Source organism: Candidimonas nitroreducens, from assembly GCF_002209565.1.
Taxonomy (GTDB): domain Bacteria; phylum Pseudomonadota; class Gammaproteobacteria; order Burkholderiales; family Burkholderiaceae_B; genus Candidimonas; species Candidimonas nitroreducens.
On sequence record NZ_NJIH01000007.1, the window covers coordinates 287,076 to 402,418 of the forward strand.

The window sequence follows — 115,343 nt, forward strand, 5'->3', positions numbered from 1 at the left end:
GCGAAGCGACGGCACGGCGCCAGGCGTGCCGATCATGGCGAAGTCGATCTGGTTGGCAAGCAGCGCCGTGGTGATCTGGCTAGCGCCCTTGTATGGGATATGCAATGCCTTGATACCTAAGGTCTTGACCAGCAGCGCAGAGCCGAGATGGGTCACTGAGCCCACCCCAGTCGACCCGTAGTTCAGGCCGTCCGGCTTGGCCTTGGACAATTCGATGAGCTGCTCCAAGGTGCGAATGCGGCCGGAGCCCGGCACGACCAGCAGCAGGGGCGACTTGGTGATCATCGAGACGGCCACCAAGTCGCCCTCGATGCTGTAATTCAAGCCTTTGTACAGGGACGCGCTAATGGCAATGGAATTGGTCGTGAATAGCCACTTGGAATTGCTGTTGTCGTGGGCAACCAGCGCTGCCCCGATGTTCCCACCGGCGCCCGAGCGGTTGTCGACGATCACGGACGTGCCCAGCTTCAACCCCACCGTCTGCCCAAGGGCGCGCGCCAGCATGTCCGTGCCGCCGCCGGGCGTGTAGGGAACCACGAAAGTCTGGGGGCCCTGGGGCCAGTTGGCTGCGCGCGCGGGCATCACCCCGGCGAGCGTCAGCCCGGCCAGGGCCGTCATCATGTTGCGCCTGTTTCGATGCATGGGTTGTCTCCCCGTTGTTGCCATCACTGTTTGGGCGTGTGGCTAATGGATGTGATGAATCTGCCGAACTCGGCGTTACGGTCGCCCCGCGAAAACAGCGGCCCTTCCCGGCGCAGGCGTTGCGCCGAAACCGCCGCGTGCCACCACGGCCTCCGCGCCCCCGTGCTGGTCGACGAGCGCCTGCTGATCCTCCTTGGCGCGCCTGTCGGTGGCAACCGGATCGCAGATATCGAACAATGTGTCGGTGAGCGCCTTGCGAATGGCGGCGCATCCGGCATCGTCCGCCAAGTCCATCAGTTCCTCCGGGTCGGTCGCCAAGTCGAACAATTGGGACGGCGCATCGGCGTACCAGACCAGCTTCCACGTACCTTGCCGGATCATGAACGCAGCGCTGCGGGAACCGGCAGCGTGGTATTCGCTGAGGATTACGCGGGAGTCGTCTTTCGGCGCGTTCGCGATCCGCAGTAGCGACTTACCGCGCCACTGCGGATCCGGCGTCATTCCCAGCCAATCGGTCAAAGTTGGCGCAATGTCCAGGTGAGACACCGGTGTGGCGACAGTATCCCCGCCGGTTCGTTCGGGTGCGCGTATGATCAGCGGCACCGCCACCGATTCCTCGTACATCACCGACTTGCCCCACAGGCCCCGCGAACCGACGTTGTCACCGTGGTCGCTCGTGTATATCACCAGGGTTTCGCCACCGATTCCGGCTTCGTCCAGCGCGCCCAGGACTTGTCCGATCTGATGGTCGACGAAAGTACAGAGCCCCATGTAGGATGCGATCGCGATGCAGCGCTGGTCGTCGTCCTTGAAGTAATCGTCGAAGCGGAAGCAATCCCGCAGGGCGGCCACCCAAGGGTGCCGCGGCCACTCCTCGGGCTTGTGCAACTTCGGCAGAGCGACCTTGGCCGGGTCATAAAGCCGGTAGAACTCGGGGGGACAAATCAGTGGGAAATGCGGGGCGACAAACGAAACAAACAGTACCCAGGACTCGTCGGCATGCTTCCCTATCCAGTCGCAGGCTGCTGCCGCGATCGACCGGTCATAGGCGTTGTAATCACTTTCGCCCGGGCCGATGTCGGTCGCGAGCGCCCGGCTTTTGTGGCGGACGGGCAGCGGATCGCGGACGCAACCCAGTACATCGCCGACACCGTTCACCAAGTGCATTGGCAGTATCTGTTCGGTGAACCCGGTGTCGTCGCGCTCGTTCTTGTAGTGCAGCTTGCCGATGGAATAGGAGCTCAGGCCTCGGGCCGACAGCAGATGCCCCCAGCTCGGCATTCGGCCGTCATAGCCGAAAGCGTTGTCCCAGCAGGCCGTTTCGTGCACATAACGGCCCGTGGCAAACGCAGCGCGTGCCGGCACACAGATAGGCGAATTGCAATACGCGGCGGAGAACAGGGTACCCTGGCTGGCCAAGCGATCCAGGTTGGGCGTGTGTATGTTCGGGTTGCCCTGGCATCCGAGCATCTTAGTCGAGTGCTCGTCGGCCATTAGGATCAGTATGCGTCGATTTTCCATCGTGCAACTCGCTCTATGAAAAGTGAGGGACATTGGGAAGAACCCGATGCGGATTCATGATTAACCGGGGATCCAGGGCTTGCTTGATGGCCCGCATCATCCCAATCTCGGCCGCAGCTTTATAAGCTGACATCCAGCCCAGTTTCAGGCTGCCTATCCCGTGCTCGGCCGAGAACGTGCTGCCGGCTCGATGGGCCGACTCGTAGACACCATCCCGGATGTCGTCTTCGCGCTGCTGCAGATATGCGCGCGAGTCGAGCCCGGCCGGAGCATGCACGTTATAGTGCAAGTTACCGTCGCCGGGATGGCCGAATTTGGAAATGCGCACGCCGGGAGCGCATTGCGCCAGCCAAGCATCCGTGCGCTCGACGAATCCAGGAATGACCGAAATCGGCAAAGCGATATCGTGGGAGATCACCTACCCCTCCTGGGACGGTTTCAATTTGCCCATCTTATCAACAGGAACTGTCGCCAGTGATAACCAGACGGCTCGCGTCGATTCCGATTGGTTATAGGGCGAAAACCTAGGAGTGGAGCGAGTGTTCCAGCAGGATTTCGATCAGGCGATGTGCCAAGGGTGAGAGATAGGCGCCCTTACGATGAGCGATTCCGACCTGTCGTATCCAGACAGCCTGCTCCAGCGGCACGCTCGTCAATCCTCGGCCTGCCTCAGATCGCACTAGGCGCAGGCTCAGCACCGTCAGCAAATCCGTGTTCCGCACCAGGTTCAGCCGGTGCCCAATCGACGCGCTCCACTCGATGACGACATTGACCGGCGGCAAGCCCAGTTCGGCCACGCGCTCATCCAATCGCCTACGCGCTACCACACTGCGCCCGGGCAATATCCAACGCTCGGCGGCAATATCCCTGAAACTCAGGTTCGGCCTGCTCAGAATCGGGTGTCCCGCACGCAACCCCACGCACATTTCGTCAGGAAACAACGGTATTTGCTCCATCTCGGCATGCGCTCTATCCTCAAGGCCCGCGATGCAGAGATCGAGGTCGCCACGCCGCAACATATCGAACAAGGCATCGTTCAGGTGTGTGTGCACCTCCAAGCGTGCGCCGGGGCGCTGCGCGATAAGATCCGCACAGGCGGGGGAAAACAGCTCGTCCGCGAATTGCGGCGCCACGCCTACCCTGAGCTTGCCTGCCTGCCCTACCCGGATATCGTTCGCCTCGCGTACGACATCATCCATCGCGAGCGCTATGAGATGCACTCGTTCGAGAAACGACGCTCCCACGCGCGTCAGCGTCATGCCTTTTGCGGAACGTTCGAATAAAGGAAGACCCAGATCCTGTTCCAGCCGCTGGATGCCCTTCGTCAAAGCCGGCTGGGTAACACCCAGCCGATGCGCTGCACGTCCGACACTTGATTCGTCGGCGACGGCGAGAAAGTAGCGCAAGTTCTCGAGGCGCATGGTCGCTCTCGTTTAGTTGTGAAGTGTCAAGAGATTGTATCCACCTAGGTTGTGTGGTGCTCTAATTTCTATAGACACTCTGATAGGCCGACAATCTGCCTATCGAGGATACAGAGATGAAAATACGGCGGAAATTCGACGCGGCCTTCAAGCAGGAAGTCGTGGGCAGACAGCGATTCCGCCGGACTCGCCGAGCGCTCGACCGTTAAAAAGAGCAGCGGCGCCCGGTGGAATTCAGAGATAAGATGGCGTATGGTCGGTCGACAACTTCAAGCCATTCCGTGGCTGCTTAGGAGACAGCAATGAAAGTGCAAGGGCAATGTCACTGCGGCGCAATTCGCTACGAAGCAGAGGTTCAACCCGGCTCGATGCGGATTTGCCACTGCCTCGACTGCCAGATTATGTCGGGTTCGGCGTTCCGCACGAACATCACTGCGCCGGCCGAAACGTTCCGTTTGCTGCAAGGCAAGCCGCGCCACTATGCGAAGACTGCCGACAGCGGCGCGCAGCGAGTAACTGGCTTTTGCGAGGAGTGCGGCACACAGCTCTATGCGACCGACCCCGGCACGCCGAAGCGTTATTCGCTGCGGGTCGGCACTCTGGCGCAGCGCGACCAGGTGGGCCGTCCACAGGCGCAAATCTGGACGCGCCGCCGTGTTGGCTGGATGCCGCCGCTCGACGGCGTTGGAGAAACCGAAGGGCAACCGTAGCCTTCTTTCCTGGCTCGTCCTTCTTTCCAGGCTTTTATTGCCTGGAGTTGCACCGTTCCCGTGTGGCGCAAGGCCCGCACTCGCCGCACCGTTTTGACAAGCTCATCCCGTCTCAGGCCTCCGTCAGTCGTTCGCCTTCAGCCCGGCTGCTTTGACCACGGCCGACCATTTCTTGATCTCGCTGGGCACGAAGTCTTGCAGGCTTGCAGGAGTGGAGTCGTCGACAACCTCTACGCCCAAGCGATCGAGTTTCTTGCGAATGGCCGGATCCTTGGCAACGCGATTGATCTCGGTATTCAGTCGCTGCACAATCGCGGGAGGTGTACCGCGCGGGGCGAAAAACATATTCCATGTGTACGCCTCGAACCCGGGCAAGCCGCTCTCGGAGACGGTCGGAAGCTCCGGCAGCGCATGAGCGCGCTGCAAAGTGGCTGTCGCGATGCCTCGCACCGTACCGGCGCGTATATGTCCGGCAGCGCCTCCCACACCCTCGCAAAGAGCACTGATGTGTCCGCCGAGGAGATCCGTGAACGCTGGGCCAGTGCCCCGGTAAGGCACGTGCGTGAAGTCGGTAATTCCGGCGCGATATTTGAACAGTTCGAAACACATGTGGCTGATCCCACCGTAGCCGGACGACCCGAACCGATACTTCCCTGGGTGTTCCTTAAGTTCCTTGATCAGAGTCTTGACGTTCGTCGCTGGCAAGACTTTCGGATTCACGACGATGACCATTGGAACTTTGACCGCCAAAGCCACAGGAGCAAAATCGCGCACGGCATCATAGGAGAGCTTGCGACCCAATGCGGGATGCAGGGCGTGAGTGCTGATGACGCCAAGCAGCAACGTATAGCCGTCCGCTGGAGCCTTCGCGACGATCTCTGTGCCAATGATGCCGGAAGCGCCCGCGCGATTGTCCACGATGACCGGGGTTCCTAGGTATTCCGAAAGTTTGCTTGCGTAGATGCGGCCGACTTCATCCGTCGGCCCACCTGCCGCATAGGCGATCACCAGGCGTATCGGCCTGTCGGGATAAGTGTCTTTCCCGTACGCCTGCGAGAAGGTGAGCGCGAGCAGCGCCGCCGCGATGAATGTTCGCATGATTTAGTCTCCTCCGATGTTGTTTGCCTACCTGTAAGATCTCTTATCCGCTGGCCGTCTCCGCGCCCCCGTCGAAACAGCCAGCCTCGATGCATAAGTTGCTTGTCTGGGCGGCGGTCAGTTTGAGGGAGAAAAGCGGACGCCACCCGCCCTGCCGCATATCGTGCGAGAGGACAAACCGGTACCTATTGGGAAGAACGCCTTGCCCACTCGTTTTGAGGCAAGCGCCGGATCCCTCGAAATACCTTTTGAGAGCACGTCTGCCCCAGAAGTGGTTGCCCTCCCTGCATGCGACAAGGCTCTTGACATCGCCATTCCTCTTCCGGCCGTCAATGACATCGGCGGGCTGCTTCTCACCGCAGAATAGCGATGCGTTGTGCTTGCCCAGGCTGTTCAGCATCATGGCCGCCATTTCCGCCTGAAGGCCTACACGATACGTCACAAATTCATATGGGCATTTCTTCAAAATAGCCTCTTGAATATTGTTCGCATTGCGCACTATATGTACGTTGTGCGAACAGTATATCTGGGCTATACCAGGGCGTCAACGGACGCGATGATATAATGCGCGCCATGCGCACAACGGATGAACAAGCGGTCGGCGAGTCGTGGATACGGGATCACGTGCAGTCGCTTGAGCGGGGCCTGGCAGTGATCTGTTGCTTGGGAACCAGCAAAGAAATGACCCTGACCCAAGTCGCGGAAGCAACCGCGATCACTCGTGCGGCCGCTCGGAGATTTCTTCTCACTCTGGAGCGTCTGGGCTATGTGGGCCGGACTGATCGAGGTTATCGTCTGCTGCCGCGAACCTTAGAGCTTGGGTACGCCTATCTCTCGTCTCAGGAACTGCCTCAGATTGCTCAGCCCTATCTCCAGCAGCTTGCATCGGAACTGGACGAATCCTGCGGCGTGTCTGTGCTTGATCAGGACGCCATCCTGTACATTGCACGCGTCACGGTGAGCCGCCTGGTTGGCGCCAATCTGCGCGCAGGCTCGACACTCCCCGCATACTGCACGGCGGCGGGACGCATTCTATTGGCAGCGTTGGGCCCGTCGGAACTCGCAAACTACTTGAAGCGCGCAAAGCTGGAGCCACGCGCACCACACACCATCACGGATCCAAAGGTGCTCGCGGGTGAGATCGAGGTCGCGCGCACGCAAGGCTGGTACTTGATCGACCAGGAAATCGAGCACGGGATACGCTCCGTGGCCATGCCGATTCGTGACACATCGGGCAAGACCATCGCCGCGGTGAATGTCAGCTCATACTCGACGCGCGTCAGCCTCACACAGCTCCACCGCAAATTCCTACCTCGTATCCGGCAAACGGTGGAAAAGATCGAGGCAGAGCTACACAGCCACCGCTGAGCCGCCCAGCCCGCCGGCCTACTCGCCTGCGATAGCTGGATAACATACGGCCTCGAACCAAACCACTACCCCCTTTGGCTGTTTAACCGACTGCCGCCGGCCAGCATGGCGGAGAACTGCGCCGTGCCGCTCCCTTGAAATATGCCAGCGCCGCCCAAGCACACGCAGCCTTGAGTCGATAAGAATTATCCGCTGCCCGACATACCCACGCGCCCCAACGTTAATAAGAACCGGCAAGTGGCAAGGCGAGTATTACGGGTGAACTTGCACTATTCGGGCAACGGTCAACCCAGACCTCACCCCATGACGCAGATCATAGCCAAATCGCGTTCTAGTGATTGAACGCGGCCACGAATCTTACCCAACCTATTTCTTCCGCCGCTTCTCTCGTCACTAGCCGCACTTGCTCTCGAATAGAAAGTGAGCGCTGGGGTTTTACTTGACACCACGTCTTGGGGAATTGTACATTATGTACGCATTGCGAATATATTGTGCGCTATGCGATCATATAGAAAAATATTAAGGAGATTTCAAGTGGCCTCGGCAACGTGCACAACCACAGTGGGTCGTCGGCAGTGACTGACATAAACTCTACGATTCCTTTGGCTGATCCGATCCAGACATCGGATATGGACAGCGCCGCGAGGCACCCCAGCCTGCCGCTGGCGGGGGTACGGGTGATTGATTTCACCCATCACGCCGCAGGCCCGATGTGCACGATGCTGCTTGGCGATTACGGTGCCGAGGTGATTAAGATCGAGCCGCCGGGCGGCGAGGCATTTCGCAGTTCCGGCACAGTGCGAGTACAAGGAGAGCATGTCGGCTTCCTTGCCTTGAATCGCAACAAGAAAAGTGTAGAGCTGAACTTGAAGTCGGAGGCCGGCCAGCGAGCAGCGCGGGATTTGATCCGCGACGCACATGTCGTTGTTGAGAACTTCCGGCCAGGAAAAATGGCGCGAATCGGCTTGGACTACCACAGCCTGCTCGCAGTGAATCCTCGCTTGATCTATTGCTCGCTATCGGCATTTGGGGCCACCGGGCCATATAGCCATAAACAAGGGCTGGACGTCGTGCTGCAGGCGATGTCAGGCTTGATGAGCATTACCGGAGAGCCCGACGGTGGGCCTCTACCGGCGGGGGCACCGATCGCGGATATCACGTCCGGCATTTTTGGGGCATTGGGGGTAGTGCTCGCTGTGCTTGAACAACGTCGCAGCGGCGAGCCTCAGCACGTCGAGATTGCGATGTTCGAATGCATGATTTCAATGCTGAATCTACGCTATCAACAGATGTTCGCCGAAAAAAGGGCGTTGAGCCGGATCGGGGCAAGCCATCCGCAGGCATCACCCTGGGACGTTTATCAGGCAGCCGACGGGCAATTTGTCATCGCCGCGACACGCGACGAGTATTGGTATCGGATGTGCGAAGGGCTGGGCATAGGCGAATACGCGCGCGACCCTCGGTTCGTCAATATCAAAAGCAGGGTCGCCAATCGTGCTCAGGTTAATGCTTTGCTCAATGATCTATTCAAGACACGTCCAAGGCAGTATTGGCTGGAACTGCTGGATGAGGCGCAGGTGCCGAACGGGCCAGTGAACAATCTGCAAGAAGTACTTAACGACGAGCAGGCCAAGCACAATGGCACATTTATCAGTATGCAGCACCCAATTTCAGGAGAAATTGAAACGATCGCACCACCGATACGCATTAATGGCCGCGCGGCCCCTCACCTCGGGCCACCGGCCCTGGGAAATAGCACCGCGGCGATTTTGCGCGAATTGAATCTGGCGATTGCCGATTTTCCTTCCTCGGATAATCGGCAAGGAGAGTTGGAATGAGCTTAAACGCAGCATCGCAGCCATCATCCCAGAATATGCGGCATTCCGGCGCTCCCGTGGACAAACGCTTACCATTGGCCGGCACTACCATTATCGATCTCACACACGTCATTGCCGGCCCATTCGCCTCAATGACGCTGGCCGACCTGGGCGCTACGGTGCTGAAAATAGAGAATCCCGGCCGCGGAGATACAGCGCGAGGCACGCCGCCGCATGACGAAGGCATCAGTCATTTTTTCGCGGCGGTGAATCGAAATAAATACAGTGTTGCGCTAAATCTGAAAAACCCGCAGGGTAAGGCATTGCTGGAAACCCTAGTAAAGCAAGCCGATGTTGTACTACATAATTTCAGGCCAGGCGTTATGGAAGGCCTAGGCCTTGGATACGATGACCTGCTTAAACTAAATCCACAATTGATATATTGTGCAATCAGCGGGTTCGGCCAAGAAGGCCCATTGCGTGATAGGCCGGCGTTTGACAGTGTCATTCAAGCCATGTCGGGGCTTATGTCTCTGACCGGCACACAAGACGGGCCGCCCATGCGCGCCGGGCTTTCAGTGGGTGATTATATTCCCGGGCTTTACGCTGCGATGGCCGTCATCGTCGCCTTGCGAGATCGAGACCGCAACGGCAAGGGGCAATTCATCGATGTGAGCAATTTCGATTGCCTGTTCAACATCATGGGCTATTACATTCCGTACTACGAGCTGGTGGGCAAAGTGCCGGTACGTACTGGCGGCGCCCATCCTACGGTTGTACCGATGGGAGGATTCCCCACCTCGGACGGCTATCTCGTAGTGGCCGCGTTCAACCAGGGCTTTTGGCGTAATTTGTGCCGCGCACTGGGGCACGCGGAATGGATCGATGATCCACGCTATGCCACTCTTTCGACTCGAGCGGCGCACAGTGAAGTGCTGTCACGAGACCTCGCCGCAGTAATGGCTACCCGTACGACGGCCGAGTGGGAAGCGATTTTCGCGGAGCATGATGTGCCTTGTGGGCCGGTTCTCAACGTGGCGGATCTGGTCAACCACCCTCAGGTCGAGCACCGACAGCTGGTCGGTAAGCTGGGCGTGGGCAAATTGCGTGCGCCAATGCGGCCGATCAAGTATCAACACTTCGAGCAAAGTGTGCGGCTCGCACCGCCGCACTTGGGCGAGGATACCGTCGCAATTCTGAGCCGATTCAATTGCGTGGATCCAGATAAGCAGGCCGAACAGTTGGCGGCGTGGGCTGCGACTGGTGTGATTCAAGATCCCACGTTGCCCATGCCAGCCAAACCGGGGAAATAGAATTCCCGGCGTTTCATCCCAGGAGCGCTGTTCACTATAACAAAGACAAGAGGTTTCCATGACATACGCATCGGTCGGGTTGCCTCAACATGCCGCCTTGGGCATGGTCGGCAGCCGCCTCGCCACGGGGCATGGAGGCATCGGGATTCATGCAGCGTATTCGTATACTAAATATAGCTATAGGCAAATAAAACCATGTCTAGAAAAAAATACCCGTTTGATTACATCAAGTACGAAGTAGACCGCGAGGCGAAAATTGCTACCGTAACGTTGAGTAATCCCGGCAAGAAAAACGCCACCCCGTTCTGGGGAGAAGAACAGTTATTGGATACGATTGATGCTTGGGAGAAAGATGACGACGTAAAAGTCGTTTTGATTCGGGGTGAGGGCGATAATTTTTGCTCGGGCCACGATTTAAATGGCTATTTCGACGGCTTTGGCGTCCGGTCAAAAACCAAAGACCGGCTCGCCAATCGTCATCAGTTGATGCTGGAGCGTGATTTAAGACAAGTGTGGAGACGGCTCTTTTTTTCATTGAAGCCGACAATTGCCGAAGTCCGTGGCCACTGCATAGAGCTTGGCAATGCGCTGCAGGCTTGTTGCGATATTACCATTGCAGCCGACGACGCAAATATCGGAAATCTTGGCCAAGTGGCGGGGATTTCAGGAATAACGATAATCCGCCTTTACGCTCACTTGATTGGCTACAAGCGAACCAGAGAAATGATGACGACCGGCCGCACTTGGAGCGGCCGCGAAGCGTCATTGATCGGCTTGATTAACCGGGCAGTCCCGAGCGAAGAATTGGCCGAGGCTGCCATGGCGGAAGCGCGGAGAATTGCGATTCTGCCGATCGACGGGATTGTCATGGGTAAGGCCTATACCCATATGGTTTGGGAATCGATGGGCATGGGACAGGCATTCACTGAGAGTTATTTTGGCCACGCATTTGGTCTCAAGCTGAAATTTGAAGATGGCGAATTCGCCTTTTTCAAGGAGGTGCGTGAGCATGGCGCTGGAGAGGCAGTCAAAAAGCGCCGCGCTCATTATGAGCCGCTTGGCGGGTTTGGCCCAAGGGCTGAAGCCCGTATTGTTCCTAGCCGGGAAAAACCTGAGTGAGCGATTACCATATGCTTTCGGATGACGATTGCTCATCTATCGAGGCGCGCGTACGCCGCGCCGTCATCGCCGATCGTCAGCCAGGCTTACATCTGCTGGGCCATTTTCTGGATTTCCAGTACGAGCGGCGCCACAACCGTGCATGCATTGCTATCCAGCAAGGGCCGCACTGCACCGACGAGAACGGTGAAATCGATGCGATTAGTTTTGGGGTTTTTGTAGACATCGCACTTGCCACTTCTGTTCGCTCGCTGTTGAAGCATTATGGGCGGCTCGCGACGTCCAATATCTATCTTCAACTGAGCGGGATCCCTCTCACCGGCAAACTGACGGCCACATCGAACTTCGTTGGCTTATCTCAGAATCTCGCCGCTAAGCGTGGGAGCGTCCAAATTTCTATCGAAGGCGCCGACGGCTGCGTTGGCCTAGCCATAGCAAGCTTCGTGCTGCTTTCATCTGCGGCGACAACGAAATCCGTACGGCCGGCACTGGGCAAACCCGATGGTGCGATGCCGAAAGACCACAGCCGGCAAGAACTATTGGTGCTTGATCGCGCTGAGCATGCAATTTCCGAGGCGCGGGCAAAAGAGCGCCCGTTTTGCCGGGCGTTCTGGGGAGTGACACCACGGCCAACGCCGGAAGGTGCTGCCATGACCGTGGAAAATGACTATCTTGTCGCCAACAAAGTCGGCCATCTGCAAGGAGGCTTCCAGTTAGGGGCGGCTTCTGCATGTGCGGCGGCTGCGCTCGGTTCTGAATGGCTCCATACGGGATCGCATGCATCATACATGCGGCCGGGAGTAGAACCGGCCGTTAATGTGGCGTCCACTATAGTGTATAAGGGCAACACTAGCGCCGTCGTGCTGACGAAGATTACGGAATCCGAGTCTCGTTTGATTTTTCAAGCAACGTCAACACATGCGTTGCGCGCGAGCCTGGATAGCGCACAATAAATCGACACTGTGTTAACCAATTTTTAGCTCGAAAAGAACTCATCAGCGTCTCCCCAACTGGGAGCAATTGCTTACAAGAATTCGGGCCTCATAGGTGGACAGCATTTGCTCTGGCTTCTATGATATGTGTACGGTGTACACAAAATAGGCAATCCAGGCCATTCCCGACCCAAGGAGACATGAACATGCCCACCGGAACCGTCCAACTCCATCGCGTCCTGCGCACCACGCCCGAGAAGGTCTACCGCGCCTTCGTGCACGGCGCGGCCCTGGCCAAGTGGCTGCCGCCCTATGGCTTCATTTGCCACGTGCATCAGTTCGATGCCCGCGTCGGCGGCGGCTTCCGGATGTCGTTCGAGAATTTCTCGACCGGCCACAGCCATTCATTCCGAGGCGAATACCTGAAGCTGGTGCCCGACGAACGCATCGAGTACGTCGACACATTCGACGACCCCAAGCTGCCGGGCGAGATGAAGGTAGTGGTGAAGCTGCGTGCCGTTTCATGCGGGACGGAGGTCAGCATCCAGCAGGCCGGCATTCCCGAAATCATTCCTACCGAGGCATGCTACCTCGGCTGGCAGGAATCGCTGGCGCAGCTTGCCCATCTGGTCGAGCCCCAGATTGCGGAATAACCAGGTTCACGTGCGCTAGGCCGAAGCGCTGGAATTGGTCGAATTGGGCCGGGGCGGCGCACCCGGCGCTTGGCTAGCCGAACGCGCTTTCAGATTCCAGGAGACACACCCCATGAATCACCCCTATCGCTGGGTCATCGTCGCGGCCGGCGGTCTGCTGGGCTGCGTCGCCATGGGTGCGATGTTCTCGCTGCCCATCTTCCTGCGGCCGATGTCACACGACACGGGCTGGTCGGTCGCGGGCATCTCCGCCGCGATGACCTTCGGCTTTCTCTCCATGGGAGCCGCCAGCCTGGCGTGGGGCAGTCTGTCCGACCGCTACGGCTCGCGTCCGGTTGTGCTGGTCGGGTCGGTGGTACTGGCGGCGAGCCTGGCGCTGGCCAGCCGCGCGACGTCGCTGGCCGAGTTCCAGCTTGTCTTTGGCCTGCTGGTCGGTACCGCGACGGCCGCGGTCTTTGCGCCGATGATGGCCTGCGTCACCGGCTGGTTCGATACGCAGCGGGGGCTGGCCGTGTCGCTGGTGTCGGCGGGCATGGGCATGGCGCCGATGACCATGGCTCCGCTCGCCGCCTGGCTGGTCACCGCTTACGGCTGGCGCAGCGCGATGCTGGCCGTCGCCGGCATTGCGGCGGCTCTGATGATCCCCGCCGCGCTGCTGGTGCGCCGGCCTCCGACACCGGACGACGGCACGCAGGCCGGTATGGCGGCCGGCGAGCGGCCGGCGGACATGACCGTGGCCGAAGCGGTGCGCTCACGGCAGTTCATCCTTTTGATGCTGGCGAACTTCTTCTGCTGCGCCACGCACTCGGGCCCGATCTTCCACACGGTAAGCTACGCGGTGACCTGCGGCATTCCGATGATCGCGGCAGTAACGATCTACAGCGTCGAGGGGCTGGCCGGTATGTTCGGCCGCATCGGCTTCGGCCTGGCGGGCGACCGGTTCGGCGCGCAGCGCGTCCTCGTCATCGGCCTGCTGGCACAGGCTTTCGCGGTGCTGGCCTATGCATCCGTCAACCGACTCGCCGGCTTCTATGTCGTCGCGACGGCGGTCGGTTTCATCTATGCCGGCACGATGCCGCTGTATGCCGTGATCGTCCGCGAGAATTTCCCGTTGAAGATGATGGGCACGGTCATCGGCGCATTGGCAATGGCCGGCAGCCTGGGCATGTCCACGGGGCCGCTGCTCGGCGGCCTGATCTACGACCGCCTGGACAGCTATACGCTGATGTATGTGGGCTCGTGGGGCATGGGGCTGGCGGCGATGCTGATCCTGATGGCTTTTCGACCGTTTCCCAGAACAAGGGCAGAAGCAGTGCAAGTGGGCTAGGCTGGCACGCGGCGCATGGGGCCAGGGTATGATTGGCGTGACTACATTGCACTTTGCTCAATGGCTTGCATAAGGAATCGGCGGCTTCGCGGCGCCGGTTTTTTCGCCGAAGGCGCCGCACATGGCCGCAGAACCGCTGGTACCTGATCCTTTACCGCCCAAACTTCCCGACGTGCTCACGGGCGGCCTTTCGGTTGTGTTCTGCGGGCTGAATCCGGGATTGTCTGCCGTGGTGTCCGGGCACCACTTCACAAACAAAAGCAATCGCTTCTGGAAAGCGATACACCTCGCCGGCTTTACTGCCGAGCTCATCGAGCCCACCAATGATCGACGCATATTGCAGTACGGCTGCGGCTTGACCGTCGTGGTGGATCGGCCCACGATTCGGGCCGATGAGGTGTCCAGGCAGGAATTCCAGGCATCTCATGGAACGCTCCATCGGAAAATAGAGCTGTTCGCCCCCGCATATATCGCCTTCCTGGGCAAGGCGGCTTATTCGGCCATCTCGGGCCGGCGGGACATTGCGTGGGGGTTGCAGCCCGAGCGATTCGCGGGCGCCGTCGCCTGGGTTCTGCCGAACCCCAGCGGGCTCAATCGGGCGTTCCGCCTCGACGACCTCGTCCAGGCCTACCGTGAACTCCGGTTGGCAGCGTTCTGACCGCACGGGCCTTGCCGCTCGACGAAGCTAGACGAATATTGCTCGCGGATCGCGGCGCCCGCAAGCGGCGGGATCGGTTACGGGATCGGCCACGGGAACCAGCGGTCGGATCCGTACCGGACGCACGTTCCTGAAATAAGCGCGGCGCGGCGCAGGTTCCAGGCTAGAATATTTAACAATTAATAACAACGAGACATATTATGGCCATAGTCCAGATCAGTGCGGGCTCGCAGCGCTCTGTGGCACTCGACGACAAAGGCGCGGCTTGGGGGTGGGGAGCCTTCAAAACCGCCTATCCCAGCTTGCAAGACGCGCTTCCATCAGCCTTGTGTTCTACGGACAAGAGCGAAGTCGGGCACCGGCGCTATGCCCAGCCTTATGCGCAGATGCTCAACCCCGGCACACCCTTTCACCTGATCGCCGACGGCAGCACTCACATATTGGGGGCTTGCGATAGCGGAGCCTTGCTGGCCTGCCGGCCAGTAATTGCACCGGACCATGGCGCCGCCCACCAGGCGGTCGAGGCAATGCCCCACGGGATACGGCAATTGGCCACCATGCAGACCGTCAGCCTGGCCGTGCTGAAGAACGGCGCCGTATGGTCCTGGGGTTTCAATCATCTGGGCCAGCTTGGCCGACCGGCGCTGCCGGCTCAGAACTCTGCGGCGGTACTGGACGGCCTGCCCGCCATTGACCGCCTGGCCTGTGGCTCGGCGCACGCTTTGGCCCTGGATCAGTCGGGCGGCGTCTGGAGCTGGGGCGCCAATCAGGCCGGCCAGTTGGGACATGGCAATCTCAAATCTTCCAGCCAGCCGGCCAAGGTAGTGCTGCCTGAGCCCGTCACCGACATCGCTGCGGGCGATACGCACAGCATGGCCCTGGATGCGGCCGGCCAGCTATGGGCCTGGGGCGCGAACAATCATGGCCAGACGGGCAGCGACGAAGGCGCTTATTTCATTCGCCCCGTCAGGATCCACACCGATTTCCCCGTGCGCCAGATCGACGGCGGCCTGTTTTATACGGCGGCGCTATCCGAGCAAGGCGAAGTCTTTGCCTGGGGTTGGAATGGGCTGGGACAGATCGGCTTGCGGCAGCCGCATTCGTCGCCGCAGGCCTTGCGGATTGCCGGCCTGCCGCCGGTCACCCGCTTGGCCGCCGGGGCAGGCCATGTACTGGCCTGTGACGGCGCAACGGTTTTTGCCTGGGGCGACAACCGTAGCGCCGCCTGCGGGCGGGCCTCCCAGGATCCGGTGATCCTGAGTCCGAATCCCATCCATCTGGCCTGAGGGCATAAACATGAATACGAGCGATCGCCAGCGCGCCGGCCAGCCGTCGGCAGCTGCAACCGACCCGGCGGATCCCAAACGCCGCAATGTCCTGCGCTGGTCGCTGGGCCTGTCCGCCGGACTGATACTGCCGCCCCTGGCGGGCTGCGACAGCAGCGGCGGCGACGCGCAGGCCACGGCGGACACCTTGCCCGAAGCCTCCCGCATCTATGCCCGCAAAGGCCTCATCGATATAGACCTGGTGGCCGCGTATGCCAGCAAAAGCGTCCCGTTCGCGGCGGGCGCGCAAGATGCCTATCCGGGCCAATCCCGATCGATAAGCGCCGATCTGCGCAGCTATAACGGCGGCCTGTTGGCCCCTACGCTATGCCTGAACGCGGGCGATACCTTGCGCATCCTGCTGAAAAACAGGCTGCCTGGAAATGACGCCAAGTACTCCTCGCTAAGCTATCTCAATTACCAGAACAGCACCAATCTGCATTTTCATGGCCTGCACGTGGACCCCAAGGAAATCCGTCCCGGAGTCTACGGCGACTATATGGTGGATAGTGCCGATGCAGGGGTGAAGCCCGGGGCCGACCGCCAGCATGAAATCAATTTGCCGGCCGACCACACCAACGGCATTTACTGGTACCACCCGCATCTGCATGGGTCTACGACTACGCAGGTGCTCAATGGCATGTTCGGCGCCATTCTGGTTTCTACGCCACGCAACGATTTCGATTTATCTGGCGACATCCGCGAAAGAGTCATCTTCGTGCATCGCCTGAATCTTACCGACCAAGGACGCAGCGACAATCTGTACGAATACGCAGACAACAATAACAGCGGCTTTGTGCTGAATGGGGCTTACCAGCCCACCATAGTCATGCGCCCGGGCGAAATCCAGAATTGGCACTTCCTCAATTCGGACGTCTTCTACCCCTTCAGCCCCGTGCTGGACGAACACACCCTGTGGTATTACGCCCGCGACGGCAATGTCTTTGCCCGCAAGTACCAAGCCATCAACGCCGACACGGTCGCGCAAACAGACGGCCGCCTGTGGCCGGGCAGTGTCATGTACCCGGGCAATCGAGATTCAATGCTGGTGCAGGCCAGCAAAACCCCCGGCACTTATTACTTGCGCGCCGCCAAGGCACCGTCGGGCATGAGCCAGGAAATCGTGGCGCGCGTTGTCGTCGAGGGCGCACCGGTCGAGATGGACCTGCCCAGCCCGCACCGGCTGCCTCTGTATAACAGCCATCTGCCCATCACCGATGCCGAGCTGGCCCAAAATGGCGGCAAAACCCGGGCGGTCATTCTGGCCATACTGGACAAGGACAGCCCACTGCTTGTGCAGCCCATCCCTGCGGGCGAAGAATGGTTTGTGCCGGAAACCGACAACGCTTCTCTGGCCAATTCTGTATTTTCCACCGGCAACCAGGGAACCAGGCTTGCACCGTTCCAGTCTGCATTGGCCGCCACGCAAACCGTGGCGCTCAATGCCGTCGAAGAGTGGACTCTGTATAACCTGAACGGCTACCCACATCCGTTCCATATCCACGTCAACGACTGTTATGTCATCAAGGTCAACGGCGAAGACATCGAACCTTACTGGGCCGATACCATTCCATTGCCGCCCAACGGCAGCCCCGAAAAACCCACCTCCGTCACCTTCCGCACCCGCTATACCGACTTCACCGGCAAGTTCGTCTGGCACTGCCATGCCCTGGATCACGAAGACATGGGCATGATGGAACTGGTCGAGGTGGTTGCCTGAGGCCGGCTCTGCTCCGTCGCCGGTGCGGCCTCCAGCACAACCGGCCCAGTGCACCCACAGGGCGCTAGTTCGAAACGCGCTCGATTTTCCCGCAAGCGATGGGCAGCGTCACGGCGGCGGGAATGGGGCCCAGGGACTTGACGGTGGAAGGCAGTTTCGTGTCGGCAGGCACGCCGTGGATGAAAATTACCCGCTTGTCCAGGTTCAGGCCCTGGCCCTTGAAGGCCTTGGCGAATGCCGCAGACAGCTCTTTCACGGATACGGTCTGATGGTAGTGGTAGCTGCCGTCGGCGGCCGCCTTGGGATAATGGCCATGAGCCACGTCCATCGCCGCAGGCATGGTATCGAAGGGCACCATGGTGGTTCCGGCCGCCGGTTCGGTTTCGATCAGATCCACAATGTGGTCGCCGTTGGTGTCGGCCCCCAGCGTCGGGCAGGTGGCCGCGGCATCGGTGGTGAACCCGTGGAAGTGCTGCCAGTGCACAATATTGCCCGGCGCATTCTTGACGCGGATGTCGATGGTGAGCCGATCGCCGTGTATGTCGAAGCGCGCCTCGCCCGTGGTGTCCGATAGCGCCACCTGGCTATTCATGGGCACAAGATGCGCCACGTAATGCTCCGCCGGTGCCGCGGCCAGGCTGGCAGTCGAACATGCCAGAGCGCCCGCCACCAGGCTTGCCGCCGCCAGAAGACTTGAGCTTGCTTTCATTTTCAATCTCCTTAAAGGGCGCCGCGTCCCTTGCGTGGCGTCTGCGCAAGCATCTTAGCGTCATCATGCGCGCAACAGCGGATAAACCGCGTTGGGATGCGGGGGAATCAGTTACTGCCAGGCTTCGCAAAATCTTCTCGGCATATGAAAAATACGAAAGTTCATGCCCTGGTGTGCTGCTCCAGCCAAGCCGCCAACGCAATCAATTTACTGTCTTGCCCCTTGGCCGCCACAAGCTGAACCCCTATCGGTAGCTTCTCATTCCGGGGCTTTATCGGAAAAGACAGAGCCGGATTATGGGTCAGATTGAATGCGGGGGTGTAAGGGTTCCACGACATCCAGTCATCGTCAGGCCAACCAACTGGCGTGTTATGCCCCGCTTCGAAAGCAACAATGGGTAAGGTTGGAAGCATGAGCACGTCAATGTCGTCAAAGACTTTGTTCAACTCCCCCGCCAAGACATCTCGAGCTTGATTCATACCCATCAACGCGGTGACATCAATATCACGCGCCGGTTCGACGAAAGTGAGCAGATCAGGATCCAGCTTCCCCCTGGCGTGCTCGGGAACAGCCTGAACCGCCGCAAGGCATCCTAGCCGATAAAAACGAGCAGCTACCTGAGTAGCCTGCCGAATGTCGAAGTCGACCGTCCGAGTGTCAAAGCCACCGCTCGCTAATATATCCAGCGTTTCCCGCATGCCTTGCTTGACCGCCGCACAACTGTCCTCCCAACGATGATTCGCAAGCAGGCCGACACGCAAGCTTCCGGAACCAGGGATGGTGTCGAAGATCGATTCCCTAAGGCCAACTGATGACCAATCCGCTGATTCTGGGCCACTGACTACACGCATTACGTCCGTCAATTCGGCGACACTCGCAGCAATCGGGCCAGCATGGACAACATTGAAAAATGCACTGGGTTGTGGCACAAGCGGAATCAGCCCGTATGTCGGCTTCAGAGCGAGCGTACCCGTGAAAGCCGCAGGGATACGCACAGACCCGCCAGCGTCGCTCCCGATGGAAGCACGAACGACTCCCGCAGCAACAGCAGCCGAGCAACCGCCACTGCTGCCACCTGGAGTGAGGGCTGGATCCAGAGGGTTACGCGTAATGCCATAACCTGGGCTATCTGTCACGCCCTTCCAGTTAAACTCCGGCGCCCGTGTCTTTGCAAAAAGAACTGCACCCGCGGCAAGCAGCCGGCCAACAAAAACTGCGTCTTTGTCAGCAAGTTCCGTGGTTGTGACTAAGGAGCCGCGCCGAGTCGGCCACCCTTTGACCGCAGCGAATTCCTTAACCGTGAAAGGCATGCCATCTAGGGGGCTCAATGGGCTGCCATTCCGCCAACGATCTTCCGAAGCTCTAGCCAGGTTTAAAGCCTTATTTCGATCGATGAATGCAAAGGCGTTAAGGCTTGCACCTACTTGCTCCGCATGGAGCAATGCAGATTCAATCACAGCAACTGGTGAAACCCGGCCCCTTCGGTATGCTTCACGCAAGGCTTCGTAGGATTGTTGATGGAGCATCAATGCACCTCGTTAGTACTCGTTCCAAGATAGATTTCGGTCAGCCGCGGATCATTGGCAAGCTCGTCTCCTGCGCCGTCTTTGACGATTTTCCCGATCTCGATCAAATAGGCGTGATCAGCTGCCCGCAGCGCCAGACGAGCATTCTGCTCCACCAGCACGATCGTCAAACCTTCCTGCCTCTTATGTTGGACAATGACGTCCATGATCTGTTGGACAACTAGAGGTGCCAAGCCAATAGAAGGTTCGTCCAGAAGCAGAACCCTGGGGCGTGCGATCAGGGCGCGACCTATCGCAACCATTTGCTGCTGCCCACCAGAAAGTGTTCCGGCCAATTGGAGTTTTCTTTCCTCGAGAATAGGAAACAGGGAATAGATCCGCTTCACTTCTTCCGCAAAATTCAACTGCCGCCGGTTGGCATAGGTGCCCAGTTCCAGGTTGTCCTGCACCGTCATTGAGTTGAACAGCGATCGCTTCTCGGGAACCAAATACATTCCGCGACGGACGCGCTCTTCGACGGGTGATCGCCCCAGAGGTATTCCATGGAGCGATATCGATCCGGCATCAGCCAGCAGACCTCCCATGATGGCACGAAGCAATGTAGTTTTGCCTGCACCGTTTGCCCCAATCAAAGAGACCAAATCTCCTTCTTTCACGCTGAAAGAAACATCATTAATTGCACGGACGTGCCCATAGGAAACGGAGAGCCCCTCAACTTCGAGCATGGTCATATCTCAGATCCCAGGTAAGCATTGATCACGTCCGGGTTCTTCTGTACTTCTACAGGAGTTCCTTGTGCCAGCAGGTTCCCAAAGTTCAAAACGAACAGATGATCGGCACATCCCATAACAAGCTCCATGTCATGTTCGACGATGAGTACTGTCATGCCATCTTCATCTCGCAAGGATTTCAATAAATTCGATAATCGCTCTTTTTCCGCCACGCGCAGGCCCGCTGCCGGCTCATCCAGCAGCAGCATGGAGGGGCGCGCCATCAGCGCTCGGGCAACTTCTACCAAGCGCTGACTGCCCAGCGGCAATTCGGACACCTTTTTGCCGGCAACGTCCAGCAAGCCGACCCGGGCCAAGGCCAATTTCGCCTCCTTCGCGAGTTGGGCTTCTTCCGACTTGTCCAGACCCAATGCCGAACTGAATAGACCGGACCGGCCATTGATATAGCCACCTATCATGACGTTCTGCAGAACGTCCATATCCTGAACGAGTTGAACATGCTGAAAAGTGCGCGAGATTCCTTTGCGCACGACGTCGGGGAAATGCTTGGGCAAAGCTTGCCCATTGAGACTCACCTCGCCGCCACTGGCCTTGAGCACCTGGGTCAGAACATTGAACAGTGTTGATTTTCCCGCCCCGTTCGGACCGATCAGTCCCACAATGGAGCGGCTGGGAACAGACATGTTGACATCGGACAAGGCCGTCAGACCTCCGAACTTCATGGTCACGTTTCGAACCACTAAAGTAGCTGGCGGGCGGACAGCCCCAATAGGCCTTTGACTGTGATTGGAACCATCGTTTGGCCTCGTCAGCCCAGGCCGTGAAGACCCCTCCCGAAAAAGCAATCCATTGGGCCACTTGAGCAAAATTACTATGAGCCCGGCACCGAACACCATAGTTTCCACTTGCCCAGGAAGATGCAGCAGAGTGGCAATGACATATTGCGCGGCCAAATCAACACCCGTAAATATCATGCACCCGAGAACCGCACCCAGCGGGCCTGCCGTGCCTCCCAGAACAGCCATAATCAGCAAGTTGATCGATGCCTCTAGAGAAAAGGCAGAAGGACTCAGGAATTGCATATAGCAGCCATACAAGGCCCCTGCGAGACCACCCAGGGCGGCGGATAATACGAAGATTTGGGTACGAATGGTCGACACGTTCACACCGAATGCGCTAGCCATGATGTGATTGTTCTTGAACGCTCGGGCAACCCGCCCGATCCGCCCTTGATAGATGCGGCGATAGCCAATTACCAGCAGAGCAATCACGACCCAGATCGTTAAAGCCGTTTCGCGTGTATTGAAGCCGTGGCCGAATAGAGTTATGGGCTGTACCCCGCTCAATCCCGATGCGCCACCTGTCAAGTCCATTGCACCGACAAAGCAGACAGAAATCGCTATGCCGTACGCCAGTGTCGCCAGGGGCAAATAATGCCCTTTCAATTGCAGGGTCAATTTAGCCAAGATATAACCGACCAAAGCACAAGCCAGTGTTGCGCAAGCGATAGCAAGGAAAACCGGCACGCCGGCCCTCATCGTAAGCAAAGCGGAAACATAGGCGCCGAGGCCTAGAAAGGCGGCATGCCCCAGCGATACCTGGCCCGTCGCCATCAGGAACGCCAGACCAATAACCACAATGGCATTTACGCCCAACACAGCAACCAACCCAACGTAATAGGTCGATGCAAAGATGATTAACAGCAGAATAAGCGCCCCGATAGAGGCGTAAAGGGTTTTTTCCTGATTCATCGATTGAGCGCCTTCTTGGCAAAGATAAGAAATTCAATTTTCATCAAGATCAGCACCGTGGCTGGCATTGCGCCAGAGCAGAATCGGAATGACCAATGCAAAGACCCAGGCATCCCGGAAAGCGCTGCTAAAGAAGGCCGAAAACGATTCAAAGACACCAACCAGGAAAACACCTACAAGAGAAAGCGGATATGTGATCAACCCACCCATGACAGCGCCGACAAAGCCCTTGAGCCCGACAATAAATCCCATTTCGTAATTGGCCGTGACCAATGGGGCAAGCAGCATGCCGCTAAGAGCAGACATGCACGCGGCAATGAAATAGCTGAGACGGCCGACTGTACCGACGGGAATTCCACAGTACTGCGCACCATCTCTGTTCACTGATGCTGCCTTCAATGCCTTTCCATACAAGGAATATCGGAAGAACACGAACAATGCGACTGTCATGATCACCGCAGCGAGAAAAATAAAGACGGACTGCATGGCAATATCGATACCCAGCGCATTGATATGAGCCGGGCTGATGGGATTGACGGTCATTGGATCTGCTCCCCAGAGCAACAAACCCAGCGGATGCAGAATCAAGGTAACCCCGACACTACATGTCAACAGGACTACAGGCGGACTTCCCGGGTTCGGCTCGACGGTCAATTGGTAAATGATTGGCCCCATTGCAGAAACCAGCATCAGCGCAGCAAACATCTGCAATGCCATGGAAGAGGAATGAGCGGCAGATATAAGCAAGCCCCAGAGCATCGCGCCCGCCAAGACATATTTGATCAGCGGCCTAATCGGACTGCGCTTATAAGAAACTGCACGCGCCATGTCGATTGCCATGCATATCACGCCGGTACCGAAAACGACATGAACCAGCGGCGTCAATGTTCCTTGGGCAAAGCTGGCGAAGGCCAGCGCACCGAAAGTCAGGTAGTCGCCTTGGGCTATGTTGACCACTCGGGTAGTGGTATATACCAAGACCAGAGATAGGGCGACCAAGGCATAGATAGCCCCGTTTGTGAGGCCATCCACACCAAGGAAAATGGCAATCGACGAATCCATACCCGCTCCGCGCTTTATTTCTCGAGAGGCACGAACTGCCCGCCTTTGACCTGGGCCAGCAGCAAAGTGCGTTTGTCCAGCCCCACGTGATCCGTCGGCGAGTAGTTGAAGATCCCCACAGAGCCCGCATATTCATGCGTCTGTTCCAGCTCATCGCGCAAGTCTTTACGAACCTGGGCGAGGCTCCCCTCCTTCTTGCCGGAGGCGACGTAACGCTTCATTGCATTGACTGCCAGGCCGATGGCATCGTAGCCTTGGGACGCGAACATCTCGGCTTTACCTTGTCCATACTTGGCGTTATAAGCCGCGACAAAGTCCCCAATTGACTTTTTCAATGGATTGTTGGGGGCGAGGAACTTGTACAAGGTAATAGGCGTCACCCCGACGATTGCGCCTTCCACGGCCGATTTTCCTATCGTAATGAATGCATTCGTCGCCGACCCCGCCCCATGGTATATCGGGCCTTTATATCCAACTCGCTTGAGAGCTGCCTGCACCAGCGACGCCGACGGGGGTATAGCGTGGATATAGACTGCATCGGGCTTGGACTGCAGGACTTTCAGTGCCTGGGGTATGAAGTTGGTGTCGGCACGCCCGAACCGTTCGATATCGACGATCTTCACGCCCTTTTTTTGTGAAAACGCCTTCATTTCCATCAAGCCGCCTTCACCATAAGCATCGTCGAGCCCCATGAAAGCCAAGGTTTTGACGCCGTGTGCAGCCATGTAGTCAAGAGTATGGTTGATCATCAAACGATCGGTGATCGGTGTCTTGAAGGTATAAGTCTTTTCCGCAATGGGCTCCACGACGTCGGCCGAAGAAGCCATCGAGAGAGTCGGTGTTCTCTCCACTTCAGAAACCTTGCTGACGGCCATCGACGATGGCGTAGTCGTGCAGCAGATTACGAAGTCGGCTTTATCTTCTTGAATTGCCTTCCGGACAAGCGTGACCGACCTGGTCGGATCCGACGCATCATCGTATTGGACAAATCTAACTCTGAAGGGCAAGCCCTTCTGCGCGGCGAGTTGCTGCTCGTAAAGCGCAATCGCAGCATTGGCGGGCGTGCCTATGGTCGATGCAGCACCAGTAGCCGCTGTGACAATACCGATCGTGAATACCGGCTCGTCCTGCGCATAGACGCTTGTTGTCCCAAGCAGCAAAAGGGAGCCGACAAGAATTTTTGAAAACTGCATAGTGCCTCCATGTGCGAAACGGTTTGTTATGTAGCACAGGCCCCACTGGAGTCTGCCGGCGAATTATGTTCAACATGCAACAGAGCCTCTGTATCTCGTGATACGGGACGAGCTTATTTGCGGGTTTTCCCTGCCCAGATGCCTATAGAAATTTTTCTGACTGATGTATCTCTCGATACATGAACTTGGCCAAGGCTGCCTATAAAGTTCAATGCATTACATTCCGCACAGACAATACCGACATGAACACCCTCCCTATCAGCTCACAGAAATTCCGTTCTCTAATGGGGCGGTTCATCACCGGCGTGACCGTGATTGCGGCTCCCAACGCTGAATCACCTATAGAGGTGGTAGCCATGACGGCCAGCTCATTGACATCGGTAAGTTTGAATCCTTTGTTATTGCTCTTTTGCGTACGCAACGAGAGTTCTTTCTTGCCGCATTTGAAACGCTCCAGAAAATTCTCGGTGAACATCCTGGCGTCTCATCAAGACTCCATATCCCGGTACTACGGGGGCAGCGTTTCCAAAGGGTATCAAGGAGAGTGGGTTTTCAATAGCGGCTCCGTACCCATGCTGGCTGACGCCAATGCCAGCCTCATCTGCAAGATCTTCCATATGCAGGAATTTGGCGATCACCATGTGGTCATCGGCCAAGTTACCGAAATGGCTGCCGCCGAACCGCCAGCCCCCGCATTGATCTATGCCGCCGGGCAGTATATGGGCGTTGATCTTGCATGCCATGCGTGATCATGAAGGCCCGTTCCGCCTACAAAATACATGAGGAAATCCATGCAAGAGAATGCAATGCACATTCCAACGCCAGAAAGCCTGATCAAACAGGCCAGAGACTTGATCCCTCTTCTGAAGGAAGCGGGCCCGAAGCATGATCAAGAAAAGCGAGTTTCAGATGATGTTGCCGCCAGGCTTAGAAAGGCCGGATTCTTTCGCATCTGCCAGTCCGTGGAAAACGGTGGTTATGGCATGCGGCCTTCTGTTCTATGGCGCGTGTCGCGTGAGATCGGGCGCGGCGACAGCGCTACAGCGTGGCTTTTGAGCCTAACAGGGCTACATCCTTGGATGGCAGAGATGTTCCCTGTTCGAGCTCAGGATGAGGTCTTTGCCGGAGGCAAGGATGCGGTTGTGCTTGCGTTGACAGGGAACGTCGGCCGTGGTGTGCAAGCTCGGCTAGACGGCAACCACTACATTCTCGACGGGAAATGGGCTTACGCCTCGGGAGTGGATGTGGGAGACTGGGCTTCCATCCTGGCCGAAGTGCCAACTGCTGAAGGTGATAAAGAACTACGCCTTCTGCTTGTTCCGATCAGCAGTTTCCGCATCGATCACGACAGTTGGAACGTATTCGGCATGAAGGGAACTGGGAGTAAAGACGTCTATCTTACTAATGAGCGCGTTCCCGGTTATCGCACGGCGAAGTGGATCGACATACAAAACAACCAGGCTCCTGGCCTCGAAAGGCAAAAAGGGCCAATGTTTCGAATTCCACACACCAGTTTGTTCGTGATGTCGGTCACAGCAGCCATTACTGCAGTCGCCACTGGGTTGCTGGACGTCTATATCGAAACCGTCAAGCAACGCAGGCCGGCCGGAATCAATACCCCCCAGGTCGAGGATCGATTCTCATTAGCCGAATTAGGTAAGGCTGCCGCCAAGATAGAAGGAGCATTCAACCTACTGATCCACGACGTCGACGAAATGTGGGATCACGCTGCGGCAGGCCTATCGTTCACTCCGGGACTTCGAACCCGCTACCGTACTGATGGCGCGCTCATCTGCGACATTGCACTACATGCAGCAGATGATCTGGTCAGGAACCTGGGAGGCAGCATCATGCCGATTGGCCCTCTGGAGCGATATTTCCGGGAACTACACAGCATGGCTTCGCACTTCTTAATGCAAATCACGCCGTCGGCTGAACTATACGGCCGCACGCTATTGGATATTCCGCTTCCAGCCAACGCACGAATCTAACATCCCCCTTTTACCTCACTACCATAAGGAAGTTTCTCATGAGCAAAATCGAACGTCTTCGTCTTCCGGAAAACGATGCCATTTTCGGCAGCAACAAAATCTTTGACCTTTTCCAATACTCGCCCGCAGTGAGCGCGAACGGCTTGGTGTTCATCGCCGGGCAAATAGGCCTTCGCGCAGACGGCACCATTCCCGACGACCCCAAGGAACAGATCGATGTGGCTTTCAAGCGGATCGAAGCTGTTCTGAACCATCTCGGCCTGGACTTCACGGATGTCATAGAGCTCGTCTCGTATCACGTCAATGTAGGCTCGAGCCTGGCTGACTTTCGTGCAGTAAAAGAAAAATATATCCGCTCCGACTTTCCGGCATGGACCATTCTCGGTATCGCAGCCCTGGCTCGTCCGGAACTTATCGTAGAGATCAAAGTGGTTGCGGCTACTCGCAAGGCCTAAGGCTTTCGGCTTGCCGAAACAAGCACAGCAATCGTTTCATGTCGGAATAAATCATGAACAAGCAAGTGAAAATAGACGGATTCGCCTTTGTCGAATTCGTATCGCCGCAGCCCACTGAGCTGATTGAATTATTCGAGCATATCGGATTTCACCTTAAAGGCAAATCACCGCATGGCATGTTTCTGATGACGCAAGGAGAGGCCTCTTTTATTGTCAATGGCAATCCGAACGCATTTCTGGAGCAGCACGGAGCATCCGTGCGTGCCATTGGAATTCGAGTTGACAATGCCGAGCTGGCACTCGAGCAAGCCATGTCGGGCGGCGCCAAGAAAGCGCTCTCAGATGGTGAAGGAGCTTTCGCAGTCGATACGCCGGCGATCCTGGGCATAGGCAACAGCCTCGTGTACTTTATCGACACCAATTTCCTGGAGAATTTTTCACTTCCTGTTGAAGCGAGAAATGCGCCCGAAGGCGACGCAAGCATCATAGCTATAGATCATACGTCGAACATCGTCCATCCAGAGAACCTGGACAGATGGGCAGATTTTTACCGAGACACGTTTAGCTTCGAAGAAAAACAGTATCTTGAAGTCAAAGGGCATATGTCCGGAATGCGTGCTCGCTCGATGGTAAGCCCGTGCGGCCGTGTATCTATTCCAGTTGCGGCCGCAGCACACGATCAGCCCGGGGTGCTCAACCAAAATGATGAATTCATTCGTGACTATGGCGGCGAAGGTATTCAGCACATCGCATTGTCGACCTCTGACATTGAAGACACAATTCGAAAGCTCGGTGCCGCAGGCATCGAATTTATGCCAGCGCCGCCACAGAATTACTACGACGGAGTTGACGCTCGTCTTCCAGGGCATGATGTCGATATCAAGCGATTAGCCGAAAACGGCATATTGATCGACGGCAAAGGGCCTGGAAAGATCTTGCTGCAACGCTTCACAAAGCGCCAAATCGGCCCTGTTTTCTTCGAAATCATTGAACGCCGCGGTGAAGATGGGTTCGGCGAGGGGAATTTCAAAGCCTTATTTGAATCCCAGGAGAAAGACCAGCTACGGCGCGGCACACTCAGTTGATAGATGAGCGGGAATGTCTACAACAGGGGCAGATCCCGCCCAGATGCCGCCATCGAGCCAAGACTGTGGCCGGCCCCATACGGGGCTATACAGCTGTCTAGCGGCTAGAACCAAGCACAGCCACAACTTCGATCTCTACTTTCAAGCCGGGCCGAGCCAGATGCGCGACACCCACAGTAGAACGAGCCGGCGGTTTTTCTGGAAACACGCGGCGGAACACTACATTCATGGCCTGGAAGTCGGCTTCCATATCGGTCATGAACACCGTGGCCTTGGCGATATCAGCCATTACGCCTCCCGCGGCCTCGATAACGGATTCTATATTCCGAAAGGCCTGCTCGGTTTGTTCCGTGACGTCACCGGAAAATACACGCGTCACCGGATCAGACCCAGTGTGGCCCGAGACAAACAGCAATGAATCTATCTTGATGGCCGGGGAATATGGTCGATGCGACAGCAGGCCGGTAGGTGGAATAATGACTTCGCGTGTCATGTCGTTGGACTCATTCAACATAGGAGGGAATAGCGTGAATGGCAGGATCAGCAAGCGGCTGCATGCGCCCGCCTCGAATATCGTGGACAGTCATCGACTCTTCGAACCAACGCCGCGGTGGCGGCGCACCCCATAGACTTTGACGACGCAGGTCGTCGAGCTCCCAGCGCATGGGTGGCTGATCGCGGTCGATAGTAAGATAGTCACCGGTATAGAGTTCGAAGCGATTGCCATCTGGATCGCGCACGTAGACGAACAGCGCATTCGAGATGCCGTGCCGTGCGGGGCCGCGCTCGATATTATTCGCATAGCCCGCGCTACCCAAAGCATCGCAGGCTCTGATCACGCCCATGGGCTCCATTAACGAAAACCCAGCATGGTGTACAGACGGCCCCCTGCCCGTCATCACCGCGATGTCATGGACGGTGGACTTGCGGTACAACCAACTCGCCCAGACACGATCATCAGGCGCCCGCGCGGCGGTGTACTCCGCACAATAAAAGCCCAGTTCTCGCGTGTACCAGTCGAACCCCGCCTGTGCATCTGGCATCAGCACGTTGAGGTGATCCAGCCGTGTGGGACAGCCGTGGCGATGCAAGTGATATTGCTGCAGCAACCAGGGCGCAGGCTCCATCTGCGAGTAGTACTCGACTGGAAAGCCGAAGGGATCCTGCACGCGCAAAGCACGGCCCTGGCCACGCTCTTCGCCAGGCTGCATCCAGCGTATGGGCAGGCCGAGTGATTCAAACCTATGTGCCAAGCGATTCAGGTCTTCCTCACAAGACACCCGAAAGCTGAAGTGGCCTATGCCCGGCGCCTTGTCGCGCGTGAGCACCACGCTATGGTGCTCACGGTCTTCAATAGCACGCAGATAAACATGGTCAGCATCTCGCTCAGTCTCGAACAAACCAATGACGTCTACGTAAAAATCGCGTGAACGCTCTAGATCAGTGACCAGATATTCGATATGGCCAAGCCTCAGTATGCTGAAATCAGGCTGGCCCGGTTGGTAAGCAGGTAGAGAGCCCGGCATATATTTTCCCCTCGAAGGCCTTGTCCCGGCTCAGTTGCGATGGGAAGATTCTGAACAAGCCCCAGGCATATGTCTGTATCAGTAGATACATAGCCTTTCGTCCGGGCGCTCTCTGGCGAAAATCTTTTTTTCGCGCTTGCATTTACCGCCCGGATCATTGCAAGAATCAAGAATTTTTGCTCTTGACCCAGAAGTAGCGCCCTTTGGTCATTACCACCCCTTCAGACTTCAATTTCGTAATGGTTCTCGTAACGGTTACTCGGCTGGTACCAGTTAGAGCGGCAATGAGTTCATGAGTTAGCGGGATGTGGATGCGAGTGCCCTCAGCATCCTTCGCTCCATACAAATTGGCCAGTCGGTTCAATAGCTCGACAATGCGAAGATCTGACTTTGGCATCGCCAGGAACTGAATGCGCAGACCGAGCACACATTGCTTCATGGCCGCAACTTCCATGAGCGCTGTGGCAAATTCTATATGTTCAGGGAAAGATTTCTTGATGACTGAATAGTCGAACTTGATAAGAGTGCAAGGCTCAAGTGTGGAGGCCGTTGACATCCTTGGCATGTTTGCCAGCGCAGAGCCTTCTCCAAACAATGATCTAGGCCCCATCAACTCCAGGATAAACTCTGAGCCATCCTCTTGAAGTATCTCAACCTGCACTCGCCCTCTGACAACGAAAAAGAATGTGGATCCCTGTTCTGTCTGACGATAAATGGTTGTGTGTGCGGGAACCTGGATACAGTGGCCGAGATGTTCGGCCGCCAAAAAAACTTCAGCAGCGTGCTCATCCATGTGCCATGTTTCTGTTGAGGTTCCGGTGCGAATATCCATACGGGAACTCGAAGACTGGTAGATCAGAGAATCGAATCCACCTTTTAAAAATCAAAACTCGCAGCTTGTAGTTTAAAGTACATTTAAAAGAAGTGGCTAACAGGCCGGCCTGGGCTCGTACGTCGAACCAGCACTATCGGCAGGCAACCGGCACGCTGTCGTAGCCGACGGGAAAGGCCGGAGAAACACTAACGACTAACGAGAAATTCCAGCACCCGGGACACTCCGACGCACAACGGTGGCAGCCAGACCCATGCCCGTGAGAGGCGGATCCCAATCCAGGTGACGTCAACTACACCCGCCCCACCTCAATAAGTAGCCCGCCCGCCGGAAAGATCAAATACCGCGCCGGTGCTGAAGGCGCATTCCTCGGAAGCGAGCCAAGCGATCAGCGATGCCGCTTCATCGACTTGCAGGAAACGGCCCATGGGGATTTTGGAAAGCATGAAGTCGATATGCTTCTGGGTCATGGAGTCGAAGAGTTCCGTCTTGGCCGCCGCGGGGGTGACGGCGTTGACCAGCACGCCTTTGGTGGCGAGTTCCTTGCCCAGCGATTTTGTCAGCCCGATCAGCCCTGCTTTCGACGCGCTGTAGTGCGAGGCATTGGGATTGCCCTCCTTTCCGGCAATCGAGGCGATATTGATGATCCGCCCATAACCCTGTTCCAGCATGCTGGGCACGACCGCATGGCAAGTAAGAAAGGGTGCCACCAGGTTCACGTCTATTACGCGCCGCCAGGTTTGCGGATCAAGCTCCCAGGTAACGCCATTTCCGCCTGTGATTCCGGCGTTGTTGACGAGAATATCGATGTGGCCGCCATGAGCAGCCAATGTCTTATTTACCGCCGTTTCCACGGCGCGCTCGTCGGTCAGTTCCACCACATGCGTACTTATAGAGCCGAATTGCGACAGCTCGTCAGCGGCCTGCGACAGACGCGGCGCGTCCAGATCCCACAGAGCGACGGCAGCGCCCGAGCGCAGCATGCGCAGCGCCACCGCATACCCGATACCCCTTGCCCCACCGGTAATGACTGCAGTACGGCCTGCTAAATCAACTTGGTTCATCTTTGCTTCCTTATTGCTTTGCGCACAGTGTGATGTTAGCATGCGCACATTATGAATACCACCCTGTCGGCGCGCGAGCGCGCCTACCACGACATCAAGAACGCCATATTGCATGGGGATTTCTCGGCCGGGCAGATGCTGTCGCTGCGAGAGCTGTCAGAACGCTTCGACTGTCCTATCGCGGCGGTGCGGGACGCGGTAATCCGGCTCGAGTGCGACCGCCTGCTGCGAGTGCATCCGCAGCGCGGCATCCAGGTCATCGAGGTCGATCTGGATTTCGTGCGCGAGGCCTATCAGTTGCGCCTGATGATCGAAATGGAAGGTGTGCGACGCATCATCGACAAAGTCGACGTGGCTGCCCTCGAAGAACTGGAGCGCCGCACCAGCGAGGCCCTCGACGAACTGGCCGGCAACCCGGATGCCGCCGCCCTGGAACGCGCGGCGCAAATCGACTGGGCAATGCATCAGACCATAGTGGACGGCATGCGCAGCAAGCTGGTTAGCGACATCTACCGGCAGAACCGCGAGCGGCAGCGTCTTATCGGCCGCGCGTACGCGTTCCATCCCGCCAACCACGCGCATGCCGCGCTATCCGAACACCTGCCCATCCTCGCCGCGCTGAAGGCGCGCGACCGCGAACGGACGGTGCAGCTGCTTGAAGCGCACATCACCTCGGCCATGCGCCGGCAGATTGGCATTTGAACTAAATCGTCGCACAAGCGATTTTCTATAACAGGAGACACCATGAACCATATCGATACGTGGCGCCGCGGCGTCGTCATGGCGCGAGCCCTGGGGGTCGCAATTCTATGCTGGGGCGCTGCGGCGGGCGCCCAAACCTACCCTGCCAAGACGATCCACCTGATCGTCCCCTTCGCTGCCGGGGGAACCGCGGATCTCGCGGCACGGGTAGTTTCCAAACGCATGTCGCAGGATCTCGGACAGGCGATCGTGATCGAGAACAAGCCGGGCGCCGGCGGCACGCTGGGCACGGCAATCGCGGCCAGAGAGCCCGCAGACGGCTATACCATCACACTGGGAAGCGTCAGCACGCACGCCACGAGCGTCAGTCTCTACAAGAACCTGCCATACAACCCGCAGCGCGACTTCGCCCCGATCGGCATGGTCGCGGCGGTGCCGAATGTCTTGGTCGTCAATGCCAAGCTGGGCATAAAAAGCGTTGCCGACCTAGTGGCCCGGGCCAAGGCGCAGCCGGGCGCCCTGAACTTCGGCTCGATAGGCAACGGCACCAGCCAGCATCTGGGCGGCGAGCTGTTCAAGATGGTTACCGGCACCAAACTCTCTCATGTCCCATACAAGCAGAATTCGCAACTGACGGGAGACTTGATCGCCGGCCGGATCCAAATGGTCATCGACAACCTTCCCAACGTGCAAGCCCACATCAAGGCAGGAACGCTCACCGCGCTGGCAGTTACCACGGAAAAACGCGCGCCTTCGCTGCCGAACGTACCGACCATGGTGGAACTGGGCTACCCCGACTTCCTCATCTCGAGCTGGATCGCACTGTATGCGCCAGCGGGCACTCCTCCCGATCGCGTGGCGCGGCTCTACAAAGCGCTGCAAGTGGCGTTGGAAACGCCGGACGTGCGCAAGCGCCTCAACGATGCCGGCATGCAAGTGCAGACGCTCGACGGCAAGCAACTAAGCAAATTCATGGCCAGCGAAATCAAGCGCTGGGCTCGTGTGGTGCAAGCCTCTGGCGCCCATATCGATTGAGCCGCGCCCTAGTGTCGTGTCTCAGAAGTTCGCACCCATGAAATCGCGTCTTCACGCGCAGGGCGGCGTTGCAAATCCTCGCGATAGTTACGCTCCACGCAACGAGTCTGCAACGACGCATGGCGCCCATTTGCCCACCAGTGCGGCCCCCCTTTTAGTGTGAACAGGCCCTAATCCACAACTTTCCATTTCCAAATCAGGAGACCCTTGCTTTGCGCAACGATTTTCATGGCATTTACCCGATGCTCTATACATTCTATGACGACCATGGTGGGCTCGATCACGATGCCTTCGTCCGCCAGATCGAAGCCTGCATCGCCTCGGGGGTGCACGGCATAGCACTGCTCGGCATAGTCGGCGAATACAACAAGCTTGATATTCGCGAGAAGATGAAGATCGTGGAATGGGCGCTGGAGACGGTAGCCGGCCGGGTGCCGGTCGCTGTCACCGTGAGCGAACCAAGCGAATACGGCCAGAGGGAATTCGCCCGCGCCGCATCGCAGCTGCGGCCCGACTGGCTCATTCTGCAGCCGCCGGCGATCCGCAATGTGCCCGAACGGGAATTCGTGCGCTTGTTCGGAGCCGTCGCCGACCGTGTAGACCTTCCCATCGCGATCCAGAACAACCCGGTAAACCTGGACGTGGTATTGTCGGCCTCCGCATTGCTCGAACTGCATCGCAATCACCCGAACATCTGCCTGCTCAAGGGCGAAGGCCCGATCTTGTACGTACGCCGCCTGATCGAGGACACGCAGGGTGTCTTCAAGGTGTTCAATGGCCGCGGCGGCCTGGAATTGCCGGCAAGCACGCTGGCAGGCTGCGTGGGCCTGATCCCCGCGCCGGAGCTTGCCGACGTGCTCGCTCGCAGTTGGGACTTGATGATCAGCGGCGATGGGGGGCTGATCCGGGACGGCGAACGCCTGCATGCCGACATCCTGCCGCTACTTACCTACCTCATGGCCAATCCCGAACACATGCTGTGCTACGGCCGCGACTTGTTCGCCAGGCGCGCAGGCATAACCACAGTAAACCCCCGCCACCCCTGCGTAACGCCGCATGAATTCGGCATGCGCATCCTCGAGCGTTTGTCGGCAGGCCTGACACCGCTACCCGCGTAAAATGAGCCTCCTAGCCATCCTGTTGATCGCCGCCATCGGGTCTCTGATCGGCGCGGTCGGACTAGGCGGATTCATGATGGTTCCGGTATTGATGCTGCTTGAAAATACCACCGTGCGTCAAAGCGTAATCATCGCGACAGTCGCCTTCCTGGCCTCCGGGTTCGCGTCGCTGGCCGTACGGCCGCAGCACCCCGGCGGTGCCCAGGCACGCCGAAGTTTCCTGCTGGCCGCAGCCCCCGGCGCGATCGGCGGAGCACTCGCGGTACACGCGGCGAGAGAGGGGCTTCTTACCCTTTTTATCAGCTTGGGCTTCATCGTGGTTGGCTTAGGCGAATGGTACGGAAGGCCGCGGGCGGGGCTCGTGCGCGACATAGGGCGCGGAACGGCCGCTACTGGCGGCCTCATCACGGGTTTTGCCTCCGCTCTCACGGGAACCTCGGGCCCGATGGTGGCCATGCCCATGCTGGCCTGGGCCGGTTTGCAGTTGCCGGAACGTGTGGCGCTGGCGCAGGTCGCGCAGATACCGGTCGCGTTGGGCGCAACGCTGGCTTTCGTCAGTTTCGGTGAAGTGCCCTGGACGCTTACCGCCATCAGCAGCGCCGCATTGTGCTGCGGCCTGGTGGGAGGCATGTTATTGGCTCGCCGCATCAAGGCCGGCCGCCTACGGCGCCTGGCCGCCATTCTGATGTGGTGTGCGGCCGCCGTCATGATGTCGAAAATACAATGGTAAACGGCTTTCCTGCGCGCCATGACATGGCGTTTCGAATTCGGGACGTGCGCGGCGTACGCATGCGGGCACCGGGCCCAGACTACTGGCGAGGCTTCCTGAAACAGGCGGCTGACGCACAAGCCACCGGCCGGTTCCAATTCTCGCCCCCCTGGCGAACCGTCTATGCCAAAGAGGTCGAGTCGGCGCTGGTGCGAGTGCAGCTGGCCGACGGAACGGTCGGCTGGGGCGAAGCCACCTGCCCGATCGCCCCCGAAGTAATTTGTACCCTCGTCAATGGCTTCATTTCCGAAGTGGCACGACACCAGCCATTTGCCGCGCCCGACACTCTGGTCGACATGCTCTATGACGCGCAGCGGTGCCGCGGCTATCTTGCCGGGCACTACCAGGACGCCGTAGCGGCATTGGACATCGCACTGCACGATGCGCTGGCGCGGCGCGCCGGATGTCCGGTAAACGAACTGTTCGCAGCCAAGGCCAGAGCCTCGCAACCTTGCTATCTTTCGGGCGCCCGCGCGCCCACCCGTGAAGAGCGCATCGAACTGCTTCATAGATGGTCGGCCGAAGCGACCACAGCCGTAAAGATTTTCCTGCGCGGCTCGCTCGACGCCGATCTCGAGGAATTTACCGCCCTCCAGGACGCAGTTCCGTCGATCTCGTGGTGGGCGGGGGACGCTCTGTGGACATTCCACGAGCCCGCGGTTGCCGTACGCGCACGGCACAGCTTCGGCCAGCTCGCCGCGAAATGGCTCGAATGCCCGATGCTGCCTGAAGATCTGGCCGGGCATATGGCGCTGCGGGAAGCCCCGGGAGCCCCGATCGCGCTGGGAGAACACTTTCGAACCGCGCTGCAGGCGGCCCCTTGGCTGGACTCGGGCGCGGTTCAGATACTCCAGCCGGACATCGGACGCACCGGCTTCGTGATGGGGCGCCGCATGCTGGAGCATGCTTCGGGACGCCATATCGCCGTCACCCCGCACATGGGCGGAGCGCTCGATGTCATGCAGGCGGCCACCCTGCATTTTGCGGCATCCATCGCCGCATCCGACCTGCCCTGCGAGTACCAGGCCGGCCTTGCCGGCCGCATACCCACGGCTTTGCGTTCGGACTGGACGCTCGGACACGACGGCCTCCTCATTCCCGAAACACCCGGCCTGGGCGTGCACGTGGACGAGGACGCAATTCAAGAATTCATCGTTTCCTAGCGTCCCGAATCGTTCCATGGGCCCGTCACCCGGCCACGCCCTCGCAGGCCTGGCTCCTGGCGAATGGGCCCTGGCTTCCGTCAATACTTGAGCCCGGTGTCGCAAAGCACCGTGGCCACGGTTGCATCGGCCGGCAGGCGGCCGGACTGCAGCAATTTGACCGCGGCGCACACATTGGCCGCGGCCGAATAGCCCACGTACAGGCCCTCCTGCACCGCCAGCTTGCGCCGCCACTGCTGGACTTCTTCGTCGGTGACCGCCAGGCTGGCGTCCATGAGAGACGGATCCCAATGAGGGGGAATGGCGCCATAGCTGGTTCCCTGGATCAGGTGGCGCGCCTTGGTAACGGGGGCGCCCGCCAGCGCCTGGCAGCCCTCGGGCTCGACCGCCGCGCAGAGCGTGTCCGGCCTGGCGGCCTTCAGCGCCCGCGCCACGCCCATGAACGTGCAGCCCGTTCCTACCGCCGCAACCCAGCCTTGCGGCGCAGCGCCAAGCTGCTCCAGTATTTCCCGGCCCGTGCCCTGCTCGTGGGCCGTGATGCACTCGACGGCGTGAAACTGGTTGACATAGAAGCCACCGCGCTCGGCGGCAAGGTCTTGCGCCATTTGCGCGGCGGCTTCGACGTCGGCCCCGGTTACCTGGCCGGGCGCACCATCCACTTGATCCACCAGGATGACCTCCGCGCCCAGGCCTTCGAGCATGCGCGCGCGGGCCGGGCTGTTGCCCGCCGACATCGTGACCAGCAAGGGATGGCCAAGCGCCGCGCACGCAACCGCCAGGCCCGCGCCCATGTTTCCGCTGGTCATTTCAACCACCGGCATACCCGCCTGCAGCCTGCCATCCGCGCGGGCCGCCAGCAGAATGGCTTTCGCCGCACGGTCTTTCACGCTGCCCCCCGGCTGCAAGAATTCGGCCTTGGCCACGACCCGGCCAGAGCCGCTGTATACGCGGCCCAGCGTGATCAAGGGGGTATGGCCGATCAAATCGATGGAAGAAGAAGCAAGCATTTGAGTTCCGGGGAAGTTCTGCGAGGGTGACTGTTTCGAGGCCATTTTAGGAAACTGAAGCGATCTACGGCTCTTTGGCTCTTTGGCCCATCGCACGGGACGACGAGGCCTGCCGGGCCCGATGCAGGGGTCAAAGCCCCGGAACCATCATGCCTCAGGCCGTTTGACTCGGGGCCGTGGTTTGGCCCGGCGCTGCGACCGGGGCTTGGGCTCGACGCCTATGCGCGGGTCACGGGCCAGCACAAGCTCTGTCACCCGGCGGGCGACGGCCTCGAATTCTTCATCGCCCTGCGGGATATAAAGCCACTTTCCCAGTACGGAATGCGGCCGCAGGCCCGGCATCTCATCCATGAACGCGGCATGGTGTTCTTGCGAGGTGCAAACCAGCAGGCCATCCCACGGTTCGTCGCGATCGGCGGCGACCACGCAAAGCAAACCGTCGACGTAGGCGGCATCGCAGCCGAACATCTTGCGGCTTGCATAAGCTGCATCGCGCTCCAGGGGCTCGAAGATCCACAGAAGCGAGTTGAGGCGGGACGAGGCCTGCTTCTTGGCGCGAGCGTACGGGTTGAGTGGGTCAGGCATGGGCAATGAATTCAGGGTCGATCGTGATTCGGCGAGGAACGGCGGACTTGGCTTGTGTCAGCAGCTTGTCGGCGGCGGCATCCCTCGAGCTATTCTGGCCCGATGGCACGGCAAGGTCAAAGCCGCAGGGCACTGGCTCGATGTGGCACGGCGCTGGCTTGACGGCACCTCGGATCGGGCCAGGCCTAAACCTAGGGCCAATATCTAGGGTCAACACTAAATATGAAATATAATGCTTGATTATTTATATGAATAATAATATCGTTTCGTAAAAAGCATAATATTGCATTAATCATGAATCGTCGGCGCAGCCATACCTCCGCGCCCAATCAATACTTGCAAGGCAAAGGCCATATGACTGAACTACTTGCCAATTACGTCAACGGAAGCTGGCACACGGGTAAGGGCCAGGGCAGTACGCTGCGGGATCCGGTACTGGGTACGGAACTGGTGCGCGTGGACGCTACCGGCGTCGATCTGCCCGCCGCATTCACCTATGCCCGCGACGTGGGCGGCGCGGCTCTGCGCGCCCTGACTTACGCGCAGCGCGCCAAGCTGCTTGCCGATGTCGTCAATGTGCTGCAAGCCAATCGCGCCGCGTACTACGAAATCTCCACGGCCAACTCGGGCACGGTGAAAAACGACACGGCCGTGGACGTCGACGGCGCCATCTATACCGTAGGCCAATACGCGAAATGGGGCGCGGCACTCGGCGATGTGCGCCATCTGGCCGACGGCGCCGCGGTGTCGCTGGCCAAGGATGGCGTATTCCAGTCGCAACACGTGCAAGTATCCACGCGCGGCGTGGCGCTGTTCATCAATGCGTTCAACTTTCCATCGTGGGGCCTATGGGAAAAGGCGGCGCCGGCACTGCTGTCGGGGGTTCCCGTCATCGCCAAACCCGCCACGGCCACGGCCTGGCTGACCCAGCGCATGGTCAAGGACGTGATCGATGCCGGCGTGCTGCCGGCGGGCGCGCTGTCCGTCATCTGCGGCAACTCGGCCGGCTTGATGGATCAATTGCAGCCCATGGACGCGGTGTCGTTCACGGGTTCGGCGGCAACCGCGGCGGTGATTCGCGCCAGCGCCGCCGTCACGCGCCATTCGGTGCGCGCCAATATCGAGGCCGACAGCATCAACAGCGCGTTGCTGATGCCCGGCTATGCGGCAGACAGCGAAGCCGCGAGCCTGCTGGTGCGCGAAGCGGTGCGCGAAATGACCGTCAAGTCGGGCCAGAAATGCACGGCCATCCGCCGCATCCTGGTGCCGCAGGAGCTTTACGACGACGTGGCCCAGGCCATAGGCGCGTCGCTGGCCAAGGTCACCGTAGGCAACCCGCGCAACGAAGGCGTGCGCATGGGCTCGCTGGTCAGCCGCGAACAATACGAAAATGTACGGCAAGGCGTCGCCCGGCTGCAGCAGGCGGCGCAAATCCTGTACGACGGCCGGGCACAGGCGCTGGTCGATGCCGATGGCGCGGTCGCCGCCTGCGCCCGGCCAGTGCTGTTCGGAGCCAAAGACGCCGACGCCGCGGCGCTGGTGCATGACGTAGAGGTCTTCGGCCCCGTGGCCACGCTGCTGCCCTATCGCGACCTGGCCCACGGCCTGGCGCTCGCGCATCGCGGCCAGGGCTCGCTGGTCACCTCGCTTTATGGCGACGACGCCCAGGCTTTGGCCGGCGCGGCGCTGGATCTGGCCGCCAGCCATGGGCGGGTGCACGTCATCAGCCCGGCCGTGGCCAAGGCCCATACCGGCCACGGCAACGTCATGCCGCAATCGCAGCACGGCGGGCCCGGGCGCGCCGGCGGCGGCAGCGAGCTGGGCGGGTTGCGGGCACTGGACTTCTACCACCGCCGCGCGGCCATCCAGGCAGCGCCCGAAGTGATTCAAGGCCTCTAGCCGGCAGGCGCTCAACCCAGCTCGAACGAGGTAATGCCGAACGTGCGCCCCATATCGGGCAGAGCCGGCGTGCCCTTGTACATGCGCGCAGTCTCGAACATGGGCGCCATGCCAAGGCTGCACGCCAACTGCACGGCAGCGGCGTTGGTTTCCGGCACATCGAGAAACACCGGGCTGCCGGCCGGAACGCGGGCCACCAGGGCCTGCAGCACGGTCTGCGCCTGTTCGGCCCGGTCGGCAAACAGGGGGCCGATCTTGTAGCCCGACAGGCATGGGCGGATGACGCCATAGGCGGCGAGCCGATCGCCGCCCATCATTCCCAGCGCGTGATGCCCGGGCGCATGCAGCCAGGCCTGCAGAAACGTATCGCGCCCCGCGGGGAAGAACGGCCGATCATAGTCCCGCACCTGGGCTGCTGCGAGACCGCGCAAATCCACCAACCCGGAATGCTCCGCGGCATCGGGAGAGCCGTGAGGCGCCGAGCCGGCCGTCGCGTAGCGGATGTTGCGATGTTCCAGCACAAAGCCCGAACGGCGGTAATTGCCCTGCTGGGCCAGCACGCCATCCAGGCCGACAGCCCGCTGGCCCAGGCGTTCCAGCCCGGCCTGCCACAGCGCCCAGCCGTAGCCCTTGCCGCGATGCTCGGGAGCCACGATATACAGCCCCAGGAATCCGTAGTCCGACCCATAGCGCACGACCGAAATGGAAGCGATGGGCACGCCGTCGAGCAGGCCTACCAGAAAACCCTGCGGGTCGGCCGCGTAAAAACAATGGGCATCGTGCAGCCCGGGATTCCAGCCTTCGCGCGCGGCCCATTGCAGCGCGGTATCGAGCTCGCCGCGAAGCATGGTGCGGACTTGGTAATTATTTTCAGCGTCCATGGACGAACCTTGTTCTTTGCCGACACGGGCAGAATACTATGCACCGCCATGGCGTGGCGCACAACAGGCCGCGAGCACGGCTGGTTTCGGTTCACGGGAAAACCAACAGGCTCAGACAACTTTGAGGCGGGGCTCAGCCGCCCTGATTTCCGCTCCATCCCCCCGATTCCGCCCCGTATCGGCGCGCCGAATCGCGGGCCGCGCGGCGTCGGCGCCCGACGACGATACCTCTGGTAACGGTGAATCCGTACCAGATGAACTGGTATTTTCTTCGCTTCCGCGCGCACGCCACGCCTCCTATAGTGCATTCAACACATACGGAGGCCTGATGCGATCCATTCTCTTGTGGCTGCTGGGCGTACCCATACCCATCATCATCCTGCTCGCCTTGTTCTGGCACTGATCTGCCGGCCATATGTGCTTCCGTTTCCAGATCAATTTAGAAACGGAATGAGACGCGAGCGCGCACGATCCACTCGCCGCCATGCGTCGCGACAAGCCGTGCAGTCACGCGACGCGAGTCCAGACTCAAGGAGCTGTCATGCAGACCCAGAATACCCAGACTTCGACACGCTATCCCGATGCCCCCACGACCGCCGCGGCCTCGACGCGTTCGGCCGTATCCTGGGGCGCGGTCATCGCCGGCGCAGTTATCGCGGCCGCGGTGTCGGCCATGCTGCTCGCCGGCGGCACCGGGCTCGGCTTTCTTTCCATGTCCCCCTGGCGCCACGAAGGCATCTCGGAATCGGCCCTCGCCGCCGGCTCCATCATTTGGCTGCTGGTCACTCAGATCATTGCATATGGAATCGCCGGCTATGTAGCGGGCAGGCTGCGTACGCGGTGGATCGACGCGGCAACCGACGAAATCTATTTTCGCGACACCGCGCATGGCTTTCTCGTCTGGGCACTGAGCGCCGTGGTCGGCCTGGCCTTGCTGGGATCCACGGTGGCATCGGTCGTTTCGGGCACGGCCAAGGCCGGCGCCACGGCCGGGGCGGACGCCGCCACGGCGCTTGCCAGCCAGCTCCCGCAAGCAGGAGTGCGCACGTCCGCGCTGGACTACTACACCGATGTGCTGCTGCGGCCCAATGATCCATCCCGGATGGCCAATGACGGCGACGCGCGCCAACAGGTTTCCATGATTCTGGCGCATGGTGGAACACAGGGCCAAGTGTCGCAACAGGATCGCCCCTATCTGGTCAAGCTGATCGCGCAGCGTACCGGCATGGATCAGGCCGCCGCCGAGCAGCGGCTCGCGCAAGTCAGCGACCAGGCCCGGCAGACCGCCCAACAAGCCGAACAAAAGACGCGCGCGGCGGCAGACGCCGCCCGCAAGGCCGCGGCATCCTTCTCATTGTGGGCGTTCGCCTCGCTGTTGCTCGGCGCCTTTGTCGCCAGCCTGGCCGCGACCGTGGGCGGACGGGCGCGGGACAGATGAAAACGTCGCCTAGTGCGATGCCGAAGCGGCATTGCCACCCGTGCGCGGGAGTCCGGCACGCCGGCGGTGTGGCACCACGCGGCGCAAGAGCCGGCCTATAGTTTCCCGCCGCCGAGACGAGCTTGGAAGCAATGCGCTTAGGCGATTTCCGCGCTGGGGTGAATGCGCTTGACGCGGTGCATCGTGTTTTTGTCGGTGTGATGCATGACTTCGCCCGTAGCGGCGAGCTTCAGGATCAGATCCGACTCGTGGGTGAACGTGCCGTCTTCGTTGAAAGTGAACGTGCTGGTAAAACCCTGCAGTTCGGCGCGGCGCAGCAGATACTTGTTCTGCAAGATGCCATAACAGGGGTCGCCCGGGTCGGCCTTGAAATGGATTACCTTGTCGCGCGGCTGACAGGTGGAGCCGGCCTGGATCGCAATGCCGCGGCCGAACACCACGGTACGTATCACCTGATTCTCGGCCTTGTCCCATAGCAGGAAGCCCACTTCGTCATGGAAGGGGATCATCGCCTCTTCGCCGTGGCGCCATGCCACCATCGAGTATTTGAGACCTTCCAGCTTCTGCTGGCCATTCTCTTGTTTGGGGATGGGCGTGAACGAGGCCTTTTCGAAGTATGTGGTCTGGCCGGTAATGTCGTCGTCGTTGTGGTAGGACAGGTCGATACCGGCGTTGCCTTCCCAATCGCCGACCAGCGGGGTCAGAGGGCCGAGCCGCTGAGGCCCGAGAATTTCAGACATGGCTTTTCTCCTTGCTATAGGTAACAGGAGCTGTCACGGTAACGCTCTGTAATTGAAACAGCCAATTTATTCTGTTTATCGCCGCGATTGCCTTAAGGCTATCGCGCGGGCCGCAGGCTTGCCGCCATTCGGCGGGCCAGGCCGCGGGAATCAGCGGCGTGCGGGGCGAGACGCCGGCATGGGGCCGCGTTCCTTGAGATGGCGGAACGTAATACGACCCTTCGTCAGATCGTAGGGGGAAAGCTCCAGCGACACGTCGTCACCGGCCAGGATGCGGATATGGTGCTTGCGCATTTTGCCGCCCGTATAGGCGATCAGTTCATGGCCATTTTGCAGCGTCACGCGAAAACGCGAATCGGGCAGGACTTCGTCGACGACGCCACGCATTTCAATAAGCTCTTCTTTAGCCAAATGAATTACTCCTGAATGATGAAAGCCAAACATGGAACTGCCGCGGCGCTTGAAGCATGCCCGCATATGGCCGGGATCCCGGCCCAGGCAAAGCGCCCGGCCTCGCGGAAAGGAGGGCGTACTCGGCTGAATGGCCTGGACGGTGCGCCAGGCGCCTGCGACAGGTGAACTCTGTCCAGCGGCTGGTTCGCAGAGACATGCGCTGCGAACGAGGGGCAGCCAGAAAATGCGGCCTGCCAAGGCCGTCGAAAGATCTGGCGTAGGAGGGAGAACAACACTAGAACCAGGAAGGCAGCCTATAAAAACCCGCCTTGCTGGCAACGTATTACTATAACACTATTAATGCATACCTGGCTATGCATTAAATGCATGACACCCGATGTGCGTCCGATATACGCAACGGGCAGGCATCTAGCGCGGCTGCCGCAAGCCCGCAAGCGCCGCCGCGGCGATGGATTGCGCGTCGATGCCGAAATGGCGGCGCAGCTCGGCCCGCGTGTCGCTGCGCCCGAAGCCGTCCGTGCCCAGCGTGATGTAGCGCCGCCCTTGCGGCACATAGGCGCGGATGGATTCGGGCACGGCATGAACATAGTCGGTAGCGGCGACGATGGGGCCGGCGCATTGTTCCAGCAAGCGCGTGATGTGGGGCGCATCGGCGGCCTCGGCGCCGTGCAGCAAGGCCTGCGCGCCGCGCCGCCCTTCGCGCGCCAGCTCGCTCCAGCTCGTAATGCTCAGGACATCGCTGGCAATACCCTGCCGCGCCAGCGCCTGCGCGGCCTTGAGCACCTCGGGAAGAATGGCGCCGGAGCCCAGCAGCGTCACGCGCGGGGCCGGCGCCCCGGGCGCGGCGGCTTTGCCGTCGCCGGGCACCGCGGCCTCTACCGCCTCGGCGTCGAAGCTCGCGTGGCGATAGCCGCCACGCAGGATCTGGTCGGCGGCGCCCTCGGCCAGAGCCGGCTGCGCGTAGTTTTCGTTCATGACCGTGATGTAGTAGAAAACATCCTGCTGTTCGTCCATCATTTCGCGCATGCCGCGATCGACGATCACCGCCAGCTCGCAGGCGTAGGCGGGGTCGTAGGCGCGGCAATTGGGTATGGTCGCCGCATACAGATGGCTGCTGCCGTCCTGGTGCTGCAGGCCCTCGCCCGCCAGGGTGCTGCGCCCCGAGGTGGCGCCGACCAGAAAGCCGCGCGGCCGCTGATCCGCCGCCGCCCAGATCAGGTCGCCGACGCGCTGGAAGCCGAACATGGAGTAGTAGATATAGAACGGCAGCATGGCCAGCCCGTGCACGCTGTAGCTGGTGGCGGCGGCCACCCAGCTGGAAATCGCGCCCGCCTCGCTGATGCCCTCTTCCAGAATCTGCCCGTCGCGCGCCTCGCGGTAGCTGAGTATCGAGCCGATGTCTTCGGGTTCGTAGCGCTGACCGACACTGGAATAGATGCCCACCTGCTTGAACAGGTTGGCCATGCCGAAGGTACGCGCCTCGTCGGCGACAATGGGCACGATGCGCGGCCCCAGCGCCGCGTCCTTCAGCAGGCCGCCCAGCATGCGCACGAAGGCCATGGTCGTGGACATGGGTCGGCCGTCGGACTCGAGCGCGAAGCGCGCATAGCCGTAGATATCGGGGATGCCCACGCGGCCGGCGTCGGTGCGGCGCGCCGGCAGGTAGCCGCCGAGTTCCTGGCGGCGCGCCTGCAGGTAGCGCATTTCCGGGCTGTCTTCGGCAGGCTTGTAGAAGTCCAGGCGCCGCACCTGTTCGTCGTCCAGCGGCAGGCCGAAGCGGTCGCGAAAGGCCAGCAGGTCGTGCTCGTCGAATTTCTTGTGCGAATGGGTCGTCATGCGCCCCTGGCCGGCGCTGCCCATGCCATAGCCTTTCTTGGTATGCGCCAGGATGACCGTGGGCTGGCCGCGGTGGCGCTGCGCGGCCGCATAAGCGGCATGGATCTTCACCAGATCGTGGCCGCCGCGCCGCAACTGGTCGATTTGCGCATCGGTCAGGCCCTGCACCAGGCGCGCCAGTGCCTCGTCGCGGCCGAAGAAATTCTCGCGGTTGTAGCGCCCGTCGTTGGCCGCGAAGGTCTGCATCTGGCCGTCGACGGTTTCCGACAGCGCCCGCACCAGCGCGCCGCCCAGATCCCGGGCGAACAGCCCGTCCCAGTCGCTGCCCCACAATACCTTGATGACATTCCAGCCGGCGCCGCGGAACAGCTTCTCGAGCTCGCCGATGACCTGGCCATTGCCGCGCACCGGCCCGTCCAGGCGCTGCAGGTTGCAGTTCACCACCCAGACGAGGTTGTCCAGGCCCTCGCGCGCCGCCAGCGTCAATGCGCTCATGGATTCCGGCTCGTCCATCTCGCCGTCGCCGAACACGCCCCAGACCTTGCGGCCGGAGCAGTCCAGCAAATTGCGATGCGTCAGGTAGCGCATGAAGCGCGCCTGGTAGATGGAACTGATGGGCCCGATGCCCATGGAGCCGGTCGGGAACTGCCAGAAGTCCGGCATGAGATAGGGATGGGGATAGCTGGACAGGCCTCGCGCGCCCTCTCTGGGCCCGCGCAACTCCTGCCGGTAGTGGGCCAGATCCGCCTGTTCCAGGCGCCCCTCGAGAAAAGCACGAGCGTAGACGCCGGGCGCGCTGTGGGGCTGGAATAAAACGAGATCGCCGCGCCCCGCGCCGGCGGCATCCGACGCCCGGAAGAAATGATTGAAACCCACCTCGAACAGATCCGCCGCGCTGGCATAGCTGGCGATGTGGCCGCCCAGTTCGCCGTAGGCTGCGTTGGCGCGCATGACCATGGCCACCGCGTTCCAACGCATGATGGCGGCCAGCCGCTGCTCCAGATCCAGGTCGCCCGGAAAATCGGGCTCGTCTTCGGCGGCGATCGTATTGACGCACGCAGTCTCGCCGCCGGGAGTCCAGGCCAGGCGCGCATCGTGGGCCATGCGATGCAGCTCTTGCAGGATGAAGACCCCGCGCGCCGGGCCCCAGGAGGCGAGCAGCGCCTCGAAGGCCTCGCGCCATTCAACGGTTTCTTCGGGATCGATATCCAGGGCGGCCTGGTCGCGGCCGGACAGGTTCATGAGCATGGCAGGGTCACCGGGAAGAGAGACACAATGGGCTTGCCGCGCACTGCCGGAGGCACCCGGGGAGCTGGTACCCCCGGCCCTGCCGAGGCAGCCGCCCCGGTCGGGCGGCCGCACGGCCTCCGGCGCGGAGCGGGGCCGGACTCACGACAAGCCCCAGCGACGCTCCCTGATGCGCGTAGCGTTTATTTTGCGCGCGCCGCAGGCATATTTGGCTCTGAAATGATTGGCAAACTACGGCTTATGCAGCATAAAATACTGCAAACAATCCAATTCAAAGAATATGAAGCTGGACACTATCGATTTGAGGATACTGGACGAACTGCAGCGCGATGCCTCGCTGAGCAATGTCGAGCTTGCCCGCCGCATCCACCTGTCTGCATCGCCGTGCCTGGCGCGGGTCAAGGCCCTGGAGGCCGCGGGCATCATCACGCGCTACGTGGCGTTGGCCGACGCGGCCGCACTGGGGCTGGGGCTGAACGTCTTCATCTCCATCAGCCTGAAGTCGCAGGACAGGCAGGCGCTGGCCGATTTCGAGCGGCGCATCGCCGAACACGACGAGGTCATGGAGTGCTATCTGATGACCGGCAACGAAGACTATCTGATACGCGTTGCCGTAGTGGACATCGCCGCGCTCGAGCACTTCATTCTGGAACACCTGACGTCCATTCCGGGCATCGACAAGATCCGCTCCAGCTTCGCGCTGAAGCAGGTGTCGTACAAGACAGCGCTGCCATTGAGGAAATGAGCGCAGCTTACCGGACGTCCGCCTGGCCGATATGTGTGCTGGAGTCGGGCGCAGCAAGCGCCAGTTCCCGTAATTCCGGCTGCGGCATCGTGGCCAGGAATTCACAGGCCTTGGCCCAGAAGGCGGCAGTCGCGGTCTCGGGCACGCGCCGCATCCATTGCACCGCCAAGTCCACGTGGCCGCGCGCCGCCAGCAGGCGGGCGTAGTTGAACTGGCCGCGGAAATCGCCGCCCTCGGCCGCACGGCGATAGTAATCGAATGCCGCGTTCGGGTCGGCCTCGACTTCCCAGCCGTCCTCGTAAAAACCGCCAAGCATGTTCAGGGACTTTATGTGCCCGGCGTCGGCCGCCTGGCGGAACCACTGCAAGGCCTGGGCGCGGTCGGTTTTCACGCCGCGCCCCAGCGCCAGCGAGGTGGCGTAGTTGTACATGCCCCAGTCCAGGCCGCGCTCGGCGGCGCGGCGAAACCAATACGTCGCCAGCATCATGTCGTGCGCGATGCCCCAGGCGTTCTCGTAGCAGCGCCCCAGCAGATTCATGGCCGGTACATGGTCGGCATCGGCGGCCTTGCGCAGCCACTGCACCGCCTCGGCGGGGTCGCGCGGCGTACCCTTGCCCTGCAGCAGCCATAGCCCGTAATGAAACTGCGCCTCGGCCACGCCATGCTCGGCCGCGGTCGACAGCCAGGGCAACGCCTCGTGCGCGGGGCCAGCCAGGATGCGGGCGAAATCCTCGGCGCTGGCCTGGTTGAATTGGCGTGTACTGATGCTTTCCATGGATGTGAATAAATGTTCTGCTTGCGTAAGCGTTTGCCCGCAGGCGCAAGAGGTTCCGGCCGGATACCCGGCCGGCCGCCGCGAAACCCGGCGCGGGCTGGCACCAACCGCCGCGGCCCGAAGCGGGCCAGGGCGGTATCGCGTATACGGCAAACGGCCCGCCATCGCACGATGGCGAGCCCCTGCCCGGCGCCCGCCTTTTACGGCAGGCCGGGCAGTGCCAGGAGCCTGATCAATACGACAGGCTGACGTTCAGGATCGCCGAACGCCCCGGGGCGATGCTGGCGTAGTGCGCCGCATAGGCCTTGTCGTAGTAGGTCTTGTTGAAGATGTTGAACACGTTGAGCTGCACGGCGACGCGCTTGTTGAAGCGGTATCCGGCCATGGCGTCGAAGCGCCAGTACGACGGAATGTAGTTGGTATTGGCCGCGTTGCCGTATTGCTTGTCGACGTAGTAGGCCCCGGCGCCCAGCGTCAGCTTGGGCATGACCTTGTAGGTGCTCCAGAGGCTGAAACTGTTTTCGGGCGTGTTGGGGAAACGGTTGCCCTCGTCGGTGGCCACGCCGTCGTCCTTGATCTTGCTGCGCAAGTAGGTATAGCCGCCGTAGACATTCCACTTCGGCGTAATGGCCCCGGACACGCCCAGCTCCAGGCCGTCCACGTGCTTCTTGCCCGCCATCGCATAATCGCCGTCCGGCAGGGTGATGCGCGCATTCTCGGTCTCGGTGCGGAACACCGCGGCGGTCAGGCTCACGCTTTTGTTCAGCACATCCCATTTGGTGCCGATCTCATACGTACGGTTCTTTTCCGGCGCCATGTCGGCGGCGTTCACGCCCACGCCGCCGCGGCCCGGAACCAGGCCCTGGCTTTCACTGCCTTCGCCCAAGGTGGCGTTGGCGGGCGTGGAAGAGGTTGCGTACGAGACGTAGAACGCGCCGTTGTCCACCGGCTTGTAGACCAGCCCCAACTGGTAGTTCCAGAGCGTGTCGTGGCGGCGCACGACCGTCGAGCCATTGGCCGGGGTGTTGGTGTACTCGGTGGAATAGTCGTCCAGCCTCAGGCCCAGGCCAGCCTGCCAGTGCTTGTTGAACTCGAGCGTATCGAAGGCGTAGATCGACTTGGTGGTGGCCTCGGCCTTGCTTTCAGCCCCCGCCGGGCCGCCGTTTAGCGTGTTGCGCCACGGGTCGTTGGGATTGGGGTTGTACAGGCTGGTGCAGTTGTACGCGGAGGCCGCGCCAATGCCGGCGTTGCATATGGATCCGGAGCCGCGATTGACGTTCAGGGAGTCCTTGTTGCTCTTCTCTTGCGAGATTTCGACCCCGAGGTTGAAGCTGTGCTTGAGCGTGCCGGTATTGAACTTGCCATACAGCTCGGTCTGGTTGGCCAGGGACGTGACGTCGCTGTCGCGGGTATTGGCGCGGCGCCAGACCTTGCCATTGAGCACATTGCCCTGGCTGTCGTCGGGCTGCGTCCAGACGTAGCGCTGCGAGGAATAGGTGTAGCGGCTGGTGTTGCGCAGCGTCAGGTTGTCGGCAAAGTCGTGCTCGACGCGCACGGTGGCCATGTCGCTGTCGGTGCGGCGATAGTCGCTGCTCAGGCCGTAGAAGTTGTTGCGGTCGACGTCGGCCGGGCCGGTTTTGGTAATGCCCATGTAGCTGCCGTCGGCCTTGACCTTGCTGCTGGGATAGGCATACGGGATGCCGCTGTCGGGAAGATCGTCGGCCTGCAAGTGATAGTAGCTGAGCGTGACACGCGTAGGCGTGTGCATGCCGAAGGTGATGGTGGGCGCCACGCCCCAGCGGTTGTTGTGCACGGCATCGCGGCCGGCCACGTCGGCGTCATGGTACATGGCGTTCAAGCGGAAGGCTGTAGTGTCGGACAGCTTCCAGTTGCTGTCGATCGTGCCGCGATAGTAGTTGTCGGTACCCAGGCCCAGATTGACGTCGGTAAAGTCGCGGCTCTTGGCGGTCTTGCTGACGAGGTTGATGCTGCCGCCCGCGCCGCCGCGCCCGCCGTAGGCGCCGTCCGAACCCTTGACGACCTCGACCTGCTCGAGGTTGAAGACTTCGCGCGAAGTCGAACCTATGTCGCGCATGCCGTCGATATAAGTGCTGGACTGCGCATCGTAGCCGCGGATGAAGGGCCGGTCGCCCAGCGGGTTACCGCCTTCGCCCGCGCCAAAGGTAATACCCGGCGAATTGCGCAGCACGTCGGTCAGGGACGAGGCCGCCTGATCCTGGATGACTTCCTGCGGAATGACTTGCACCGACTTGGGGGTGTCGAGCAGGGGCGCGGTGAACTTCTCCGACGCGGACTGCTTGACGTCATAGCCTTGCGGCATGTTCCCCTGCACCTGCACCGGCGCCAGCTGCGAGACGCTGTCGGTGCCGGTGGATTGCGCCATGGCCGCGAACGAGGTCATGAACAGGGCCGGCGTGGCCAGCGCCGTGGCTAGGCTGCCGGCCCCATAGGCGCGCAGTGAGGAAGATGGGTGTATCTGATCGGACATTCGGCTTGCTCCCGTTGTTTGCGTAATAAAGTTTCCCCGCGGCCCCGCGTCGATGCGCAAGGCCGTCCGCACGTCTCCAAAGCAAAGAGACGCGCCGTATGCTGTTCACTGCGGCGGGTCGATTCCGGCCATGGTGCGCGGCGCGCCGGCCGTATCCGGGCGCCCGGCGGCCCGGGGGCCGCCCTCGCACACCTTTGCCGAAGAGCCTGTCCGGGCCCGGGCCCGGACAGGCGTCACAACTGCGCCCATTTGCGCAGCAGGTTGTGGTAGACGCCGGTCAGCTCTTCCAGCGATCCGTGTTCGGGCACATCGCGCAGCAGGCGCTGGATGGCAACGTCGAGCTGCAGCAGCAAGGCGCGTTCGCTGTCTTCGCGCACCAGGCTCTGGATCCAGAAGAACGAGCTGACGCGCGCGCCGCGGGTGACCGGATTGACCTTGTGCAGGCTGGTGCCCGGATACAGTACGGCGCTGCCGGCGCGCAACTTGATTTCCCGGGTGCCGTAGGTGTCGAGCACCACCAGCTCGCCACCGTCGTAGTCGCCGGGCTCGGACAGGAACAGCGTCATGGAAAGATCGGTGCGCACGCGACCGGGCGCCCCCTTGATGGGACGGACGGCATTGTCGATGTGGTAGCCGAAGGATTCTCCACCCTCGTAGCAATTGAACAGCGGCGGGAAGATTTTCTCGGGCAGCGCCGCGGACATGAAGATATTGTTCGAGCTCAGGCGCTCTATGATGCGCGCCCCCAGCTCGCGCGCCAGCGGGTGGTCTTCCGGCAGCTGCCGATTGTGCTTGACCAGGGCCGAGCGATGGCCCGCCGTGACCCGGCCGTCGACCCAGCCGGCCTGTTCGAGCTGGCCGCGCATGGCCTGTGCTTCTTGCGCACTGAAGACTTCGGGTATTTCCACGAGCACGGCTACGATCCCAGGGCCGGTTGACGCAGAATGGAGAACTGCACTGGCGGGCAACCGGCCCTAGTGCGAAGGATTGGCCAGGATCGCGGCAAACCGGCAGGCATACGGCGCACCATGCCGCCGCAAATACCACGCACGCCCACGACCGAACGCGCAGCGCGTTCGCGGGCTGGATCGAACACCATCATTTCCCTTTTTTTGGCTTCTTAAATATATATGACAATGATAACCATTATCATCAATATTTTCAACACTATGTAAGGAAAATTTCAAGAAGGCCTGGGCACGCCCTCTGGGCGCCGCGCCTATCAGGTATGCTTGAGCCTGATATTGCCTGTTCACGCATACAAATCCGCCAACCAGTGAAAAGAGACATCCCGGCCTGGATCGCTCCCGTCGCGGCGATTCTGGTACTGCAGACCGCGGCCTCGTTCCTGTCGCGCCTCATCCCCATCGTCTCGCCTTCGTTGATACAGGATTTCGGCTGGAACAACGGCTGGGTCGGCTATCTCGCCGCCATCAATACCGCGGGTTCGCTGTTCTTCCTGATGGTGGGCACCGGCTTCATACACCGCATCGGCAACATCCGCAGCGTGCAATGGGGCGTACTCATGGGCACCATCAGCATGGCGCTGTTTTTTTCGCCGATAGTGGCGCTGGCGGCGGTGGCCAGCTTCATCATCGGCGCGGGCTACGGGGTGTCCAGCCCCGCCGGCAGCGAGATCCTGCAACGCTACAGCCCCCCATCCATCCGCAACCTGGTGTTCTCGATCAAGCAGGCCGGCGTGCCGCTGGGCGGCGTGATCGCCGGGCTGACAATACCGCTGCTGGCGGAATCGGCCGGATGGCGCGTCGCGCTGCTGGCTGCCGCCCTGCTGGCGTTCGGCATGGTGGCCCTGACCTGGCGGCTCGGCCGCGACGTAGATACCCCTGCGAGGTCGGCTCAGTCCTGGCTCGGCGCGCTGTCGCTACACAATATCCTGACCCCGATCCGCGCGCTGCGCGAAGGGCACGATACGCGCAGGCTGGCGGCGGTAGGCGGGCTGCTTTCGGCCACGCAAAGCTGCTGGTTTACTTTCACCGTGGCCTATCTGGTCGACCGGCTCGACTTTACGCTTAGCATGGCCGGCTTGGTGTTTGCCATCATGCAGGCCGCCGGCGTGGCCGGCCGCATTGTATTCGGCTGGCTGGCCGACCGCATCGGCTCCGCGCGCGTGGCCTTGTCGCTGACCTCCGTCGGGTCGGCCGCCACCACGGCGCTGCTGGCTCTGAGCACCCAGGCCTGGCCGCTATGGGTGCTGAGCCTGCTGGCGGCGGGCGCGGGCGCCACGGCGGCGGGCTGGAACGGGGTACAGATCGCCGAGATGGCGCGCCGCGCGCCGCCGGACAAAGTCAGCGAAGCCGCGGCCGGCTCTACCTTGCATGTCTACCTGGCCAACACCGTGGCGCCCGCCGTCTTCGCGGCATACGTGTCGGCCACGGGGCAGTATGAAGAAGCATTCATGGCCGCCGCGGTCTGCAGCCTGGGCGCACTGGCCTTGCTGGCACGGATCCGGCCGCACTGAAATGAATGCAGTCCACAGGGGCTGTGCCGTGCGCTGGCTCATCCACGCGGTGCGGCCCAGAAACGCAGACCCACGGCTACAGGCACGGCCAGCGCCGCCCACGCCATCCAGTGCCAGGCACCCGTGCCCAACAAAGCGGCCAGCAGGCCGAACAGGGTCAGGACGGCAATCAGCAATGGGGCGCCCCAGACACGCAGGAAAGCGGTACGCATTGTCGTATTCATGTGAATTCGGCCCGAGTCATGAGGCCCTGGCCGGCAGCGAGGCCACGAGAGAGGCCTGGCGAGCCAAGGCTGCGATGCGTGCGTCGGTGGCGCGGCGCCGCGCAAACCAAAGATACAGGCCGCTGCCAAGCACGACGACGGTAAGCAGATCCAGCAAGGCCCAGATTATTTTCAGCGGCATGCCGCCATAATCGCCGAAGTGCAGCGGTCGCGACAATTCAAGCGCGGAGAGATACCAGGGCGGGCTCGCCACCGCGGTCAGCTGGCCGGTGCCGGCATCGACCAGGGCGGCGGTGAACAGGTGCGAGCGCAGCGGCGTCGACCCCTTGGCCCAGACAATGTAGTGATGCGGCACGCCGAACGGGTTGCCCGGAAAGGACAAGCTGACGAAGCTTTGCCCGGGCAATGCGCGCATCGCGGCTTCGCGCGCCTCCTGCGCCGAGGTGAGCACGGCGGGCGGCTCGGCATGCTTGTAGGCCGCCAGCAGTTGGGCGACGTCGGTTTTCTGCCAGTAGGTGAACATGGGCGTCGACAGCTCGTTGATGACGCCCGTCACGCCCACCACAAGCCCCCAGCCCAGCGTGACCGCCCCCAGCAGATTATGCAGATCCAGCCATTTCAAGCGCCGCGAACGGCCGGCACGCACCGTGCCGAAGGCCAGTTTCTTCATGAAAGGGCCATACAGCATCACGCCGGACACGATGGCGATGACGAACAACAGGCCCATGAAGCCCAGGAACAGCTCGCCCGGCAAACCCGCATACAGATCCATGTGCAGGGCCAGCATGATGCCCATGAAGGTATAGCGTTCGCCCGGCGGGCCGTCATTGAGCAGCTCGCCGGTATGCGCGTCGAACTTCAGCGTATGGCTGTCGGTGGTGGCCGTGGCGAACGAAGGCGCCATGCCCACCAGCACCTGCGGCTGTTCGTCATCGGCGAACACGAAAGTGATCACCTGCCCCGGATACAGCGCGTGGGCCTTGGCCACCATGGGATCGACACTTGCCGTGGGCGCATCGGCCGGCGCCACGGCATAGGGCTTGCCATTGTCGAGCCATTGGTCGATCTCGTCATGAAACACCAGAGGCAGGCCGGTGACACAGATCACCAGTAGAAACACCGTGCATACCAGGCTGCTCCATTTGTGCAGCCAATACCAGGTTTTCAGTGTAGTGGCGGCGGTCACGGGCAACCCCGGCAGGCTGCCACTGGCCTTAAAACAGGCTCAGACGCGGCGTGGATCTCTTGCGACGCCATTTTTTCCCTGGAATAGAAAGATATTGATTATCGTTTTCATTCTAATTTGAGGGAAAACCTGGTGTCAAACCCGACGTAGATCCGGCGTAGGCCCACGAGCCGCCACGGCGGCGCAAACGTCGGCGGGCGCCCCGATTCCGCCCACGGCTCTCAGAGGGGTGTATGAAAACTCGGCGACATAAAGCGGTCGTGCCGCATCCCCTGCAGGGGATGCGGCACGACCGGTGGCCGGCCGCGGCTTCGAGTCCGGCCGAACTTGGCCCGGACGGGCCTTCAGTTCAGCGAGTTGACCGGTGCGCCGCCGGCCCAGGCGGCAATGGCCTGGACAGCGCTGCGGTAGAAGGCCTGGAAGTTCTCGGCACTGACGTAGCCCAGGTGCGGGGTGAGCAGCACATTGTCCAGGCTGCGCAGCCTGTCGTCGGCGGGCAGGGGTTCGTCGGGAAAGACATCCAGGCCCGCGCCGCCGATGCGCTTCTGGCGCAACACATCGTACAGGGCGTCCATGTCTACCAGGCCGGCGCGCGAGGTGTTCACGAAGCATGCGTCCGGCTTCATCGACCGCAGCAGCTCGGCGCTGGCCAGCCCGCGCGTGCTGTCGGACAGAATCAGGTGCATGCTGATCACATCGGACTGCGCGAACAAGGTTTCTTTGTCTACGCGGCGCGCGCCGCCCGCGGCGGCCCGCTCGTCGGTAAGGTGCGGGCTGTAGGCCAGGATTTCCATCCCGAAAGCCTTGCCCACCGCCGCCGCGGCCTGGCCCAGCTTGCCCAGGCCGACGATGCCCAGGGTCTTGCCGGCAAGTATGCGCGGCATCTGCGTCTGCCACGCCCCCGCATGCATCGCGCGGTCTTCGGCCGCGAGGTTCTTGAACAGCCCCAGAATATGGGCCCAGGCCAGTTCCGCGGTGGCGTGCGCCGCCAGCTTGCTGCCTGGCGCGCCGCACACCAGCACGCCCTGCGCGGCGCAAGCCTGCATGTCGATGCCGCGGTTGCGCATGCCGGTCGTTATCAGCAGCCGCAGGTCGGGCAGGCGCCGCAGCAAGTCTGCCGGAAACGGCGTGCGCTCGCGCATGGCGACGATGACGTCGAAGCCGGCCAGCGCCGCCGCGCGTTGATCGGGGGCGGCGGGCAGCGGCTCGTGGAATAAGGTGATTGCGGCGTCCGCCCCCAGAGAGTCCCAGTCGGCCGCCTGGCGGGCGGTACGCAGGTAGTCGTCAAGTATCGCTATTTTCATCAGAGGGCTCCATGGTGGGTTGCGAAACGCCGCGTCAGCGCCATGCGCAGGCAGCCTTCGGCGCAAGGCGCAGTGTATACCCGAAGCCGGCGCGACCGGCAGCGCGGCGGCGCTAGACCAGGGTGAGGGTCACGTTGATATTGCCGCGGGTGGCGTTGGAATACGGGCAGACGATGTGCGCCCTGTCGACCAGTACCTGGGCCTGGTCGCGGGGCAGGCCGGGCAGCGAGATGCGCAGCTCGACCTCGATGCCGAAGCCCGTAGGGATCGGCCCGATGCCGACGATGCCGTTGACCGATACGTCGGCCGGAATGCTGAGCTTGTCGCGCTGGGCCACGAATTTCATGGCGCCCAGAAAGCAAGCCGAATAGCCTACGGCGAACAGTTGTTCCGGATTGGTGCCCTTGCCGCCGGCTCCGCCCAATTCACTCGGGGTGGCGAGTGTGACGTCGAGGACGCCGTCGGACGTGACGCCGCGGCCGTCGCGGCCTCCCGTCGCGGTGGCATTGGCGCGATACAGTACTTTTTCTACTGGCATGAGAGTGCTCCTTCAAAGGATCGAAACCGCGGCCAGGGCCTGCGCCAGCGGCGTGGGAAACCGGCATGGCCGGCTCAGGACGAGCCTTCCAATATAAAGAATCCGCTCGCGCCTGGAGCGAATAACAACATCGCAAGACGGGCAATTGCGCGGGTACCCGGGGCGCGGCTTGCGCAGCCCTGCAGGCAATAACGCCGCATGGCGGCGCGCCCGGCTGTCACTTCAGCCCGCGGGGCCGGCCCGCCGCCTTCATTCAAGCCCTTATTTCAGGCTGGCAAGCTTTTGCTGCAGCTCTCTGAGCGGCAAGGCGCCACTCACGCGAGTGCCGTCAGAGAATATGATGGCCGGAGTGCCCTGCACCATGAGCTTCCTGCCCAGGGCCAGCACCTGCTCGACGGGCGTATCGCACTGGGCGCTGGGCGGCTTCTTGCCGTCGACCATCCACGACTTCCAGACCGCGGCCGGATCCTTCGCGCACCAGACGTCGCGGGCCTTGACCACCGAGTCGGGCGTCAGGATGGGAAACAGGAAGGTGTAGACGGTGACATTGTCCACGCTTTCGAGCGTATGGTGCAGGCGCTTGCAGAACCCGCAATTGGGGTCTTCGAAGACCGCCATCTTGCGCGCGCCATTGCCGCGCACCTGCTTGACGGCCAGGTTCAGCGGCAGCGTGTCGAACGCCACTTCCGACAGCTTGGCCAGCCGCGCGGAAGTCAGGTCGGTGCGCGACTGGGCGTCGATGAGCGAGCCCTGCAGCAGATAGTCGACCTTGGCGTCGGTATAGACCAGGTTGGCGCCGATCTGCACCTCGTACAAGCCCGGGAAAGGGGTAGCGGCGACGGCAGTGGCCTGGATCTCGGGATAGCGTTGCTCGAACCTTTTCTTGATGGCGTCGAGTTGGCCCTGGCCCTGCGAGCCTGGCATCGACTCGGCGTTGCCGTCCGAGGGCGGGCTGGACATGGCAAGCCGCCCCGGCTCGGCCTGCGCCGACGAGGAAGCCTGATCCGACGAGGAAACCTGCGCCGACGGGGCAGGCTGCGCCGCGGAGCCTGGCTCGGCCGCTGCGCCAGCGGCCGCGGCCACGGAAGCAGCCGGAGCCGAAGCGGCGGCGCCCTGTAGCGAAGCGGCCGCGTCCTGTGCCGAAGCGGCGGCCTCCTGTGCGCAGGCCTGGCCGGCAAGTATCAAACCGGCACACGACCATGCCGCCAGCCCCGCCATGAAACGCTTGTTCATAAAACCTCACTCCTGACTTCTGGCCGCCGCCCCCGCATCGAGCCTGCGGGGCGGCTTGTGTATTTATATCAATGATCCGAAGCGCCCGCGATCAAGAACCGCTTGACCAAAGGCGCGCTGTCAACCAAGCGCATGCCGGCGTTGCGCGCCCAAGCCCACGGGGACGAGGTCGCGGCAAAGAGGCTGTGCAGCCCGTCGGTGGCCAGCCGCATGGCCAGCACCGGCTCGGCGCGCATGCGGCGATAGCGCTGCAAAACCCGTAGATCGCCGACGCCGCGGTAAGACTCTTTTTCTTCCAGCACCTGCAATAGCGCGCGCACATCGCCCAAGCCCAGGTTCAGGCCCTGGCCGGCCAGCGGATGCACGCGATGCGCCGCATCGCCCACCAGCGCCACGCCAGGCGCAATCATAGCGCTGTGCTCCATGAACAAAGGAAAGCCGAGCAGCGCACTGCGCACCCGCAGGCGCCCCAGGCGTGCGGCGCTGGCAGCCTGCAGCCGGGCTTCCAGTGCCGCGGCGCGCTGCGCCTGCGGCAGCTCTTGCAGGCTTTGCGCAAGCGCCGACGGCATCGACCATACCATGGAAACCTGGTGTCCGTCGGCGGTATCGGGCAAGGGCAGCAGCGCCAGCACGCCATCAGCGTTGAACCACTGCATGGCCATGTGCTGGTGCGGGTATTCGGCGTCGAGATGGGCCACCAGGCCGACGTCGCCGTAGGGCTTGCCCGCTTTGTGGATGCCTGCGGCTTCGCGCAAGGCGGAAGCCGCGCCGTCTGCCCCCACGAACAAGTCGGCGGCCAGCGCGCGCCCCGCGGTGGTGGCGAGCACGCCGCCCTGCAGGCCCTGCAGGGTATCGTCATGCCAGCTTATGCCATATACGCGCACCGCCTGCTGCAGCGCGCGCTCGAGTTCGCTGGACTCGACGATCCAGGCCAGCGTGGGCTGCGCGGCCTGCCAGGCATGCAGGGTTACCTGGCCGTCGGCGTCGCCATGCACTTCCATGGTTTCGACCGGCGTCACGCGGCCGGCATCGAGCATGGGCCAGACCCCGAGGCGTTCCAGGAACTGCTGGCTGGCCGGCGAAATGGCATAGACGCGCGGACAATACTCGTCGCGCGCCGCCGCCGGCACGGGGCGCTGCGGCCCCAGCAGCGAGACGCCGAACCCGGACTTGGCCAGGCCGAGCGCCGCGGCCAAACCCACGATGCCGCTGCCGCATACGATTATGGTTTCGCGCTTCATCTTGCCGTAGGGGCTCCGGCCTGCTTGGGCCACAGCAGCCACATTTCTCCGCGTTGCTTCATGCGGCCGGCGCGCGCGCCGGCCTCGTCACCGAAACCCCAATAATAGTCCGCCCGGCCCGCGCCGCGGATCGCGGCGCCGGTGTCCTGGGCAAACACCAGGCGATCCAGCTTCTGGGCCGTGCCCGGGTAGGTAGTGGCCAGCATGACCGGCGTACCCAGCGGCACGAAACTGGCGTCCACCGCAATGGCCCGGCCGCCGATCAGCGGCAGGCCATAAGAGCCGCGCGGCCCGAGCTGCGGGTCATGGATGGCCTCTTCGCGAAAGAACACCATGGCCGGGTCGGCGTTGAGCATTTCCTGCACGCGCTGCGGATGCTGGCGCGCCCAGGCCTTGATATTCTGCATCGACGCCTGGGCCAGCGTCAGCTGTCCATGATCGGCCAGCCACTTGCCGATAGAGGCATAGGGCCGGCCGTTGTGATCCGCGTAGGCCAGGCGTATGGTCTGGCCGGAAGGCAGCAAGGCGCGGCCCGAACCCTGCACGGTCAGGAAGAAAGCCTCGACGGGGTCGTCGACCCAGACGATGACCGGCGGCTGCTTGGGCGAGGCGGCGATCTGCGCCCGGGTGTCGTAGGGCACGACGCGCTTGCCCACCAGCTTGCCGCGCACACGCTTGCCGGCCAGCTCGGGATAAACGGCGCCCAGGTCTATGGTAAGCAGGTCGTCGGGCGGCGCGTACAGCGGCCACTGGTAGCGGCCGCCGCGCGTGCGCGAGGCATGCACCAGGGGCTCGTAATAGCCCGTAACAGTGTTGGCCGCGGGCCGGCCGGCGGCATCCAGCAGGCGCCAGGGACGCAGCTGGCTCTCTAGAAAACGGCGCACCGCGCCGCTGTCGGCCGTGCCCGGCTGCAGGCCCGAATTCGCCGCGGCCGCACAGACCGGCTGCCAGGCGCGCGGCGTGGCGCGGGCGGGCAGGCTGAGCGAGCCCGATACCGGGCGCATCAAGCCCTTGCAATTATTGATGAAGGCTTTCCAGACATCGGCCAGATTATCGTCATGCCAGCCGGGTACGGCCGACCAGGCCACCGCCTGGAAACGCCCCGCCAGCGGACGCGGCGTGGTCGCCGGCAGTGCGGACAGATCGGGCACCCGCAAGGGCTGCTCGGCCAGGCCTGGCTGGGCGCCGGCCGGCGACTGCGGGGTTTCTTCGACCGGCACGGTGCTACAAGCCGCAAGTACGGCAAGCAATACGCTGGACAGCAGAACTCTTTTCATGGATGAGGCATGCAAGGGGAAAGATGAAACGAGCGGCCGCACATCGAGACCAGAACCCGCTGCGGAACGGCGGCGGCTCAGTGCAGGGTGCGCGGCATGGCCAGGACGAACTCGCCGATCGGCACCTCGAACGGCACGCCGTTCTCGCCCACGCAGTGATACTCGCCGCGCATCGTGCCTATGGGAGTAGGCAGCGGGCAGCCGCTGGTGTATTCGAAGCTTTCGCCCGGAGCCAGCAAGGGCTGCTGGCCCACTACCCCCAGGCCGCGCACTTCTTGCACGTTCTGCCGGCCATCGGTGATGATCCAGTGGCGGCTGATGACCTGCGCGGCGTGTTCGCCCTGATTGGTGATGCGCACCGTGTAGGCGAACACGTACTGCTGTTCGTCGGGCTCGGATTGATCCGGCAGGTATTGAGGCGTCACAGTGACGGTCAGATCGTAAGGTTTCACGAACAGCTTCCGAAAGTAGAGATCAGATCGGGTCGGCCCCGCCAAGCCCGGCATCGCCGCACGTAGCCACGCCGGGCGTCGCTACGCCGGGCGTCGCCACGCTACCCACTACAATAGACATGTTCCGCACGCATTCCCGCCTTGCCAGCCCCAGCCAGTTTACGCCCATGACCGCAACCACCACACGCATCGCCCCCAGCATCCTGGCGGCCGACTTCGCCCGTCTGGGCGAGGAAGTCCGCAACGTCGTCGCCGCCGGCGCCGACTGGATACATTTCGATGTGATGGACAACCATTTCGTTCCCAACCTGAGCATCGGCCCGGCCGTATGCGCGGCGCTGCGCCCGCACACCACCGCACCCATAGACGTGCACCTGATGGTGGAGCCGGTCGACGACATTATCCCGCAATTCGCCGAGGCGGGCGCCGACATCATCACCTTCCACCCCGAGGCCACGCGCCACCCCGACCGCAGCCTGGCGCTGATCCGCGACCACGGCTGCAAGGCCGGCCTGGTATTCAGCCCGGCCACCTCGCTGGACTGGATGGATTATGTCATGGACAAGCTGGATGTGGTGCTGGTGATGTCGGTCAACCCCGGCTTCGGCGGGCAGCGCTTCATTCCTTCGGCGCTGACCAAGCTCGCACACGCCCGGCGCCGCATCGATGCCTGGCAACAAGATGGCGGCCAGCCTATCGCGCTGGAAATCGACGGCGGCGTGAAAATCGACAATATCGCCTCCATCCGCGCCGCCGGCGCCGACACCTTCGTGGCCGGTTCGGCCATTTTCGGCCACCCCGACTACGCCAGCATCATCGCCGCCATGCGCGCCGAAATACTGAAGGCAGAGTCCCTTACAACATAAAGAACATAAAGCGCCCCCGTCCAGGCCCCGCCGGACAGGCCAAGCAAGCAGTTGCCGCAACTGGCGCGCCGACCCTGCGCCGCAAGCCCCCAACCGCCTCGCAATCCCTTACGAACCAAGATCGCCATGCCTTTTGCCGCCGCCTTGCTGGATCTGGATGGAACCCTGCTGAACACGATTCCCGACCTGGCCGATGCCTCCAATGCCATGCTGGCCGAGCTGGGCCTGGAAGAGCTGCCGCAAGAACAGGTCGCGACCTATGTCGGCAAGGGCACGCCGCATCTGGTGGCCCGCTTGCTGCAAGAAAGAGATACCGAGGCCGGCCGGGCCGACCCGCAGGCGCGGTTCCAGCAGGCGCTGGCCGCGTTCCTGCGCCATTACCACGCATGCAACGGCCGCCGGGCCGTCCTGTATCCCGGCGTGGTGGAAGGCTTGCAGGCCATGCGCGCGCAAGGCATGAAACTGGCCATCGTCACCAACAAGCCCACCGAGTTCACCCCGCCCCTGCTGCGCATGAAGGGGCTGGATGCGTATTTCGACCACGTCGTGTGCGGCGATACTTGCGCAGAAAAAAAGCCACACCCGATGCCGCTGCTGCATGCCTGCGAGCTGCTGGGCGTGCAAACCGCACAGGCCCTGGCCATCGGCGATTCGCTCAATGACGCTCAGGCGGCGCGCGCCGCGGGCGTGCACGTGCTGGCCGTACCGTATGGCTACAACGAAGGCGCAAGTGTGCACGATCTGGATGTGGATGCTATAGTGTCGTCCATCGAAGACGCGGCCCGCTGGGCCGGCGAGCACTGACAGCGCCCAGGCGCAACAGGCCGCCCGCAGCAGTCAATCCATACCGCTACACAAGCCCGGCACGCCCGACAAAGAAAGACCTGCATTCCATGCCCGCAAGCACGACTTATTACTCCGTTCCCGGCGCCTATTGGCGCTGGTGGCGTTCGTGCACCGGGCGGCGGTAACCCTTTTCCGGCCAGCGAGACTGCGTACTCCTGAGCCGACAGCAACACCTGACGATACCCAGCCCGGAACCTTCATAGGCCGGGCTTTTTTGTTTCTGTCCGGCCTTGTGCCAACAACAAACCCACGCAGCCCCAAACGAGAACCCCATGACAGAAATCGAATTCCAAGCCCTTGCCGCACAAGGCTACAACCGCATCCCCCTGATCGCGGAGACCTACGCCGACCTGGACACCCCGCTGGCCATTTACCTGAAGCTCGCCCACTCGGGGCCCGAAGGCGGACGCAACACCTGCTTGCTGGAATCGGTGGTGGGCGGCGAACGCTTCGGGCGCTATTCCTTCATCGGCCTGCCCGCCAAAACCGTCATCCGTTCCACGGGCGACCAGACCGAAGTGCTGCACGAAGGCAAGGTCGTGGAAACCCATAGCGGCGACCCGCTGGCCTTCATCGAAAGCTACCAGCAGCGCTTCAAGGTGGCGATCCGGCCCGGCATGCCGCGCTTCGCCGGCGGGCTGGCCGGCTACTTCGGCTACGACACGGTGCGCCACATGGAACCGCGCCTGGGGCCGGCCGTCAAGCCGTTTCCCGCCGGCCAGGAAGGCGGCACGCCCGACATCATGCTGCTGCACGTCGACGAACTGGCCATCGTCGACAACCTGGCCGGGCGCACCTACCTCATCGTCTACGCCGACCCGCGCCAGCCCGAGAGCTATGCGCGAGCCAAGCGGCGCCTGAAAGACCTGCGCGAAAAGCTGCGCACCCCGGTCGTCATCCCCTACGCCTATGCCAGCATGCAGACCGAAGCGCGGCGCGACTTCAAGAAAGAAGACTACATTGCCGCGGTGCTACGGGCCAAGGAATACATCGCCGCCGGCGACCTGATGCAGGTGCAGGTCGGCCAGGTCATCGCCAAGCCCTACCGCGACTCGCCGCTGTCGCTGTACCGCTCGCTGCGCTCGCTGAACCCCTCGCCCTATATGTACTACTGGAATTTCGACAACTTCCACGTGGTGGGCTCCTCGCCCGAGATCCTGGTGCGCCAGGACGTGGTGGAAAAAGACGGCGAGCGGCAGTCCGAGATCACCATCCGGCCCCTGGCCGGCACCCGCAAGCGCGGCGCCACGCCCGAAGAAGACGCGCGCCTGGCCGAAGAGCTGATGGCCGACCCGAAAGAACGCGCCGAGCACGTCATGCTGATCGACCTGGCGCGCAACGACGTGGGCCGCGTGGCCCGCACCGGCACGGTCGAGGTCACCGACACCATGGTGATCGAACGCTATTCACACGTGATGCACCTGGTGTCCAACGTCAGCGGCACGCTCAATGCAGACATGAGCAATATGGACGTGCTGCGTGCCGCCTTCCCCGCCGGCACGCTCACGGGCGCGCCCAAGGTGCGCGCCATGGAAATCATCGACGAACTGGAACCGGTGCGCCGCGGCATCTACGGCGGCGCCGCCGGCTACCTGAGCTACGGCGGCGAGATGGACGTGGCCATCGCCATACGCACCGGCATCATCAAGGACGGCATGCTGTACGTGCAGGCCGCAGCCGGCATCGTCGCCGATTCCGACCCCGAAAAGGAATGGCTGGAAACCGAGGCCAAGGCCCGCGCCGTGCTGCGTGCCGCCGAGCAGGTGCAGTTCGGGCTGGACGAGCCTATCTGAGCTTCCTCGTCATGCGCTGCCGGGCCTGCCGCCGCCGCGGCAGCCCGGTCTGCGCCGATGCGACGCGGCGGCCCCCACCATAAAGAAAGCTTATGATCTTCTTATAAAATACGATTTGCCACTTATTACCGCCCCTGTTGATAATCCCCACAGGCTCGGGCGGCGCATCGGCGTCCATCGCACGGGCCGCAACCGGATGGAACGATGAAAATCTACGTACTGGATGCCTTCCAGGAGGCAGGGATCGAACTGGCGCGGCAACACGCCGAAGTGATGTGCTGGCCGGATCCCCGAATCAAGAACTGGCCCGAGGACGCCGACGCGGTGATGGTGCGCATGACGCCCATCACCGCCGAGCAGCTGGCCCGGGCCAAGCACGTCAAGCTGATCTGCAAGCAAGGGGTGGGGTACGACACCATAGACATCGAGGCGGCCAAGCGCCACGGCATCGCCGTCAGCCGCACCCCGGGGGTCAACAGCGACGCCGTGGCCGAGATGGCCATGGCGCTGGCGCTGGCCGTCACGCGCCGCGTGGCGCGCTTCGACCGCATGCTGCGGGCCGGCGAGGAAATCGTACGGCCGCGCCACCTGGGCGTCGAAATGACGGACAAGACGGTGGGCATCGTCGGCATGGGCAATATCGGTACGGCGGCGATGCGCAAGTGGGTCGGCGCCTTCAACGCCCGCATCATCGCCTACGACCCCTATGTGCCCGCCGACCGCTGGGCCGATACCCCGCACGTGCGCGCCTCCAGCCTGCGCGAAGTGCTGACCCAGGCCGACCTGCTGACGCTGCACGTGCCGCTTACCGACGAAACCCGCCACATGATAGGCCGCGACGAACTGGCGCTGATGAAAAGCGACGCCGTGCTCGTCAACGCCTCGCGCGGCGGCATCGTCGACGAACAGGCTTTGTTCGATTCGCTGTCGGCCGGCCATTTGTTCGGCGCCGGCCTGGACGTGTTCGAGGTCGAGCCGCCGCCGCCCGACCACCCGCTGCTGTCCCTGCCCAACGTGGTCGCCACCCCCCACGCCGCCGGCGGCACGTCCGACACGCAGGTGCGCAGCTCACTGCGGGTCGCCACCCAGGTTCTGGATGCGCTGGCCGGCAAGGAAATCGTCAACCGGGTAGCATGAGGAAAGCAAAAAATGCCTAGATCAGCACAAGACATCCTGCGCAACAACGTACGCGACAAGCTCGACCGCGGCGGAGTCGTCGCATCCATCACCGTGCGCCTGACGCGCGGCATAGAAATCGCGCGCATCGCCAAGACGGCCGGCTTCGACACGCTGTACATCGACATGGAGCACAACAGCTTCTCGATGGACACCACGGGGCAGATCTGCATGGCGGCGCTGGCGCTGGACATCGCCCCGTTCGTGCGCGTGCCGGCCAATACGCCCGAGTGGATCTCGCGGGTACTGGACGCGGGCGCCCTGGGCGTGATCGCGCCCCACGTCGGCTCGGCCGAGGAAGCGCGCGCCGTGGTCGCGGCCGCCAAATTCGCGCCGCTGGGCGAGCGCTCTGCGGCGGGCGGGCTGCCGCAGCTCGAATACCGCGCCTTTCCGGCATCGGAATCCTACCCTGTCATGAACCGCGCCACCATGGTCATCGTGCAGTTCGAGACCGTGGCGGCGCTGGAACGAGCCGAAGAGATCCTGGCCGTGGACGGCGTCGACATGGTGATGATAGGCACCAACGACTTGACCGCCGACATGGGCATTGCCGGCCAGTATGATCATCCGCGAGTACGCGAGGCCTACCAGCGCAGCATCGATATCTGCCGGCGCCTTGGCAAGCATTGCGGGGTGGGCGGCCTGTCGTCGCGGCCCGACCTGGTCGCCGAATTCGTCAAAATGGGCGCACGCTACGTGTCCACGGGCACGGACGCGGCGTTCCTGCTGCAGGCCTGCACCGCCAAGGCGAAACAAGTGCTCGATCTCGAACCTTGAAAGCCGCCATGCCCGCTTCCACCCACACCGCACCCCATAGCCTGCTGGGCGTCACGCACCAGGCCGTCGACTTCGATGTCCCCGCGCTGGCCTGCGACTGCCACACGCATGTCTTCGGCCCCGCGCACCTCTACCCCTACGCCGCCAAGCGCAGATACACCCCGGCCGAGGCCCCGCTGACCGACCTGCAGGCACTGCACCGGCACCTGGGTATCGGGCGGGTGGTCATCGTGCAGCCCAGCCCCTACGGCACCGACAACTCCGTTACGCTCGACGCCCTGCGCCAGTTGCAAGGCCGCGGCCGTGCGGTGGCGGTCATCGACGAGCACACCGGCGACGACGAACTGGCGCGCATGCACGAGGCCGGCGTGCGCGGCATACGCCTGAACCTGGAAACCGAGGGCATCAGCGATCCGGCCTACGCGCGGCGCCAATTGCAATGGGCGGCCCGACGGGTCGGGCCGCTGGGCTGGCACGTGCAGATATTCACCAACCCCGCCGTGCTGGCGGCGGCGGCGGACACCATCGCGGGCTTGGGCGTCGCGGTAGTGGTCGACCACTTCGGGCGAACCTCGATGGATGCCGGCAGCGGCCGGCCCGGCCTGCAGGCGCTGCTCGAACTGCTGCGTTCGGGCGCGGCCTGGGTGAAGCTGTCGGCCCCCTACCGCCTGCCTGGCGGCCCCGACAGCCCGCAAGTCAGCGAACTCGCCCGCGCACTGATCGAAGCCAATCCGGATCACATGCTGTGGGGCAGCGACTGGCCGCATCCCGGCGGCGCACGCAACGGCCCGGTGGACGCCATCGAGCCTTTCCAGTCCATCGACGACGGTCATGCGCTCAATCGCTTCGCCGCATGGGTGCCGGATCGCGCCTTGCGCGAAAAAATACTGGTTCACAACCCGGCGCGCCTGTACGACTACCGTTGAACCAAGCAGCGCGTAGCGCGGCAGGCAGCCATGACGGAGACAACAATGGATGAATGCATCAGGATCCCGCGCAGGCAATTCAACCTTGCCCTGGCTGGCACGCTGGGGCTGGCGCTGCCCCTGGGCGCCAGGGCGCAGCAGAAAATCCCCGACAGGCCCATCATGCTGACGGTGCCTTTCGCCCCCGGCGGCAGCAACGACATCATGGGGCGCGCCATCGCCGAGCGCCTGTCGACGCGCTTCGGCCATAACGTAGTGGTGGAAAACCGGCCCGGCGCCGGCAGCGTGGTGGGCGCCGAGCACGTCGCCAGGTCGCGGCCCGACGGCACCAACCTGCTGCTGATATCGGCCGCCTTCACCATGACGCCGGCCGTCACCGCGCTTAGCTACGACCCGCTCAAATCCTTCGTGCCCGTGGCCATGCTGGCCATGGGGCCCAGCGTGATCGCCGTCACCTCGAGCTTTCCGGCCAATACGGTGCAAGAGCTGATCGACTATTCCCACAAGCACCCGGGCAAGGTGTTCTTCGGTTCGGCGGGGGTGGCCAGCTTCCAGCATTTCGCCATCGAGCTGTTCAAGATGAAATCCGGCGCCGACTTGACCGTCGTACAGTACAAGGGCGGCGGGCCCGCCCTGCTCGACCTGGTGGCCGGCAATGTGCAGGTGTCGCTGGGCAGCCTGATACAGATGCGGCCCTTCCTGGAGTCCGGCAAGATCAAGCTGCTGGCCATCGCCGGCCCCAAGCGCGTCGCCTTCCTGCCCAAGATACCCACGCTGAAAGAAGCCGGCATCGACATCGACATGCGCAACTGGTGGGCGCTGCTGGCGCCCACCGGCACACCGGACAGCATCGTCCAGCAGTTCCACGACGAGGTCAATGTCGTGCTCAAGAACCCCAAGGTCGAACAGCGCTTCGCCGCGGAAGGCGCCGACACCATGCCCATGAGCCGCGAACAGTTGGCCGCCTTCCTCAAGGAGCAGCTGGCGAAATGGGCCGAAGTCGCCGCCAAGACCGGCATCAAGAAGAACTGATGCCGGCGGCCGGCGCCTCGCCGGCCTGTCGCTACGCGCCTATTGCTTCTGGATGTGGGCGGACTGCATCACGGCCCCCCACTTCTTGATGTCCTCGAGCTGGCGCGCCCGCAGCTCTTCGGGCGTGCTGTGGCGGGCGACCATGCCCAGCTTCAGGAAGCGCGACTTCACCTCGGGCATGGCGAGCACCACTGCCAATTCACGGTTGACGCGATCCACCGCGGCGCGCGGCGTACCGGCCTTGGCCGCCAGGCCGTTCCACGCCGTTACTACGTAGTCGTCCAGGCCGCTGCGGGAAATGGGCGGTACCCCGGGCAGGCCCGGAAAGGGCTCGCTGCCGGTAATGCCTATGGCACGCAGTACGCCGGCGCCGATCTGGGAAATCACCGGTGCTATGGTTTCCACCATGACTTGCGCATCACCCGCGCGCACCGCCCTGACCACATCGCCCGAGGTGTGGAAAGGCACGGTCACGGCGGAAATGCCGGCCATGGACTTGAACAGTTCCGCCGCAAAGAATTGCGCGCTGCCGACCTGCACCGTGCCGATGGTGAGCTTGCCCGGATTCTGGCGCGCATAGGCAATGACGTCTTTCACGGTCTTGAAAGGGGAATCGGCCTTCACGGCGAACACATAATCGAAATCGGCGGCCAGCGACACCATCTGGAAATCCTTGACGGCGTCGAAAGGCAGCGACTTGAACAGCACGGGCGTGATGCCGAAATTTCCCGTTGCCGCGAGAATGAAGGTATAGCCGTCGGCGGGCGCCTGCAGCACCGCCTGCGAGGCGATGATGCCGCCCGCCCCCGGCTTGTTCTGCACCACGATGGACTGCCCGAGGCGTTCGGCCAGCTTGGGCGCGATGATGCGCCAGCTGATGTCCGCGGTGCCGCCCGGCGCGTAGCCGATGACGAGGCTGATGGGGCGTGTGGGATAGGCCTGCTTGGCCTGGGCCTGGGCGCGGCCCGCAAGCAGCGTTGCAAGGGCCGTGCCCTGCAGTATCTGGCGTCGATTCATGAGGAGTCTCCGGGGCTGCCGGCCGCCGGGCCGGCATTTGCCATATTTACTTTATGCTGATGTGTGCCTGCTGAACCACGCGGGCCCATTTCCGGTATTCGGATTCAATATATTTGTCGAGATCTGCAGCGCTGCCGGCCTGCACCGTCACCCCCTGGTTCTGCAGGGTGCTACGCAGCTTCGGGTCGCTTAGCGCGCGGCCGATGGCGTGGTTCAGCGTCTGCACCACCGCGGGCGGCGTGCCCTTGGGCGCCACGACGGCAAACCAGGTACCGGCCTCGAATCCGGCTATGCCCGACTCGGCGACGGTCGGGATGTCGGGCGCGGTCGGCACGCGCGCCGCGCTGGACACGGCCAGCGCGCGCAGCCTGCCGCTGCGCACCAGCGGCAAAGACACGGGCAGGTTCGAGAACATGAGGGAAATCTGGTTGCCGATGGTATCGGTCAGGGCCGGCTGCTCGCCCTTGTAGGGCACGTGGGTCATGCGTATGCCGGCGTCCAGCGCCAGCAAGGCCATGGCCATGTGCGGCGTGGTGCCCACGCCGCCGGAGCCGTAATTGATCTTGCCCGGCTCTTTCTTGGCAAGCGCCACCAGATCGCGCACCGTCTTGGCGGGAAACCCCGGGTTGGCCACCAGCAGCAGCGGCGAGCTGCCGACCTTGCTGATGCCGGCGTAGGCCTTGAGCGGATCCAGGCCGGCGTCGGGATGCAGCAAGGGCGCCACGGCCAGTGTGGTCTGTGTGCCCATGAGCAGCGTGTAGCCGTCCGGCGCCGCATCGGCCACGTACTTGCCGCCTATGAGCCCGCCCGCGCCGGTACGGTTCTCGACCACCACCGACTGCTTCAATTCTTTGGCCAGCCCGGACGCCAGTACGCGCGCGACGTTGTCGACGCCGCCTCCTGCGGAAAACGGGACGACGAGATTGATCTGGCGGGCCGGCCACGTGGCCGCCACGGCACTGGTGGCGGTGGTGGCGGCCAGGGCCGCGGCAAACAGGGCCCCGGCAAACGGAATAAATCGCATGGCATGTCTCCTTTTATTGTCTAGATCAATCGGCCGGCTCTGTCGGCCGCCCGTGATGCGTTACTGCCGCGCCGACGCGGCGCAAGCTGTGCTGCGGGCCCTATGCCGGCCTGCGCGGATCGGCCTATGCGTGCCACCCTGCGCGGCCCTCCCCTGTCGATACCGGCGATGCGGGCCGCTCGGGCATGCGCCGCATCAGCCCAGCACGAAAGGCACCGCGGCCTGCTCGCACAGCGAGCGGATCTTCGCAGCAAGGGTAGCGGGTATGGGAATGCCCTCGCGCATACGGCGCTGGCGCGTCTCGTTTTCAGGGTCGCCCGGCACCAGCACCGGCTGCTCGGGGTCGGCCGGCGGCGAGGCGTGCAGGGTGTCGATGACCACATCGAGGTCGGCCTGGAACTCGCCTTCGTCGCGGAAGACGCCGGGATCGATGGCGCAGAAGAAGTGCCCGAGATTGTCCGGATCGTGGGGCTGCTGCGTGCGCACGCGCACCGGCGAAAAAGACGCACCCGAAAGCGTTCCCGCCAGAATATGCACCATCATGGCCAGGCCGTAGCCCTTGTGGCTGGACATCGCCGCCGTGCCGCCCAGCGGCGTGAGGCCGCCGCCTATGTCCTTGGGCCTTTCGTACAGGATGTTCATGGCACGGCTGGCATCGGTGACCAGCTCGGCGTGCTCGTCCACGACCCAGCCTTCGGGCAGCGGCTTGCCGCGCAGTTCGTAGACTTTGACTTTGTTCGAGGCCGCGCTGCTGGTCGCCATGTCGAGGCAGAATGCCGGATTGCGGCCCGCCGGCGCCGAGAACGCAATGGGGTTGGTGCCCAGCACCGGCATGCGGCCGCGGGTCGGAACCGTGTTGATGGTGCGCGTGGCGCTGGTGCACAGGCCCAGCAGGCCCGCGGCGCTGGCCATGCGGGCGTAATAGCCCGCAGCGCCGAAATGGTGCGAATTGCGCACCACCACGACGCCTACGCCGATATTGCGCGCGCACTGCATGGCCAGCTCCATGCCCATGTGCGCCGCCACGTGGCCCAGGCCGGCATCGGCGTCGATGAGCGCGGTTGCCGCGTTTTGCCGCAGCACACGGGGACGGGCGTGCAGATTCAATTTGCCCAGGCGTCGCGACCGGTCGTAATCCATCAGCATGGAAATGCCGTGCGAATCGACGCCCGACAAATCGGTATCCGTCATGATCTGCGCCGTGGTCTTGAGCAGGGCTTCGTCCATGCCCCAAGCGCGCAGCAGCGTCTCGATCTGCTCGCGCACCCGCTCGGCCGAGACGAGCGTTTCAGGTACTGCCGAAGGGGCATTCATGGCTGCCCCGCCTCGGTCAGATCGATCAGGGTCGACTCGTCGAGGCTGTCGCCGAAGCAGGCCTCGATCGCCGCCTTGCGCGACATCAGGTAGCGGGTCTGCCCCTCGTGCTGCGTCATGGGCAGGTCGTGGCCGGGCACCACCACGCTGTCGGGCTTGCGCCGCCAATACGACCAGATGCGCTCGATGGAGGCCGCGGTCACCGATTGGTCGTAGCTCATGTCGGCATGCCGCGAGACCAGTTCGGCGCGCGTCTTGGCGGCATCGCCAGTGAATATGACGTCGCGCTGCGCGTCCTGCAGCACGAAGATCAAGTGGCCCGGCGTATGGCCGGGCGCCACGTGCGCAGTAAGGTGGGGCAGCGCTTCTTCGCCATCGGCCAGCCTGTGCAGGCGCGGCCACGACGACAGTTCGCGCATGTACAGTTCCGGCACCGGCGTCTCGCCCCAGGGCTGCTCCAGCGACCAGTCGAGCTCATGCGCCCCTATGCCTATGCGGGCCTGCGGGAACAAAGTCCAGTTGATGGAATGATCGTGATGCGAATGCGTCAGCAGCAGATCGGTGACGTCCGCCGGCGCCAGGCCGCGCCGGCGCAGTTCTTCGCGCAGCAGCCGGCGCATGCCCATGGGCCCGGTGTCGATCAGCGCCACACGGCCATGACCGCGCAGCAGCGCGATCGTGCTCCAGCCCAGGCCCCCGTGGCATACGCCCTTACCCGGAAAGCCAATTACCAATAATTCGAGCTCATAGCCCGCAATATTCATCATTGTCCATTTCCTCTCAGATAGCCATGGTGACGGATGACAATATAATTTTCCAATCAATATTTATGCAAAAGACATAAGGTTTCCTTATTATGCTTACGATGCGCCACATTGAAGTCTTTCACGCCATCATGCAGACCGGTTCGGTCACTGGCGCGGCACGGATGCTGAATATCTCGCAGCCCGCAGTCAGCTCGGTTCTGAAGCACTGCGAGGCCCGCGCGCGCATGAAGCTGTTCACACGCGCAGGCGGCCGGCTGCAACCCACGCCCGAAGCCATCGCCCTGTTTCCCGATGTCAGCGCTTTGTACGGCCGGCTGGACGCCATGGACAGGCTCATGCAGGATCTTGCCGGCGGCCGGCTCGGCACGCTTTCATTGGCTGCATCGTTTCCCGTGGCCAATGGCTACCTTGCCAAGGCGGTCGCCACCTTCCTGGAGAAACGCCCCGGCGTGCGCGTGGTGCTGCAGTCGCTGACCTCGCCGCAAGTCGTCGACCGGGTCGTCAGCCGCGAAGTAGAACTCGGCATTGCCTACGAACCCGTGGTGAACGCCCAGGTCGAAACCGAGGTACTGATTCGATCAAGCATCGCCTGCGTAATGCGGGACGATCATCCCTTGGCCGGCAACAAAGAAATCAATGTGCGCGACCTGGCGGATCACTCCATCATCACCTATCTGCCACAGGCAATGCTGCGCAGCCACGTCGATCGGATCCTCAGCCAGGCGGGTATCGTACCGAACGTCGCCGTACAGGTCAGCCTTTCACTGACGGGCATTGCCCTGGCGTATTACGGAACGGGCATCGCGCTGGTAGAGCCGTTCCTGCTGGCCTCCATCCCGCTGCCGGGCCTGGTCGCCCGGCCGCTGCGCCCGCGCGTAGATCTCGAAACCCTGCTGGTTCGGGCCCGCGCCGCGCCGCGCTCCGAGATCATGGAGCAGTTCGTGGCCTTATTGCGCCAGCAAGTGCACGAGGTACTGCGGCAGGGCCAGCCCGATCTGCTGCCCAATGTCCATTCCATTGCTAAATCAGCCATGAAAGCGCAAGCGAGGCGCAGACCATGAACCCGCACCTGCCGCCCCTGAATCCCTTGCGGGTTTTCGAATGCGTTGCCCGCCACCGCAGCTTCACCGCCGCGGCCCGCGAGCTGCACATCACGCAAGGTGCCGTCAGCCACCAGATACGCGCACTGGAAAACTGGCTGGGTATCAAGCTGTTCGAAAGGCAAGGCGGCCAGCTGCGGCTCAGCAACGGCGCGGCCGGATATGCCAGGGCGCTGGGCAGCGCATTTTCGGGCATCGTCACGGCGACGCAGGAATTCACGTCCATAGGTTCGCAGCAGGTGCTGGAAGTGCGCGGCCACACCACTTTCTTCACCCACTGGCTGATCCCCCTGCTGCCCGATTTCCAGAGGGCGCATCCGAACATCAAGGTGCGCCTGGCCGCCAACGTGGAATGGATGGCCTTCGAGCATGACCAGGCCGGCGTGGGCATCCGGTATGGCGACGGAGACTGGGAGGGCCTGCACAGCAACCTGCTGTTCAGCGATGAGCTGACGCCGGTAATGGCCCCCAGCCTGGCGCGCCGCCTGCCCCAGCCTTGCACCCTGAAGGGACTGCTGGCGCTGCCGCTGCTGCACTCGAACCGGCGCCCCGGCCACTGGGCCGACTGGATCGAGGCAGCGCACGGCAAGCGCGCTTTTTCGAGCAGCGACATGTACTGCGAAGACCTGAGCATCATCTACGAATGCGCCATACAGGGCCTGGGGGTGGCGCTCGGCCAATTGCGCTACCTGAAGCAGGAGTTTGCGCAAGGCAAGCTGGTGTCGCCATACCCCTTCGTACTGCGCCGGCCGCGCGGCTACCATCTGGTATGCCCGGCATCGCAGGCCGAAGAGCCCCGGATCGCCTGCTTCAGGCAGTGGCTGCTGGCCCAGGTCTGACGGCGCCGCGCAGGCACGGCCAAGCCCGCCTATTTCCCGTGGATGCCGGCGGCGATGCGCTGATATTTCTGGAGATACGCTTGCAGGTAGCTGCGAAACGCCTGCGGAGAGGCGCTGGCCTTGGCCTCGATACCCTGCTGCGCCAGGCGCTCGCGAACCTGGGGCTGGTTCAGCACGGCGGCGATGGCATCGTGCAACTTGGCGACGATGGGTTCAGGCGTGCCGGCGGGCGCCATAATGGCATTGAAGGTTTCGTCCTCGAAGCCCGGCAGGCCGGCCTCGTCCAGGGTAGGAACGTCAGGCAGCATGCTGGAGCGCGTCTTGGTGGTGACGGCCAGGGCCTGCAGCCTGTGGGTCTTTACATTGGGCCCCGAGGTGCTCACCTGGTCGAACATGCCGTCCAGCCGGCCGCTCATCACGTCGAGCAGCGCCTGGCTGTTGCCCTTGTAATAGACATGCAGGAACTTGACCTTGGCCTGGGCGCCGAACAGTTCGGCGGCAATGTATCCGGTAGAGCCCAGCCCCGACGAACCCACGGTGGCGGAGCCCGCGCGCTTGCGGGCAAACTCTATGAACTCCCGTACCGTATGCTCTGGCCTGCCCGGAGGCGTTACCAGCACCATGGGTATGCTGCAGGTCTGGGTCACCGGAGCAAAGTCTTTCAGCGCGTCGTAGCCCGCGCCCGGAAGAAATTCGGGAACCGAGACAAAGGTATTGGCCACTGCAAGCAGCGTGTAGCCGTCCGGCTTCGACTTGGCCACGTAGCGCGTGCCGATCGCGCCCGAAGCGCCGGCCTTGTTCTCGACGATTACCGGCTGCCCCAGCTTGCCTTCGAGGCCTTTGGCGACAATGCGCGCCAGCATGTCCACGGTTCCGCCGGCGGCAACCGGCACCACGATAGTAATGGGGTGATCCGGATAGGCGGCGAGGGCGGGAGCCGCCCCCATCATGGACATGACTATCACAGCTGCCGCCCGCAGAGATTTGCGCATGGTGAATTTCCTCGATAAGAGTCAATAAAAACATGACCGAACGGACGGCCAGGCTTCCTGCTTCGTGATGAAGTCCATTACCGCAGCCCGCTGCGCGCATACGCCCCGGACATATACGCCGGGACACTAATGCACGCCGGGACGCTAGCTGTCGTAGGGGGCATATGGGCCGGGCTCCGCCTTCAGCAGGCGCAGCAGGGCGTGCCATTCCAGCTCTCCGTAGGGACGGCGGGTACCGGGTTGATAAAGATGGGCCGAGCGCTGCAGCGTCGATTCATCGGGAAGATTCAGGCCATCCAGGCCGCCCGCCATCGCGTCGACCTGGGCGCGGCAGGCCAATTCCAGCTGGTACATGAGGTTGAAGGCCTGTGGCACCGAGGCGCCGCATACCAGCAGCCCGTGATTGCGCAGGATCATGGCATTGTGCGGCCCGAGGTCGGCTACCAGCCGCTCTTGCTCGGACTTTTCGATGGCGGGGCCCTCGAACGCGTGATAGGCAAGGTGGCCGTGGAACCGGGATGCGGTCTGCGTCAGGGGCAGCAGGCCGCAACGCATGGCCGAGACCGCCATGCCGGCCCGGGTGTGCGTATGGATCACACACCCCACATCGGGCCGCGCGCGGTGGATGCAGCCGTGGATGACGTAGCCCGACTTGTTGATGCCGTACGCGGTATCGGGCTTGCGATGCACATTGCCGTCCAGATCCAGCTCGACCAGGCTGGATGCCGTGATTTCCCGATACAGCAAACCATACAGATTGATCAGCAGGCGCTCGTGCCCGCCGGGAATCCGGGTAGTGATGTGGTTGTAGATCAGGTCGGTCATGCCGTAGCGATCCATCAGGCGATAGCACGCCGCCAGCCTGCAGCGCTCTTGCCATTCTTCTTGCGCCACCAGCGCTTTCAGCGACGGGAAGTCCGTCGAATATTGCGGATCAGCCATACTGCCGCCCCATATAAAAATTAGGAAAGATAATATCCAAGCACGCCAGCATCCAAGCATGCCGGATCGCCCAAACACGCCCGGCGCCGGCCAAACAAGGAAGTGCAGTGTGAGCTTTAGCTATTTATTGTAAAAAGCAGGAGCGGACATGGCCATCGAAATATTCTTAGTATTCCATTAGTAAAAGTAATACATTAGAAGAAAAAACTGCACGCATGCTATAGCGCTTGGCGACCGACCTCCCCGAAAATCGCTCGGTTCAGCTCGCACTGTTCCGGCAGGAAACGGAACTCGCACATAGTGTCATCGGGCAAGAGCTCGCGCCGAGGCCGATGCCGATGCCGATGCCGATGCCGGCAAGGTGCGCAGTGCGCCGCAGTTGTACAGCGCTTCTTCGCAGGCTACAGGCCGGGCAGGTTGAACCAGCGCTGCAGCAAGTGGACGTGCAGAATGCGCTCCAGCCCGATGAGCTAGCGGCAATTGCCGGCCGTTGGGTAGCGGGCCGAATCGACGCCACAAGACGTGACCACGGCATCAGTGCCTGCATCCCGGCCAGGAATGCATCTCGTCGCACGGGCTTACGGTGCCAGTCGAACCTGCTGTGATCCGCCACGGCTGCCAAGGTTCTCTGCCTCTTACCGCGATCCTGCGCGTGACACCGCTTATCTGCAAGACGAAGCTCCACGGTGAGGACTCGATCAGCGAATCCCTTAGCTCAGCCCCAGCTCGACTGACGAATGGCCGTTGCCATTCGTTGACTCAACTGAATGAAAGAGCCGCACAGAGTGGAGCTGATTTTCGCCGCCAGAATACATGAACCACCCTCAGGCAGCCCCGCGTTGGCCCACATCTGCCCTGCCCGGATGAGCAGTTTTGAGCTGTACCAACACGGCCTTAATCAGCGTCAAACATCATTCAAACAGGTACAAGCAGCTGTGTATTGACAGGTAGTGTTTGTAAAACTACTATGAAGTACTTTTATTGAAGCTATAGCATAAAAATTACGAGACGCCCTTGAAGATCGAGCGAATTGAAGTGTTCGGAGTCGCGGTTCCACTGATCGGCGAATATGCCACCTCATATCAGAGCGAATCCAGCCAGAAAAGTGTTGTGATCCGGATCACGGATCATGAAGGCCGAATCGGCCTGGGTAATGTCGACCCGGTCGCAGGATATTCTGTTGATTCGATAGAAGACACGCTGAGAGCGTTGCGATCGCGCTTTGCGCCCCTAGTCATCGGCATGGATTCTTCCAATATCCATCTACTGCTCCAGAAAATGGAAGCGGAAGTACCGGGCTACCTAGATGCTAAAGCCGCCATTGAAATGGCTTGCGTTGATCTGGCTGCACGCTCACTCGGCCTGCCGGTTCATACCTATCTCGGCGGAGCCGTCAAAGACCAACTACTCTTCAATGCATGGGTAGGCATTCTTCCGCCGGACGAAGCCGCCAGCGAAACCGCCGAGTGGCAGCGCCGCGGCTTCCGCTCTGCCAAGGTCAAAGTAGGTGGCGGCATTGAAGCCGACCGTGACCGGATCAGTGCAATCAGGCAGGCTGTCGGATCTGATTTTCAGTTGCGCATCGACGCCAACGCGGGGTATGACGCCGACACATCGATCCGGCTCGTACGAATGCTGGAGCCATTCAACCTGCAGTTATTCGAGCAGCCGGTGCCTGCCGACGATCTGGCAGGGATGAAACGCGTACGCTGCGAGTCGGGAGGAATCCCGATCATGGCTGATGAATCCGTACTCGATCACGCCAGCCTGATACGTCTGATCCAAGCGGAAGCGGCGGACATTGTCAAAGTGAAGGTAATGAAGCAGGGAGGCCTCTACAAAACGCGCTCGATGATTGCTACCGCTGAAGCCGCCGGCTTGCGTTGCGTCCTTGGCCATGGCTTCGGGCTCGGTATTAACACGATGGCTGAAATCATGTTGGCCGCGACCTCGAGCAATGTGATGGATGGCATCGAGTGCGTCGGCCCCCTGAAAACTGCGGACGACATTGTGGTCGCAAAGTTGGACTTGAATTCAGGCAGCCTGCCTCTACCGTCAGGGCCTGGATTGGGGGTAACGCTGGATGACGACAAGCTTGCCCGTTATCAGATGACGCCACCACTTTAACCACCAGGCTGCGCGTTCATACTTTCTAACACGTTCAATTCAAGGGGGGGGAACAAACATGATCAATGTAATACCATCTGGCAAAGCACTGTGTGCCGATGTCGAAGGCGTAGACCTTTCCGAGCCGATGGACGGGAATACCCTGAAGTTGATCATCGATGCATGGTCGCAACATTTGGTTTTGCGCTTCCGTGACCAGAAGCTGTCCGACCAAGCCCTCGAGCGTTTCTCTGCACGACTAGGCAAACTGGATGCGGCTCCCATGTATACCGCCGGCACGCGAGTAGACGTCGATAGTGATTTCGTAACGGTGATCTCTAACGTCAAAATCGATGGCAAGCCGATCGGCGACCTTGGCGACGGCGAGTCGCTCTGGCATACCGACATGTCGTACAACGAGGTGCCGCCAATGGCCAGTGCACTGTATGCACTAGAGATACCCGCGACCGGAGGCAATACTGGCTTCAGTAATATGTATCTTGCCTACGAAACCCTGCCCGATAGACTGAAGCACCGGATTGCGAGCATGCAGTGCAAGCACGATGCCAGTAGGAACAGCACTGGTGGCCGGCGTGGCGACTATCCAGATGTCACAAACCCGAAGGACGCGCCCGGAGCAGTCCATCCGATCGTCCGCACGCACCCAACCACCGGACGCAACGCTCTATTCCTGGGCCGCAGGTTGAACGCCTATGTAATGGGGCTTAGCCTGGAGGACAGCGAGGCGTTACTTGATGATCTGTGGGATCACGCAACGAAGCCGGAACTGACCTGGCACCAAGAATGGAAGGTCGGCGACCTAGTTCTTTGGGACAATCGCTGCGTGATGCACCGACGCGATGCGTTTAACGGCGGCGAACGTCGGATTATGCATCGAACGCAAATTGCCGGCGACAAACCTGTATACGTTCCTTAAGCAGCGGGAGCACATATCGCTTAATACATCAACAACCATCAACAGGAAACAGGAGACAAAATGGCACGAGAGAAAATTATTGCCTTCGCACGCCGCGGCCTTGTAGTCGGCGGAATGTTGGCTTGCGTGACGGGTGCAGTATCGGCTCAGGAAAAATATCCGTCACGCCCCGTCGAAGTCATCGTACCCTGGGGAGCCGGCGGCGGATCGGATCAGACGGCGCGGATGATCGCCAAATACCTCGAAGCTGACCTGAAAGCTTCGTTCCCGGTGGTCAACGTGCCCGGTGCCTCTGGGGTTACAGGCGTCCAGAAGTTGCTGCTCAATCCCGCAGATGGCTATTCGCTAGGCGTCAGTGGTGACTACTACGCGATTCTCGGCAGTCCGAAGGCCAAGTGGAAATTGAGCGACTTCATCCCAATTGCCGTCGTGATCAATCAGGCAGGCGCCATCTTCGTGGCTAATGACAGCCGATTCAAAACCTGGGCCGATGTCGAAAAAGAGGCTCGTGCCAAGCCGAACTCGCTCAAGATTGCGATGGCGGGATATGGAATCATTGACGAGATTCATACCAACTATCTTCTGGCCAAAGGTGTCAAACTGAATGTCGTGCCGTACAACAATCCCAGCGAACGCTATGTATCGATCTTGGGAAAGCATGTGGATCTGTTGTACGAGCAAGCGGGAGACCTGAAGTCGTACCTAAACAACCATCAAATGCGCCCGCTCCTGTCTGTGACAGCTCAGCGCTTCCCCTTGTACCCGGATGTGCCAACCACGGTCGAGAATGGCTACAACATTACGGTGCCCCAGGTTCGCTGGGTCTACATGAAGGCCGGCACTCCTCCATCACGGGTGAAGGTCATTGCCGACTCTCTGGAACGAATGTCCCATACGCCGGAGTTCAAAGCCTATCTCGCTTCCGAGTATGCGGATCCCGCCAGCTTCGTGCCTCTGTCCAAGGCGCGAGACTTCCTCCAGCAGATGATAGACTCGGTACGTAGGGAGGCTTCAGAGGCTGGACAGAAAACCGCCAAATAGCTAGACGTATAAAACCATATTGGGCTACGGTATGCGGAACTCAAAGATCAGCGGAGTGCTGCCCTATTTGATCGTTTTATTGGCGGCAATTTTTTTCTACTACAAGACGACGCAATTCGATTTCGAAGCGCCCGATGGGCGTCTCGGGCCAGACGCCTGGCCGAGGATCGTACTTGGCCTACTGGCACTGGTCTGCGTCTATGAAATCGTCAGGCGAGTTTTCTTTAATGCCGCGAAAACGCTCCAAAGCGATACACCACATTCCACGGAAGCAACACCATCGTATGACTCGTTGACGTCTGACGAAGAGGACGAACCCTCCTATCCCTGGCTGCTTTCCCTCGGCATCGCAATGACTATCGGCTATGTCGCTTTGCTGGAAACACTTGGGTTCTTCCTGTGCACGGCGCTCTATCTGGCCGGGTTCATTGTACTGGGAGGGTATCGTCGCATAGGGGTAACTCTTGCGGTCAGCCTGCTCGGCAGCTTCGTATTCATGTTTATTTTCATGAAAGTCGTCTACGTGTCATTACCGCTGGGCACCGGGCCCTTTTCATACGTATCGCTCCTGTTGATTCGGCTGATGGGGATCCATTGAGATGAAATCGCCCCTCCCTAGTTCCATACCCACCTACCCTTTAACAAGAGAAAAGCCCGTCTCGACCAGACGACGCGGAATTCACGACAGCTGCCACTCCAGACTCAAATATCGCGCACAGCGTGAAGGACGATAGATATGGTCGACATACTTCAACAGTTTGGCGGCGGCATTCTTGCCTGTTTTCAGCTGGCTAATTTTCTAGCATTGGTGGTGGGTCTGGTGATGGGCATGTTGGTCGCCGTTCTGCCTGGCCTGACCGCGGTGATGGGCATCGTGCTCGCGTTGCCGTTCACTTTCAGCATGCCTATCACGCCAGCGATCATCTTGCTATCGGCCATGTACATTTCCGGAACCTACGGCGGCGCCTTCACCTCGATCCTGTTCCGGATTCCTGGCGAGCCCCTCGATGTACCGCTGCTCTGGGATGGCTTCCAGATGGCGCGCAAAGGGGAGCCAGCCAAAGCGCTGGGCTGGACGATGTTCGCCGCACTCGTGGGAGGCGTCATTTCGGTCATTCTGGCCGTGCTGATGGCACCGCAGTTCGCCAGCTTCGGATTGAAATTCGATTCACCGGAGTATTTCGCCATACTGCTGTTTGCGCTGACCACTGTGGTGGCTTTGGGTGGAACCTCGATGGTAAACGCCCTCATCAGTCTGTTTCTCGGCTTGGTGGTGGCCACAGTAGGCGTCGATGTTGTCTATGGCGCGGATCGCTTCACTTTCGGCGTTCCCATGCTTTCAGATGGTGTCGAGTACCTCACCGTGATGGTCGGCGCTTACGGCTTGGGAGAAGTCCTCACTCGCCTGGAGAGGCGCTTCAAAGCCGCGCAACTCGCCAAAAGCGGTACGGTTGCGACACGGTTCCCATCATTGCCGGAGGTATGGCAGATGCGAGCGACTTTTGCTCGCAGTTCTGCCATTGGATTGGCTCTGGGCACTATTCCAGGTGCTGGCGCGACTATCGCATCCTTCGTCTCCTACGGCACTGAAGCGCAGTATTGCAAGCGACGGAAGATTCTCGGCTCCGGGATTGCCGAAGGTATCGTCGCCCCCCAGACAGCCTCAACTGCCACGGTAGCTGCGGCGATGGTGCCATTGCTGACCCTAGGCATTCCCGGCAGCGGTGCAACCGCCGTGATTCTCGGAGCGTTCCTTTTGCAGGGAATACAGCCCGGCCCCCAAGTTTTCATCAAGGATTCCACGCTCGTGTTCACGATCTTTGGATCGCTGCTTTTGGGCATCATCGGCATGTGTCTGCTCGGCTACTTCGCAATCAAGGCGCTGATCCGAGTCTTGTATCTACCTGAGGCAATCACATCGGCCTTCGTTATTATTTTCTGTTTTATCGGCGCCTTCTCGGCGCGTAACAACATTACCGACCTATGGATGATCGTCGTGTTCGGCATCGTCGGATATCTGTTCGAGCGCTTCAAGTTTCCCATTGCGCCAATGGTGCTGGGGTGCATCCTCGGGCCGCAGACCGAAAACGCATTCATGATCAGCATGATCAGCTATCAGGGAGATTGGACTGTCTACTTCACCCGGCCGATAGCGGGAACCATCATGGCATTGAGCGTGATCGCGTTAGCCTACCCCCTGTTGCGCCATATCTCTCAGCGACGCACGAGTGCACGATGGGGGGAGAAATCGGCGTACTAGGATCTGCCGCCTCAGGAGCGGGATGCGTTGCAGATCGGACGCATTCAGTCAGTCAATGCCCGGAAACTGTAGCCGACGGGCAGTTAACGGCAGGAATACCTGCTGATAGAAGCTAGGCATTTTGCGATAGGTATAGCTGAAGATTTCCCAGTGCATGCCAATACTTCCAAGTGCCTGGCCGATGGCGGTGCAGGCATCATGAGGAAGTTGGCCGCAGGAGATAGTGTGCGTGACGTGGAGAGTTGGGGCGTTGAAGCGTTCGCTTAGCATTTGTGTGAGCGGCATACTAATGTGTGCAAGCGGCTCTTTGAGCAATGTACCGAACTTGTGTTCCGGCAAATAGACCTCGCTGAAGGTCTGAAATTCCAAGTTGACACTGATCAGGCGGGAAATGCAGACAAACCGGTGTTCACCCGCCAAGAATGCACTCCATGGCCCGGTAGCCTTGGTGCTCTTGATACTCAGCACTCGCCCATAGACTGGCAGCAGGTGCTCACCGTCTTCATCGAGGAAGCGAAAATTGTGGATCTCATTTGCATTGACCGGCAGCCCTGCAACGAAACTGCCCTGACCATGGCGGCGAACGATGATGCCGTGCTCTACCAGAGCCTGCAGTGCGCGCTGCACCGTCCCCAGACTCATGGGCAGGACATCGACCATCACTGCTTCAGACGGCAGGCGCTCACCTGGTTTCCAGACGCCGGACTCTATCGCCTCCAGGAAAGCGTTGTACAAGGCAATGTACTTGGGTACCGATTGGTCGCGGCCGAGCGGAGGAGCTCGGAATTGCTCCGCCATTTGTTTCAAGCGAAGATCCGCCTTTTCGCCATGTCGGCCGCGGCGGATGGCAGGATGGGCCTTACTGGCGACTGTCTGAGGCATTGACTGAAATTATAGTGTGCTATTAACCAACATTATAGTACTTAGCCGACCACTATTTAGTGTAGTGACACGGGGGGTTCATGAAAGCAGTCCAGATCAACAGGTACGGCGGCACCGATGCTCTTTGCGTTGTCGACCGGGATATTCCCGCCGCGGGGCCGGGCGAAGTGCTCGTCAAGGTCGCGTATGCGGGAGTGAACTTCACGGATATCTATCGGCGCCAGGGGGACTATGCGCGGTCGGATACCTATCTCACCAAACTCCCGCTGGTTCTCGGTATCGAAGGCGGGGGCAGGATCGACAGCATCGGGGAAGGGGTCACGGGCCTGGTACCCGGTGATCGAGTCGTCTTTTTTGTGCCCAACGGTGCCTATGCCGAATACGCGGTGGCGAATGCCAGCAGGGTAGCCCGCGTGCCCGATGACATCGACTTGGATAGTGCCGTGGCTTTGATGATCCAGGGGCTGACCGCACACTACTTGACGCATTCTGCATATGACCTGAAGACGGGAGACCAGTGCCTGGTGCATGCCGGTGCAGGAGGCGTCGGCCAATTGCTCGTACAGATCGCCAAGCTGAAAGGTGCGCAGGTTCTGACGACAGCCGGCAGCGATGCCAAGTTAGACATCGTGCGTCGGCTGGGCGCCGATCTGGCCATTCCGTACCGCCAGACAGACTTCCGTGAGGCGGTGATGCAAGCCACTGCGGGACGCGGAGTCGACGTTGTCTATGACTCGGTTGGCAAGGACACCTTGCGCGGCTCCCTACGGTCGCTGCGTACGCGCGGTCTCTGTGTACTGTTCGGCCATTCATCAGGGATAGTCGACTCGATTGCGCCGATGGAACTGGCCGAAGCAGGGTCGGTATTCCTGACGCGGCCTCACATGGAGCACTATGTAGCGACGCAGGAAGAGTTCCAAGGGCGGATGAGAGACCTTTTCACCTGGCTCGCCACAGGCCAACTGAAAGTTCCGATGGATCGAAAACTGCCGCTGCAATGTGTTGCGCAAGCCCATGATCTGCTTGAAGCGCGTGCAACTGCCGGAAAATTGCTGTTGAGCTGCGACTGAGCTAAGAAATGTCTGCACTGTTCAATCTGAGGCGTACACTGCTGGACAGTGAAGAATTTAGTGCTCAACCGCGTCGGTCAAGCGGTGACAAAATCGAAGCCAGGATCACTTGCTCGTGTCGAAGTAGCCCAGCCCAACGGTTTGAGGCTTCGATCGGGGATAGAACACCCTTGATGCTGATGCAGCATTCTTATTTTCATAGTCGATCGAGCAACGGCGGGCAATCATGCCAGTGACGCTCACGCTGCCATCTTTATGAGTGGCGACGATCAGCGCAAAACCGTCCCGCTATGGCCTGATATGTCATCGGTTCCCAAAGCCCGGAGCCATAACCCCAGTTGCTCGGAACCACGAATTTGCCGAGAAAATTCGGCCATGCAGTATCAGGCCTGGATCCTGATGGCATGGGTAAGTCTGTCGTTTCTAAAAGTAGACGTTCCCTGGTACGGCCGTGGTAAAATTCTTCGAACTAACATGGAAACTCAGTTCGGAAGGCCTCGGACTGGTTCTTACTTTTTAATTCAATACTTTGGTCTGTCCATGACCCGTACCGCTTCGACCAACATCGCTCTGTGGTGGCGCTTCCAATAGGAAGCGGCATGTCGTTTGCGGTTTCAACCGCACCTTGCCGCCGTACCGGCAGGCAAGGTTTCAAGAAGGCTTCCCCGGCACGGCGGCTCCAAGATTTGAGGAGATTGCCCGATGCCCTTAGCACACCAGTCCCATCTTCGAGTTGACACTCTGCGCGCCGCGTTGTTGCGGAGCGTGAGTCTGGTCGACTTGTCTCCGCACTTGACCCCGCGATACGAACTCAGACGTTTCATCGGCATGCCTCGGTGGCGCGGCTTTCGGCCCCTCCCAAAACCCGTTGCAGCCCTGTGCCGCCCCCCTGTCCGCACTTCGCCCACCGCGATCGACTATCGATGTGTGTAATGAAGCGTGTAATGACGAGCGTGCCCAATGAAATCGACCAATAAAATCAAGGATTTACAAGAATGAAACTTCTGATGCTCGACAACTACGATTCCTTCACCTACAACCTGGTTCAGTATTTCGGCGAGCTGGGCGAGACCGTGAAGGTGGTGCGCAATGACCAAGCCACGGTGGCCGAACTGGCCGCCCTGCAGCCCGACCGCATCTGCATCTCGCCCGGCCCCTGCTCGCCGGCCGAGGCCGGCGTCTCGGTGGAACTGATTCGCCACATGGCCGGCAAGGTGCCGATACTGGGGGTCTGCCTGGGCCACCAGGCCATAGGCGCGGCCTACGGCGGCGAGATCGTGCGGGCCAAGGAAATCATGCACGGCAAGACCTCGCCCATCACGCACCGCGGCACGGACGTCTTCGCCGGCCTGCCTTCGCCCTATACGGTGACCCGCTACCACTCGCTGGCCATCGCGCGCGACGGCCTGCCCGAGTGCCTGGAGATCACCGCCGAAACCGCCGACGGCGAGATCATGGGGGTGCGTCACAAGACCCTGCCCGTCTATGGGGTACAGTTTCATCCGGAGTCCATACTGAGCGAGCATGGCCACGCCCTGCTGCGCAACTTCCTTACGCTATGAACGAGAACAAGACCATGACCATCACTGCCGCCGAAGCCCTGACTCGCTGTATCGAGCACCGCGAAATTTTCCACGACGAAATGCTGCACCTGATGCGCACACTGATGCGCGGCGAGATGTCGCCGCAGATCGCCAGCGCGCTGCTGATGGGCCTGCGGGTCAAGAAAGAAACCGTGGGCGAGATTACCGCCGCGGCCCAGGTCATGCGCGAATTCGCGCTGCCCGTAGCAACGCCCTACCCCGACCAGCTGCTGGACATGTGCGGCACCGGCGGCGACGGCTCGCACACCTTCAATATTTCCACCGCGGCGATGTTCGTGGCCGCCGCCGCGGGCGTCAAGATCGCCAAGCACGGCAACCGCAGCGCCTCGTCGTCCTCGGGCAGCGCCGACGTACTGGAGGCGCTGGGCGCCGGCGTCATGCTCAGTCCCGAGCAGGTGGCCGAGAGCATAGAGCGCACCGGCATCGGTTTCATGTTCGCGCCGGCCCACCACGGCGCCATGAAGAATGTGGCGGCGGTGCGCAAGGAACTGGCGGTGCGCACGATCTTCAATATTCTGGGGCCGCTGACCAACCCCGCCAACGCCGCCAACCAGCTCATGGGCGTGTTCCACGCCGACCTGGTGGGCATACAGGTGCGGGTGCTGCAGCGCCTGGGATCCAAGCACGTGCTGATCGTACACGGCAAGGACGGCATGGACGAAGCCTCGCTGGGCGCCTCCACGCTGGTGGGCGAACTGAAGGACGGCCAGGTGCGCGAATACGAGATCCATCCCGAGGACTTCGGCATGTCGATGGTGTCGAACCGCTCGATCAAAGTCGCCAACCGCGAAGACTCGGCGCAGATGCTGCTGGAAGCGCTGAACAACGTGCCGGGCACCGCCCGTGATATCGTAGGCCTGAACGCCGGCCTGGCCATTTATGCGGGCAATAAGGCCGAGTCGATCCAGGACGGCCTGAAGCAGGCTTTCGAGCTTATCGCCAACGGGGCGGGCCGGGCCAAGCTGCAGGAGTTCTGCACGTATACACGGAAGATCGCCGCATGAACGACATTCTTGCCAGAATACTGGAAACCAAGCGGATCGAAGTCGCCACTGCGCGCCAGATGCGCAGCGAGGCCGATCTGCTGCGCGAGGCCAAGAGCCGCAAGGATTTGCGCGGCTTCGGCCGCGCCATCGAAGAAAAAATCGCCCAAGGCAAGCCCGGCGTCATCGCCGAGATCAAGAAGGCCTCGCCGTCCAAGGGCGTGATCCGCGAGCATTTCGTGCCGGCCGAGATCGCCACGTCGTATGCCGCCCACGGCGCGGCCTGCCTGTCGGTGCTGACCGACGTGCAGTTCTTCCAGGGCTCTTACGACTACCTGCGCCAGGCGCGCGCGGCCTGCGCGCTGCCGGTGCTGCGCAAAGACTTCATCATCGACCCCTACCAGATCGTGCACGCCCGGGCGCTGGGGGCCGACTGCATCCTGCTGATCGTCGCCGCCCTCAGCCCGGCCGATTTGCGCGAGTTCGAGGAAGTGGCCATCGAATTGGGCATGGACGTGCTGGCCGAGGTGCACGACCGCGCCGAGCTCGACACGGCGCTGACGCTGCGCACGCCGCTGCTGGGGGTCAACAACCGCAATCTGCGCAATTTCGAGACCTCTGTGCACAATACCCTGGAGCTGCTGCCGGCCATACCGGAAGGCAAGCGCGTGGTCACTGAAAGCGGCATACTCGCCCGCGCCGACGTGGCTCTGATGCGCGAGCACAAGGTGGATGCCTTCCTGGTCGGCGAGGCCTTCATGCGCGCCCCCGAGCCCGGTGTCGCCCTGCAGGAGCTGTTCGGCACCTAGTACCTCGCGTCCCGTTGCTTGCGCTGTATGCGGGACGGTATATAGGCTAAATTGCATGCAGGCCAAATGCAGGCCAAACCAAGCGGACACTGACCATAGACCAGGACACCGGCCATGACGCAACACGACGACTGCCCCTTGTGCCACCCCACCGGCGAGCGCGTGCTCTGGCACAACGGGCGGCTGCGCGTCATCGCGGTCGACGATGCCGGCTATCCCGGCTATACGCGGGTGATATGGAATGACCACGCCGCCGAAATGACCGACCTCACACCGCAGGAGCGCGAGGCGTTCATGGCGGTTGTGTGGCAGGTGGAACAAGCGCAGCGCCAGTGCCTGCAGCCCGACAAGATCAACCTGGCCCAGTTCGGCAATATGGTGCCGCACCTGCACTGGCACGCCATTCCGCGCTGGCGCGAAGACAGCCATTTCCCGCAGGCCATATGGGCTGCGCCTCCCGAACGCACGCCGCAGCAGGCCCAGGCCTGGGAGGCGCGCAAGGCGCACTTGCTGCAACAACTTCCCGACTACTACACCCGGCTCGCGGCGGCACTGGCGCCCGAGCCCCAGGCAGACCCCATGGCTCCCGCGCCCGACGAACCGAACACCCTGAACGGCCCGCTGCTGACCCATTTGCAAAACCTCGACGAGGTCTGGAAGGAAACGCTGCGCGAGCCCGAGCCCAAGAACGCCTTGCGCAATCTGGCGGCGTTCCTGAAGACGCGGCTGGCCGAAGGGGCGGAAATCTACCCCCGCTACCCGTTCCGCGCACTAAGCTACGCCGCCCCCGATTCGGTGCGAGTCGTCATACTCGGGCAGGATCCCTATCACGGCCCGGGCCAGGCGCAAGGCCTGTGCTTTTCCGTGCCCGACGATTTCCCCGCGCCGCCCAGCCTGCAGAACATCTTCAAGGAACTGGCGCTCGAATACCCCGACCCGGACGGCGCCGCCGCGGGCCGGCCGCAGCGCGGCGCCGTGCGGCCGCCCGGCAATCTGGGCCACGACCTGACGCCCTGGGCCGAACAGGGCGTGCTGCTGCTGAACACCGTGCTCACGGTCGAGTCGGGCCAGCCGGCCTCGCACGCCAAGCAGGGCTGGGAAGCGGTTACCGACGCGCTGATCCAGCGGGTCGCCCGCAGCCCCCAGCCCAAGGTCTTCATGCTGTGGGGCTCGCATGCCCAGGCCAAGCGGCAGCTGCTGCCCGCCGACGGCGAGCACCTGGTACTGCTGGCCAACCACCCGTCGCCGCTGTCGGCGCTGCGCCCGCCGCGCCCCTTCATCGGCTGCAATCACTTCAGGCTGGCCAACGAATGGCTGTCCGCACAGGGCGCGCAGACCATAGACTGGACGGGCATGGGCTGCGACGAATCGGCCGCCGACGGCGGATAAGCCCCGGCGCCGGGCGCCGTGCAACAGCGCGGCAACCCGGCAAAGACCCCGCCGCAACCCCTGTTTCGCCCGAGAACGCCGCCATGACACTCGCAACTCTGGACACGCCCGCCGCCCTGATCGACCAGGCCAGGATGGAACGCAACATCGCACGCATGCAGCAGCGCATGAACGCATTGGGCGTGAACCTGCGCCCACACGTCAAGACGGCCAAGTGCATCGAGGTGGCGCGCGCCCAGACCGCCGCGGGAGCAAGCGGCATCACGGTCTCTACTTTGAAAGAGGCCGAGGAATTCTTCCGCGCCGGCTACACCGACATACTCTACGCCGTCGGCATGGCGCCGTCCAAACTGATGCGCGCCCTGGCGCTGCGCAGCCAGGGCTGCGCCTTGAAACTGGTGGTGGACAATGCCGATGCGGCGCACGCCGTGGCGCAGTTCGAACATGCCCACAAGGCGGGCTTCGAGGTACTGATCGAGGTGGACACCGACGGCCATCGCGCCGGCATCCGCCCGCAGCAGGACGCCCTGCTGGCAGTCGGCCGGCTGCTGCACGAGCACGGCGTGAAACTGGCCGGGGTTATGACGCATGCCGGCGCGAGCTACGAACTGCACAGCCCCGAGGCCCTGGCCGCCATGGCGGAGCAGGAACGCGCCGGCTGTGTGCTGGCCGCGCAGCGCCTGCGCGCCGCCGGCCTGCCCTGCGGCATCGTCAGCGTGGGCTCCACGCCCACCGCGCTCGCCGCCCGCAAGCTGGACGGCGTCACCGAAGTGCGCGCCGGGGTCTATGTGTTCTTCGACCTGGTCATGCACAACGTGGGAGCCTGCGCGCTGGATGAGATCGCGCTCAGCGTCCTGGCCACCGTCATCGGCCATCAGCAGGAAAAAGGCTGGGTGCTCGTGGACGCGGGCTGGATGGCCATGAGCCGCGACCGCGGCACTGCGGGCCAGCAGCACGACTATGGCTACGGCCTGCCCTGCACACTGGACGGCACGCCCCTGGACGGCTGGATCATGAGTGGCGCGAACCAGGAGCACGGCATCTTGTCGCGCGCGCCCGGCGCCGCGGCGCCTGCCGAAGCCGAAGACCTGCGCGCCCGTTTTCCCATCGGCACCCGGCTGCGCATATTGCCCAACCACGCCTGCGCGACGGGCGCCCAGTTCCCCGAATATTTTGCCGTGTCGGAAACCGGCGCCACCGCCGCCTGGAAGCGTTTCTACGGGTGGTAAGCAGCGCCAGCCGGCGGCCGCCGCCACGGCCCGTACCGTCTCGCCACAACAACAACGCGGCGCCACGGACAAGATAAATGCACCGCGTGGGCATGCCACGCTTTCCTTCCGCCCCCGTTTCCGCCTATAATTTGCGCACTGCAACATCATCGCGTCGACATTTTTTTACAGCCCATGGGCTGTGTCTCAGCAGTTGACTGACTCGTCAGCACCCATGTCGAACGCCATCGCTCCCTGACCCCCAAGCCTTTCGCCGTCTTCTACACCTCTTGTAGACGCAGCATGCCAGGTTGATTAGGTCGGCACGATGCTCCCTTGATCAACCGGCGCCGGCATACATACCCCCGAGCGTCCGGCCATGCGCCGCGTCAGCGGCAAAGGAATACGCATGTCATTCGAAGCCCTGGGCCTCGCGCCCGGACTTTTGTCCGCCCTTGCCAAAGCCGGGTTCGACGAACCCACCTCCGTACAAGCCGCCGCCATTCCGCGGGCCCTCGCCGGGCATGACCTGATGGTCTCGTCGCAGACCGGCAGCGGCAAGACCGCCGCTTTCATGCTGCCGGCCCTGCAGCGCATCGCCGGGCGGCCCGCCAACAAAGGCAGCGGCGTGCAGGTGCTGGTGCTTACGCCCACCCGCGAGCTGGCCATGCAGGTCAGCGACGCCACGCGCCAGTATGGCGCACAATTGAAAGACCTGCGCATCGCCACGGTGGTCGGCGGCATGCCTTATGGTGCGCAGATCAAGGCGCTGTCGCGCCGCGTCGACGTGCTGGTGGCCACACCCGGACGCCTCATCGACCACCTGCAGGCCCGCCGCGTGAATCTTTCGACGGTGCACACCCTGGTGCTGGACGAGGCCGACCGCATGCTGGACATGGGCTTCATCGAAGATATCGAAAGCATCATCGAGCGCCTGCCCCAGGAGCGCCAGACGCTGCTGTTCTCGGCCACACTGGACGGCACGGTCGCGCGCCTGGCGGCGAAGATGATGAACGAGCCGCAGCGCATCGAGATCTCCAGCCCCAAGCAGCGCCACGACAGCATCACCCAGAGCCTGCTGTATGCCGACGACAGCAGCCACAAGATGCGCCTGCTCGACCACCTGCTGCGCGACGCCAACATGGAACAAGCCATCGTCTTCACGTCGACCAAGCGCGGCGCCGACGAGCTGGCCGACCGCCTGGCCGACCAGGGCTTTGCCGCGGCCGCCCTGCACGGCGACATGAACCAGCGCCAGCGCACCCGCACGCTGGGCATGCTGCAGAAAGGCCGGCTGCGCATCCTGGTGGCCACCGACGTGGCCGCCCGCGGCATCGACGTGCAGGGCATCAGCCACGCCGTGAATTTCGACCTGCCCATGCAGGCCGAAGACTATGTGCACCGCATCGGCCGTACCGGCCGCGCCGGCCGCAGCGGCCTGGCCTATACCCTGGCCACCCAATCGGAACGCCACAAAATACGCCGCATCGAGCACTTCATCGGCCAGCCCATACCCTCACAGGTGATTCCGGGGCTGGAGCCCAAGAAGGCCGCGCCGCGGCCCACTTACACCGAGCGCAAGGGCTCGGGCCGGAAATTCGCCGGCCGCGGCGGCTATGGCGACCGCGAAGCGCGTCCGGCACGCGGCTACGACAAGGGCCGGCGCGCGGACGGCGAAGACTTCCGCACGCCGACGCCCGGCTTCCGGCCGGATCGCCAGCCCGGCGCACAGCACGCCGGCCGCAACGAACGCGACGCGAATCCCTGGCACGGTGCCAGCCGCGGCGCGCGCGAGGAAAACCCCTGGCACGGATCGGGCCGCAACGCATACGAAGGGAATCCCCGCCAGGCGGCGGCCCGGCCGGAGCGCGAAGCCAAGCCTTGGCATGGGGCACGTGAAGACCGCCCCTGGCGCGACACGCCCCGCCACGCCGAAAGCCGCGGCGAAAAGCCGGCCTTCCGCGAACGGAATGGCGAGGGCTACGCCCGCGACCGCGCCGCGCGCCCGGCATTCGGCGACCGCCCCGCCCGTACGGCTCCCGACCACGGCCGGCACGCCGACGCCGCTGGCCGCCCGGGGCGCAAGCCCGCCGGCCCGCGCCCCGCTTTCGGCAAGAAACCAGGGTACAAGCCTGCGGCACGCCGCAGCCACGCCTGATCCACTGCCACGGCGCCCGGTGCGGCCACACGCCGGGAGCCGAGCCCGGATGCCGGGCCGGCTCATGAAGTTGAAATCGGATCACACGGCATAAGCGGGCAGCAGGGGCCGCATAGCGCCGCCGGCGGCGCCACTTTCGTCCCCGGCGACGCAACACGATAAAATCGAAGGGCCGCGCCGTTGCGCGGCCCTTGCCCTTTCATGGGCCGCAAGCGGGCATCGCCCCCGCGCCGCGGCCGCCCCGTCCAGCATCCATGAAACTCCTTGCCCGCAAGCCGCTGCTGCTCGCCGCCCTGCTTTCCATTCCACTATGGATCGCGCTGGGCAATTTCATTGTGGCTGTCTGTGTGGCGCTGCTGCTGTCCTTTCTGATCGCCATGTGCCACGCGCTGTATGTGCTGCGCCGTGCGCCCCGCGCCACACGTACCACCGATGAAGACTGAAATCCGCCCCACGGCCCCCAGCGGCCTGCCCGCCCTGGATGCCGACTCGCTGGGCCACCAACAGGCCATGCAACAGTCCCTGCTGCAGCACATCGAACAGGCACCGCTGGGGTTCCTGCCCTTCGACGAGTGGATGCGGCTGGCGCTATACGAGCCCGGCCTGGGCTATTACGCGGCCGGGAACACCAAGTTCGGCTCCGACCTGCCCACCGGCGACTTCGCCACCGCCCCTGAGCTCACGCCGCTGTTCGGCCACACCCTGGCCATGCAGGCGGCCGAGATCCTGCGCGATTGCGGCTCGAACCGCATCCTGGAATTCGGCGCCGGCAGCGGCGCCCTGGCCGCCTCGGTAATCGAGGCGCTGGACGCGCAGGGCCTGGAAGTCGAATACCGGATACTCGAAGTCTCGGCCGAACTGCGCCAGCGCCAGGAACAAAAGCTGGCCCGCTACGGCGATCGGGTGCAGTGGCTGCAAGCGCTGCCCGCAAGTTTCGAAGGCTGCGTGCTGGCCAACGAGGTACTGGACGCCATGCCGGTCAGCCTGTTCCACTGGGACGCCGACAGCGGCCTGCATGAAATCGGGGTGGGCGTCAGCGCGCTGGCCGGCCATGGCGAGGCCATGACGCAAGAGCAAGCGCTGGCCTGCGCCGGTCGGGCCGCACGCGTCGGCCCTGCCGCAGAAGGCATAAGTGACGCCCCTTTCGTCTACCTGGAACGGCCGGCAAGCGCCGAACTGCGCGCCATCGTGGCGCAGCGCATGCCGCCGCTGGAAGGCTATCGATCCGAAATCAACCTGCAGGCCGAAGCCTGGGTCAGGCAGATGGGGCAATGGCTGCGGCGCGGCGCGGCGCTGCTCATAGACTATGGTTTCCCGCGGCACGAGTACTACCACCCGCAACGCGCCGGCGGCACCCTGATGTGCCACTTCCGCCACCACGCGCACGCCGAGCCGCTGATCCTGGCAGGCCTGCAGGACATCACCGCGCACGTGGATTTCACCGCCATGGCCGACGCCGCGCTGGAGGGCGGGCTGGACGTGCTGGGCTACACCTCGCAGTCGCGCTTCCTGCTCAACGCCGGGCTGCCGCAGGCGCTTGCCGCGCTGGACAGCCTCGACGCCGCGAGCCGCGCCCGCGCGCTGGGCCCGGTGCAGAGGCTGATCTCGGAAACGGAAATGGGCGAACTGTTCAAGGTGCTGGCCGTGGGCCGCGGACTGGAACGCCCCTTGTCCGGCTTCGCCACGGGCGACCGCCGCCACAGGCTCTAGCCTTCAAGCTGAAATTCCGGGCTGTTCCGCAGCGGGCATACAGGTGCAAACCGGCGCCACTGCTGGCGATTTCCCGAGTGTAGCGAGTGTTGTTTGCTTCATTGCAGTCACCAGGCAAGGCCGGCACGGCCGGCGGCCCGCGAGCGAGCCGCCTTCAGATTCAGGACTCGATTTCCTCGACAACCTGCTGCTGCCGCTCAAGGGCCTCCTTCGTCACCCGCGCGGCATTACGGATGTGTATGTTGCATGCCCGCTTGGCTAGTGCCTCGTCATTGGCGCAAATGGCGTCGTGGATGGCCCGCAGCTCCTTTAGCGTGTTCGGCAGGCGATTGGGTTCGGATAGCGAAGCGCCTCGCAACAATTGAATGCGGCTATGCAGTGACGTAAGAAAGTCGCTCAGGAGCGGGTTGTTGCAGCCCGCCAGGATGGCTTCGTAGAAACGGTTCTTTGAAGTGTGCACGAGCTTGGAATCCTCGGTTTTGCACGCTTCCTCGAAATTTGCGAAAGCGACATGCAATGCCTGGCGCTGCGCGTCGGACGCGCTGCGCACAAAACCTGCAACCGCCGTCCCTTCCAGCGCCAGCCGGATTTCATAGATGTTGTGGGCGTCCTCGATTGTGATGCGGGCGACTTCGAGTCCGCGTGGCTCCACCGGCCGGATCAGGCCTTCGGCTTCGAGATTGCGCAAAACCTCGCGCAGCAGCGGGCGGCTGATTTGCAAGGTTTCGCACAGTTCTCGCTCAACCAGGCGCTGGCCTGGTTTGAAATGACCCTGGGCAATGGCCTCGTGCAATATGCCATAGACCTGTTGGCGCAATGGCGCCACGACTCTTACAACGGATTTGGGAGCTTTCAAGGGAGTGTTCTCAGTAGTGGGTAATATTCGCATGTTTGTCTGACAAACTGTTTGCAATTCGAACTCACATAACTTATGATGCCGGCACAGAGTAAAGGATTTGTGACTGTTGTTCAAGGCGTTCGAACCGGCAGGGTGCCGGGCTGAGCGCAGGCAATTGCGGGATGCGCCGCCCGACGAATCACCAGCGGCTGACATCCGTACAGCGGGCTGCGAGCCGTTGCTCTGGTGGTTGTACTGCTGACCTATGGATGAGAGGGGGCTGGCGCCCACTCCGGTTTCCGCAAGCATTCCCGACACGAGCCGTTGTGCCCTGCTGTCGTTCCAACCGGGATTCGCTCTCCGGGCGGACTGTCTGCTTACGCGCGGCCGCAACCATCATCGATAGCGGCACCAAGAAGCAAACGGCGTTTTAGTAAAGGCGGAATCCCTGAAACAACTACCCGAGATAACTACCTGAGGAGGGCAAAATGAATGAATTTACGTCGTTCGAATTGAGCAGGCGGCGCCTGATTTTGAGCATGCTGGCGGGTGGCGCAACGGCCGCGCTGCCGAGTATTGCAAATTCGGCAACCGATTTTCCCAAGAGTCCGGTGAAGCTCGTCGTGCCGTTCCCGCCCGGGGGCGGAACCGACACGCTCGCGCGCCTTGTCGCCGACGAGCTCAGCAAACAGATGGGGCATGGCGTCATCGTCGAGAACAAGGGCGGCGCGGGCGGCATAATCGGTGCCAAAGAGGTGATGCGCGCAGCCCCTGACGGCTACACGATCCTGCTGACGGCAACAGGTCAGGTCATAGACCCCATCATCCACCGTACGCCGTCTTACGACATTCTCAAGGACTTCACCCCCATCTGCCATATCGGCTACGTTCCGCAGCTGGTGCTAGTGAAATCCGATTTCCCTGCGCATACCTTCCAGGAATTCGTGGCGCTGGCGAAAAAGCGGCCAAAAGAATTGTCGTGGGCGACATCCGGGTTCGGCACGGCGGGGCATTTCGCCGAGGAGCTGATCAATCTTTCCAGCGGCATCGATATGCAGATCGTGGCCTATCGCGGGGGCGGCCCCGCTCTCACCGACCTGGTCGGCGGCCACGTCAATGCGATGGTCGAGCCGCTCCCTTCGTCGATTCCGCACGTAAAGTCGGGCCGCCTCAAGGCTCTTGCAGTCACCAGCCAGAACCGGGCGTCGGCGCTTCCCGACGTACCCACCGTGGCGGAAAGCGGAATTCCGAACTTCGAAATGCCTTCCTGGTATGGGATCTGGGGGCCCGCCAAACTGCCCCCCGACGTTACGCAAAAAATCTATCAAGGCGTGAAGAGGTCTCTGGAAGCGCCCAAGCTCAAGAACAAGCTTCAGAACCTGTCCTTCGTCGTGGTGGCCGGCTCGCCGTCCGAGTTTGACGGTTTCATCAGAAGCGAGTTCAAGAAGTATTCGCAGATCGCCAAGAGCACCGGCATCATGATCGACTAGCTGTTCCGAGGATCGGTGGGCACATCGACTCGCAGGGAATCGGCGGAGACTCGTGGTCTACCAACACAGGCCCGCCGCCGATGGCCCTGCGAACGGCAATGAACTTCCCCTGCTTTCGAGGCGAGAGCCATCTTTACATGTTGTGTTTTGGAAAAAAGGAATACCGATACCATGAGTGAAACAGTTGGCAGAACCTATGGGGACGTGATTATCGATTCGATGTGGCGTGGAGGCGTTGACGCCCTGTTCTTCACCTCCGGATCCGACATCATGTTTTACCAGGAGGCAGTGGCCCGGCAAAACGCAGAACAAGAATCCGGGATCAAGCTCTACACGATGACCCACGAGATCGTCAGCCTGAACGCCGCGATGGGCTATTCGGCCGTAAGCGGCAGGCCGGTTGCGACCGCGGCCCATGTGGCCGTGGGAACCTTGAACTACGGCTCGGCCATACACGGCGCGTCGCGCAGCAGGCTGCCCATCATCATTACGGCGGGCATCCCGCCGACGGCAACACCAGGCACGATCGATGGCTGCATAGACGCCGCAAATTTCTACACGCAGCAGGTTCCCGATCAGAACGGCATCGTACGCCAATACATGAAATGGGAGCACGTGCTCGCCTACCAGGACAACCCGGGAACCGTCTTTGGCAGGGGCATCCAGATCGCCATGACGGAACCCCGCGGGCCGGTGTATGTCAGCCTGCCGCGCGAGATCCAGATGGCGGCCAAGCGCGAGCCGAGCTATGCAAGCAGCAGCCAGCTGGGCGTACCGCTGGTATCCGAGCCCAGTGACGACGCCATGAATACGGTGATCGACCGTTGTCTCAACGCGCAGCGGCCGGTCATTGTCGTGGGCCTGGGCGGCCGGGACGAAGAGAGCGTGGCGGAGCTCGAGCGTTTTGCGGATTATTTCGGCATTCCCGTCCTCGACGGCCGGCTGTTCAGCTATCAATGCCTGGATTTCGATCATCCGCTGTACCGGCGCAAGGGGGACATGAGCAATGCCGATCTGGTGTTCGTTCTGGAAAGCGACATACCCTGGCTGCCCGGCGCCCCGACTTCGCCTTCCAGTGATGCGTCGATCATCGTCATCGATCATGATCCGCTGATCAGCCATGTTCCGATGGTCGACTTCCCGGCGTCCATGCGCCTGGTGACGGATACGAAGCACTTCGTGCGCAAGGCCCTGCGCATGGCCGAGGCGCGACTGACAGCCCCCGAAACCGCGGCTCTGAAGCAGAGACGGGAAAAGGCGGTCATCGATGTGTCGGCGCATCGCAAGAGCGTATTCGACGAAGCCAGCGCGCGTTTCCGAACGGACGTGATCGACCCGGTATGGGCCTCCCTGATTGTCGCTTCGGTCATCCCGGACGATGCGGTGGTCTTCGACGACACCATCGACTCCGCACCGGTGCGCCGCTTCCTCAAGGTTTCCGGCCCAGCGCAATATTTCCATCGGCCCAGCAGCTCGGGGGGCTGGGGAATCGGCGCGGCACTGGGCGCGAAACTGGCGTTGCCCGACCGCACGGTCGTGATGATTTCAGGCGACGGCTTCTACATGTTCGGCGTGCCCACATGCGCGCTGTGGGCGGCCCGGCTCTATAAGGCGCCGTTCCTGTCCATCGTGTTCCAGAACGACAGCTACAACACGGGAACGGAGCACACGGCAAAGCACTATCCCAATGGGTATGCGGAGGCGGCGGGATTCCCCGGCGGGTATCTGGATAGCCCGGTCGACTTTGCGGTGGAAGCAACGGCATCGGGCGCCTACGGAGAGAACGTCACCGAGGCCGAAATGCTGGAACCCGCCCTCAGGCGCGGCCTCGAAGCGGTCAAAAATGGCCGGTGCGCAGTCATCTCGATCAAGGTTCCGAAACTCCTGCAGCTCCCGCCCCGCGCATGAGCCCAGGCCCCAAGCCTCAGCGCGAGTCCGGCGAACCCCGAAAGCATGTGGGCAGCAGATTGATTGGAGAGAAACCTATGTCGACCGATGGATGTGCCCAGGTGTTCCTGGCAGAGGCGATCAAGAAGGCCGGCATCACGCACTTGTTCGGTGTTCCGGCGGCCTTCACGAAGGCGCTCAATCTGGCGGACGACAGCGGAGTGTGCGTGATTTCCGCACACTCCGAAGCGGCAGCGGCATGCATGGCCGACGGCTATGCACGCGCCGCGCGCGCCATTGGCCTTTGCTATGCGCAGAACGTCGGCGGCGCCGGCCTTGCCAGCGGATTGCGGGATGCCTTTCTGGTTGGCTCGCCGGTCATAGCCCTGACCGGCGGCGGCGACGGGGCAACGGCATATAAGTTCGCCTATCAGGATTCCGACGATATGCGCATGTTCGACGCCGTCACGAAACTCAACATATCAGTGCGCCGGGTAGAGCGGTTTCCCGATTTGCTGCGTCTCGCCGCCCGAACGGCAACCTCCGGAGCCCCCGGCCCCGTGCATGTGGAGGTAGAAGGCGCGGCCGGCCAGTTGCTCGATCAGCATCTTCCGGCTGAATTCTGGGATCTTTCGGCGATCGCCGACCATAGCGCCCCCTGCCATCGCACTCCAGGAGAAGCCGACGCCGTCAGCCGCGCGGTCGATCTGGTGGCCGGTGCGCAACGCCCCATCCTGATCGCGGGCGGCGGCGCGCGCGTCTCGGACGCCGGCCCGGCGCTGCTGGAATTCGCCCGCGCTTTCGGCGCACCGATCGTGACATCCATGAACGCGAAAGGGATCATCGACGAACGTGATCCGCTGGCCTGCGGCGTCGTGGGTTCTTATTCGCGGGATTCCGCCAACCGCGCGGTGCTCGATGCCGATGTGGTGATCTTCGCCGGCAGCCGGGCCGGCGGGCACGTCACCAATCGCTGGAGCCTCCCCGCGCCCTCGGCCAAGATCATCCAGATAGACATCGATGCCCAAGTGATGGGAAGAAACTTCCCCACGGCGGTTTCCATCGTGGGCGACGTGAAGACCGTGCTTCACCAGATGCTCTGTGCGTACAAGGAATCCGGCCGGCCCCCGCGGCCCGCGCACGCCGACTGGCTGCGCGTCGCAGCAGCTTACGCCGAAGCCTCGCGGCGGAAGATCGAAACGAGCGGGAGGACGCATCGCACGCCGATACGGCCCGAGCAATTATGCACGGAACTGAATGCAAGCCTCTCCGACGATTGCCTCCTGGTCGCGGATACGGGTCATGCCGGGTGGTGGACGGCAAGCTTGATGGATCTCAAGCCGAGCCAGTCCTACCTGCGGGCGGCCGGGACGCTCGGCTGGAGCCTGCCCGCCGCCATTGGCGCTCAATGCGCATTTCCGGCCAGAAAGGTCGTCTGTTTCATTGGGGATGGTGGATTCTTCTATTACCTGAGCGAACTGGAAACCGCCGTCAGGTACGAACTTCCGGTCGTGTTCGTGGTGAACAACAATTCCGGCTTCGCACAAGAAGATGCGCTATTTCACGGCGGATCCGGCCGGCCGCAAGAGGATCCAGGGCGCAGGTTCCTGGAGTTTGCCGCAACCGACATTTCGGGCCTGGCCCGATCCTTCGGATGCGCGGGCTATTGCGTCGAAAGACCCCAGGATCTAAGAGAGATCCTGCAAGAGGCACTGCATTGCGGCAGGCCCGCGGTGGTGGAGGTGCTGACCGATCGTTCGGCAGTGCCGGCCGCGGCAGTGGGATGGCCCGCCCCCAACGGGCGGCAGAGGCCAAGCTGATTCTTTATTTAATGCGCCAGTAGTCTGGCAACACAGTCTGCTTCAGCCCGACCGGCTGCGGCGGTAATCTCAAAAATCAAGGAATGAAGATGGCGGAACTCAAACGCATTGACACCAACGGCCGAATGAGCAAAGTGGTGATTCACGGCAATACGGTATTTCTGGCCGGCATTACGGCCCAGGATTGCAGCCAGGACATCGCCGGCCAGACTCGCGAGGTGCTCGGCCACATAGAAGGCTATCTGACACGGGCGGGCACCGACAAGGATCACGTGATCTCGGCACAGGTCTGGCTCAAGGACATCAGCCGGGATTACGCGGGGATGAACGAGGTCTGGGATACCTGGTTCAAGCCTGGAACCGCGCCGGCACGCGCAACGTGTCAGGCCAGCCTGGCGGGCAGCGATCGCCTGGTGGAAATCATCATGGTTGCCATGATCCCCTGAATCCACTTGGACAGCCGCAGCGCTAGGCCTGTCGTTCTCCCGACGGCACGCCGCCGGCCAGCGCCTCCAGCCGCGCTGCCCGCACCGCGGCCTGGATCCGCCGGGCATCCGCGCCGCAGGCCTTGGCGATGCGCCCGGCATCGACCGCCTGCACCGCGGCCAGGCGTGCATGCCAGGCCGCAACGTCGATCGCCTCGATGCAGGCGGCGGCATCCAGCAGATCGAGGAAGCGCTGCGGCTTGCGTAGCGCGTCGCAGCGTTCCATGAGCGCGAGCCAGGACTGTGGATCCGCAGCCTGTGCCGCGCCGCCGGCCGCATCCAGAACCACGGGCAGCAGGCGCGCGCAATCCACGCAATGCGCCGGCGCCTTGACGTGGCGCGCCAGCTCGGCCGGCTGGGGCGAACGATGCAGCAGCAGCGCGAAACGCGAGGCCAGCGGCAGGCCGGCGCGCGCCGCGGCATCGATGGCGCGCGCCACCTCGTCGTCGAAGACCAGGCCGGGCAGCACCCGCGGCAAGGCCGCCGCCGCCTCCAGCACCTCGAACATGCGCGAAGGGCGGCGCGTGGCAAGCCCTTTGGCCATTTCTTTCCAGACCCGCTCGGGCACCAGGGCGTCGACCTCGCCGTCGCGCACCAGCCTGCGTGCCAGTTCCATAGTCTCGGGCGCCACCGTGAAATCGCCGAAGCGCGCCGCAAAACGCGCCAGGCGCAGCAGGCGCACCGGATCCTCGACAAAGGCACCGCCCACGTGCCGCAGCACCTTGGCGCGCAGATCGGCCTGGCCGTCCAACGGGTCGACCAGGCGGCCGTCGGCGGCACGGGCAATGGCATTGACCGTCAGGTCGCGCCGCCGCAGGTCTTCATCGAGCGTGACGTCGCGGCCGGCGTGAAACACGAAGCCCTTGTAGCCGCGCCCCGACTTGCGCTCGGTGCGCGCCAGCGCATATTCCTCTTTGCTGTCCGGGTGCAGGAACACTGGGAAATCGCCGCCGACGGGGATGAAGCCGCGCGCCGCCATTTCTTCGGGCGTGGAGCCCACCACGACCCAGTCGCGGTCGCCCGCCGGCAGGCCCAGCAAGGCATCGCGCACCGCACCGCCCACGATGTAGACGTCCAGGCCGGCCGTGTGCCGATCGGCCGGGGCCGATGGGCCGCCCTCCTGCCGCTGCGCGGCGTCCTCCCCGTGGGAGGGCGCGCTCATTGACGCCCCCACTCGCCGCAGCACGGCATGAGGGAGCAAGACGGCTTCACGTTCAAGGCCCCGAACATCTACGGCATGCCTACCTTGGCACTGGGCTCGGGCGAGACGACGCCGAGCCGCGCCTTGAGCGACTGGGGCTGGCCGGTGAACATGGTGGCGTAGTACGTGGCGTTGGACATTACGTGCTTGACGTAGAGGCGCGTCTCGGTGAATGGAATGGTCTCGGCGAAGATGGCCCCTTCCACCGGCCCCGACAGCTTGGAACGCCACTGCACCGGACGCCCCGGCCCGGCGTTGTAGCCGGCGGTGGCCAGCAGCTGCGAGCCGTCGAGCCTCTGCAGCACCATGCTCAGGTAATTGGTGCCCAGAATGGTGTTGGTATCGAAGTCGTTGACCGACGCGGGCGAGAAGTTGTCCATGCCGATCTTGCGCGCCACCCAGCGCGCGGTGGCGGGCATCAGCTGCATCAGCCCCGATGCGCCGACCGCCGAGCGCGCATCGGTGATGAAGCGCGATTCCTGGCGTATGAGGCCGTAGACCCAGGCCGGATCGAGGTCGATCTGGCGTGCCTTGGCGGCCACTCGGCCCTCGAACGGCGCGATGAAGCGCTGCTTGAAGTCGATTTCGTGCGTGGTCTTGAGCGAGGTGTTGATGACCCGGTCGAAGATCTGCTCGTGCCGCGCCAGTTCCGCGGCGGCCAGCAGCTGGCGGTCGCTCATGCCGCGCAGGCTGAAGTTCCATTCGGCCACGGCCTCGGGCCGCCAGCCCAGGCGGAACAGCCGCAGCCCCCTGCGCAGCCCCACGTCGGCGCGCGCCTGCGCCAGCTCGGCGGCCGTGACCGGCGGCGGTTCGGGCGGAATGGAGATCGGGCGGCCCAGCTCCTCGTTGGCCAGCTGGCCGTAGAAATCCAGCACCCCGGCGATCGACTGGTAGCGCGCCGTGGCGCCGGCACGATCGCCACGGGCGGCCAGAGCGCGCCCATACCAATACGTCCAGACCGGTTCGGCGCGCTGGCTGGCGGACATCTTGTCGATGGCCTTGCGCACGCGGTTCCAGTCTATGCGCGCCTGGCGCAGTTCGGAGCGCACCTCCCAGGCGTGATTGTTGTCGGTCATGCGGGCATCGCCCGAGCGCCGATACCAGCGCACCGCGGAGCTGTCCACATCCAGCGCGGCCATCAAGCCGAACTGGCCCCAGACCCACTGCAGGTCGGCAGCGGGCACGGCATGCGCCCAGTGCTGCTCGACATAAGCCGCGGCGGCGTCACGGTCGCTGGCGCGCGCCAGGCGCCCCAGAGCCAGCGTCACCAGTTCAGTCTGAGCCCGCGAACGGGGCGCGGGCTGCTTGGACAGCCAGCGCTTGGGATTCTGCATCAGGGCATGATAGGCAGACATCCCGGCAGGCTGGAACAATTGATCGGCCAGCCGCTGGGCATCGCCCTTGCGGTTGAGCTCGATCGCGTCGCGCAGCATGGGTTCGAGCTGCGGCCAGCCAAGAACATTGGACGCCACCAGCAGATTCAACAGCGACCAGCACTCGCGCCCGGACGCGAACACCGCCAGGGCCTCGCTGGCCGACACCGGCTTGCCACCGACCGCCTTGGCCTGCAGGCGTGCGCACTCGACCTGGGCTCCGCCGGTCTTGACCGGGCCGATGCGCTCGACCATGGCGTAATCGCCCTTGCGCGCCGCGGCCACGATCCAGTTGGCCTTGAGCTGATCAATGAGATAGGGATCGCGGCTGTTGGCCAGGAAATGCTGGATGGCCGCCGCCGGTATGGCGGCGTTGGGATCCTTGAGCTGTTGGCGCAGGTACCAATAAGTGGGGTAGTCGCCCACCAGCGCATCGCCCTGGGCCGCCGGCATGAGCGTAGCGAGCTGATCCCATTGGCGATGCTGCAGCGCCTGGCGCGCATCGAGCAGCGCCTGCTGCACGCCGGGCGCAGGCTGCAGCTGCAGCGGCACATAGGGCGGATCGGCGGCGGGCGCCGCCGGGGCCTCGGCCTGCACCGTGGCCGCCGCGGCGGTGCCGGCAGGCAGCTTGGCGCCGGCGCAGCCGGCCAGGCCCACGGACAAGGCGAGCCACCAGCTTTTGCGTGAAAGCTTGCGCAGGGCGACGTGGGAAAGGTTCAGGGTTTTCTGGTACCGTTGCGATTGCCTGGATAACATCTGCTCGAACCCCGATCTCGCTACATGAACAACAGCCCACAGGATACCGCAGTCGCTCTGCGGACGCGACTCAAACAGCTGCGCAGCGCCATGGATCCCGAGGCGCGCGAACGCGGCGGCCTGCTGATACGCGGCCGCCTCTACACATGGCTGGCGACGACACGCGCACGCCTGCTCGAAGCCGGCCGCCCGGCGCCGCGGCGCATCGCGGCCTTCTGGTCGCTGCAGGAAGAGCCCGAGCTGCAGCCCCTGCTGCATCAATGGGCCGCAAACGAAGAATTGACGCTGTCGCTGCCGGTGGTGGCGCGCCCCGACGCACCGCTGGAGTTCCGCCCCTGGACACCCGACACGCCCATGCGGGAAGGCGCGTACGGGATACTGGAGCCGCAGGCGGAACCGGCGGAGCCTCCCGATCTGATCCTGGTGCCGACGCTGGGCTATACCCGCCAGGGCGACCGGGTCGGCTACGGCAAAGGTTACTACGACCGCACGCTGGCGGCCCTGAAAGCCGCGGGCCATGCCTATACCAGCATAGGTGTGGCCTGGGCCTGTGGCGATCTGTCGGGCCAGGCTTATACGCCGGCCGCGCACGACATGCGGCTCGACGCGATACTTACCGACAAGGGCTGGCCGGTGCCCGCCCCGGTGCTGTAGACGGGCCAGACGCAAAGTACGCCGCGCCTCTCGGGTAGGCTAAGGAAAGAGTTCCCGCAGCCAGCCACCGACCATGGCCGCGATGGCCTGATTATTGCGATCCATAATCAGCATGTGGCTGTTGCCGCCGACGCCGTGGTCGGGCAAGCTCAGCCAATCGGCCCGCACTCCCTGGGCCTGCAGCCGCTGCTTGTACCGCAATGCCGCATCGCGGTAGCGCACCCACGTCGGGTTGTCGTCGATGCGATCTCCCCACACGAACAAATGCGGGGCGCCGCCGGCACCGGGCTCGCCGGCGGGCGCGGCGGCAGGCTCAACCGCAACCACGGCGCGAACCAGATCGGGATGGCGCCTGGCACACTCGAGCGCGAATGACCCGCCCTGACTGTGCCCTATCACCACACAGGGGCCGATTTTTTCCAGCAGTTCCGCATACGCCCGCAGCGCAAATTCATCCGTACCCGCCCAGCGAGGGACGAACTGCCTGCCAAATTGCTCGAGGCTTTCGACTGGGAATTGCTGCCCCGGATACGCGCGAGCCCGCAGCGATTCGGGCGTCAGCGGATCCGGATAGCTGCCGCCAGGGCCAAAGCGGAAATGGTGCCAGACCGCCTCCAGAGAGCGATGCTCGGGCGGGCTGGACAGGAATTGCGGATAAGGCGGAAACGAGGCCCGGCCCCTCTCGAATGCATCAGAGACGACGACGTCGCATCCGTCGCGCAGAAAATAATCGAGCCACCCTGCGCCACCTTCAGGGGTATCTTCCCAGCAAGCCCCCGACAGCCCGCCGCCGTGCCACAACAGCACGGGTAAAGCGAACCGGGCATCGGACTGCAGGTACTCCTTGGCATAGAGCTGCCCGACCATGTGGTCGCCGTTCATGTCGATGGCGACAGGGGCGTCGCCCGGCACCCGCGACCTGGGCCGGGCATCGAAGCCAGTGATACGCCGCCGCCGCCCACCGACGTGGAAACCGCGTATCCGTTTCAGAACAATATCGTTGTCGGGCATAAACATCCATTTTGCAGCGTTTGCCGCCAAGCTGCGCCCCGGCCGCACGTGCATTCCTCAATTTCATCATGCGCCCGGATCGCTGGAACACGGCGCTCGCAAAGCTATCGATTCATGGCGATTTTCGCCTCATAAGCAAGCCCCTGCACATTCACATCATTGCTGTCGTGGTTGGTGCGCGGGCCGAACCAGCCTATCAGCACCACAATGACCAGCATATTGGCGGTAATGAAGACGAATACGCCCAGCGGGCCATACAGGCCCAACAGCCAAGCCACGATAAAGCTGCAGAAAATCCCCGCGAACCGGCTCCAGCAGTAGACGAAGCCGACCGCCTGGCCACGCACGACACTAGGGAAAACCTCAGCCTGATAGGTGTGATAGCAAGACGACATCCAGCCGTTATTCAACGTCAACAAGAACCCGAGCAGCATGACCACGGCGGCAGAGCTGGCCGCGCCGAAGAGGCAACCCAGCACCGCGCACATGGCGCAAGTCAGGCAAACCTGCCATTTGCGTTCCATGCGGTCGGCAACCAGCATCGACAACAGCGGCGCCAAAGGCGCGGCCAAGGCCATGATGACGCTATATTCCAATGACTTGGTGACCGTCATGCCCTTGGCAACGAGCAAAGTGGGAACCCACGAAGCGAATCCATAATAGCCGACCGTCACGCAAACGTTGAATATGCACATGACAATCAGCAGCCCGCGCAGCGGCGCAGACCACATCAGCCGCCACCTCGCAGAAAACGACAGCTCGGGGGACGGCGCACCCACCGGGCCATTCTGGACGTCGAGGCTTGCCGGCGCGCCCGCCCGCGAGGCGGCGGCAACCCCCGCCGAACGCTCAATTTCAGCCATGGTCTGTTCGGCCTCGCCATGCCGCCCCACCTTTTCCAGCCATATGGGCGATTCGGGCATCCAGCGGCGTACGAACCACACTATCAACGCACCCAGGCTGCCGATAATGGTGACGATCCGCCAGCCGTCAAGGCCCAGAATCGTGTGCGGAACCAGGATCCAGGACAAGACGGCCACGACCGGCACCGCCGTGAAGCAGATTGCCTGAGTCAATCCGAATGCGCGCCCGCGCTTGCTAGCCGGGACGAATTCCGACACATAGGTATCGATGACGACTTGCTCGAGCCCAACCCCCACCATTGCGAGAAAACGCCAGAAGACCACCCATTCAGGCGTGGTCTGCAGTGCCATGATGAACGTACACGCGCTATATATGAGCAAGCTCCAGTAAAAGACGGCACGCCGTCCGAACCGGTCGGCCAGCCCGCCCAGAAGCCCGGCTCCTACGAACATTCCGGCAAAAAGCGCAGCCACGAAGGCGGCAATGCCGTGAATATCGAAAAAAGACTCTGTATGCAGAACGAAAATGTGCGAGCGAATCAGCGAAGGCGCGATATACGCCGTCAAAAACATGTCGTAGAACTCGAAACACCCTCCCAGTGCGATGGTCGCAATCAATTTCCCTATGAAGCCACGGGCGGGAAGCATGGCAATCCGGGCGGCAATAAGTGCCGCCGGCCGATTAGAAGCCGTCATGGTGGGCCATCCTAGCTTGTCGTAAATTAATTTAAGTGTGTACACTTTTCATCTTATTCTCAATTTTTCCTAATAATTATTAGAGTAAATACCAATAGTGTCGACAAATTAGGGAAAATCACGCATCGAGGAAGATCCATGAACAGGCCGCTGCGTTGCGCGGCAAGCCTACCGCCCATGCTGTTCAATACAATGCAGCCAATAACGGAAAACAGAGGAACCGCTCAGTGCCCAAACAGCCTCGGGTAGCCACGGCACCAATCGTCGGTGACATCGTTGAAAAGATCGGGCTCGAAATCATCGAAGGCCGCCTGTCGTCGGGCAGCGATCTGAACTCCGTGGCGCTGGCAAAACGGTTTGGAACCAGCCGAACTCCCATCCGGGAAGCCTTGATGCAGCTCGCGGAAAAAGGGCTGGTCAGTATCGAGCCGCGCCGGCGCCCGCAAGTCGCCAGGCTTTCCGTCAAGGCCATACGCGAGCTTTATGGCATACGGCGGGCGCTGCATGCGTATTTGTCGCAGGCAATCGTGCAACATGCCTCGGACGAGGAATTGCGAGAACTCGACGCCTGCGCCCACCGGCTGGCAGAAGAAACCCGCCGTCTCGACGATCTACATAGGGTTATTGTCGAGACGGAAAAATACATGGCCGCGGAACTGGCGCTCTGCGGGAACGACTTGCTGATCGACGTCTTTGACGCGCTGGCGTGGCGCATCCAGAGGATGCGGCGTTTCAGTGCTGTGGACATCGATCTCTTACGCAGGCTTTCAACCGATCGCTGCCGCGTCACCCAGGCCTATCGCGAACGCAACGCCGTGCTGGCAGCCGCTTTGAATGATTCCATGCTTGCCGCCGTAGCCCAGCTTGCCGAAGCCAATTTCAATGCAAGTATGGCAAAGCACGGCTCTGTATAGCCAGCGCTCCGGGCCTCGATTCGACCAAAAGCATTACTCGAGGCCCAGCAAGCCCAGGCCCCGGCAGCGCAGAGCCCGTTTCACCGTATGCCGGGGCGGAGGATCGCTCAATGGCTTGCCGCAGGCTCCAGGCGCAGCTGCCGGTTGATCTCCATCGTTACTTCGGCGTTGTTCAGGGTGTAGAAATGCAGCCCCGGCGCGCCCTCGTCCAGCAGGCGCTGGCACATCTGCACGCCGACGTCCACGCCGAAGGCCCGGATGGAGGCGCGGTCGTCGCCGAAATCGGCCAGGCGCAGGCGGATCCAGCGCGGCACCTCGGCGCCGCACATGTTCGAGAAGCGCAGCAGCTGCGAATGATTGGTGATGGGCATGACGCCCGGCACGATCGGCACGTTGACGCCCTTGGCCTGGGCGCGTGCGACGAAGTCGAAATAGGCGTCGACGTTGAAGAAGTATTGCGTGATCGCGCCGTCGGCCCCGGCCTGCACCTTGGCGGCGAAGTGATCCAGGTCTTGCTCGGTCGACTGGGCCTGCGGATGCATTTCCGGGTAGGCGGCCACTTCGATGTGGAACCAGTCGCCGCTGTGCTCGCGGATGAAGCGCACCAGGTCGCTGGCATAGCGCAGCTCGCCGGCATCGCCGCCCATGCCCGAAGGCATGTCGCCGCGCAGGGCCACGATGCGGCGCACGCCCGAGGCCTTGTAGGCATCGAGGATCTCGGCCAGCACCGCGCGGCTCGAGCCTATGCACGACAGGTGCGGCGCGGCATCGCAACCCAGGTTCTGCATCATGCGCACGGTGTCGGCCGTGCCCGAACGAGTGGAACCGCCCGCGCCGAACGTGACGCTGACGTAGCTGGGCTGCAGCGCCAGCAGCTGCTTGGCCGAGCGCACCAGCTTTTCCTGGGCCGCGATGTCGCGCGGCGGGAAGAATTCCAGGCTTACCGACTGGGTCGGATTCATCTATAGATCAACCTTGAAAACAGGCCTGAGACCACGCTGTACACGAACGCGCCCAGCAGCGCCCACCAGAAGCCGCTTACCTGGAAGCCCTTCAGTATGGAGCCGGCGAACCAGAACACCAGCGCATTGAGCACCAGCAGGAACAGCCCCAGCGTGACGATGGTAATGGGCAGGGTCAGCAGTATCAGCACGGGCTTGACCAGGGTATTGAGCAGGCCCAGCACCAGCGCGGCGATCAGCGCCGAGCCGAAGGACGAGACATTGATGCCGGGCAGGATGTAGGCCACGATCAGCAGCGCCACCGCATTCAGGATCCAGACCAGGATGATTTCCATATCCATACTCCTTGTGATGGCGGGCATGCCGCCGTAGGTGAGACGCGGCGCGCGAGGTGCGCGCCAGGGTTACTGCCGGGGCGCCGGCGCAGCCCGGCAAGGCCGCACAAGCGCCATCAGGCTCGGTGCACCAGCGGCGCCGGGCACCGAATCAATAACGGTAGTGATCGGGCTTGTAGGGGCCGGTCACCGGCACATTAATATACTCGGCCTGCTCGCTGCTGAGCTCGGTCAGGTGCACGCCCAGCTTCTTCAGGTGCAGGCGCGCCACCTTCTCGTCGAGGTGCTTGGGCAGCACATATACCTTGCCGGACTCGTAGGCTTCGCCGCGCGTGTACAGTTCGATCTGGGCGATGGTCTGGTTGGTGAACGAAGCCGACATCACGAACGAGGGGTGGCCGGTGGCGCAGCCCAGGTTCACCAGGCGGCCCTTGGCCAGCAGGATGATGCGGCGGCCAGACGGGAAGATCACGTGGTCGACCTGGGGCTTGATTTCTTCCCACTGCAGGTCTTCGATCGAGGCCACGTCGATCTCGTTGTCGAAGTGGCCGATATTGCAGACGATGGCCTGGTCTTTCATGCGCTCCATGTGCTGGCGGCCGATGACATGGTAATTGCCGGTGGCGGTGACGAAGATGTCGGCCTGGGCCGCCGCTTCTTCCATGGTGACGACGCGATAGCCTTCCATGGACGCCTGCAGGGCGCAGATCGGGTCGATCTCGGTCACCCACACCTGGGCGCGCAGCGCCGCCAGGGCCTGGGCGCAGCCCTTGCCCACGTCGCCGAAGCCGCAGACCACGGCGATCTTGCCCGCCACCATGACGTCGGTGGCGCGCTTGATGCCGTCGACCAGCGATTCGCGGCAGCCGTACAGATTGTCGAACTTGGACTTGGTGACCGAGTCGTTGACGTTGATGGCGGGGAAGGCCAGCTCGCCCTTGCGCGACATCTGGTACAGGCGGTGCACGCCGGTGGTGGTTTCTTCGGTGACGCCCTTGATCTGCGCCAGGCGCGCGGAATACCACTTGGGATCGGCAGCCAGCTTCTGGCGGATGGCGGCGAACAGCACGCGCTCTTCCTCGCTGCCCGGGTTGTCGAGCAGCGCCAGATTGGCCTCGGCGCGGGCGCCCATGTGCAGCAGCAGCGTGGCGTCGCCGCCGTCATCCAGGATCATGTTGGCATGCTGACCGGCGGGCCATTCGAAAATGCGGTGCGTGTACTGCCAGTAGTCTTCCAGGCTTTCGCCCTTGACGGCAAACACGGGCGTGCCGCCGGCGGCGATGGCCGCGGCCGCGTGATCCTGGGTGGAAAAGATATTGCACGAAGCCCAGCGCACCTCGGCACCCAATGCCTTCAAGGTTTCGATCAGCACGGCCGTCTGGATGGTCATGTGCAGGCTGCCGGCAATGCGCGCGCCCTTCAGGGGCTGGCTGGCGGCATATTCTTCGCGCGTGGCCATCAGGCCCGGCATTTCGGTTTCGGCAATGGCGATTTCACGGCGGCCCCAGCCGGCCAGGCCGATGTCGGCGACGACGTAATCGGAAAGTGCAGTTTCAGCGACAGTGTTCATGGTGATTTCCAGTAAACCCTGCGCGCCGGAGAATGGGAACGTATCGTGGCTCACCGTTCCGCCGGCCCGGCAGGAAATGATGAGCGCCGTTCAATCGAGAAACGCTTCCTGAGCCTAGCGGGTGGGCGGGCCATAGCGGCCGGCGCGCTACCCGTCGCAGCGCTCCTCAGGAAAACGGTGATTGTAACGCAGTCGGTGCGGCCCTAGCCGCGGCGCGGGTAGCCTTGCGCGCGGATGCGCACCCACACGGCGCGCTTTTCCTCATCGGACAGGAAGACCCAGTTGGCGACTTCCATGGCGGTGCGTCCGCAGCCGCGGCAGACCTCGTCGTACAGCGTGGAGCACACCGCGATGCAGGGCGAGTCGCTGGGCGCGAGACTGTGCGCATCGTCGCCGTGGCGGCCGCCGGCGTCGCAGCCCCGGGTATCGCGGTCGTCGCTCATGCGCCCGTGCTCCGCCCACGCACACGGCGCCCCCGAGGGGGCCGCGTGCACGGGGTGCAGGCACCGCGCATCATACCGCCAGCTTGATCGCCTGGCGCAGCGCCTGGGCCTTGTCGGTGGCTTCCCAGCTGAACTCGGGCTCGGAGCGGCCGAAGTGGCCGTAGGCGGCGGTCTTGGCGTAGATGGGGCGCAGCAGGTCGAGCATTTCGATGATGCCGCGCGGACGCAGGTCGAAGTGCTCGCGCACCAGACGGGCGATTTGCTCGTCGGGGATGATGCCCGTGCCTTCGGTGTAGACCGTGATGTTGATGGGCTCGGCCACGCCGATGGCATAGCTGACCTGCACCTGGCACTGGCGCGCCAGCCCGGCCGCCACCACGTTCTTGGCCACGTAGCGCGCGGCGTAGGCGGCCGAACGGTCGACCTTGGAGGGGTCTTTGCCCGAGAACGCGCCGCCGCCGTGCGGGCAGGCGCCGCCGTAGGTGTCGACGATGATCTTGCGGCCGGTCAGGCCGCAATCGCCCTGCGGGCCGCCGATCACGAACACGCCGGTGGGGTTCACCAGGTATTTGGTCTGGGCCGTGAGCAGGCCGTCGGGGAAGCTGGGCTTGATGATCTCTTCGATCACGGCTTCCTTGATGGTTTCCTGCGAGACGTCGGGTGCATGCTGCGTGGACAGCACCACGGTGTCGACCTCGGCGGGCTTGCCGTTGACGTAGCGGAAGGTAACCTGCGACTTGGCGTCGGGCCGCAGCCAGGGCAGGCGGCCGTCTTTGCGCAGCTCGCTCTGGCGCTGCACCAGGCGGTGCGCGTACCAGATGGGAGCGGGCATCAGGTCTGGGGTTTCGTCGCAGGCGTAGCCGAACATCAGGCCCTGGTCGCCGGCGCCCTGGTTGAGCAGTTCTTCGGGGCTGCGGTCGACGCCCTGGGCGATGTCGGGCGACTGCTTGTCGTAGGCCACCAGCACCGCGCAGCCCTTGTAGTCGATGCCGAAATCGGTGTTGTCGTAGCCGATGCGCTTGATGGTCTCGCGCGCCACCTGGATGTAGTCGACGTTGGCGGTGGTGGTGATTTCACCGGCAAGCACGACCAGGCCGGTGTTGCACAGCGTTTCGGCGGCAACCCGGGCTTTCGGGTCTTGTTCGAAGATGGCGTCGAGGATGGAATCGGAGATCTGGTCGGCGACCTTGTCGGGATGGCCTTCGGAAACCGATTCGGAAGTGAAGAGGAAATCTGTATTTGCCACGTCTATGCGTTCCTGTGGAAGGCTGCAGGACAGCCCTGAGGTTGAACGGAATGCGTTGCACCTCGGATAGCGTATAGCATGGGAAACGGGGCGCGACGCTTTAGCGGTATTTATACCGCAGCGGCACGCCGCCACGGCCATCGCCCCGCAAGTTGTCGGTTAACTCGGCGATCCATGCCATTTTAAGCGAAAATACGGCTCGACGTATCTTTCCATTGATTTCAAAAGGGTTATTGCCGTTACATGCTGCTGTTTGCGCTACGCCTGCTGGCTGCCCTGCCGCTACCCGTGCTGCACTGCCTGGGCCGCCTGGCGGGCCGGCTGGTCTACGCCATGCCGGGCCGCTATCGCCGCCGGCTGCGGGCCAACGCCGCGCAGGCGGGCTACCCGCAGCCGGCCTTCGCGCGCCGCGCGGCGGCCGAGACCGGCGCCATGATCATGGAAATGCCCAAGGTCTGGCTGCGCCCGCGGCAATGCGCGCAGCGCATCGTCGCCGACGACGCGGTGGTGCAGGCCGCCGTGGCCGAGGGCCGCGGTGTGCTGTACCTGACCCCGCACCTGGGCTGCTTCGAGATCACCGCGCGCCACGTCATGCGCTACGGCCCGATCACGGTCATGTTCCGTCCGCCGCGCGCCGCCTTCCTGGCCCCGGCCATGGAGGCCGTGCGCAATCTGTCGGGCCTGCGCGCCGTGCCCGCCACCATGCAGGGGGTGCGCGAGTTCGTGCGCGCCCTGCGCCGCGGCGAATCGGTGGGCCTGCTGCCCGACCAGGCGCCGGGCAGCGGCGAGGGCGTCTGGGCACCGTTTTTCGGCAGGCCCGCCTACACCATGACGCTGGCCGGCAAGCTCGCCACGCAGACCGGCGTGCCAGTGATACTGGGCGCAGCAGAGCGCCTGCCGCGCGGCCGCGGCTGGCGCATCCACTGCCTGCGCCTGCCCGAGCCGCTGCCGGCCGACGCGGCGGCGCAGGCGGCGCTGTTGAATCACCACATGGAGGCCCTGATCCGGCGCTTTCCGCAGCAATACCTGTGGAGCTACAACCGCTACAAGGTGCCCAAGGGCGCGCCGCCTCCCCCCGAACCGGAATCACAAGAAGCATGAGTTCGATCAAGCTGCGCCTGCTGCGGGCGGTCTTTACCCATTTCGGCCACTGCGGCACCGCCAGCCGGCTGCGCTGGGGCCGCGCCCTGGGCTGGCTGGCCCCGCGCCTGCTGAAGTCGCGCGCGCACGTCGTGCGCACCAATCTGCGGCTGTGCTTTCCCGAACACAGCGAGGACGAGCGCGAGGCCTGGCTGCGGCGGCACTTCCGGCTGCTGGCGCAATCCGTAGTCGACCGCGGCCTGCTGTGGTTCGGCAGCGTCGAAGACATCACCGCCGCCATCGACATCCGCGGACTGGAACACCTGGAACGCCTGCTGGCCGCCAAGCGGCCCATCCTGATGCTGGCGCCGCACTTCATCGCCCTGGACGCGGCCGCCACGCGCCTGACGGAATTCCTCGAACGCGCGGCCACGCTGTACACACCGCAAAGCGACCCGGACGTGGATCGCATAGTGCGCGACGGCCGGGCCCGCTTCAACGACGTACGGCTGCTCAGCCGCCGCGACGGCGTGCGCGGCCTGATCCGCCAGTTGCGCCAGGGCGTGCCCATCTATTACCTGCCCGACATGGACTTCGGCCGCCAGGGCGCGATATTCGTGCCCTTCTTCGGCATACCCGCCGCCACCATACCGGCCACCGCCCAGATCGCCCGCGCCTGGGACGCCGCGGTGGTGCCCATCGTCAGCCGGCTGGACGAAGCCAGCGGGCGCTACAGCGTGGACGTGCTGGCGCCGCTGGACGACTTCCCGGGCGACGACGACCCGCAGCAGGCCACGCGGCGCATCAACGAGCTGCTGGAGCAATGGGTGCGGAGCGATCCCGCGCAGTATTACTGGGTGCACCGGCGCTTCAAGACCCGGCCGCAGCAAAGCGACAAGAAATTCTATTGACTTGCGAATTGCCGCGCCGGCGGCGCCAGCCACCTTGCAGCAGCCTGTGCCGCAGCGGGCCACAGGGGGCTATGGGGCTCCGAATTAAGCGATAATCGCGGACATGATCTGGAATTTCACGAAAATGCAGGGCGCCGGCAACGACTTCGTCGTACTCGACGGCGTGCGCCAGCACATCGAAATGACGCCCGAACGCGCCCGCGCGCTGGGCGACCGCCATTTCGGCATAGGCGCCGACCAGATCCTGCTGGTCGAGGCCCCCAGCCACCCCGAAGCCGATTTCCGCTACCGCATCTTCAATTGCGACGGCAGCGAGGTCGAGCACTGCGGCAACGGCGCGCGCTGCTTCGTGCGCTTCGTGCACGAGCAGCGGCTGTCCGGACGCAATCCCCTGAGGGCCGAGATCGCCACCGGCCTGCTGGTGCTCGACCAGGGCGCAGACGGCGAGGTGCGGGTGGACATGGGCCAGACCCGCTTCGAACCCGAGGCGCTGCCCTTCGACACGCAAGGCCTGGCTTCGCGCCCCTGCCACGACGACACGCTGTGGACGCTGCCCCTGGCCGACGGATCCAGCCCCGAGCTTTCCCTGGTCGCCATCTCCAATCCGCACGCGGTGCAGGTGGTCGACGACGTCGACGCCGCGCCGGTGGCCACGCAGGGCCCGCTGATCGAATCCCATCCGCGCTTCGCGCAGCGCGTCAACGCCGGCTACATGCAGGTGCTGAACCGCAACGAGATCAGGCTGCGCGTCTATGAGCGCGGCGCCGGCGAGACGCTGGCCTGCGGCACCGGCGCCTGCGCCGCGGTGGCCGCCGGCATCCGCCGCGGCCTGCTCGACAGCCCGGTACGGATCCATGCCCGCGGCGGCCTGCTGACCGTGGCCTGGGACGGCC

106 protein-coding genes, 1 pseudogene and 1 riboswitch (2 of these 108 cut by a window edge) are annotated in these 115,343 nt (G+C 62.5%); of the genes and pseudogenes, 57 read left to right on the forward strand and 50 right to left on the reverse strand.

What is annotated here, in order from left to right; all coding sequences use genetic code 11:
• The 4 genes from CEY11_RS13400 to CEY11_RS13415 all read right to left on the reverse strand — a co-directional run.
• On the reverse strand, positions 1-642 hold the 5' portion of the coding sequence (locus tag CEY11_RS13400; RefSeq protein WP_158215309.1) for a Bug family tripartite tricarboxylate transporter substrate binding protein. It extends 327 nt beyond the left edge of the window; 642 of the gene's 969 nt are visible here — the first part of the coding sequence; its start codon is at positions 640-642; the stop codon falls past the left edge of the window.
• A 75-nt stretch (positions 643-717) separates the two neighbouring features.
• Positions 718-2,163: a sulfatase-like hydrolase/transferase gene (locus CEY11_RS13405; RefSeq protein ID WP_088603903.1), complete on the reverse strand. Its 1,446-nt coding sequence runs from the start codon at positions 2,161-2,163 to the stop codon at positions 718-720.
• A 13-nt stretch (positions 2,164-2,176) separates the two neighbouring features.
• On the reverse strand, positions 2,177-2,581 hold the full coding sequence (locus CEY11_RS13410; protein WP_088603904.1) for an FAD-binding oxidoreductase: 405 nt from the start codon (positions 2,579-2,581) through the stop codon (positions 2,177-2,179).
• A 106-nt stretch (positions 2,582-2,687) separates the two neighbouring features.
• The gene (locus CEY11_RS13415; RefSeq protein WP_088603905.1) at positions 2,688-3,584 is read right to left on the reverse strand and encodes a LysR family transcriptional regulator; all 897 of its coding nucleotides are present in this window, start codon (positions 3,582-3,584) and stop codon (positions 2,688-2,690) included.
• A gap of 302 nt (positions 3,585-3,886) precedes the next feature.
• On the opposite strand from CEY11_RS13415, the gene CEY11_RS13420 reads away from it, so the two are divergent.
• On the forward strand, positions 3,887-4,294 hold the full coding sequence (locus CEY11_RS13420) for a GFA family protein (RefSeq protein ID WP_088603906.1): 408 nt from the start codon (positions 3,887-3,889) through the stop codon (positions 4,292-4,294).
• A gap of 123 nt (positions 4,295-4,417) precedes the next feature.
• On the opposite strand, the gene CEY11_RS13425 is transcribed toward CEY11_RS13420, so the two are convergent.
• Together CEY11_RS13425 and CEY11_RS13430 are read right to left on the reverse strand one after the other, a co-directional pair.
• Positions 4,418-5,392, reverse strand: a complete 975-nt coding sequence (locus tag CEY11_RS13425; protein WP_088603907.1) for a Bug family tripartite tricarboxylate transporter substrate binding protein — start codon at positions 5,390-5,392, stop codon at positions 4,418-4,420.
• Positions 5,393-5,435: 43 nt separating this feature from the next.
• Entirely contained in the window at positions 5,436-5,795 is a 360-nt protein-coding gene (locus CEY11_RS13430; RefSeq protein ID WP_143322829.1) for a hypothetical protein, read from the reverse strand.
• Between the two features lie 170 nt (positions 5,796-5,965).
• Here CEY11_RS13430 and CEY11_RS13435 point away from each other — a divergent pair, with 170 nt between their 5' ends.
• The 10 genes from CEY11_RS13435 (at position 5,966) to CEY11_RS13475 (ending at position 17,624) form a co-directional block, all read left to right on the forward strand.
• The gene (locus CEY11_RS13435) at positions 5,966-6,760 is read left to right on the forward strand and encodes an IclR family transcriptional regulator domain-containing protein (protein WP_088603909.1); all 795 of its coding nucleotides are present in this window, start codon (positions 5,966-5,968) and stop codon (positions 6,758-6,760) included.
• 602 nt (positions 6,761-7,362) lie between these two features.
• Positions 7,363-8,598 carry a CaiB/BaiF CoA transferase family protein gene (locus CEY11_RS13440; protein ID WP_143322832.1) on the forward strand — a complete coding sequence of 412 codons (1,236 nt, stop codon included), beginning with the start codon at positions 7,363-7,365 and terminating at the stop codon, positions 8,596-8,598.
• Positions 8,595-9,890 (forward strand): CaiB/BaiF CoA transferase family protein, encoded by a 1,296-nt coding sequence (locus CEY11_RS13445; protein ID WP_088603911.1) that lies wholly within the window; start codon positions 8,595-8,597, stop codon positions 9,888-9,890. Before CEY11_RS13440 ends, CEY11_RS13445 begins: the two co-directional genes overlap by 4 nt.
• 195 nt (positions 9,891-10,085) lie before the next feature.
• Entirely contained in the window at positions 10,086-11,009 is a 924-nt protein-coding gene (locus tag CEY11_RS13450; RefSeq protein WP_088603912.1) for an enoyl-CoA hydratase/isomerase family protein, read from the forward strand.
• Positions 11,006-11,962 (forward strand): hypothetical protein, encoded by a 957-nt coding sequence (locus CEY11_RS25140; protein ID WP_143322835.1) that lies wholly within the window; start codon positions 11,006-11,008, stop codon positions 11,960-11,962. The genes CEY11_RS13450 and CEY11_RS25140 overlap by 4 nt, the downstream gene beginning before the upstream one ends.
• 185 nt (positions 11,963-12,147) lie before the next feature.
• Positions 12,148-12,594, forward strand: a complete 447-nt coding sequence (locus tag CEY11_RS13455) for an SRPBCC family protein (RefSeq protein WP_088604034.1) — start codon at positions 12,148-12,150, stop codon at positions 12,592-12,594.
• Between the two features lie 112 nt (positions 12,595-12,706).
• Entirely contained in the window at positions 12,707-13,921 is a 1,215-nt protein-coding gene (locus CEY11_RS13460; protein WP_088603913.1) for an MFS transporter, read from the forward strand.
• Between the two features lie 121 nt (positions 13,922-14,042).
• A complete protein-coding gene (gene mug / locus CEY11_RS13465) occupies positions 14,043-14,579 on the forward strand; it encodes a G/U mismatch-specific DNA glycosylase (protein ID WP_088603914.1) in 537 nt (178 codons plus the stop codon).
• Between the two features lie 200 nt (positions 14,580-14,779).
• The gene (locus tag CEY11_RS13470; protein ID WP_088603915.1) at positions 14,780-15,865 is read left to right on the forward strand and encodes an RCC1 domain-containing protein; all 1,086 of its coding nucleotides are present in this window, start codon (positions 14,780-14,782) and stop codon (positions 15,863-15,865) included.
• 10 nt (positions 15,866-15,875) lie between these two features.
• Positions 15,876-17,624: a multicopper oxidase family protein gene (locus tag CEY11_RS13475; RefSeq protein ID WP_088603916.1), complete on the forward strand. Its 1,749-nt coding sequence runs from the start codon at positions 15,876-15,878 to the stop codon at positions 17,622-17,624.
• A gap of 64 nt (positions 17,625-17,688) precedes the next feature.
• Here CEY11_RS13475 and CEY11_RS13480 read toward each other — a convergent pair whose 3' ends face one another.
• The 6 genes from CEY11_RS13480 to CEY11_RS13505 form a co-directional block, all read right to left on the reverse strand.
• Positions 17,689-18,333 carry a hypothetical protein gene (locus CEY11_RS13480; RefSeq protein ID WP_088603917.1) on the reverse strand — a complete coding sequence of 215 codons (645 nt, stop codon included), beginning with the start codon at positions 18,331-18,333 and terminating at the stop codon, positions 17,689-17,691.
• 161 nt (positions 18,334-18,494) lie between these two features.
• Positions 18,495-19,859, reverse strand: a complete 1,365-nt coding sequence (locus CEY11_RS13485) for an amidase family protein (RefSeq protein WP_088603918.1) — start codon at positions 19,857-19,859, stop codon at positions 18,495-18,497.
• Entirely contained in the window at positions 19,859-20,590 is a 732-nt protein-coding gene (locus CEY11_RS13490; protein ID WP_088603919.1) for an ABC transporter ATP-binding protein, read from the reverse strand. Before CEY11_RS13490 ends, CEY11_RS13485 begins: the two co-directional genes overlap by 1 nt.
• Positions 20,587-22,341: a branched-chain amino acid ABC transporter ATP-binding protein/permease gene (locus CEY11_RS13495; protein WP_088603920.1), complete on the reverse strand. Its 1,755-nt coding sequence runs from the start codon at positions 22,339-22,341 to the stop codon at positions 20,587-20,589. Before CEY11_RS13495 ends, CEY11_RS13490 begins: the two co-directional genes overlap by 4 nt.
• Positions 22,342-22,374: 33 nt before the next feature.
• Positions 22,375-23,403 carry a branched-chain amino acid ABC transporter permease gene (locus CEY11_RS13500; protein ID WP_088603921.1) on the reverse strand — a complete coding sequence of 343 codons (1,029 nt, stop codon included), beginning with the start codon at positions 23,401-23,403 and terminating at the stop codon, positions 22,375-22,377.
• Positions 23,404-23,417: 14 nt separating this feature from the next.
• Entirely contained in the window at positions 23,418-24,596 is a 1,179-nt protein-coding gene (locus CEY11_RS13505) for an ABC transporter substrate-binding protein (protein ID WP_088603922.1), read from the reverse strand.
• Positions 24,597-24,838: 242 nt separating this feature from the next.
• Between CEY11_RS13505 and CEY11_RS13510 the strand changes: the two genes are divergently transcribed.
• The 4 genes from CEY11_RS13510 to hppD are packed head-to-tail and all read left to right on the forward strand — an operon-like array spanning position 24,839 to position 28,127.
• On the forward strand, positions 24,839-25,345 hold the full coding sequence (locus CEY11_RS13510) for a flavin reductase family protein (protein ID WP_158215310.1): 507 nt from the start codon (positions 24,839-24,841) through the stop codon (positions 25,343-25,345).
• A 42-nt stretch (positions 25,346-25,387) separates the two neighbouring features.
• Positions 25,388-26,587 (forward strand): acyl-CoA dehydrogenase family protein, encoded by a 1,200-nt coding sequence (locus CEY11_RS13515; RefSeq protein WP_158215311.1) that lies wholly within the window; start codon positions 25,388-25,390, stop codon positions 26,585-26,587.
• Between the two features lie 38 nt (positions 26,588-26,625).
• Positions 26,626-27,042, forward strand: a complete 417-nt coding sequence (locus CEY11_RS13520) for a RidA family protein (protein ID WP_088603925.1) — start codon at positions 26,626-26,628, stop codon at positions 27,040-27,042.
• A 53-nt stretch (positions 27,043-27,095) separates the two neighbouring features.
• Positions 27,096-28,127, forward strand: coding sequence for a 4-hydroxyphenylpyruvate dioxygenase (hppD, locus tag CEY11_RS13525; protein WP_088603926.1), 1,032 nt, complete (start codon positions 27,096-27,098; stop codon positions 28,125-28,127).
• A gap of 97 nt (positions 28,128-28,224) precedes the next feature.
• Here the strand turns inward: hppD and CEY11_RS13530 are convergent, their stop codons facing one another.
• The 4 genes from CEY11_RS13530 to CEY11_RS13545 form a co-directional block, all read right to left on the reverse strand.
• Positions 28,225-28,620: a RidA family protein gene (locus CEY11_RS13530; RefSeq protein WP_088603927.1), complete on the reverse strand. Its 396-nt coding sequence runs from the start codon at positions 28,618-28,620 to the stop codon at positions 28,225-28,227.
• A 10-nt stretch (positions 28,621-28,630) separates the two neighbouring features.
• Positions 28,631-29,653 carry a 3,4-dihydroxyphenylacetate 2,3-dioxygenase gene (gene hpaD / locus CEY11_RS13535; RefSeq protein WP_088603928.1) on the reverse strand — a complete coding sequence of 341 codons (1,023 nt, stop codon included), beginning with the start codon at positions 29,651-29,653 and terminating at the stop codon, positions 28,631-28,633.
• Between the two features lie 166 nt (positions 29,654-29,819).
• Positions 29,820-30,485 carry a Crp/Fnr family transcriptional regulator gene (locus tag CEY11_RS13540; RefSeq protein ID WP_143322837.1) on the reverse strand — a complete coding sequence of 222 codons (666 nt, stop codon included), beginning with the start codon at positions 30,483-30,485 and terminating at the stop codon, positions 29,820-29,822.
• Positions 30,486-30,793: 308 nt separating this feature from the next.
• Positions 30,794-31,549 (reverse strand): SDR family NAD(P)-dependent oxidoreductase, encoded by a 756-nt coding sequence (locus CEY11_RS13545; RefSeq protein WP_088603930.1) that lies wholly within the window; start codon positions 31,547-31,549, stop codon positions 30,794-30,796.
• A 51-nt stretch (positions 31,550-31,600) separates the two neighbouring features.
• On the opposite strand from CEY11_RS13545, the gene CEY11_RS13550 reads away from it, so the two are divergent.
• The 5 genes from CEY11_RS13550 (at position 31,601) to CEY11_RS13570 (ending at position 36,336) form a co-directional block, all read left to right on the forward strand.
• Positions 31,601-32,251 (forward strand): GntR family transcriptional regulator, encoded by a 651-nt coding sequence (locus CEY11_RS13550; protein ID WP_088603931.1) that lies wholly within the window; start codon positions 31,601-31,603, stop codon positions 32,249-32,251.
• Between the two features lie 42 nt (positions 32,252-32,293).
• On the forward strand, positions 32,294-33,286 hold the full coding sequence (locus CEY11_RS13555; RefSeq protein ID WP_088603932.1) for a Bug family tripartite tricarboxylate transporter substrate binding protein: 993 nt from the start codon (positions 32,294-32,296) through the stop codon (positions 33,284-33,286).
• A gap of 212 nt (positions 33,287-33,498) precedes the next feature.
• On the forward strand, positions 33,499-34,404 hold the full coding sequence (locus CEY11_RS13560) for a dihydrodipicolinate synthase family protein (protein WP_088603933.1): 906 nt from the start codon (positions 33,499-33,501) through the stop codon (positions 34,402-34,404).
• A gap of 1 nt (position 34,405) precedes the next feature.
• Positions 34,406-35,134: a sulfite exporter TauE/SafE family protein gene (locus tag CEY11_RS13565; protein WP_088603934.1), complete on the forward strand. Its 729-nt coding sequence runs from the start codon at positions 34,406-34,408 to the stop codon at positions 35,132-35,134.
• A gap of 23 nt (positions 35,135-35,157) precedes the next feature.
• Positions 35,158-36,336, forward strand: coding sequence for an enolase C-terminal domain-like protein (locus CEY11_RS13570; protein WP_158215312.1), 1,179 nt, complete (start codon positions 35,158-35,160; stop codon positions 36,334-36,336).
• 80 nt (positions 36,337-36,416) lie between these two features.
• Here CEY11_RS13570 and CEY11_RS13575 read toward each other — a convergent pair whose 3' ends face one another.
• Positions 36,417-37,343 (reverse strand): PLP-dependent cysteine synthase family protein, encoded by a 927-nt coding sequence (locus tag CEY11_RS13575; RefSeq protein WP_088603936.1) that lies wholly within the window; start codon positions 37,341-37,343, stop codon positions 36,417-36,419.
• A 147-nt stretch (positions 37,344-37,490) separates the two neighbouring features.
• Positions 37,491-37,928 (reverse strand): hypothetical protein, encoded by a 438-nt coding sequence (locus tag CEY11_RS13580; protein WP_088603937.1) that lies wholly within the window; start codon positions 37,926-37,928, stop codon positions 37,491-37,493.
• A gap of 354 nt (positions 37,929-38,282) precedes the next feature.
• Here CEY11_RS13580 and CEY11_RS13585 point away from each other — a divergent pair, with 354 nt between their 5' ends.
• Entirely contained in the window at positions 38,283-39,827 is a 1,545-nt protein-coding gene (locus CEY11_RS13585) for a 3,4-dehydroadipyl-CoA semialdehyde dehydrogenase (protein ID WP_088603938.1), read from the forward strand.
• A gap of 11 nt (positions 39,828-39,838) precedes the next feature.
• On the opposite strand, the gene CEY11_RS13590 is transcribed toward CEY11_RS13585, so the two are convergent.
• A complete protein-coding gene (locus CEY11_RS13590; protein ID WP_088603939.1) occupies positions 39,839-40,708 on the reverse strand; it encodes a GNAT family N-acetyltransferase in 870 nt (289 codons plus the stop codon).
• Positions 40,709-41,249: 541 nt separating this feature from the next.
• On the opposite strand from CEY11_RS13590, the gene CEY11_RS13595 reads away from it, so the two are divergent.
• On the forward strand, positions 41,250-42,146 hold the full coding sequence (locus CEY11_RS13595; protein ID WP_088603940.1) for a hypothetical protein: 897 nt from the start codon (positions 41,250-41,252) through the stop codon (positions 42,144-42,146).
• A gap of 137 nt (positions 42,147-42,283) precedes the next feature.
• On the opposite strand, the gene CEY11_RS13600 is transcribed toward CEY11_RS13595, so the two are convergent.
• The 3 genes from CEY11_RS13600 to mdeB all read right to left on the reverse strand — a co-directional run bounded on the left by CEY11_RS13600 (position 42,284) and on the right by mdeB (position 46,384).
• Complete coding sequence (locus tag CEY11_RS13600) at positions 42,284-42,886, reverse strand: FABP family protein (RefSeq protein ID WP_088603941.1); 603 nt, start codon at positions 42,884-42,886, stop codon at positions 42,284-42,286.
• 150 nt (positions 42,887-43,036) lie between these two features.
• The gene (gene infA / locus CEY11_RS13605) at positions 43,037-43,297 is read right to left on the reverse strand and encodes a translation initiation factor IF-1 (RefSeq protein ID WP_088603942.1); all 261 of its coding nucleotides are present in this window, start codon (positions 43,295-43,297) and stop codon (positions 43,037-43,039) included.
• 411 nt (positions 43,298-43,708) lie between these two features.
• Positions 43,709-46,384 carry an alpha-ketoglutarate dehydrogenase gene (gene mdeB, locus CEY11_RS13610; protein WP_088603943.1) on the reverse strand — a complete coding sequence of 892 codons (2,676 nt, stop codon included), beginning with the start codon at positions 46,382-46,384 and terminating at the stop codon, positions 43,709-43,711.
• A 280-nt stretch (positions 46,385-46,664) separates the two neighbouring features.
• Between mdeB and CEY11_RS13615 the strand changes: the two genes are divergently transcribed.
• Complete coding sequence (locus CEY11_RS13615; protein WP_088603944.1) at positions 46,665-47,129, forward strand: Lrp/AsnC family transcriptional regulator; 465 nt, start codon at positions 46,665-46,667, stop codon at positions 47,127-47,129.
• 7 nt (positions 47,130-47,136) lie between these two features.
• Here CEY11_RS13615 and CEY11_RS13620 read toward each other — a convergent pair whose 3' ends face one another.
• The 3 genes from CEY11_RS13620 to CEY11_RS13630 form a co-directional block, all read right to left on the reverse strand.
• Entirely contained in the window at positions 47,137-47,904 is a 768-nt protein-coding gene (locus CEY11_RS13620) for a tetratricopeptide repeat protein (protein ID WP_088603945.1), read from the reverse strand.
• Between the two features lie 232 nt (positions 47,905-48,136).
• Positions 48,137-50,326, reverse strand: coding sequence for a TonB-dependent receptor (locus CEY11_RS13625; RefSeq protein ID WP_198958899.1), 2,190 nt, complete (start codon positions 50,324-50,326; stop codon positions 48,137-48,139).
• Positions 50,327-50,646: 320 nt separating this feature from the next.
• A complete protein-coding gene (locus CEY11_RS13630; protein ID WP_088603947.1) occupies positions 50,647-51,327 on the reverse strand; it encodes a Fe2+-dependent dioxygenase in 681 nt (226 codons plus the stop codon).
• A 362-nt stretch (positions 51,328-51,689) separates the two neighbouring features.
• On the opposite strand from CEY11_RS13630, the gene CEY11_RS13635 reads away from it, so the two are divergent.
• Positions 51,690-52,892 carry an MFS transporter gene (locus CEY11_RS13635; RefSeq protein WP_233154867.1) on the forward strand — a complete coding sequence of 401 codons (1,203 nt, stop codon included), beginning with the start codon at positions 51,690-51,692 and terminating at the stop codon, positions 52,890-52,892.
• Positions 52,893-52,930: 38 nt separating this feature from the next.
• Here CEY11_RS13635 and CEY11_RS13640 read toward each other — a convergent pair whose 3' ends face one another.
• From CEY11_RS13640 to apaG, 8 genes are all read right to left on the reverse strand, one after another.
• Positions 52,931-53,116 carry a hypothetical protein gene (locus CEY11_RS13640; RefSeq protein ID WP_088603949.1) on the reverse strand — a complete coding sequence of 62 codons (186 nt, stop codon included), beginning with the start codon at positions 53,114-53,116 and terminating at the stop codon, positions 52,931-52,933.
• Between the two features lie 16 nt (positions 53,117-53,132).
• A complete protein-coding gene (locus tag CEY11_RS13645; protein WP_088604035.1) occupies positions 53,133-54,302 on the reverse strand; it encodes a PepSY-associated TM helix domain-containing protein in 1,170 nt (389 codons plus the stop codon).
• A 344-nt stretch (positions 54,303-54,646) separates the two neighbouring features.
• Positions 54,647-55,606 carry a D-2-hydroxyacid dehydrogenase family protein gene (locus tag CEY11_RS13650; RefSeq protein ID WP_088603950.1) on the reverse strand — a complete coding sequence of 320 codons (960 nt, stop codon included), beginning with the start codon at positions 55,604-55,606 and terminating at the stop codon, positions 54,647-54,649.
• A 112-nt stretch (positions 55,607-55,718) separates the two neighbouring features.
• Complete coding sequence (locus CEY11_RS13655; protein WP_088603951.1) at positions 55,719-56,144, reverse strand: organic hydroperoxide resistance protein; 426 nt, start codon at positions 56,142-56,144, stop codon at positions 55,719-55,721.
• A 261-nt stretch (positions 56,145-56,405) separates the two neighbouring features.
• Positions 56,406-57,377 (reverse strand): DsbC family protein, encoded by a 972-nt coding sequence (locus CEY11_RS13660; protein ID WP_269845284.1) that lies wholly within the window; start codon positions 57,375-57,377, stop codon positions 56,406-56,408.
• Positions 57,378-57,445: 68 nt separating this feature from the next.
• Positions 57,446-58,618, reverse strand: coding sequence for an FAD-dependent monooxygenase (locus CEY11_RS13665; RefSeq protein WP_088603952.1), 1,173 nt, complete (start codon positions 58,616-58,618; stop codon positions 57,446-57,448).
• The gene (gene mltA / locus CEY11_RS13670) at positions 58,615-59,895 is read right to left on the reverse strand and encodes a murein transglycosylase A (RefSeq protein WP_088603953.1); all 1,281 of its coding nucleotides are present in this window, start codon (positions 59,893-59,895) and stop codon (positions 58,615-58,617) included. Before mltA ends, CEY11_RS13665 begins: the two co-directional genes overlap by 4 nt.
• A gap of 77 nt (positions 59,896-59,972) precedes the next feature.
• The gene (gene apaG, locus CEY11_RS13675; protein WP_088604037.1) at positions 59,973-60,347 is read right to left on the reverse strand and encodes a Co2+/Mg2+ efflux protein ApaG; all 375 of its coding nucleotides are present in this window, start codon (positions 60,345-60,347) and stop codon (positions 59,973-59,975) included.
• A 167-nt stretch (positions 60,348-60,514) separates the two neighbouring features.
• On the opposite strand from apaG, the gene rpe reads away from it, so the two are divergent.
• The 7 genes from rpe (at position 60,515) to CEY11_RS13715 (ending at position 67,763) form a co-directional block, all read left to right on the forward strand.
• A complete protein-coding gene (rpe, locus tag CEY11_RS13680; protein ID WP_088604038.1) occupies positions 60,515-61,213 on the forward strand; it encodes a ribulose-phosphate 3-epimerase in 699 nt (232 codons plus the stop codon).
• Between the two features lie 126 nt (positions 61,214-61,339).
• Positions 61,340-62,017, forward strand: a complete 678-nt coding sequence (locus tag CEY11_RS13685; protein ID WP_088603954.1) for a phosphoglycolate phosphatase — start codon at positions 61,340-61,342, stop codon at positions 62,015-62,017.
• A gap of 314 nt (positions 62,018-62,331) precedes the next feature.
• A complete protein-coding gene (gene trpE / locus CEY11_RS13690; protein ID WP_088603955.1) occupies positions 62,332-63,852 on the forward strand; it encodes an anthranilate synthase component I in 1,521 nt (506 codons plus the stop codon).
• 204 nt (positions 63,853-64,056) lie between these two features.
• The gene (locus CEY11_RS13700) at positions 64,057-64,989 is read left to right on the forward strand and encodes a hydroxyacid dehydrogenase (RefSeq protein WP_088603957.1); all 933 of its coding nucleotides are present in this window, start codon (positions 64,057-64,059) and stop codon (positions 64,987-64,989) included.
• A 12-nt stretch (positions 64,990-65,001) separates the two neighbouring features.
• Positions 65,002-65,805 carry an HpcH/HpaI aldolase family protein gene (locus CEY11_RS13705; RefSeq protein WP_088603958.1) on the forward strand — a complete coding sequence of 268 codons (804 nt, stop codon included), beginning with the start codon at positions 65,002-65,004 and terminating at the stop codon, positions 65,803-65,805.
• Positions 65,806-65,813: 8 nt separating this feature from the next.
• Complete coding sequence (locus CEY11_RS13710) at positions 65,814-66,731, forward strand: amidohydrolase family protein (protein ID WP_088604039.1); 918 nt, start codon at positions 65,814-65,816, stop codon at positions 66,729-66,731.
• A 45-nt stretch (positions 66,732-66,776) separates the two neighbouring features.
• Entirely contained in the window at positions 66,777-67,763 is a 987-nt protein-coding gene (locus tag CEY11_RS13715) for a Bug family tripartite tricarboxylate transporter substrate binding protein (RefSeq protein WP_158215313.1), read from the forward strand.
• 39 nt (positions 67,764-67,802) lie between these two features.
• Here CEY11_RS13715 and CEY11_RS13720 read toward each other — a convergent pair whose 3' ends face one another.
• The 4 genes from CEY11_RS13720 to CEY11_RS13735 all read right to left on the reverse strand — a co-directional run bounded on the left by CEY11_RS13720 (position 67,803) and on the right by CEY11_RS13735 (position 71,885).
• Positions 67,803-68,780 carry a Bug family tripartite tricarboxylate transporter substrate binding protein gene (locus CEY11_RS13720; protein ID WP_088603960.1) on the reverse strand — a complete coding sequence of 326 codons (978 nt, stop codon included), beginning with the start codon at positions 68,778-68,780 and terminating at the stop codon, positions 67,803-67,805.
• Between the two features lie 46 nt (positions 68,781-68,826).
• Positions 68,827-69,804 (reverse strand): tripartite tricarboxylate transporter substrate binding protein, encoded by a 978-nt coding sequence (locus tag CEY11_RS13725; protein WP_088603961.1) that lies wholly within the window; start codon positions 69,802-69,804, stop codon positions 68,827-68,829.
• A gap of 195 nt (positions 69,805-69,999) precedes the next feature.
• Entirely contained in the window at positions 70,000-71,118 is a 1,119-nt protein-coding gene (locus CEY11_RS13730) for an Ldh family oxidoreductase (RefSeq protein WP_088603962.1), read from the reverse strand.
• The gene (locus CEY11_RS13735; protein ID WP_088603963.1) at positions 71,115-71,885 is read right to left on the reverse strand and encodes an MBL fold metallo-hydrolase; all 771 of its coding nucleotides are present in this window, start codon (positions 71,883-71,885) and stop codon (positions 71,115-71,117) included. Before CEY11_RS13735 ends, CEY11_RS13730 begins: the two co-directional genes overlap by 4 nt.
• Positions 71,886-71,974: 89 nt before the next feature.
• On the opposite strand from CEY11_RS13735, the gene CEY11_RS13740 reads away from it, so the two are divergent.
• A complete protein-coding gene (locus CEY11_RS13740) occupies positions 71,975-72,946 on the forward strand; it encodes a LysR family transcriptional regulator (protein WP_088603964.1) in 972 nt (323 codons plus the stop codon).
• Positions 72,943-73,824 (forward strand): LysR substrate-binding domain-containing protein, encoded by an 882-nt coding sequence (locus CEY11_RS13745; RefSeq protein WP_088603965.1) that lies wholly within the window; start codon positions 72,943-72,945, stop codon positions 73,822-73,824. The genes CEY11_RS13740 and CEY11_RS13745 overlap by 4 nt, the downstream gene beginning before the upstream one ends.
• A gap of 29 nt (positions 73,825-73,853) precedes the next feature.
• Here CEY11_RS13745 and CEY11_RS13750 read toward each other — a convergent pair whose 3' ends face one another.
• Positions 73,854-74,816, reverse strand: coding sequence for a Bug family tripartite tricarboxylate transporter substrate binding protein (locus CEY11_RS13750; protein ID WP_088603966.1), 963 nt, complete (start codon positions 74,814-74,816; stop codon positions 73,854-73,856).
• 144 nt (positions 74,817-74,960) lie between these two features.
• Positions 74,961-75,758 carry a class II aldolase/adducin family protein gene (locus CEY11_RS13755; protein WP_088603967.1) on the reverse strand — a complete coding sequence of 266 codons (798 nt, stop codon included), beginning with the start codon at positions 75,756-75,758 and terminating at the stop codon, positions 74,961-74,963.
• 1,014 nt (positions 75,759-76,772) lie between these two features.
• Between CEY11_RS13755 and CEY11_RS13760 the strand changes: the two genes are divergently transcribed.
• The 5 genes from CEY11_RS13760 (at position 76,773) to CEY11_RS13780 (ending at position 82,102) form a co-directional block, all read left to right on the forward strand.
• Complete coding sequence (locus tag CEY11_RS13760) at positions 76,773-77,885, forward strand: mandelate racemase/muconate lactonizing enzyme family protein (protein WP_088603968.1); 1,113 nt, start codon at positions 76,773-76,775, stop codon at positions 77,883-77,885.
• 58 nt (positions 77,886-77,943) lie between these two features.
• A complete protein-coding gene (locus tag CEY11_RS13765) occupies positions 77,944-78,801 on the forward strand; it encodes a TauD/TfdA dioxygenase family protein (protein WP_088603969.1) in 858 nt (285 codons plus the stop codon).
• A 60-nt stretch (positions 78,802-78,861) separates the two neighbouring features.
• Positions 78,862-79,842: a tripartite tricarboxylate transporter substrate binding protein gene (locus CEY11_RS13770; protein WP_088603970.1), complete on the forward strand. Its 981-nt coding sequence runs from the start codon at positions 78,862-78,864 to the stop codon at positions 79,840-79,842.
• Between the two features lie 55 nt (positions 79,843-79,897).
• Positions 79,898-80,440, forward strand: a complete 543-nt coding sequence (locus CEY11_RS13775; RefSeq protein ID WP_158215314.1) for a tripartite tricarboxylate transporter TctB family protein — start codon at positions 79,898-79,900, stop codon at positions 80,438-80,440.
• Between the two features lie 138 nt (positions 80,441-80,578).
• Positions 80,579-82,102 (forward strand): tripartite tricarboxylate transporter permease, encoded by a 1,524-nt coding sequence (locus CEY11_RS13780; protein WP_088603972.1) that lies wholly within the window; start codon positions 80,579-80,581, stop codon positions 82,100-82,102.
• Positions 82,103-82,150: 48 nt separating this feature from the next.
• On the opposite strand, the gene CEY11_RS13785 is transcribed toward CEY11_RS13780, so the two are convergent.
• Entirely contained in the window at positions 82,151-82,984 is an 834-nt protein-coding gene (locus CEY11_RS13785) for a GntR family transcriptional regulator (RefSeq protein ID WP_088603973.1), read from the reverse strand.
• 80 nt (positions 82,985-83,064) lie between these two features.
• Here CEY11_RS13785 and CEY11_RS13790 point away from each other — a divergent pair, with 80 nt between their 5' ends.
• From CEY11_RS13790 to CEY11_RS13830, 10 genes and pseudogenes are all read left to right on the forward strand, one after another.
• Positions 83,065-84,054, forward strand: coding sequence for a quinone oxidoreductase family protein (locus tag CEY11_RS13790; RefSeq protein ID WP_088603974.1), 990 nt, complete (start codon positions 83,065-83,067; stop codon positions 84,052-84,054).
• A 995-nt stretch (positions 84,055-85,049) separates the two neighbouring features.
• Positions 85,050-85,616 carry an anthranilate synthase component II gene (locus CEY11_RS13795; protein WP_088603975.1) on the forward strand — a complete coding sequence of 189 codons (567 nt, stop codon included), beginning with the start codon at positions 85,050-85,052 and terminating at the stop codon, positions 85,614-85,616.
• A 14-nt stretch (positions 85,617-85,630) separates the two neighbouring features.
• Positions 85,631-86,662, forward strand: a complete 1,032-nt coding sequence (trpD, locus tag CEY11_RS13800; RefSeq protein ID WP_088604040.1) for an anthranilate phosphoribosyltransferase — start codon at positions 85,631-85,633, stop codon at positions 86,660-86,662.
• Positions 86,659-87,450 (forward strand): indole-3-glycerol phosphate synthase TrpC, encoded by a 792-nt coding sequence (gene trpC / locus CEY11_RS13805; protein ID WP_088603976.1) that lies wholly within the window; start codon positions 86,659-86,661, stop codon positions 87,448-87,450. The genes trpD and trpC overlap by 4 nt, the downstream gene beginning before the upstream one ends.
• A gap of 114 nt (positions 87,451-87,564) precedes the next feature.
• A pseudogene (locus CEY11_RS25745) lies at positions 87,565-87,849 on the forward strand (HIT family protein); the annotation flags it as partial.
• 180 nt (positions 87,850-88,029) lie between these two features.
• Positions 88,030-88,839, forward strand: coding sequence for a uracil-DNA glycosylase (locus tag CEY11_RS25750; protein WP_269845286.1), 810 nt, complete (start codon positions 88,030-88,032; stop codon positions 88,837-88,839).
• A gap of 83 nt (positions 88,840-88,922) precedes the next feature.
• The gene (locus CEY11_RS13815; protein ID WP_088603978.1) at positions 88,923-90,068 is read left to right on the forward strand and encodes a DSD1 family PLP-dependent enzyme; all 1,146 of its coding nucleotides are present in this window, start codon (positions 88,923-88,925) and stop codon (positions 90,066-90,068) included.
• 388 nt (positions 90,069-90,456) lie between these two features.
• Positions 90,457-92,205 (forward strand): DEAD/DEAH box helicase, encoded by a 1,749-nt coding sequence (locus CEY11_RS13820; protein ID WP_088603979.1) that lies wholly within the window; start codon positions 90,457-90,459, stop codon positions 92,203-92,205.
• Positions 92,206-92,459: 254 nt separating this feature from the next.
• Complete coding sequence (locus tag CEY11_RS13825) at positions 92,460-92,648, forward strand: hypothetical protein (protein WP_088603980.1); 189 nt, start codon at positions 92,460-92,462, stop codon at positions 92,646-92,648.
• Entirely contained in the window at positions 92,638-93,915 is a 1,278-nt protein-coding gene (locus CEY11_RS13830) for a class I SAM-dependent methyltransferase (RefSeq protein WP_088603981.1), read from the forward strand. Before CEY11_RS13825 ends, CEY11_RS13830 begins: the two co-directional genes overlap by 11 nt.
• 160 nt (positions 93,916-94,075) lie before the next feature.
• On the opposite strand, the gene CEY11_RS13835 is transcribed toward CEY11_RS13830, so the two are convergent.
• Positions 94,076-94,771: a GntR family transcriptional regulator gene (locus tag CEY11_RS13835; RefSeq protein ID WP_158215315.1), complete on the reverse strand. Its 696-nt coding sequence runs from the start codon at positions 94,769-94,771 to the stop codon at positions 94,076-94,078.
• Between the two features lie 470 nt (positions 94,772-95,241).
• Between CEY11_RS13835 and CEY11_RS13840 the strand changes: the two genes are divergently transcribed.
• The 4 genes from CEY11_RS13840 (at position 95,242) to CEY11_RS13855 (ending at position 100,396) form a co-directional block, all read left to right on the forward strand.
• The gene (locus CEY11_RS13840) at positions 95,242-96,243 is read left to right on the forward strand and encodes a Bug family tripartite tricarboxylate transporter substrate binding protein (RefSeq protein ID WP_088603983.1); all 1,002 of its coding nucleotides are present in this window, start codon (positions 95,242-95,244) and stop codon (positions 96,241-96,243) included.
• A gap of 171 nt (positions 96,244-96,414) precedes the next feature.
• On the forward strand, positions 96,415-98,151 hold the full coding sequence (locus CEY11_RS13845) for a thiamine pyrophosphate-dependent enzyme (protein WP_088603984.1): 1,737 nt from the start codon (positions 96,415-96,417) through the stop codon (positions 98,149-98,151).
• A 77-nt stretch (positions 98,152-98,228) separates the two neighbouring features.
• Positions 98,229-99,950, forward strand: coding sequence for a thiamine pyrophosphate-binding protein (locus CEY11_RS13850; protein WP_158215316.1), 1,722 nt, complete (start codon positions 98,229-98,231; stop codon positions 99,948-99,950).
• Positions 99,951-100,039: 89 nt separating this feature from the next.
• Positions 100,040-100,396 (forward strand): RidA family protein, encoded by a 357-nt coding sequence (locus CEY11_RS13855; protein ID WP_088603986.1) that lies wholly within the window; start codon positions 100,040-100,042, stop codon positions 100,394-100,396.
• Positions 100,397-100,418: 22 nt separating this feature from the next.
• Here the strand turns inward: CEY11_RS13855 and CEY11_RS13860 are convergent, their stop codons facing one another.
• Both CEY11_RS13860 and CEY11_RS13865 read right to left on the reverse strand, forming a co-directional pair.
• Positions 100,419-101,597 (reverse strand): tRNA CCA-pyrophosphorylase, encoded by a 1,179-nt coding sequence (locus tag CEY11_RS13860; RefSeq protein WP_088603987.1) that lies wholly within the window; start codon positions 101,595-101,597, stop codon positions 100,419-100,421.
• 68 nt (positions 101,598-101,665) lie between these two features.
• The gene (locus CEY11_RS13865) at positions 101,666-103,765 is read right to left on the reverse strand and encodes a lytic transglycosylase domain-containing protein (RefSeq protein ID WP_088603988.1); all 2,100 of its coding nucleotides are present in this window, start codon (positions 103,763-103,765) and stop codon (positions 101,666-101,668) included.
• A 24-nt stretch (positions 103,766-103,789) separates the two neighbouring features.
• On the opposite strand from CEY11_RS13865, the gene CEY11_RS13870 reads away from it, so the two are divergent.
• Positions 103,790-104,419 carry a 5-formyltetrahydrofolate cyclo-ligase gene (locus CEY11_RS13870; protein WP_088603989.1) on the forward strand — a complete coding sequence of 210 codons (630 nt, stop codon included), beginning with the start codon at positions 103,790-103,792 and terminating at the stop codon, positions 104,417-104,419.
• A gap of 39 nt (positions 104,420-104,458) precedes the next feature.
• Here CEY11_RS13870 and CEY11_RS13875 read toward each other — a convergent pair whose 3' ends face one another.
• Both CEY11_RS13875 and CEY11_RS13880 read right to left on the reverse strand, forming a co-directional pair.
• Entirely contained in the window at positions 104,459-105,430 is a 972-nt protein-coding gene (locus CEY11_RS13875; protein ID WP_158215317.1) for an alpha/beta fold hydrolase, read from the reverse strand.
• A gap of 104 nt (positions 105,431-105,534) precedes the next feature.
• On the reverse strand, positions 105,535-106,989 hold the full coding sequence (locus CEY11_RS13880; protein WP_088603991.1) for an MFS transporter: 1,455 nt from the start codon (positions 106,987-106,989) through the stop codon (positions 105,535-105,537).
• Between the two features lie 155 nt (positions 106,990-107,144).
• On the opposite strand from CEY11_RS13880, the gene CEY11_RS13885 reads away from it, so the two are divergent.
• A complete protein-coding gene (locus CEY11_RS13885) occupies positions 107,145-107,903 on the forward strand; it encodes a GntR family transcriptional regulator (protein ID WP_158215318.1) in 759 nt (252 codons plus the stop codon).
• Positions 107,904-108,010: 107 nt separating this feature from the next.
• Here CEY11_RS13885 and metF read toward each other — a convergent pair whose 3' ends face one another.
• From metF to metK, 5 genes are all read right to left on the reverse strand, one after another.
• On the reverse strand, positions 108,011-108,865 hold the full coding sequence (metF, locus tag CEY11_RS13890) for a methylenetetrahydrofolate reductase [NAD(P)H] (RefSeq protein ID WP_088603993.1): 855 nt from the start codon (positions 108,863-108,865) through the stop codon (positions 108,011-108,013).
• Positions 108,862-109,200 carry a phage holin family protein gene (locus CEY11_RS13895; RefSeq protein ID WP_088603994.1) on the reverse strand — a complete coding sequence of 113 codons (339 nt, stop codon included), beginning with the start codon at positions 109,198-109,200 and terminating at the stop codon, positions 108,862-108,864. Before CEY11_RS13895 ends, metF begins: the two co-directional genes overlap by 4 nt.
• Before the next feature lie 151 nt (positions 109,201-109,351).
• The gene (gene ahcY, locus CEY11_RS13900; RefSeq protein ID WP_088603995.1) at positions 109,352-110,770 is read right to left on the reverse strand and encodes an adenosylhomocysteinase; all 1,419 of its coding nucleotides are present in this window, start codon (positions 110,768-110,770) and stop codon (positions 109,352-109,354) included.
• Positions 110,771-110,844: 74 nt separating this feature from the next.
• Positions 110,845-110,944, reverse strand: a riboswitch (S-adenosyl-L-homocysteine riboswitch).
• Between the two features lie 29 nt (positions 110,945-110,973).
• Complete coding sequence (locus CEY11_RS13905) at positions 110,974-111,213, reverse strand: DUF1289 domain-containing protein (RefSeq protein ID WP_088603996.1); 240 nt, start codon at positions 111,211-111,213, stop codon at positions 110,974-110,976.
• 70 nt (positions 111,214-111,283) lie between these two features.
• Positions 111,284-112,459, reverse strand: coding sequence for a methionine adenosyltransferase (gene metK, locus CEY11_RS13910; protein ID WP_088603997.1), 1,176 nt, complete (start codon positions 112,457-112,459; stop codon positions 111,284-111,286).
• A gap of 243 nt (positions 112,460-112,702) precedes the next feature.
• On the opposite strand from metK, the gene CEY11_RS13915 reads away from it, so the two are divergent.
• The 3 genes from CEY11_RS13915 to dapF all read left to right on the forward strand — a co-directional run.
• Complete coding sequence (locus tag CEY11_RS13915; protein ID WP_088603998.1) at positions 112,703-113,560, forward strand: lysophospholipid acyltransferase family protein; 858 nt, start codon at positions 112,703-112,705, stop codon at positions 113,558-113,560.
• Positions 113,557-114,450: a lysophospholipid acyltransferase family protein gene (locus CEY11_RS13920; RefSeq protein WP_088603999.1), complete on the forward strand. Its 894-nt coding sequence runs from the start codon at positions 113,557-113,559 to the stop codon at positions 114,448-114,450. The genes CEY11_RS13915 and CEY11_RS13920 overlap by 4 nt, the downstream gene beginning before the upstream one ends.
• A 103-nt stretch (positions 114,451-114,553) precedes the next feature.
• A protein-coding gene (dapF, locus tag CEY11_RS13925) for a diaminopimelate epimerase (protein ID WP_088604000.1) crosses the window boundary here: on the forward strand, positions 114,554-115,343 show its 5' portion. Its footprint extends 104 nt past the window's final position; the window shows 790 of its 894 coding nt (coding positions 1-790); the start codon lies at positions 114,554-114,556; its stop codon lies beyond the right edge, outside the window.

Coding starts and splice junctions, on each gene's coding strand:
- CEY11_RS13405 (WP_088603903.1), bottom strand. CDS start 2,163: ATGGAAAATCGACGCATACTGATCCTAATGGCCGACGAGCACTCGACT.
- CEY11_RS13415 (WP_088603905.1), bottom strand. CDS start 3,584: ATGCGCCTCGAGAACTTGCGCTACTTTCTCGCCGTCGCCGACGAATCA.
- CEY11_RS13420 (WP_088603906.1), top strand. CDS start 3,887: ATGAAAGTGCAAGGGCAATGTCACTGCGGCGCAATTCGCTACGAAGCA.
- CEY11_RS13425 (WP_088603907.1), bottom strand. CDS start 5,392: ATGCGAACATTCATCGCGGCGGCGCTGCTCGCGCTCACCTTCTCGCAG.
- CEY11_RS13430 (WP_143322829.1), bottom strand. CDS start 5,795: ATGATGCTGAACAGCCTGGGCAAGCACAACGCATCGCTATTCTGCGGT.
- CEY11_RS13435 (WP_088603909.1), top strand. CDS start 5,966: ATGCGCACAACGGATGAACAAGCGGTCGGCGAGTCGTGGATACGGGAT.
- CEY11_RS13445 (WP_088603911.1), top strand. CDS start 8,595: ATGAGCTTAAACGCAGCATCGCAGCCATCATCCCAGAATATGCGGCAT.
- CEY11_RS13450 (WP_088603912.1), top strand. CDS start 10,086: ATGTCTAGAAAAAAATACCCGTTTGATTACATCAAGTACGAAGTAGAC.
- CEY11_RS13455 (WP_088604034.1), top strand. CDS start 12,148: ATGCCCACCGGAACCGTCCAACTCCATCGCGTCCTGCGCACCACGCCC.
- CEY11_RS13460 (WP_088603913.1), top strand. CDS start 12,707: ATGAATCACCCCTATCGCTGGGTCATCGTCGCGGCCGGCGGTCTGCTG.
- mug (WP_088603914.1), top strand. CDS start 14,043: ATGGCCGCAGAACCGCTGGTACCTGATCCTTTACCGCCCAAACTTCCC.
- CEY11_RS13470 (WP_088603915.1), top strand. CDS start 14,780: ATGGCCATAGTCCAGATCAGTGCGGGCTCGCAGCGCTCTGTGGCACTC.
- CEY11_RS13475 (WP_088603916.1), top strand. CDS start 15,876: ATGAATACGAGCGATCGCCAGCGCGCCGGCCAGCCGTCGGCAGCTGCA.
- CEY11_RS13480 (WP_088603917.1), bottom strand. CDS start 18,333: ATGAAAGCAAGCTCAAGTCTTCTGGCGGCGGCAAGCCTGGTGGCGGGC.
- CEY11_RS13485 (WP_088603918.1), bottom strand. CDS start 19,859: ATGCTCCATCAACAATCCTACGAAGCCTTGCGTGAAGCATACCGAAGG.
- CEY11_RS13490 (WP_088603919.1), bottom strand. CDS start 20,590: ATGACCATGCTCGAAGTTGAGGGGCTCTCCGTTTCCTATGGGCACGTC.
- CEY11_RS13495 (WP_088603920.1), bottom strand. CDS start 22,341: ATGAATCAGGAAAAAACCCTTTACGCCTCTATCGGGGCGCTTATTCTG.
- CEY11_RS13500 (WP_088603921.1), bottom strand. CDS start 23,403: ATGGATTCGTCGATTGCCATTTTCCTTGGTGTGGATGGCCTCACAAAC.
- CEY11_RS13505 (WP_088603922.1), bottom strand. CDS start 24,596: ATGCAGTTTTCAAAAATTCTTGTCGGCTCCCTTTTGCTGCTTGGGACA.
- CEY11_RS13510 (WP_158215310.1), top strand. CDS start 24,839: ATGAACACCCTCCCTATCAGCTCACAGAAATTCCGTTCTCTAATGGGG.
- CEY11_RS13515 (WP_158215311.1), top strand. CDS start 25,388: ATGCAAGAGAATGCAATGCACATTCCAACGCCAGAAAGCCTGATCAAA.
- CEY11_RS13520 (WP_088603925.1), top strand. CDS start 26,626: ATGAGCAAAATCGAACGTCTTCGTCTTCCGGAAAACGATGCCATTTTC.
- hppD (WP_088603926.1), top strand. CDS start 27,096: ATGAACAAGCAAGTGAAAATAGACGGATTCGCCTTTGTCGAATTCGTA.
- CEY11_RS13530 (WP_088603927.1), bottom strand. CDS start 28,620: ATGACACGCGAAGTCATTATTCCACCTACCGGCCTGCTGTCGCATCGA.
- hpaD (WP_088603928.1), bottom strand. CDS start 29,653: ATGCCGGGCTCTCTACCTGCTTACCAACCGGGCCAGCCTGATTTCAGC.
- CEY11_RS13540 (WP_143322837.1), bottom strand. CDS start 30,485: ATGGATATTCGCACCGGAACCTCAACAGAAACATGGCACATGGATGAG.
- CEY11_RS13545 (WP_088603930.1), bottom strand. CDS start 31,549: ATGAACCAAGTTGATTTAGCAGGCCGTACTGCAGTCATTACCGGTGGG.
- CEY11_RS13550 (WP_088603931.1), top strand. CDS start 31,601: ATGAATACCACCCTGTCGGCGCGCGAGCGCGCCTACCACGACATCAAG.
- CEY11_RS13555 (WP_088603932.1), top strand. CDS start 32,294: ATGAACCATATCGATACGTGGCGCCGCGGCGTCGTCATGGCGCGAGCC.
- CEY11_RS13565 (WP_088603934.1), top strand. CDS start 34,406: ATGAGCCTCCTAGCCATCCTGTTGATCGCCGCCATCGGGTCTCTGATC.
- CEY11_RS13570 (WP_158215312.1), top strand. CDS start 35,158: ATGGCGTTTCGAATTCGGGACGTGCGCGGCGTACGCATGCGGGCACCG.
- CEY11_RS13575 (WP_088603936.1), bottom strand. CDS start 37,343: ATGCTTGCTTCTTCTTCCATCGATTTGATCGGCCATACCCCCTTGATC.
- CEY11_RS13580 (WP_088603937.1), bottom strand. CDS start 37,928: ATGCCTGACCCACTCAACCCGTACGCTCGCGCCAAGAAGCAGGCCTCG.
- CEY11_RS13585 (WP_088603938.1), top strand. CDS start 38,283: ATGACTGAACTACTTGCCAATTACGTCAACGGAAGCTGGCACACGGGT.
- CEY11_RS13590 (WP_088603939.1), bottom strand. CDS start 40,708: ATGGACGCTGAAAATAATTACCAAGTCCGCACCATGCTTCGCGGCGAG.
- CEY11_RS13595 (WP_088603940.1), top strand. CDS start 41,250: ATGCAGACCCAGAATACCCAGACTTCGACACGCTATCCCGATGCCCCC.
- CEY11_RS13600 (WP_088603941.1), bottom strand. CDS start 42,886: ATGTCTGAAATTCTCGGGCCTCAGCGGCTCGGCCCTCTGACCCCGCTG.
- mdeB (WP_088603943.1), bottom strand. CDS start 46,384: ATGCTCATGAACCTGTCCGGCCGCGACCAGGCCGCCCTGGATATCGAT.
- CEY11_RS13615 (WP_088603944.1), top strand. CDS start 46,665: ATGAAGCTGGACACTATCGATTTGAGGATACTGGACGAACTGCAGCGC.
- CEY11_RS13620 (WP_088603945.1), bottom strand. CDS start 47,904: ATGGAAAGCATCAGTACACGCCAATTCAACCAGGCCAGCGCCGAGGAT.
- CEY11_RS13625 (WP_198958899.1), bottom strand. CDS start 50,326: ATGACCTCGTTCGCGGCCATGGCGCAATCCACCGGCACCGACAGCGTC.
- CEY11_RS13640 (WP_088603949.1), bottom strand. CDS start 53,116: ATGAATACGACAATGCGTACCGCTTTCCTGCGTGTCTGGGGCGCCCCA.
- CEY11_RS13650 (WP_088603950.1), bottom strand. CDS start 55,606: ATGAAAATAGCGATACTTGACGACTACCTGCGTACCGCCCGCCAGGCG.
- CEY11_RS13655 (WP_088603951.1), bottom strand. CDS start 56,144: ATGCCAGTAGAAAAAGTACTGTATCGCGCCAATGCCACCGCGACGGGA.
- CEY11_RS13660 (WP_269845284.1), bottom strand. CDS start 57,377: ATGAACAAGCGTTTCATGGCGGGGCTGGCGGCATGGTCGTGTGCCGGT.
- CEY11_RS13665 (WP_088603952.1), bottom strand. CDS start 58,618: ATGAAGCGCGAAACCATAATCGTATGCGGCAGCGGCATCGTGGGTTTG.
- mltA (WP_088603953.1), bottom strand. CDS start 59,895: ATGAAAAGAGTTCTGCTGTCCAGCGTATTGCTTGCCGTACTTGCGGCT.
- rpe (WP_088604038.1), top strand. CDS start 60,515: ATGACCGCAACCACCACACGCATCGCCCCCAGCATCCTGGCGGCCGAC.
- CEY11_RS13685 (WP_088603954.1), top strand. CDS start 61,340: ATGCCTTTTGCCGCCGCCTTGCTGGATCTGGATGGAACCCTGCTGAAC.
- trpE (WP_088603955.1), top strand. CDS start 62,332: ATGACAGAAATCGAATTCCAAGCCCTTGCCGCACAAGGCTACAACCGC.
- CEY11_RS13700 (WP_088603957.1), top strand. CDS start 64,057: ATGAAAATCTACGTACTGGATGCCTTCCAGGAGGCAGGGATCGAACTG.
- CEY11_RS13705 (WP_088603958.1), top strand. CDS start 65,002: ATGCCTAGATCAGCACAAGACATCCTGCGCAACAACGTACGCGACAAG.
- CEY11_RS13710 (WP_088604039.1), top strand. CDS start 65,814: ATGCCCGCTTCCACCCACACCGCACCCCATAGCCTGCTGGGCGTCACG.
- CEY11_RS13715 (WP_158215313.1), top strand. CDS start 66,777: ATGGATGAATGCATCAGGATCCCGCGCAGGCAATTCAACCTTGCCCTG.
- CEY11_RS13720 (WP_088603960.1), bottom strand. CDS start 68,780: ATGAATCGACGCCAGATACTGCAGGGCACGGCCCTTGCAACGCTGCTT.
- CEY11_RS13725 (WP_088603961.1), bottom strand. CDS start 69,804: ATGCGATTTATTCCGTTTGCCGGGGCCCTGTTTGCCGCGGCCCTGGCC.
- CEY11_RS13730 (WP_088603962.1), bottom strand. CDS start 71,118: ATGAATGCCCCTTCGGCAGTACCTGAAACGCTCGTCTCGGCCGAGCGG.
- CEY11_RS13735 (WP_088603963.1), bottom strand. CDS start 71,885: ATGATGAATATTGCGGGCTATGAGCTCGAATTATTGGTAATTGGCTTT.
- CEY11_RS13740 (WP_088603964.1), top strand. CDS start 71,975: ATGCTTACGATGCGCCACATTGAAGTCTTTCACGCCATCATGCAGACC.
- CEY11_RS13745 (WP_088603965.1), top strand. CDS start 72,943: ATGAACCCGCACCTGCCGCCCCTGAATCCCTTGCGGGTTTTCGAATGC.
- CEY11_RS13750 (WP_088603966.1), bottom strand. CDS start 74,816: ATGCGCAAATCTCTGCGGGCGGCAGCTGTGATAGTCATGTCCATGATG.
- CEY11_RS13755 (WP_088603967.1), bottom strand. CDS start 75,758: ATGGCTGATCCGCAATATTCGACGGACTTCCCGTCGCTGAAAGCGCTG.
- CEY11_RS13765 (WP_088603969.1), top strand. CDS start 77,944: ATGATCAATGTAATACCATCTGGCAAAGCACTGTGTGCCGATGTCGAA.
- CEY11_RS13770 (WP_088603970.1), top strand. CDS start 78,862: ATGGCACGAGAGAAAATTATTGCCTTCGCACGCCGCGGCCTTGTAGTC.
- CEY11_RS13780 (WP_088603972.1), top strand. CDS start 80,579: ATGGTCGACATACTTCAACAGTTTGGCGGCGGCATTCTTGCCTGTTTT.
- CEY11_RS13785 (WP_088603973.1), bottom strand. CDS start 82,984: ATGCCTCAGACAGTCGCCAGTAAGGCCCATCCTGCCATCCGCCGCGGC.
- CEY11_RS13790 (WP_088603974.1), top strand. CDS start 83,065: ATGAAAGCAGTCCAGATCAACAGGTACGGCGGCACCGATGCTCTTTGC.
- CEY11_RS13795 (WP_088603975.1), top strand. CDS start 85,050: ATGAAACTTCTGATGCTCGACAACTACGATTCCTTCACCTACAACCTG.
- trpD (WP_088604040.1), top strand. CDS start 85,631: ATGACCATCACTGCCGCCGAAGCCCTGACTCGCTGTATCGAGCACCGC.
- trpC (WP_088603976.1), top strand. CDS start 86,659: ATGAACGACATTCTTGCCAGAATACTGGAAACCAAGCGGATCGAAGTC.
- CEY11_RS25750 (WP_269845286.1), top strand. CDS start 88,030: ATGGCTCCCGCGCCCGACGAACCGAACACCCTGAACGGCCCGCTGCTG.
- CEY11_RS13815 (WP_088603978.1), top strand. CDS start 88,923: ATGACACTCGCAACTCTGGACACGCCCGCCGCCCTGATCGACCAGGCC.
- CEY11_RS13820 (WP_088603979.1), top strand. CDS start 90,457: ATGTCATTCGAAGCCCTGGGCCTCGCGCCCGGACTTTTGTCCGCCCTT.
- CEY11_RS13825 (WP_088603980.1), top strand. CDS start 92,460: ATGAAACTCCTTGCCCGCAAGCCGCTGCTGCTCGCCGCCCTGCTTTCC.
- CEY11_RS13830 (WP_088603981.1), top strand. CDS start 92,638: ATGAAGACTGAAATCCGCCCCACGGCCCCCAGCGGCCTGCCCGCCCTG.
- CEY11_RS13840 (WP_088603983.1), top strand. CDS start 95,242: ATGAATGAATTTACGTCGTTCGAATTGAGCAGGCGGCGCCTGATTTTG.
- CEY11_RS13845 (WP_088603984.1), top strand. CDS start 96,415: ATGAGTGAAACAGTTGGCAGAACCTATGGGGACGTGATTATCGATTCG.
- CEY11_RS13850 (WP_158215316.1), top strand. CDS start 98,229: ATGTCGACCGATGGATGTGCCCAGGTGTTCCTGGCAGAGGCGATCAAG.
- CEY11_RS13855 (WP_088603986.1), top strand. CDS start 100,040: ATGGCGGAACTCAAACGCATTGACACCAACGGCCGAATGAGCAAAGTG.
- CEY11_RS13860 (WP_088603987.1), bottom strand. CDS start 101,597: ATGAGCGCGCCCTCCCACGGGGAGGACGCCGCGCAGCGGCAGGAGGGC.
- CEY11_RS13865 (WP_088603988.1), bottom strand. CDS start 103,765: ATGTTATCCAGGCAATCGCAACGGTACCAGAAAACCCTGAACCTTTCC.
- CEY11_RS13870 (WP_088603989.1), top strand. CDS start 103,790: ATGAACAACAGCCCACAGGATACCGCAGTCGCTCTGCGGACGCGACTC.
- CEY11_RS13875 (WP_158215317.1), bottom strand. CDS start 105,430: ATGCCCGACAACGATATTGTTCTGAAACGGATACGCGGTTTCCACGTC.
- CEY11_RS13880 (WP_088603991.1), bottom strand. CDS start 106,989: ATGACGGCTTCTAATCGGCCGGCGGCACTTATTGCCGCCCGGATTGCC.
- metF (WP_088603993.1), bottom strand. CDS start 108,865: ATGAATCCGACCCAGTCGGTAAGCCTGGAATTCTTCCCGCCGCGCGAC.
- CEY11_RS13895 (WP_088603994.1), bottom strand. CDS start 109,200: ATGGAAATCATCCTGGTCTGGATCCTGAATGCGGTGGCGCTGCTGATC.
- ahcY (WP_088603995.1), bottom strand. CDS start 110,770: ATGAACACTGTCGCTGAAACTGCACTTTCCGATTACGTCGTCGCCGAC.
- CEY11_RS13905 (WP_088603996.1), bottom strand. CDS start 111,213: ATGAGCGACGACCGCGATACCCGGGGCTGCGACGCCGGCGGCCGCCAC.
- CEY11_RS13915 (WP_088603998.1), top strand. CDS start 112,703: ATGCTGCTGTTTGCGCTACGCCTGCTGGCTGCCCTGCCGCTACCCGTG.
- CEY11_RS13920 (WP_088603999.1), top strand. CDS start 113,557: ATGAGTTCGATCAAGCTGCGCCTGCTGCGGGCGGTCTTTACCCATTTC.